Below are 115343 nucleotides of genomic sequence, written 5' to 3' on the forward strand. Positions count from 1 at the left end.
GCGCTGCCAGCCGCCGCTAAGGGCGTGCAACGGCTGTTTATGCAAAGCGACAGGGACCATCAGATCGTCTAGCACAACATCCACCCGCCAGCTTTCATAGGTGGCCTGATCTGGTGGCAAGGCGCCAAGGACATGGTCGTAAAGCGTTTGTGCCATCGCCTGCGCGGGCACGTTTTGCGCCACGTGACCTATCCGCAGGCCGCGCGCGCGGATGATATCGCCGGTGGTCGGCGCGAACGTGCCTGCGATGCAGCCCATCAAGGTGGATTTGCCCCGCCCGTTCGCGGCAACCAGCCCAATACGGTCGCCTTTGGAAATCGTCAGGTTCAGGTTTGAAAAAAGCGCATCACCAAGGGTTACGCCCAAGGCGTTGATATTGATCAGTGTCATTGAAGATATCTTTACAGGAATGTGTTGCCGCAGCGCGGCTTATGGGCAGACCTGAAAGATCATGCCCTGCAAACGGATTTACAGGGCGAAGCGGGGACCATGCTGAAGTCGGCGGATGATACGCATGCTCAGCTTGTGCCCTCCCGTTGTGAATGTGACCGATGACCGAAGTCTATGCGCAGATCACCTGACCGATCAAGGCCCGTGTCATCGCAAGGCGCGCCCCTTGATGATCGCATCGGACCCGAATTTCTGCCGGATCAGGTCGGTGGCCTGTTCGGCCTTGGCCCGTTGGCCGGCGGCAGGGTCGAGCAGGTCGCCGGTCCGGTCGGCATCGGCAGCACTTGTGATCTCGGACAGGCCGACCCCCAGCAGACGGTAGGGACCTTTTCCCGGCACCTGATCGAAAAGCCCCCGCGCCACACGATAGATCGTATCGGCCAGTTGCGTGGGGTGATGCAGGCTTTGCCGTTTCGAGACCAGCTTGAAATCGGCGGTCTTGAGCTTGAGCTGCACGACGCGCCCCGCCTTGTCGGTCGCCTTGGCGCGCGCGCTGACCTTTTCGGCCATCCGCCACAGATGCCCGTCCAGAATATCGGGGTCGGCCGTGTTTTCGTGAAAGGTGGTTTCATTCGACAGCGTCTTGACCGGCGCGTTGGGGCTGATCCGGCGGGCGTCCTCGCCGCGCGCCAATGCGTAAAGCCGTTCACCCGTGCTGCCGAATCGCGCGTGCAGGTCGCGCCTGTCCCAGCGCAGCAGATCATCAAAAGTGCGGATACCCGCGGATTCGAGGCTGGCTTGGGCCGCAGGACCGATCCCCCAGATCAGCCGCACGGATTTCGGACGCAGGAATGCGGTGGTTTCCGCCTTGCCGATGATCGAAAAGCCGCGCGGCTTTTCGAGATCGGACGCGACCTTGGCCAGAAACTTGTTATGCGACAGCCCGATCGATCCGGTCAGGCCCAATTCATCCTTCATCCGCTTGATAAGCCGCGCGAGCATGACCGCAGGTGGCGCGTGGTGCAGTTTCGCCGTGCCGCGCAGGTCCATGAACGCCTCGTCAAGTGACAAAGGTTCGACTTGCGGCGTCAGTTCATCCATCATCGCGCGGATCGCGCGGGACGCTTTCACATAGGCATCAAAGCGCGGTTTGATCACGACCGCCTCGGGGCAGAGCTTCAGCGCCTGAAACATCGGCATCGCGGATTTCACGCCTTTGATCCGCGCCAGATAGCAGGCGGTGGACACCACCCCGCGCCTGCCGCCGCCGATGATGACCGGTTTGTCGGCCAGATCGGGGTTGTCGCGCTTTTCGACCGAAGCATAAAAGGCGTCGCAATCCATATGCGCGATGCCGAGGTCGAACAGTTCGGGGTGCCGTGTCACGCGGGGTGACCGGCAGGCGGGACAGCGGGTTTCGCTGTCGAAAGTGGTGAGGCAATCGCGGCACAAGGCAGGCATGGCCCATCATAGACGGGGCGGTTGCGTAAAAAAGAGACTTCTGGCCTCCGGCGGGGATATTTATGCTCGAACGATGCGGAATTTCATTTGCGTGGGGCCGGGTTCCAGCGTAATCCGGCGCCATCATACGCCATCCGGGAGAGAACGGATGTCCGTCGCCGAAGGAGCAACCGCCCCGGTCACTCTCAGGCAAAAGGACCGGTTGGGGTGCAACACGCCGAAGAGTGGCCTTTGATGGCCCGCCGAAGGAGCAAGCCCGTCATCGGGTGAATCTCTCAGGCACAGCAACGGCGGGGGCGAACGCGCGCAAGCGCCAATGGCGGAGAAATGCCATGCCTTCGATTGCTGTTATCGGTGCCGGGATTACCGGCGTCACCACTGCCTATTCCCTGATGATCCGCGGCTTCGACGTGACGGTCTATGACCGCCAGCGCTACGCCGGGATGGAAACCAGTTTTGCCAATGGCGGCCAGCTCAGCGCCTCCAACGCCGAGGTCTGGAACCAATGGTCCACGGTGCTGAAAGGCATCAAGTGGATGCTGCAGGGCGATGCGCCCCTGTTCGTGAATCCGCGTCCTGGCTGGCACAAGGTCAGCTGGATGATGGAATTTCTGGGCAATATCCCGAACTACAAGTCCAACACCGTCAAGACCGCGAGGCTTGCTGTCGCCGCGCGCGCGGGTCTGGCGGAAATGGCGGACAAATCCGGTGTGGATTTCGATTTCAGCCCGGCGGGTATCCTGCATTTCTACAAGACCGAACATGATCTGCGCCATGCCCGCATGGTCAATGGCCTTTTGCGCGAAGGTGGACTGGACCGCCGCGAGCTGACAGTGGACGAGGTGATGGCGCGCGAACCCACGCTGCGGGGCGATATCATCGGGGGATTCTGGACTGAAAGCGACAGCACCGGAGATATTCATAAATTCACCGTCGGTCTGGCCGACTGGCTGCAAAAACAGGGTGTCACCTTCCGCCTTGGCGCGCCGGTGACGGACCTGCATGTGCGCCCCGATGGTGTCTATGTCGAAAGCGGGGATGAGACCCGCTTTGACGGGATCGTCATTTCCGCCGGTGTCGCCAGCCGCAAATTCGCGGCCATGCTGGGCGACCGCGTCAATGTCTATCCGGTGAAAGGCTATTCGATCACCGTCAATCTGAACGATGCGGCCAGTCAGGCGGCGGCACCCACCACGTCACTTTTGGATGACAAGGCCAAGATCGTCACCTCGCGGCTGGGCCTGACCCGCCTGCGGGTGGCGGGCACGGCGGAATTCAACGGCGAGAACCGCGATATTCTGGAACGCCGCGTGCGCCCGCTGATCCAGTGGTGCGAAACCCATTTCCCCGATGTCTCGACCGAGAATTGCGTGCCTTGGGCCGGCCTGCGTCCGATGATGCCCAATATGATGCCGCGCGTGGGGCCGGGCCGCAACGACCGCGTGTTCTACAACACGGGCCACGGCCATCTGGGCTGGACGCTGAGCCCCGCGACTGCCGACGCCATCGGCGCAACTGTCGCAGCGCGGTTCAAAAGCAACAGCATGGCGCAGTTTGAATTGAAATCGGCCTGAACTGTGCCTAACTGTCGCTCAAGAAAACGTGAGGGACATGGAAATGCCGATTGATCAAGTTCTGGCCGAGTTTTTTGGCCGGAACGTTCTTTATCTGGTGCTGGCGGTTTTTATCATCGTCTGCATCATGGCCGGTGTGCGGATCGTGCCGCAGTCGGAAAAGTTCGTGGTGGAACGCCTTGGCCGTCTGCAATCCGTGCTTGGCCCGGGCATCAACTTCATCGTGCCGTTTCTGGACCGTGTGCGCCATCAGGTCTCGATTCTCGAGCGGCAATTGCCCCCCATGACACAGGATGCGATCACGTCCGACAACGTGCTGGTGCAGGTCGAAACATCGGTGTTCTACCGGATCATCGAACCTGAAAAGACCGTCTACCGCATCCGCGATGTCGATGCCGCGATTGCCACGACCGTGGCGGGGATCGTGCGGTCCGAGATCGGGCGCATGGAGCTTGATCAGGTGCAGGCCAACCGCAGCCGGTTGATCGAGGCTGTGCGCGAACAGGTGTCCCAGCAGGTCGATGACTGGGGAATCGAGGTGACGCGCGCCGAAATCCTTGACGTTAATCTCGATCAGGCGACCCGTGCGGCCATGTTGCAGCAGTTGAACGCCGAACGCGCCCGCCGTGCGCAGGTGACCGAGGCCGAGGGCAAGAAGCGTGCTGTGGAATTGCAGGCCGACGCCGATCTTTACGCCGCCGAACAGGAAGCCAAGGCGCGCCGCGTGCTCGCTGATGCCGAAGCCTATGCAACGCAGGTCGTGGCCGGTGCGATTGCCGAAAACGGGCTGGAAGCCGCGCAATATCAGGTCGCGCTGAAACAGGTCGAGGCGATTTCCAAGATGGGTGCGGGCCAAGGCAACCAGACCGTCGTGCTGCCCGCCAATGCGCTGGATGCCTTTGCCGATGCCTTCAAGATGCTGAAAGGGCGCTGAGATGCTGCTTTGGACGGAATGGTGGGTCTGGATGTCGGGGGCATTGATCCTTGCCACGCTCGAAGTCCTGATCCCCGGCTACATCTTTCTGGGTTTCGCCATCGGTGCGGGGCTGATGGGTCTGCTGATCCTGTTCGGGGTCAATGCCGCGGGCCTTGCCCTGACGCTGGCGGTTTTTGCGGTCCTGTCGCTGTTGTCCTATCTTGGGATGCGCCGTTTTTTCAGTCTGCGTAAAGGGCAGGTCAAGGTCTGGGAAACCGACATCAACGACTGAGCCGCACCTCCAGAGCGGAACGATTACGGCGCGCGTTGCTTTCTGTCTTATGGACAGAAAGGAAATCCCGATGTCATATTTTCGCTTTGCCGCCATGATCGCGACCTTCACGGTCGTGATGTATGGCCTCATGTACCTGAACACCTATGCAATAGATCACGTCTATTTCAGCCAGACGCGGGCTTGGATGGCGCTCTATATGGGGGCGGCCATGGCGGTCATCATGCTTGCGTTCATGCTGGGCATGTATGGCAACAAGACCGCCAATATCGCCATTTTCGTGGGCAGCGGTCTGGCTTTTGCGGCCGCCCTGTATCTGCTGCGCAGTCAGGCCACGGTTGATGAGATCGCATGGATGAAGGCGATGATCCCGCATCATTCCATCGCGATCCTGACCAGTGAACGCGCTGATCTGGATGATCCGCGGGTTGTCGCCCTGGCGGAGGAGATCATCGCGGCGCAGCGTCTGGAAATCGCTGAAATGCAGGCGTTGATCGTCGATCTTGAAGGCGGGCCAGCGGCGACACCCGCAATCGACGGGCGCTAGGCGCGGGCTAGTTCCTGAAGGATCGCCATTGCGGCGGCGCGCGGGTCATTCGCCTGCCAGATCGGGCGACCGACGACGACATGATCGGCCCCGTTCGCAATCGCCCGCGCAGGGGTCATCACCCGTTTCTGGTCGCCCAATGCCGCCCCTTCGGGACGCACGCCGGGGGTGACGATCAGCTTGCCTGCGGATTCGGGCAGGGCGCGGATCAATGCGGCCTCTTGCGGGGATGCGATGACGCCATCTGCCCCCGCCAGAAACGCCAGCCCTGCGCGTTCCTGCACCAGATCAGCCACATTGCCCGCCTTGATGCAGGACGCATCCAGATCGGCGCGGTCAAGCGAGGTCAGGATCGTTACGGCGAGGATTTTCATATCCGACCCCGCCGCGCCCTGCCGTGCGGCGCGCACCACATGCGGGTCGCCATGCACGGTCAGGAAATCCAGATCGAAGGTGGCGATGCCGCGCACCGCAGCCTCGACGGTGGCGCCGATGTCGAACAGTTTCATGTCCAGAAAGATGCGTTTGCCCTGTTCCTGCTTCAGCTCGTTGGCCAGCGCCAGACCGCCCCCCGTTAGCATCCCCAGCCCGATCTTGTAGAATGACACCGCATCGCCAAGGGCTGCGGCAAGGTCCAGCCCGGCCACGACATTGGGCACGTCGAGGGCAACGATCAGGCGGTCATCGGGCATAGTGGGTCCTTTCGTGGTTTCCAGCGGTCTAGCCTTTGGGCGGGTCTTGCGCAATCAATCCTGCCCACCCATTTATGGGGTGAGGCCCAATTGGGCATGTGCCGCAAAGCCGGGCATGTCCGTCACCGGGCGCTTTATAAAGGAGAGACCCATGAACTTGGACAAGTTCACCGAGCGGTCGCGCGGTTTCATTCAAGCCGCCCAGACGATCGCAATGCGCGAAAGCCATCAGCGGCTGGCGCCCGAACACCTGCTCAAAGCCTTGCTGGACGACGAGGAAAGCCTTGCCGCCAACCTCATTACCCGTGCCGGTGGCCGCCCTGCCGATGTGCTGGGCGCTGTCAACGCGACCTTGGCCAAAATGCCCAAGGTGACGGGCGATGCCGCGCAGGTTTACCTTGATAACCTGACCGCCAAGGTCGTGGACGAGGCTGAAAACATCGCCAAGAAAGCGGGCGACAGTTTTGTCCCCGTGGAACGGCTGCTGACCGCGCTCGCCTTGGTGAAATCTAAGGCCAAGGATGCGTTGGATGCCGGTGGCGTGACGGCGCAAGCGCTGAACGCTGCGATTAACGACATGCGCAAAGGCCGCACCGCCGACAGCGCCAGCGCCGAGGACAGTTTTGACGCGTTGAAGAAATACGCCCGCGACCTGACCGAAGCCGCCGAGCAAGGCAAGATCGACCCGATCATTGGCCGGGACGAGGAAATCCGCCGCGCGATGCAGGTCCTGTCGCGCCGGACCAAGAACAATCCTGTGCTGATCGGGGAACCCGGTGTCGGGAAAACCGCCATCGCGGAAGGCTTGGCGCTGCGTATCGTCAACCGCGATGTGCCGGAATCCTTGCGCAACAAACGCCTGATGGCGCTGGATATGGGCGCGCTGATCGCCGGTGCGAAATATCGCGGGGAATTCGAGGAGCGGCTGAAAGCTGTCCTGAAAGAAATCGAATCCGCCGCCGGTGAAATCATCCTCTTCATCGACGAGATGCACACGCTGGTCGGCGCGGGTAAGGCCGATGGCGCGATGGATGCCGCCAACCTGATCAAGCCTGCACTGGCGCGGGGCGAATTGCACTGCATCGGTGCTACGACGCTGGATGAATACCGCAAATACGTGGAAAAGGACGCAGCCCTTGCCCGCCGGTTCCAGCCCTTGATGGTGGAAGAACCGACCGTTGTTGACACGATCAGCATCCTGCGCGGGATCAAGGAAAAATACGAACTGCACCACGGTGTGCGGATTTCCGACAGCGCCTTGGTTGCTGCCGCCACGCTGTCGCACCGCTATATCACCGACCGTTTCCTGCCGGATAAGGCCATCGACCTGATGGACGAGGCCGCCAGTCGGCTGCGTATGGAAGTGGACAGCAAGCCCGAAGAGCTCGACGCGCTGGACCGCCAGATCCTGCAATTGCAGATCGAGGCCGAAGCGTTGAAAAAGGAAGACGACAAGGCGTCCAAGGACCGGCTGGAAAAGCTGGAAAAGGAACTCGCCGATGTGCAGGACCGCGCGTCCGAGATGACCGCGAAATGGCAGACCGAGCGTGACAAGCTTGAGGATACCCGCGGCGTCAAGGAACGGCTGGACCGTGCGCGCGCCGATCTGGATATCGCCAAGCGCGAAGGCAATCTCGCGAAAGCGGGCGAGCTGTCTTACGGCGTGATCCCGCAGCTGGAACGGCAACTGGCCGAGGTCGAAGCCAACGACGACCTGATGGTTGAAGAGGCTGTGCGCCCCGAACAGATCGCCGAAGTGGTGGAACGCTGGACCGGGATCCCGATGTCCAAGATGCTTGAAGGCGAGCGTGACAAGCTGTTGCGCATGGAGGACGAGCTGGGCAAGCGCGTGATCGGCCAGAAATCCGCCGTGCGCGCCGTCGCCAATGCCGTGCGCCGCGCGCGTGCGGGGCTGAACGACGAAAAGCGGCCTTTGGGGTCGTTCCTCTTCCTTGGACCAACGGGTGTGGGCAAGACCGAGCTGACCAAGGCCGTCGCCGAATATCTGTTCGACGATGACAGTGCCATGGTGCGGATCGACATGTCCGAATTCATGGAAAAACACGCCGTGTCACGGCTGATCGGCGCGCCTCCGGGCTATGTCGGTTACGACGAAGGCGGCGTGCTGACCGAGGCCGTGCGCCGGCGCCCCTATCAGGTGATCCTGTTCGACGAAGTCGAAAAGGCGCATCCCGATGTGTTCAACGTGCTGTTGCAGGTGCTGGATGACGGCGTGCTGACCGACGGGCAGGGGCGGCATGTCGATTTCAAACAGACGCTGATTATCCTGACGTCGAACCTTGGCGCGCAGGCGCTGAGCCAGTTGCCCGACGGGGTGGATTCGAGTGCCGCCAAGCGTGATGTGATGGACGCCGTGCGCGCCCATTTCCGCCCCGAATTCCTGAACCGGCTGGACGAGACGATCATCTTCGACCGTCTGGCGCGTGAGGATATGACAGGGATCGTCACGATCCAGCTGGGTCTGCTGGCCAAGCGGCTGGCGGGGCGGAACATCACCCTCGATCTGGATGAAGCCGCGCTGCAATGGCTGGCGGATGAAGGCTATGATCCAGTGTTTGGCGCACGTCCGCTGAAACGGGTGATCCAGCGCGCCTTGCAGGACCAGTTGGCCGAGATGATCCTTGGCGGGGACGTCATGGATGGCGCTGTGGTCAAGGTCACGGCAGGGGCGGACGGGCTGATCGTCGGTGACCGTGTCGCCACCAGCAGCCGGATCGCACCGCCGAACCTGCCGCTGCACTAAGCCAAGAACAAAAAAGCCCCGGTCACTGACCGGGGCTTTCCTGTGTCCAAGGAGAAGACAGGTCTTACATCGGCGGCAGGATCACCGCGTCGATGACGTGGATCACGCCGTTCGATGCTTCGATGTCTGCGGTCACGACGTTTGCGTCGTTCACGGTCACGCCGCCTTCGGTGCCGATGGTGATGTCCGCGCCGTTCACGGTTGTTGCGGTCATGCCGTCAGTCAGGTCCGTCGACATCACGGTACCGGCCACAACGTGGTAGGTCAGGATCGCGGCCAGCGCTTCTGGATCGGCCAACAGACCTTCAACAGTGCCTTCTGGCAGGGCTGCGAAAGCTTCGTCAGTTGGTGCGAACACGGTGAACGGGCCTTCGCCCTTCAGCGTATCAACCAGACCTGCGGCTTCGACAGCGGCGACCAGCGTGGTGAATGTGCCCGCTTCGACGGCAGTATCCACGATGTCCTTGGAATGTCCGGCAGCAAAGGCGACAGACGACAAGGCGGTGGTGGTGGCGACTGCGAGGAAAGTTCTACGTAGCATGGTATGTTCCTTTAGTTGGAAATGCCTTTTCGTTGGCATCGTGCTTTTTACGCAGTGCCTTGCGTCTGGATCAGAGGGGAATCCCGCTCATGCCGCTTGACGGAATACCGCGGCGCACTAAGCCGCGACGGTTTGCGATTTCAAATCACTGTCCTGTGAAGAGTCGTGATAAATCCACGCAAAACTGGAACATTTCACGCCTTGGCAGCATCGTGAGAAACCATTTCGGGATTCTGTCGTATATAGAAGTAACCGACCTGAAACGGAGAAAGACAATGGCCTATCGCTGGAAGAACAATCTGACCCAAGCAGACGTCACGCCGAAAGCCGCCTATCTTAACCGCCGCCAGATCCTTGCCGGGACCGCTGGGCTGGGCGCGATCGGCCTTGCCCCGCGCATGGCCGATGCGCAGGCCGGGCTGGAACCCAACACGCTCGAGGAAATCCGCAGCTATAACAACTTCTATGAATTCGGCACCGGCAAGGCTGATCCCGCCGCGAATGCGCACCGCCTTGTGACATCGCCATGGTCGATCAAGGTCGACGGCATGGTCGACCGCCCCGGCGATTACGCGCTGGGCGATCTGCTGGCCGGTCTCACCGTCGAGGACCGCATCTACCGATTCCGCTGCGTCGAGGCGTGGTCGATGGTTATCCCGTGGAACGGCATTGAATTGGCGGACATCCTCAACAAGGTCGGTGTGCAGTCCGGCGCGCGCTATGTCGCCTTTGAAACCGTGGTCCAGCCCGAGAACATGATCGGTGTGCAGCGCCGTGTGCTTGATTTCCCCTATGTCGAAGGTTTGCGGATCGACGAGGCGATGCATCCCCTGACCATCATGGCGACCGGCATCTATGGCGAACCCATCGCCAACCAGAACGGCGCGCCGATCCGGTTGGTTGTGCCGTGGAAATACGGATTCAAGTCGATCAAGTCGATTGTGCGTATTACGCTGACGGATCAGGAACCGCCGATCAGCTGGAACGTGGCCAACCCGCGCGAATACGGGTTCTATAGCAACGTGAACCCGAACGTGGACCACCCCCGCTGGAGCCAGGCAACCGAACGGCGCGTGGGCGGCGGATTGTTTGCCGCGCGGCAGGACACGCTGATGTTCAACGGCTACCCCGAGGTCGCACCTTTGTACGAAGGCATGGACCTGTCGGTGTTCATCTGATGCTGCGGACCGGATAGGACAGCCCATGACAGTCTCGGCAACGATCAACGGCGCTTTGCGCAAGGTCCCCGCTTGGCCGCTCTATATCATGGCGGCTGCCTATACCGCGTGGGAATTCTGGCGCGCGCTGACCCAGCAGGGTCCTTATCTGGTAGAACCTATCAACGTGCTGGAACGCACCTATGGGGAAATCGCGCTGATCCTGCTGGTGGCGGGGCTACTTGTAACACCGCTGCGGCAATGGACCGGCGTGAACCTGATCAAGTTCCGCCGTGCTATCGGGCTTTGCGCCTTCTTCTTCGTGGTCGCGCATTTTCTGGTCTTTGCGGTGCTAGATGTCCAAAGCCTTGGCCGCGTCTGGACCGAAACGGTCAAGCGGCCCTATGTGACAGTGGGGATGCTGGCCTTTGTCCTGTTGATCCCCTTGGCTGTGACTTCGAACAACCTGTCGATCCGCAAGATGGGCGCGGGGGCATGGCGGCAGCTGCACAAGCTGTCCTATGTCGCCGTGATCCTTGGCGCATTGCACTATCTGTGGCTGTCGCGCGGGTTCCAGATCGAGCCGCTGGTCTATCTGGCGCTCAGTATCGGGCTGGTGGCGTTGCGCTATAAGCATGTCGTCTGGCGCAAACAGGCAGCGTAGGGCCGATTCACCCCGATTCAGGTGCCTGATCCGCGCGACTCGTCTGTGAATCGGCGCATGGTTGTCGGGTTAGGATGGGGCCTCTTGTGGGTAAGTCTGAGGATAACCCAAAATCTGGTATGTTCCGTTTTCATTCCGCCTAACAATATTGCAAACGGCCCTAGGGTCCGCGAACGGAAGTTACCCTAACCCCCTCAAAACACGTTAAAATTCGGGTCTGTCACAAAAAATGCATCTTTCCTGAAAAAACCCCTTGCGGCCTGATCGCACTAACCGTAGAACCCCCCTCACCGGCGGCGCAGAGATGCACTGGCGGGGCGCTAGACGGGTTGGACGGGTCGGGAACGGTCTGGAAGGTTCGGAGGCGGTAAGAAGAAATTCTGAGGTTGAAGGGCGGGCGCGCCGGTAGTTTAGGGCGCACTTGTTTCTTTTTGTCTCTACGCTGTTTGAAATTGATATATCTGAAGAGATATGTGGGCGGTTTGGTTCAGTTCGATGGATCAGACGTCTGTATATCAACGCTCTTAGGGTTTCGGCCCGATGATAGAGTGTCAGCTTCACTGTTTGGCGGCTTCTGGTAACTTTGGTTACTGAAGCACACAAACAGAGAAACGCCATATGGTTTCAGTAAGGCCATATGGTGATGTGCAGAGGTTCGAACGTCAAGGATAGCGCAGCGATGTGCTTTCAACTTGAGAGTTTGATCCTGGCTCAGAACGAACGCTGGCGGCAGGCCTAACACATGCAAGTCGAGCGAGACCTTCGGGTCTAGCGGCGGACGGGTTAGTAACGCGTGGGAATATACCCTTCACTACGGAATAGCCTCGGGAAACTGGGAGTAATACCGTATACGCCCTTCGGGGGAAAGATTTATCGGTGAAGGATTAGCCCGCGTCTGATTAGATAGTTGGTGGGGTAATGGCCTACCAAGTCTACGATCAGTAGCTGGTTTGAGAGGATGATCAGCAACACTGGGACTGAGACACGGCCCAGACTCCTACGGGAGGCAGCAGTGGGGAATCTTAGACAATGGGCGCAAGCCTGATCTAGCCATGCCGCGTGAGTGACGAAGGCCTTAGGGTCGTAAAGCTCTTTCGCCAGAGATGATAATGACAGTATCTGGTAAAGAAACCCCGGCTAACTCCGTGCCAGCAGCCGCGGTAATACGGAGGGGGTTAGCGTTGTTCGGAATTACTGGGCGTAAAGCGCACGTAGGCGGATTGGAAAGTATGGGGTGAAATCCCAGGGCTCAACCCTGGAACTGCCTTGTAAACTCCCAGTCTAGAGTTCGAGAGAGGTGAGTGGAATTCCAAGTGTAGAGGTGAAATTCGTAGATATTTGGAGGAACACCAGTGGCGAAGGCGGCTCACTGGCTCGATACTGACGCTGAGGTGCGAAAGTGTGGGGAGCAAACAGGATTAGATACCCTGGTAGTCCACACCGTAAACGATGAATGCCAGACGTCAGGGGGCTTGCCCTTTGGTGTCACACCTAACGGATTAAGCATTCCGCCTGGGGAGTACGGTCGCAAGATTAAAACTCAAAGGAATTGACGGGGGCCCGCACAAGCGGTGGAGCATGTGGTTTAATTCGAAGCAACGCGCAGAACCTTACCAACCCTTGACATCCTCTGACCGCCTGGGAGACCAGGTTTTCTCGTAAGAGACAGAGTGACAGGTGCTGCGTGGCTGTCGTCAGCTCGTGTCGTGAGATGTTCGGTTAAGTCCGGCAACGAGCGCAACCCACATCTTTAGTTGCCAGCATTCAGTTGGGCACTCTAGAGAAACTGCCCGTGATAAGCGGGAGGAAGGTGTGGATGACGTCAAGTCCTCATGGCCCTTACGGGTTGGGCTACACACGTGCTACAATGGCATCTACAATGGGTTAATCTCCAAAAGATGTCTCAGTTCGGATTGGGGTCTGCAACTCGACCCCATGAAGTCGGAATCGCTAGTAATCGCGTAACAGCATGACGCGGTGAATACGTTCCCGGGCCTTGTACACACCGCCCGTCACACCATGGGAGTTGGGTTTACCCGAAGGCCGTGCGCCAACCAGCAATGGGGGCAGCGGACCACGGTGAGCTCAGCGACTGGGGTGAAGTCGTAACAAGGTAGCCGTAGGGGAACCTGCGGCTGGATCACCTCCTTTCTAAGGATGTTTCTAGCAGATTGAGTTCGCTCAAGATCGTGAAACACTTAGCAGCCGGCAAACAAAGCCGGCATAACAGGCACTGCTTTTCCTTGCAGTGACCTGGAGCCAGGCCGTCCTCATATCTCTTCAGTTTTTGCCAGACCTACCGGTCTGTCTTGGGTCGGTAGCTCAGGTGGTTAGAGCGCACGCCTGATAAGCGTGAGGTCGGAGGTTCAAGTCCTCCTCGACCCACCAAATTTTGGGGCGTTAGCTCAGCTGGGAGAGCACCTGCTTTGCAAGCAGGGGGTCATCGGTTCGATCCCGATACGCTCCACCACTTCTTTTGCGCAGCAAAAGAAGCGCGGGTGGCAGTGATTTGCGCAGCAAATCATGAGAACCCGCTGGGTTCTATCTGGCACATACAGTTTGACCGTAAAGCAGCCCTGGCTGTTTTGCCGTCCAACTGGACGACTTGGCCTTCGGGTCATTTGACATCGTATAGAGAGATACAACATCAGAATAGAGGCGCCCCGCGTGAGGGGATTGCCAGATGGATGGAGGTTCCGCATGGAACCGTCGAGATCCTGAAAATCTATTTTGTTCCAAGTCAAGTACACTAACCGGAACAGCAGTAATGCTGTTCGAACGATGCCAGTTGCTGAACCAGCGGCTGGCGTTGCAATGTATGCATTTTGATTAAGGGCCCTTTTGATACAAAAGGGAGGGCCCACAGAAGAAGCCTTGCTTTTTCTGGATCAAATCAAGCGCGAAAAGGGCGTTTGGTGGATGCCTTGGCAGTAAGAGGCGATGAAAGACGTGATACTCTGCGATAAGCCATGGGGAGCTGAGAATAAGCTTTGATCCATGGATTTCTGAATGGGGCAACCCACCTGATACTTTGTTATTATTATCCTTCGGGGTGATTAATAATGAGGTAAACCAGGTATTTGTAGACTGAATACATAGGTTTACAAAAGCAAACCCGGGGAACTGAAACATCTAAGTACCCGGAGGAAAGGAAATCAACAGATACTCCCCTAGTAGCGGCGAGCGAACGGGGACCAGCCGAGCCATGAATGTGATTAGAATGTGTTGGAAAGCACAACCAGAGTGGGTGACAGTCCCGTATAAGAAGCATGATTGGACGTATTAAGTAGGGCGGAACACGTGAAATTCTGTCTGAACATCGGAGGACCACCTTCGAAGGCTAAGTACTCCTTACTGACCGATAGCGAACCAGTACCGTGAGGGAAAGGTGAAAAGCACCCCGACGAGGGGAGTGAAACAGTACCTGAAACCGAACGCCTACAATCAGTTGGAGGGTCCTTGAGACCTGACAGCGTACCTTTTGTATAATGGGTCATCGACTTAGTGTATCTAGCAAGCTTAAGCCGTTAGGTGTAGGCGCAGCGAAAGCGAGTCTGAATAGGGCGATTGAGTTAGATGCATTAGACCCGAAACCGAGTGATCTAGGCATGTCCAGGATGAAGGTTAGGTAACACTAACTGGAGGTCCGAACCCACACCTGTTGAAAAAGGTCGGGATGAGGTGTGCCTAGGGGTGAAAGGCCAATCAAACTCGGAGATAGCTGGTTCTCTGCGAAATCTATTTAGGTAGAGCGTCGGACGAATACCCTCGGGGGTAGAGCACTGGATGGGTAATGGGGACTCACCGTCTTACTGATCCTAACCAAACTCCGAATACCGAGGAGTAATATCCGGCAGACACACAGCGGGTGCTAACGTCCGTTGTGAAGAGGGAAACAACCCTAACCTACGACTAAGGCCCCTAATTCATGGCTAAGTGGGAAAGCAAGTGGGACGACCAAAACAACCAGGAGGTTGGCTTAGAAGCAGCCATCCTTTAAAGATAGCGTAACAGCTCACTGGTCTAAATAAGTTGTCCTGCGGCGAAGATGTAACGGGGCTCAAGCCATGAGCCGAAGTCTGGGATGCAATTTATTGCATGGTAGCAGAGCGTAGTGTGACATAGTTCCAAGCGTCTTTAATGCCCTTCGGGGGATATTGGACGCAGGGAGCTTTCTGTGAAGCCGGCCTGTGAGGGATCCGGTGGAGAGATCACTAGTGAGAATGATGACATGAGTAGCGACAAAGGGAGTGAGAGACTCCCTCGCCGAAAGTCCAAGGGTTCCTGCTTAAAGCTAATCTGAGCAGGGTAAGCCGACCCCTAAGGCGAGGCCGAAAGGCGTAGTCGATGGGAACCAGGTTAATATTCCTGGGCCAGGAGGATGTGACGGATCTCGAAGATTGTTTCCCCTTATCGGATTGGGGAGGCCGTTTAGAGGTTCCTGGAAATAGCCCTCCGCTAGATCGTACCCTAAACCGACACAGGTGGACTGGTAGAGAATACCAAGGCGCTTGAGAGAACCACATTTAAGGAACTCGGCAAAATACCTCCGTAAGTTCGCGAGAAGGAGGCCCGTTCAGAAGGCAACTTTTGGGCGGGGGCACAAACCAGGGGGTGGCGACTGTTTACTAAAAACACAGGGCTCTGCGAAGTCGTAAGACGACGTATAGGGTCTGACGCCTGCCCGGTGCCTGAAGGTTAAAAGGAGGAGTGCAAGCTCCGAATTGAAGCCCAGGTAAACGGCGGCCGTAACTATAACGGTCCTAAGGTAGCGAAATTCCTTGTCGGGTAAGTTCCGACCTGCACGAATGGCGTAACGACTTCCCCGCTGTCTCAAATGTGGACTCAGCGAAATTGAATTTCCTGTCAAGATGCAGGATACCCGCGGTTAGACGGAAAGACCCCATGCACCTTTACTATAGCTTCGCATTGGCATCAGGCACGATATGTGCAGGATAGGTGGTAGGCTTTGAAGCAGGGACGCCAGTCTCTGTGGAGCCTCCCTTGAGATACCACCCTTATCTTGCTTGATGTCTAACCGCGGCCCGTTATCCGGGTCCGGGACCCTGCGTGGTGGGTAGTTTGACTGGGGCGGTCGCCTCCCAAATTGTAACGGAGGCGCGCGAAGGTTGGCTCAGAGCGGTCGGAAATCGCTCGTTGAGTGCAATGGCAGAAGCCAGCCTGACTGCGAGACTGACAAGTCGAGCAGAGTCGAAAGACGGCCATAGTGATCCGGTGGTCCCGAGTGGAAGGGCCATCGCTCAACGGATAAAAGGTACGCTGGGGATAACAGGCTGATGGTGCCCAAGAGTCCATATCGACGGCACCGTTTGGCACCTCGATGTCGGCTCATCTCATCCTGGGGCTGGAGCAGGTCCCAAGGGTACGGCTGTTCGCCGTTTAAAGAGGTACGTGAGCTGGGTTTAGAACGTCGTGAGACAGTTCGGTCCCTATCTTCCGTGGGTGTAGGATACTTGAGAAGAGTTGCCCCTAGTACGAGAGGACCGGGGTGAACGATCCACTGGTGGACCTGTTGTCGTGCCAACGGCAGTGCAGGGTAGCTATGATCGGACAGGATAACCGCTGAAGGCATCTAAGCGGGAAGCCCCCTTCAAAACAAGGTATCCCTGAGGGCCGAGGTAGACCACCTCGTCGATAGGCCAGAGATGTAAGCGCAGCAATGCGTTCAGTTGACTGGTACTAATTGCCCGATAGGCTTGATTTGATCCAGTAATAGTAAGACTGGCGAAAAATCAGGATACATACACAAACTACAGTCGTATGCGACTTGGAACATAACGGTGTGCCCCTCAAAAGGCGCACCGCTGGCGTTGTTTTTTTGGTTTGGTGGTCATAGCGCGAGCAAAACACCCGATCCCATCCCGAACTCGGCAGTTAAGTGCCGCAGCGCTGATGGTACTGCGTCTTAAGACGTGGGAGAGTAAGTCACTGCCAAACCTAATAAACAACGCCATGCTTGCAACACAGCAAGCGTATCTCTCTTACGATGCACCTAACAACAATTAGGTGCGCCAAACACTGGCGCGGGATGGAGCAGCCCGGTAGCTCGTCAGGCTCATAACCTGAAGGTCGTAGGTTCAAATCCTACTCCCGCAACCATCGTAACCGACCCGACCCGTGCAAATCGCGCGGGTTTTGTCGTTTCCGCATTCCCCAATGCCAGGATGCCCGCCACTTCCCCGACAAGTTCGATATAATGACCATCCAGCGCGTCCACGTCGGGCACCATCCGGATCTCTGAAACAAGCCCCCGCAACGCCTCTGTCGCCTCCATCTTAAGCGTGGGGTCTTGCAGCGCAGACGCCAGGTTGCGGATCTTGGTCCGGTAGAGGTTCGACAGGCTGGGGTGCAGCCGCAGTGCAGGCGGTTCGGGGCTCTCGTCGATGATCATCGCCAGCTTAAGCTTCTCGCTTTCCAGCTCCGTCATCCGCTCCTTCATGCTGGGCTGATACATGCCATCCTCCATTGCCGTCATGATGCTGCTGATCTTCTTGTCGATTTGGGCAAGCTCGCGGCGTGCCTTTTGCCGGACGGCATCGGCGCCGGCTGCCTCGGCGTTGAAGGCGCGGCGGTATTCTTCAACGAAGGTGGCGATGAGGTCAGGGTGCAATAGGCTGTCACGCAGGCCGGACAGCACACGGTCCTCAAGCGCTTCGCGGGTGATCGTCACGCGGTTCGTGCAGATGGCGTCACCCTGGTTGCGCGGTGCCGAGCAGCCATACCGGGTCTTGTTGATCATGATATAGCTTGATCCGCAGCAGCCACACTTCACCACCCCAGAAAACAGGTAGCTCGGCCGCCGCGCGTTCTCGGGACGTCGGTGTCCCGCCTGCACACCGCCGGGGTTCATGTCGTCGCGGATGGCCGTCTGGCGTGCTTTGACCCGGTCCCACAAGGCATCGTCGATGATCCGAAGGTCGGGCACATCTGTGACGATCCATGTCTCCGGCGGGTTCAGGCGCGCCTGGCGCTTCTGGGTGTCCGGATCCTTGATAAAGGCCTGCCGGTTCCAGACCAATTTGCCGATGTATAGCTCGTTGTTCAGAATACCCGTGCCGCGTTTCCAGTTGCCGGAGATCGTCGAGGCGCCCCAGCGCCCTGCTCCTTTTTTGCTGTCGGTGGGAATGCCTTCGGCATTGAGGCTGGCAGCGATAGCGCGGGATGAGTGACCGGCTGCGTAGGCTCGGAAGATCCGTTCCACAATCGCATCGCGGTCGACGTCGATCTCGCGTTCACCGGTCACGACGGACCCGTCCGCGTGAAACGCCCGTCTGACGCGGTAGCCGTAGCTGATCCCGCCTCCGGATTTTCCCTTGAGGACGCGGCCTTCGAGACCGCGGTGGACCTTGGCTGCCAGATCCTTGAGAAACATCGCGGAGATCACGCCGTTGAAACCGATATGCATCTCGCTGACGGCACCCTGCGAGATGGTGACGATCTGGATTCCGCGATACTGCATCTGTTTGAAGAAACCGGAGATATGTTCCTGATCGCGGCTGATCCGGTCCAGGCTTTCTGCCACAACGACATCGAAGAGACCGAGGCGGGCATCCACCATCAGCCGCTGATACCCCGGCCGGTCCAGCGACGCCCCTGAAATCCCCGCATCGGCGTAATCCTGCGCCACCGCCCATCCACGATCATTAATCAGGCGGTGGCAGATCCGCTGCTGATCCTCGATAGAGGCCGCAGATTGCATATCTGTAGAATACCGGGCGTATGTGGCGACACGGAGTGGTTTGCTGATCATGGTCTTAGTCCTCTGATGGTGTCGCGGCGCGTTGCGCAGCAATGTCGGCCCGAGCCGCTTGCTGCGCGAGCAGTCGCACGATCTCGACAAGGCTGGGATGTGGGGCGGATGGCGATGGCGCGTTGCAGTCGGGGCAGGCCACGTCCGCAGGCAGGGTGGCCGCGTGCGGCTCCCCTTTCTTGCGGACATGGCTTCTCCGGTCCCGCGCCATAGGCCGAGGTCTCCTGGCCAATCCGGCGTAGGGCGGGACGGGCGATATTGGTCTGATCTGTGCCGGGAAAATCCACGGCGGTGCTGCAGTCAATATAAGCCATTGGGGGTCCTATCATGGAGCGAAAAAACGACGGACGAAATTTATCATGGGGATAAGAAACTGTTTTACATATATTATTACGCATCATCTGTCAGAGACCTGTAAAGCTGGGCTACGCGCTTGAAGCTGCAAACAAAAAAGACCCTAAAAGACGTGATTTTGACCACAGACCAAAAACAAGAATAATCACTAAAATATTTACCCGGCTCTTCTCTGCAGAAAAAACCAAAAAACCGCTCCCATCCTCGTCCAAGAAAAAACCAAGATACTGAAAAATCCAAAGCAAAGATGAAAGTGGAAAAAGAGCGCTTACTTGGGGGAGATGCATGGGCTTTCGATGATCCTGTCCAAAGCAGTGACGCCTTGAGAGCGAACATCGCCAAAAAGCATCACTGAACATGATGTCCCTGCCGATGATCTGCTGAACACGCATTGGATTGGGACGGGCCATGATGATCACGGCACTGACGGATACCGGGCATCATCCTTAGGATTGTGGTGGCTGTCGGTGCAGGCTTTGCTGTCCGTTGTTCCACCGGGCACTCCGATCCCCTCCACAATCTCTGCGATCTGTTCGGCGTTCAGGCTGCGCTCTGCCATCAGCGCCGTTGCCAAGGCCTCCAGCGTGCTGCGGTGCTTGCTGAGAATCTGCACCGCGCGGCTCTCGGCCTGATCCAGACGCTTGCGGACACGGCCGCGCAGGTTGGTGTTCTGCAGCACGATGACGGCGGGGGCGTCGACCCAGACGGGTCCGTCGGGACCGAGGCCGTAGGCGGTCTCGATCTTGAGGGCCTTGTCGGTGGCGCCCGCAAGGTCGGAGTGTGCGGGGCCACCGGCACCTGCGGAGATTGCGCCGAGGGCCAGCCGTTCGGCGGCGCGGCCGGCAAGGTCGTAGCAGATATCGTCTTCAAGGTCTGACAGCAGGCATTCATTGTTCGCGCGCTGACGGTGGGTCTCGCCGCCATACGGGGTGATGGCCAGCCGGGTGATCTGGCCGAGGTTCAGGGCAGCGGCGACGGTGGCATGGCCTGCCTCGTGGAGGGCCACGCGCCAAAGGATCCGCGGATCGGTGTCTGTGCTCAGCGACAGGTGGACGCGGATGCTGGCTGTGGTGATCGGCGCGCCGGTGTGGCGTGCGTCAGAGCGTGCCGCACGAATGGCCGCGTCGATCGCGGCAGGGCTGTGGCCCACGGCGGCGCGGGACAGGCTAGCGAGCTCAGCCTCCGGGATCTCGTCCTCCAGCAACCGCCTCATCAGACCGAGGATCTGGCGAGCATCCGGCATCGGGACTGCGGCCTTGATGTCGAACCGGCCGGCACGCATTACGGCGGGGTCGATCCGGTCGATGTGATTGCAGGCACCCACGACAACCACGCCTTCCTCCAGCGCAATGGCGTTCATCTCGCCCAGAAAGCCGTTGATGACCTGCGTGCGGTAACTGCTGTTGTGCCGATCACCGCTCTCGCGGGATCCGACAGCATCGATCTCGTCGATGAACAGGATGGCAGGCGCAAGCCTGCGCGCCTCGGCGAAGGTCGTGCGCATCTCCCGCAGCATGTCGCCGAGATGACCTGCGGCCTGCCATTCGGCAAAGCTGCCCGTGACGCAGGCGATGCCAGCGCTATTGCCCATCGCGCGTGCAAGGTAGGTTTTGCCCGTGCCGGGCGGGCCATAAAACAGGATCGAGCGGGACAGGTCCGACCAGGCAACCTTACCCTGTTTCCAGAGCGAGAGGTCCGCGATCAGGCGGCGGGCGGCCAGCACGGCCGGGCTGTCAGCGGTCATATCGTCAAGGGTCGGCCCTTGGGTCTCATCAGCCTTGGTCATCGCAGCAAGGCGCTGGACCACCCCGTCCAGATCCGGCGCGCGCAGGGCGGCGCAGGCCTGTGCGGTGCCGAGGCCTGCCAGCAGCCCGCCTTCGGGCAGTGCCGCGCGAAAGGCTGCTTCATCCCCGAGCGCGTCGCCCAACGCGCCGGCCCGCAGATGGGCGATGATCAGATCAGCCGTGATTGCGGGGAGCCGGTAAACGGGCAGACCAGCGTGACGCAGATGCTGTGGCATGGCGAGGCCGGCAGGGACGATCACCAGAACGGGCGCATACCCATCCATCGTCTCATCGACAGCGTTCCAGAACTTCTGGGCATGATATTTGGTCACGACGCCCTCGGTGGTGTTGGGGCTTTGCAAGGACCACGATTGCCGGGGAAAGCAGAACTTCAAAACATCGGTGACCAGATCCATGTCACCGCTATCGACATCCATCAGCATCGCCACGGACCGCCAGTCCTGCGCCGCGGCGAGGGTTGCTTCAGTGCCAAAGGTGGCCGCTAGCCGGATCGCGGTCAGCAGTTGCCGGGACGGGACGGGGGCGGCCTCGAAGATGTCGGTCTCGGTGTCTGCATAATCGCCGTGGAATAGAGCGAAGGTGTCGGCGAGGCTGGGGTCTTCGGCGATATCCGCGTCAAAGGCGCCTTTCTTGTAGGCCGCCTTGATCTTGCTGGACTGGCCAGCGTGATGCAGCCGCAGGCGGGTGATCAGGTCGTGGGCCAGCGGCAGCCATGTGGGTGGGGCGGCTGATGTGCTGGAGACAGAAGTGTTAGAGTTAGATGTGGCAGAGACAATGTCTGCGTTTACGACGGTGTGCTTGTTTGGCTGGGTCATGACACAGCTCCTTCGGATGAGACTTCATTTGAACGGCGTGGGCGGCGATGCCCCCGCGCTGTGGCGCAGGGGCGGTCCGTGAGGCAAAATCATCTGCGGTGCGGATCAGGCGGCGGCCAGTGCCGCTTCGAGATCATCGAGCATGCGCAGCACGACCGGGGTCAGCGCACCATCGTAGATCTCGGTCTTCACGCGGATCTGGTCGCGCCAGGTGGAGGGGTCGAGCCTGGCATCCGGATGATCGGCCTTGATGCGGGCATGCATTGCCTTCTCGGCGCAGAGCGCTTTGTGGCCGGTCTCCATCGGCACGACCTTCAGGATCGCGCAGGGCATCGTCGCATCGCGCTTCAACTGATAATGCAACCGGCTCTCAGGATCGCGAGAGAAGCCGAGCTTGACCACCTCGCGCCCCGAGGCCAGCGTGAATGACATCGCGTAGATGAAGCTGGAACCGGCGGGCCAGTCTTCACCGCATCCGCCGCACCCAAACCGACCCGACTGCATATTGGCACGCGCGATGCGCTGTTCGTGATCGCAGGCATCGTGGCGGTAGATACGGTAGTTCGCATCACCCTCCGGATCGGCGGACATCAATGTCCAGCCGCGGTCGGTAGCCTCTTCAGCCTCTGTTGCGGCATGACAGGTCTCGCAGCGAAACCCGGTCACACCGGCGGCGATACGCTTGATCATCTCGGACTGACGGCGGACGGTATGGCCGCAGGCAGACAGGTAAAACCCGTAATGCCGGTTGTTCGGATCCCGGTGCAGGAAGGTCAGCCCGGCCGCGGTGGCATCCGCCTTCCATGCGGTCTCGATGCAGGCAGCACAGAGAGGCTGGGCCGACATCAGCGTGAAGAGCCGCACCTTCTGCACCGCGCCGCAAGCATGGCACTTGAGCGCGAGGTGCAGCCGGTCAGCGATACGGGCGACGATATCGAAGCCTTTTGCCTGCGCCGCCGCAAGCCATTTGGGCAGGATGGCACCCGGAAAGATGGGATGCGCTGTGTTGTTGATGGTGAGCGTATTGGGGAAATTGGTCATCGTGTTCATGGGAAAAGTCCTTCGTTGGGAGAGAGAATGGAAATCCAGAGCGCACTGACCCACCCCGGTGGCAACACCGGGTGCAAAAGGGACAGGTGGTCTGGGACGTGGGGATGAGCAGGCGGCATCACTCGCCGCCAAAGCGCAGGCCGCTAGAAGGCGAAAACCTGAATGTCGCCAGAGGTGTCGGCGTCGGCTTCGTCATCCACAGGGATCACGCATTCTGCGCTGAAATCGAACAACGGCAGCTGCACCAGCGCATCGACAAGATGACGGGCCTGGATCAGCATGCCGTTGCAATGCTGGGCCACATAACTGAAACCCGACACCTGATACCGCAAGAAGAACACAAGCAGCATCTGCCGGTGCGTCCGCCGCGCCTGTGACGGATCATCATCGTTCAGCATCGCGTCGATCAGCAAGGTCATCCGGCGCAGGGGTGCATCCTCAAGTCGCTCGATTGGCAACCGATGCAGCTGCATCAGGCGCTGGTCCAGCGCCGTGCCGGCATGCTCGGCCTCCCGGTGCCATGCCGCATAAGCCGGGTCATAGCTTGCGCTGATGTCGGCCATGTCACGTTCCGCAATGATGAAGCGCGAGAGAACCGGCAACATGGCGGCGAAGGCCAGCGACAATGATGTGTCCAGCACCGGCAAGGCAGGCGGCACCTGCGCGGCGCCATGGGTCATGTGAGAAGCTGCAATGTTCATGCTGCACCTCCGGTCCGCGCGGACAAACCCGCCGCATGACCCTGCACCGCGGCACGCCCGAAAGCCGTCAGAAAACCGACCTCCACGCCCGACCGCGCCCGCGGCAGCCGCATCATGTCAAACACCGCCCAGGACAGGATCTCCGGCGCATTCGCCGCAACCATGTAATCCAGCGCCGCCACCGCATATCCGGTCCCCACCGCACAATCCGCGATAAAATCGCCGGACGGGTGAACGGTCCAGAAGCTGCGCGGCGGCGCACCCGCAGCACGCTCCGACGCAGAGGTGCTGCGCACGAAAGGCAGGTTGAGGACAGGGTGATCGTCGTTATCGTCAGGGTCATTCGGGACCGCATTGATCAGGGGAAGACCGTGATCCGGAAATCCTTCCGACAAAGCGGCGTGCGGCAGCGCAACCGTCGCACCCGAAAACGAAAGCCCGGCAAGCATGTCGCGGCGCGTAAGCTCTTTATGCCGATCAGGCATGGTGATAGGTGTAGCAATAGCCATGATGCGATCTCCTCAAAACTGGTCGCGTTGTAGTTAGAGCGTGAGACGAGGGGCCCTAATCCCTTGTCTCAGCTCGACTAACGTGCCACTATACCATTCTGATGTCAACATCATAATGCAAGAAAGTTAAAATGGCTCCCCCCAAAAGAGATACCGAGGCTATCACACTACGCTTACCGCGCTCATTGATCGAAGAAATCGACGACCGCCGCCGTGTGGAGTCGGACCTGCCAACACGTCCCGAAATGATACGCCGTGCGTTGACACAATGGCTAGAAATGACCGAGCCGCCAAAGGGCTAACTCTGGCTGATCATTGTCGCACCCGGCCGATTGGGGCCGCTCGCTAAGGTGACCGGCGCTGTAGTGCAGCTTCACTAGACCGGCCATTCCTGCAGGGCGCAGCATTTTCCGACAACCAAGGTCCGCTGAGCGGGACGGAACTGCCGTTCATTAAGTCGATACAATTGTAAGCTAGTGCTTATTTGTGGCTCTATGCTCGAAAATTAGGTCAATTCCCGAGTCGAACAGATTTTTGCTTAAGAGACTTCCGGCAAGACTAACTGCTTCTGTATCGGCTTTCCAACCTTCAGCACTAACCGGCGCCCAATCGTTGAAGCTTCCCATACCTCCGTGTGCAGACAAGAAGAACCGGGCGCCCGCAAGATCCCTGCGCTTTATATGCTTAAGCGCTACTCGTATCCAGTTGGTCCAATGCGTTTGGATGGGGGCAAATTTTAGATCGCTCAAGATGATTTCAAGCAGGCTTTCTAGCTTTGCGAACTTGGCCTCACAATTGTCCTGCACTCGTTACTCCTATCGTCTGCAAATACCGTTGAAGGCATTAAACTTGCTATAAAATCACGCTGAGTTTCTTTTCAGGCTTGATCGATGTGGGTTCAAGACAGACCTTGGCCGCGTTGCAGTAATTGGTCAATACGGGCTCGAGGCTGTCATGCGGCAGTGCTGCAGGAGTTGCCCTCAATAACCACTACGGTCCATCGGTGACGGCCCTTAACGGTCATTCAAGCTGTTGCGAGGCCTTTGCCAAAGCGGCCATTCAAGCAGGGCGGAGCAACCTGCGGCAACCAGCCTGTAACGAAACCGAGAGTATGCTGTCATGCCCTTGATCTTCCAGCAACAGGAATCCCTGTTCATTTAAATGGAAACGCTTGCGGAGCGTCCGATTCGCAAGCTGCCTGAATTGAGTGCAATCTAATCTGGGCAAAGGTCGCACTTCCCACTGCGCCCCTGGCAGACTTTGCAGAATGGAGAACGTTAATGAGGCATCGCTTATCTACCGGTCTGTGCCACATCTGTCGGGTGGTGCCAATAGTGGCAACGGTTGTAGCGGCCCAGCCTGCGGCCGCGCATTCCGAACTTCGCGGTTCCGTTCCCGCCGTCGGGGCGGTGCTGGACTGCGCGCCGGCCCAGATTGAACTGCAGTTCAACGAAGGCGTGCTGTTGACCGCGCTGCGTCTGCATCGGGTGGATGGTGCCGAGGTTGAGCTGCCCCGTCGCGCAATCCGTGAGGCAGCGCTGGAGACCATCGAGTTGCCGCCGCTGGAGCCCGGCGATTTTCGCGCCGAATGGCGCATCATCTCGCCCGACGGCCATGACGTCGGTGGGGCCAATCCTTTTAGCGTCTCAAGAGAGTGCCAACCGTGATTCTTGAATATCTGCAGCCGGATCCGTCTTTTCTGGATGGTGTCGCCGTGGTGGTGCGCGCGCTTTATTATGCAGCAACCATCGGTGCCGCCGGTCTTGCGTCTTTCATGATCGGATATGGCCACCGGTTGCGGCCTGCCGAGGCCGCGCGGTTGCGTCGCACGCTTTTGGGGGCCATCGCCGCCGGGTTGGCCCTGTCGGTTGGCGCGCTGGCACTGCGGGTGTTGGTGCTGACAGCCGGGGCCAGCATAACCGATGGCGCGGTCTGGGAAGCCATGATGCGCTCGCGCATCGGTGATGCCTTTTGGTTGCGCAGTGCGGGCCTTGTCTTGCTTGGGGCCGGGGTGATGCCATGGCGGGCGGGGCCTGCCGTTGCGGCGGTGGGCGGGGTTCTTGTGCTTGGATCATACGCGGCGATGGGGCATTCTATGCTGTTCCTGCCCCGGCAAGAGATTGCGGCCTTGGTCGTGCTGCATCTTGCGGTCGTGGCCTTTTGGGTTGGTTCGCTGTTGCCCCTTATGTGGGTGGCGCAGCGACCCGATGGCGCAGAAACCGCTGCTCTTTTGCACGACTGGAGCCGCGCGGCGACGGTTGCGGTGGCGGCGATGATTGCGAGTGGTGTGCTGTTGACGTGGTATTTGACCGTGCGTCTTGACCTGATTTTTGAGGCCTGGCATGGCTGGGCGCTTGCCGGAAAGATCATGGTCGTGCTGGCGGCGCTGGCGCTGGCGTTGTTGAACCGGCTGCGGCATACCCCAGCTCTGGAACAAGGACGAGCGGGGGCGGGCGCTCGGCTAGCGTTGTCGATCCGTGTTGAGATTGTCTTGGTGCTGCTGGTCTTCTACGTCGCAGCCGAAATGGTCTCAGTCCATCCGGTTGACTACGGCCACAGGGTGCAGAACTGAGATTTCGGTAGGGTGCAAATAATGCCAATGTGTTCAGTATGACGATCGACAATCGTCCTCGATGCGTCGTTCTTTTGGGTGTTTGCGCGGTCACTCTTTTCGGTGGCGATGCACTTGCGCAGGAAACGGCCCTGGGGCGCGACCTCTACGGCCAGCACTGCGCGGCCCCTGTCATGGTGCGGATCTGGAAGGGGCCGTTAACTGGCGGCAGAAGGGCTCGGACGGCCGATTCCCGGCCCCGCCGCACGACGAGACCGGCCATACTTGGCATCACGGTGACGCGATGCTGTTCGACTACACCAGTCGCGGCGGTCAGGCTTATCTGGATGATCTGGGGGTGGCGTTTGACGCAGGTATGCCTTCGTTCGGCGATATCTTGAGCGATGCCGAGATTGAGGCCATTTTGACCTTCATCAAATCGACATGACCCGAAGAGATGCAAGCCTTTCAAGCTGAGCGCACTGCTGCCGAGAGCGGAAACTAGCGTTGCCTCGACCTTGCCGTTAGAAGGTTGGGTCTTCCCTCGTCGCAGGGGTTTTGAGACATGCTGAAAGGATAGGCGCCGGAAACCCTGCGCAGGGCCAAAACTCGTGGGTATAATTTCGGAGGCTCCACCTTGCGCAAAACCACAGATTTAGTTCGGCACGGCCATCGACCGCTTTGGCAAGATGCGGCAGATGCAAAGCTGCAGTGTCGTAGGGCCGCTTTCCGCCCCTCGAGACGGTGACCCTCTCGCTGCCGGTCTCGGCCCAAAGCTGCCCTCCATCAGGATCGCGGATGCCGCGGCGCAGCTTCACAAAACCTGCCGTTCGTGCATCGCGCAGCATATTGGGCGGTCCAAGGTTAGCAGTGCGGACAAAGCGGGCTATCCACGATCGAAGATTGATGTCGACGTCTGTTGCAACCACCAACCTTCAGGCAGTCCAGCTGGTGTTGGCTCATACCAAGATGGATACCTTCTTCCAATCAGTCGATTAAAAAGTAGACATATTCTGTGGCCCAATCTGTTGCCCGACGGCGAAATCCGCTTTCCGGCTTGCCAAGCTGGCGACATTCCGCGTATCAGGCCTTCGAAACGCATGGATCCGGTGCAAGCCCGGATGGCTCTTCCGGCCGCTGATCCGCCGGATAACCTGAACTGATACATCAGAACATTTCGATTTGCGGCTTGCATGGCCCGGTCGATCAGGAAAATTTTACATGATTTCAATGAGCGCCTATAAAGATGAGTGGTTTGGCAATGTCCGGGGTGATTTGATCGCCGGCCTTGTCGTAGCCCTTGCCCTAATTCCGGAGGCGATTGCCTTTTCCATCATCGCGGGTGTTGACCCGAAGGTGGGGCTATACGCCAGTTTCTCGATCGCGGTGCTCATCGCATTCACCGGCGGTCGGCCTGGCATGATTTCGGCGGCGACAGCAGCAACGGCGGTATTGATGATCACGCTGGTGCGTGAACATGGGCTGGAATATCTGCTCGCTGCGACCGTGCTGGCTGGTCTGCTTCAGATCGCGGCCGGTGTATTCGAGCTTGGCTTTGTCATGCGCTATGTCTCGAAATCGGTCATGACCGGGTTTGTGAATGCGCTGGCAATCCTAATCTTCATGGCACAATTGCCCGAGCTTGATCCGACAACTGTCACCTGGTTGACCTATGCGCTTGTGGCCGCCGGGCTGGCAATCATCTACCTGTTCCCGCTGCTGACCAAGGCTGTGCCTTCCCCACTCGTCACCATCATCGTACTGACCGGGTTGGTGATGATCTTCGGCTGGGATGTCCGCACGGTGGGTGACATGGGAGAGTTGCCTGACACGCTGCCGGTCTTCCTGATTCCGCAGATCCCGCTAACGCTGGAGACGCTGATGATCATCCTGCCCTATTCGGTTGCCGTCGCCATCGTCGGCCTGTTGGAAAGTCTGATGACGCAGAACATCGTCGATGATCTGACCGACACTAAATCCAACCGTAACCAGGAATGTATCGGTCAGGGGATTTCCAATACTGCGACCGGTTTCATAGGTGGCATGGCAGGTTGTGCAATGATCGGTCAGTCGATCATCAACGTCAAATCCGGCGGGCGCGGGCGGCTGTCGTCCTTTGCTGCAGGGGTCTATCTGTTGTTCATGATCCTTGTGCTGGGCAATCTGGTCAGTCAGATCCCGATGGCGGCGCTGGTCGCGATCATGATCATGGTCAGCATCGGCACATTCTCGTGGTCGTCGATCAAGGCGCTGCGCACACATCCGCAATCATCGTCGGTTGTGATGATCGCGACGGTGGTGACGGTGGTCTATACTCACAACCTTGCCATAGGTGTGCTGGTTGGCGTCCTGCTGTCGGGGATCTTCTTTGCCGGCAAGATCGCGCAATTGTTCAAGGTTACGAGCGAGATCACCAAGAATGGCAGCCAACGGACCTATGTCGTCGAAGGGCAGTTGTTCTATGGCTCGGTCGAGGATTTCATGAACGCGTTCGATTTCAATGAAACGCTCGAAAAGGTGATTATCGACGTCAGCAAGGCACACATCTGGGATATCTCGTCTGTGCAGGCGCTAGACATGGTGATCCTGAAGTTCCGTCGCGACGGCGCCGAGGTGGAAATCATCGGCATGAACGAAGCAACTGAAACCATCGTGGACAAGCTTGCCATTCATGACAAGCCGGGTGCCATGGACAAGCTGATGTCGCATTAAGGGAGAGATACCATGAACCTCGATAGCCAAAAGATTGTCGCCTTCGTCGACGGATCTGTCTATTCCGAAAGCGTCTGTAACCATGCCGCTTGGATCGCGCAGCGCACGGAATCGCCCGTCGAACTGATCCATGTGTTGGGCCGCCGCGAGGGGCCTGCAATGGCGGACCGGTCCGGTGCGATCAAACTGGGCGCGCGCACTGCCCTGCTGGAAGAGCTGGCCGATCTTGATGCGCAGCGTGCCAAGCTGATCAACAGCCGTGGCAGGGCAATTCTCGAAGATGCGCGTGCCATTCTGGATCAGGACGGTGTGAACGAGATCAGCACGCGACTGCGTCAGGGCGATATCATTGAAGCGGTGTCCGAGGTGGAATCCACCGCCCGCGTTATCATCGTCGGCAAACGCGGCGAGGCGGCGGATTTCGCCAAGGGCCACCTTGGGTCGAACCTTGAACGGATCGTACGGGTAGCACAAAAACCCGTGTTCGTCGCGTCCCGCGCCATGCAACCGATCAATAAGGTGCTGGTCGCTTATGACGGCGGCGCATCGGCGATGAAAGCGATCGATCACATCGCCCGCAGCACGCTGTTCGCGGGGCTGCATATACATGTCGTTACCGTCGGCAATGAAACCGCCGAGGTGAAGAAGGGTCTTGATGATGCCAAGGCAGTGCTGAAAGCCGCAGGGCTGGATGTGGAAACCTCCGTGCTGCCCGGTCAGCCGGAAAAAGCGCTGTCCGAACTGGTGGAAACGGATGGCTATGACATGTTGGTCATGGGTGCCTATGGCCACAGCCGGATCCGCACGCTGGTGATCGGATCGACCACCACCGCGATGATCCGCGCCTGCAAGGTGCCTGTTATCTTGATGCGATAGGCAGTGCCAGAACCGACTCCAGAGCAGTTGAAAGCCCAGTTCCTTCCACTCCTACAGAAGGAACTGGCAGATCTGCTGATGGCCTCGGCTGCGACGGTGGGCGATCGCAAGCCGGTCGAACTTGACCAACAAAGCGTCGGACGCCTAAGCCACATGGATGCGATGCAGCAGCAGGCGATGGCTGCGGCACAGGACAGTCGGCGTCACGGGCGCATCCGTGCGGTGGAGGCCGCAATCAAAAGACTGGATACTGGAGAATTTGGGTGGTGCCATAGCTGTGGGGATTCCATTGGCCAGAAGCGGTTAGAGGTTAACCCGACGATCATGCGCTGCCGAGAATGCGCAACCTGATCTCGGATCGTCCCTGCTGTGGATTGACCCTTTATTTCGGTAAACGCGGTTTATAGCGCCGCTCTCCACGTGCCGGCAAAGCAAAGCACTGAAATCTGCAAAAGCAAGCCTACCGGCTTGTATGCGTGCTGATCAAAACGGTGTTGCGACATGTGCGACCCTTGACCGTTTTCATTGCAAGGGTATCGTGAAAGCAGAGGGAGGGCGTACAATGGGGCAACGGCAAGTTTCGTTTAACACGGATATTTTCACGCAAACGGCATCGATTTTTGAAACAAAACGGCAGGTTTTACCACCTGTTGTAGTCGAGAACCTCGCAAAAGAAGTTGTACGACGCATTGTCGATAGCAAATCTCGCGCGGCTTCGTTTGACACAGCTACGATCAGCCCAGATCGTATCAACGCATTTTGCGACGCATTAATCCGGCCGAGCCCCGATCCAGCTTTACGCTTCATCGAAGACCGCCGGGCCGAAGGTGTAACCCGACAAGGTGTTTATCTTGGCTATATTACCGGCGCCGCCGTCTGCCTCGATGACGGGTGGGCGAGCGACAAATATTCATGCATCGACGTGACATATGGCACTGGCCATCTCTATGCCTTGATGCGAGCGTTGCGCGTCGAAGGTCCCACACGCCCTGTTGCGTTTCAACGCAACCGCAATGCACTTTTCGCAACAGTGCCTGGCGATGATCAAGGAATTAGTACGACTGTCGCAGCTGACATGTTGCGAGAAATTGGCTGGGAAATCGATCTCAGGACCAAAACCGAACATAATGCTCTTGTTGCGCATATTGAACGGACCTGTCCACACATCATCGTGCTCTTCCTCAGTACGATGCGGCGGCTAGATGCACTCATTCAGCTGATTGTTTCCACGCGCATCGTCTTGCCTAACTGCATCATCGGCGTAGCGCCGCTAGAGACCATTAACGTGGACCGGCTGGGTGCTCTGGCAGATATTGATCTGGTGTTCAAAGACGTAAGGACAGCCTGCCGGGAATTAGACCGGCTCATCGCACCACGTTGTTAATCAGTCTGTCGCTATCGAAGCAAATCTCAATATCCTGATGACGTTCGGTGTTTGCTCGAATGCCCAATTAGAGGTGTTGCTGCGTCGCTGCGTTCTCCGCAACTGTGATTTATCCGGGCCGCCCATACCGAACCTTGGCGGGCGTACGGCAATATTGAGCGGGATCGAGGTGACGACCTGTGAGGTAAGGATCATCGCTGCGATCCGGATACTCAACGTGATCAATAATCTCTCACCTGAAAGCCTGACTACGATCCCGAATATCTCGATCCCCATGTTGCCCGTGAGCCTTGAGCCATGATTGAGCGGCGCGGGACGCCCAGCATGACGGTTCGCTTGGCGACGAGCCGCTATTGCAGTTTGCTGCTTAAGCAATGCCGCAACCTCGCAGAGCGCTGCCCGCCCCCTCGAGACGATGCGCTTCTGGCCGCCGGTCTCGGCCCTAAGCTGACGGTCAGGGAAGCCGTGGAATAATAACAGATTTTCGTCGTATCGGACATTATGCACGACACGCGATCGTGCTTCAGGCAGGCGTTCCGGTAGTGATCACTGTTCCTTCGGAATGAGCGCAATGGTCCAGCTTGTGGAAATGCCGCCATCCGCTGCTGCTGCAAATGGCGGCGCCTAGATCAATAGGTTTCGACAATGTCGCTGTATTCACCACGCACTTGGATGGTCATGGTGATGGGCGTGCTGTCGCGGTTGCGCCAGAACCAGCCGTGATCACCGGCAAAGGGCGCTTCAATAATGCCCTCGCCTTCGGTTTGGCCAGCACCACGCTCATAATCGACAGACTCTCCGCCACTGTGGGCATGCAGGTCAAAATTGACCCGTCCGCCTGTCGCGGTCCACGAGTAGGTGACCGTGTTGCCCGCCTCCATCGTCATCTTGATTTCGGCTGTGTCACCGGGTTCCAGAACAAATGTTACTTCGTCCTGCCAGGCTTCCTGCGCATGGGCAGCGCTGACGAACAGGCCGAACACGCTGTCCAGCAGACTGGATGATTGGTCCAGTGCGCGCTGTTCATCCAGCAGGCGATCCGCCTCGGCTTCTTCGGCCAGCTGAACCTTGATCTCGCCCATTTCGGTCAGGCCAAGAACACGGCCGACTCCAGTCGGGTCGATGGCATACTCCGCAGGCAGAACCACGGTGACCAGGATGGCAGCAGCGCCGATGCCCGCGATGATGGTGGAGCGGAACAGTTGCGCTTTGGTTGGCAATTCTTCGATGTTTGGTTTGGGTGCATTATGCATGTGACTATCCGTTCTTTGTTCAGGTTGATGCGATGTAACCGGCGACCTGATAGGCCGTCAGCCAGATGCCAAGGCCCATCATCACCACGTTGGCGATGGTGGCCTGCCGCATGAAGTTGGGGTGGCGGCGCCAATAACCCATGACGATCAGGATCACGGCAAGGGCAAGCAACTGGCCCACCTCGACCCCGACGTTGAAGGCCAGAAGGTTTGCCAACAGACCGTCCTGCGGGATCTGGTATTCAATGATTTTCGTGGCCAAACCCGTGCCGTGAAACAGCCCGAAGATCAGCGTTGCGACCTTGGTGTTGGGCTGGAAGCCGAACCATTTCTGGTAATAGCCAAGGTTGTCGAGCGCCTTGTAAACCACCGACAACCCGATGATCGCGTCAATGATATAAGCGTTGATGCCCCAGCCATACCACACGCCGAACAGCATGGTGACGGAATGGCCGATCGCGAACAGGCTGACATAGATGCCAACGTCCTTCATCCGGTAAAGGAAGAAGACAACGCCCAGCAGGAACAGGATATGGTCGTATCCTGTGACCATGTGTTTGGCACCGAGGTAGATGAAGGGAATGATCTTCACCCCCCAGATTTCCTGAATGTAGCCCGCATCACCAGCGGTGACGTTATGGGCAAAGGCTTGCGCCGCAGTCAGCATGAACGCCGCAAGCAGGATAAAGGTCAGCGCAAGCGGGCGGGTTGGTGCCAGGGCGCGCAGGACCCGCGAAGTCGAGGTCATGGATTTGTCTCCAGTGTGTGATTGATGGAAAGGTCGTGCCGCAACGCGGCCCGCATCATCCACGCGGAGGTCGATCAATCATGTAACTGCGATATGGTCCTGCCGAGGATGCATGCAGATGCCAGACATCACGGCTGTCCCATACTTCGTTCGTTGTCGCGGCCAGCGCCAGCACAGCCGGACTATGGTCATGATCCGCCACATCATGGCTATGACCATGTAAAGCCCATGCCAAGTCTTCATGGAATCCGTGGGTATGCCCGTGTTCCGCGATCATCGCGCGGTGATCGGCAATGACATCGAACACCGATGGCGCATGGTCCGTCGCTTGTGCGATCGACCACACGACCAGCGCCAGACACAAAAGTGCCGACCACACAGTTCGTCCGAAGGTTTTCAGCCGTTGCACGGGAATTCCTGACTGCTCGATCCTGTCCGCAGCATGTTGTTCATGCCATCTTGTTCTATCCCCCCGGGGGGGATATTTCCGTTCTATGATAAAGCCCCATCCCCATGCAACCCACCCCGCTTTAATTGCCCGGCTGAAACGCGCCGATGGGCATCTGCGTGCAGTGATAGAGATGATCGAGGCAGGCAAACCCTGCGTCGAGATCGCACAGCAGATGCAGGCGGTCGAAAATGCCGTGGCCAATGCAAAGCGCGCTCTGATCCATGACCATATCGACCACTGCTTGGATGCCAACCAATCCCCCGCGGATCGTGAAGAACTGAAAGCGGTCTCGCGCTACCTTTAGGACCGCCCCCATGCTGCAAGTCCTTGCCGACCGGACCTACCGTCATCTGTTCGCAGCGCAGGTCGTGGCATTGCTGGGCACGGGGTTGGCCACTGTCGCACTTGGCCTGCTGGCCTTTGATCTGGCGGGCGATAATGCCGCGATGGTGCTGGGGACGGTCTTTGCGATCAAGATGGTGGCCTATGTGGGTGTCGCACCTGTCGCCGCTGCCTTTGCGGGCAAGGTAAACCGGCGCGCGTTTCTGGTGGTGCTTGATCTGGTGCGTGCGGCCGTGGCGCTGTGCCTGCCCTTCGTGACGGAGATCTGGCAGGTTTACGTGCTGATCTTCGTGCTGCAATCCGCCTCTGCCGCCTTCACGCCGACCTTTCAGGCAACGATCCCCGACATCCTGCCGGACGAGGCGCAATACACCCGCGCGCTGTCACTGTCGCGGTTAGCCTATGATCTTGAAAATATCGCAAGCCCGATGCTGGCGGGGCTATTGCTGGCGATGGTCAGCTATAACGCGCTGTTCCTTGGCACGGTGGCAGGTTTTGCCGCCTCGGCCATGCTGATTGTCTCGGTCATTCTGCCCAGCCCACAACCATCCGCTCCGCGCGGCATCTATGACCGAACGACGCGCGGCATCCGCATTTACCTTGCCACACCACGTCTGCGCGGGCTGCTGGCGCTGAACATGGCGGCTGCGGCGGCGGGCGCGATGGTGCTGGTCAATTCCGTCGTGCTGGTGCGTGGCACGCTCGGGCTGGATGCGTCCGCTCTTGCGTGGACGCTGTTCGCCTTCGGGGCGGGGTCGATGGCTGCCGCACTGTTTTTGCCACGTGTGCTGGACAGCGTGGCGGATCGGCGAGTGATGATCGGTGGTGCTATGCTGATGGTCGTGACGCTTGCCGCACTGGCAAGTGAAGTCGCAATTGCAGGGCTGATCTGGCCGGTCCTCCTTGGAGCTTGGCTGCTTGTGGGTCTGGGGTATTCTGCCGTCCTGACGCCATCCGGGCGGTTGCTGCGCCGCTCTGCCCATGCAGAGGATCGACCCGCGCTGTTCGCGGCACAATTTGCGCTCAGCCATGCCTGCTGGCTTCTGACCTATCCGCTGTCAGGATGGCTGATGACCCAGTTCGGACTTATTCCGGCGCTTAGTGTGATGACGGTGCTGGCAGGTGTAGGCATCCTCGCCGCCATGCGCCTTTGGCCAAGCGAAGATCCGGAAACGCTTGAGCATACCCATGACAACCTGCCACCCGACCATCCGCACCTTCAGGGTGCTCGGAAGCACGTGCATACCTTTGTCGTGGATGAGAACCACCCTCGCTGGGCGTCCCAACTTTAAGGCGTAACATAGCCATATCCTGGGCTTCAGTTATAGTTTAAGAATGTCCGCTTTGAGTCCTACTCAAGACCCATGCCGCATCGCAACGAAAGTCCGGAATCCGCCCTTCCTGAAGGTGCTGTCTGACCTACCTGATCGGTCCTATCCTGCCGTTAGGCCCACCCGCAGCAAGCGGCCGCTGCCGCTCGGTTCCGGCCATTACCGACTCCGCGGCAGAGGTCCGAGGTCAGCCCTGCGCAGGTGTGCAGCACGGAATATTGGCGTGATCATTCAAGACCGCGGCACAGACGCACCCTAATTTCCGACTTAGATCATGACCGGGAGTTCTTCATGTCCTTCGTCCTCAATAGCAAAAGCCAAGACATTCCGCCCGAGTGGGCCGACGAGCCGTTGCTCTTTCTACTTCGAGAGCACCTTGGCCTCACGGGCGCGAAGTTCGGCTGCGGCGTGGGCATCTGCGGCGCCTGCACCGTCATCGTGGATGGAGAAGCGGCGCGCGCCTGCATCATACGTGCCGGGGATGTGGAAGGCCTCCCAGTCCGCACGGTCGAGGGTCTGGCCGGCGCGGATATGCTGCATCCTGTGCAACGGGCATGGCTCGACCTCGCCGTGCCGCAGTGCGGCTACTGCCAGGCCGGGCAGATCATGTCCGCCATCGCGCTCCTGGAGCGGATCCCGGAGCCTTCGGCAGGGGACATCGACGTCGCGATGGACGGTAATCTCTGCCGGTGCGGAACCTATCCGCGAATCCGCGCCGCCATCCTGCGCGCGGCGGAGGACCTGTGATGCGGCGGCGAAGCTTTATGGCCGCCGCGGCCGGCGGTCTTGTGGCGCTGCTCGGCGGGGGTGCAGGGGTCTGGAGTCAGGTTCCTGTCATCCCCTCGCGCCCGAATCCCGATGCGCAGACGGCGCTGGGTTGGATCGTGCATGCGGACGGGAGGTTCACCCTCACCCTGCCTCGTGCCGAAATGGGACAGAATATCGCGACGGCGCTGAAGCAGGTAGCTTGCTCGGAACTCGGGGCCGACTGGGACGCGGTGGACGTCCTTCTCCACGCCACCGGCATGGCGCGTGTCAAGGCGACGGTGGGCAGCGAGTCCGTCATGCTTTACGCCGAGCCCCTCGCTCAAGCCTGCGCCGCGCTGCGTGACGCGCTCGCCGCGGGACAAGTGACCGGCATAGTCACCGTCACGAAGCGGCCGCTGCCCGAGCTGCGCTCTATGCGGACCGGCGGACTGATGGGCACCAGCCCCGAGATCGCGCAGGGGCGCGGGATCGTGACCGGCGCGCCGCTCTATGCCGCCGATGTCAGGTTGCCGGGGATGCTCTTTGGCCGGGTGCTACGCGCGCCGGCGTCGGTCGAAGTTGCGTCGCAGCCGCTGTGTTGGAACCTGAAGGCCGCGCAAGCCGTGCTGGGGTTCGTCGCCATTGTCGAAGATTGCGGCCCGCCCATCGGTAAAGCGCGAGGCCTCGGCATTGTTGCGTCGCGGCCGGGTGCTCTTGAGGTCATCGCCGAGGCGCTGGGGGTGGACTGGGACATCGCGGGGGACCCGCCCCTCATGGACATAGAGCGTGCCGTGGACATCGACGCGCGGCTGGCCGACGGGGCGCTTCCGCACCGGGTTCTGGGTGGCGACCCTCGAGAGGAGGACTGGGACGTTGACCTACGGCTCGACGTGCCGCTGGCCGCCCATGGGCCGATCGAGCCGCGCGCAGCGGTCGCCGAGTGGGATGCGGACGGGCTCAAGGTCTGGGCCGGGACGCAGGATGCTTTCTACGTCCGCGACGTGCTGGTCGATGCCTTCGGGCTGGGCGCGCCGAGTGTCACGGTGCAATCCTGCCGCATCGGCGGGGCCTTTGGGGGCAAGACGATCTGCACGGTTGAGGCCGAGGCCGCCGCACTCGCAAGGGCAGCCGGCGTCCCGGTCAAGGTGCAGTGGACGCGGGCGCAGGAATACGCCCTCGGCTTTCACCGCCCGCCGTCGTCGCACCGGATCAGGGCGCGGCTGAGGGGCGGGCGCATCACGGACTGGGACCACGCGCAGGTGTCTTCGCACGTCATGTTCACTTCTGCCGTCTTGCCGGTGTGGATGCAGCGCGGCACGGACCTTTTAGCCGGTGATGGCGGCGTCGCGCGGGGAATGGCAGCGCCCTATGTGTTGGGCCGGGCGCGGGCAGCCTACGATGTCGCCCGCCTGCCGGTGCATACGGGACCTTGGCGTGGGCTCGGTGCGGGGCCCAATGCGCTGGCCATCGAAAGCGTCATGGACGAGGCGGCGCTTGCAGCCGGGGCGGACCCTCTGGCATTCCGCCTCGCCCATGTGGAGGACCCGATCCTCGCCACCGTGCTGGCGCGGGTGGGCGAGATCGCCGCTTGGGGAGAGCCGCCCGCGGCAACGGAGGGTCTCCGCCGCGGGCGCGGGATCGGCTGCGGCATCTACAAGGAGACGAGTTACGCCGCCGCCGTCGCCAATGTCGCCGTCGATAGTCGCGGGCGGGTGCAGGTCACGGGGCTCTGGTGTGTGCATGACTGCGGCCTCGTCATCAATCCCGACCAGGTGCGCGCGCAGTGTGAGGGCAACCTTGTCTGGAGCCTTGGGATGGTTCTGATGGACGATCTGCCGACCGAAGCCGGGCATGTCGTGGCCGAGACCTTTGTCGACGCCCCGATCCCGCGCTTCACCGAAGTTCCGCCGGTCACGGTGGACCTGATCCTGAGCGACCGCGCGCCGCAGGGCGCGGGCGAGACCGCCATCGTTGCCGGGCCCGGCGCTATCGCCAACGCGATCCGCGCCGCCACCGGGCACAGGCCGATACGCTTTCCCGTTCGTGCCGGAGACGTGGGATGACAGCCTCTGAACAAACGTGCCACGATGCGTCATGCTGTGCCGCGACAGGAGCAAAAACGATGAGCGGACGGGACGAGGGACAGGATTTCGCCTCGGCCGCAATGATGCGGTTGATCGCGGCGGGGCTGGCTCGGCAGGGTATTGCGCTGCGTGACCCACCACCGGCGGGGGCGCACGTCCCGCGGCTGGGAAAACGCGATGCGCTGGCGGCGATCCTTGCGGAGCATGGCCCAGTGGTGGTCCTGTCCATTGCCGATGCCGCGCGCCACATGCCACCCGAACCGGTCGTCCAGGCGCTGCTCGCGGCGCGGGATACGGGCGACCTGCTGGAGCGCTGGCGCCGGCTAGAGCGCTTCAGTCACGGGCGCCATGCAGTCGAGACGCACAACATGGAAGAGGGCATGTTCCGGCTGGTCCACCACACGCGGGACGGCGGCCCTTCCCCAAGCTTCGGCGAGAGCCTTCTGGTAATGGGCGTTCTTGCCGTTTTGGCGGAGATCATCGGCTCGGCCGATGTGACGCTGGCGACCGAGACCGGCGATGTCTGGCGGGAAAAAGGAGTCTGGCACGCCCCGCGCCGGGCCGATGCCATGGGTAGCATGGTAATGTCGGCACCTGTCAGAACAATGCGCCGACCCGGTAATGGCGCTGTAAGAGCAGATGCTGTCGGCGGGTTGCGCCAGCGCCTCGCCGCCGATCCGGTTCGCCGCTGGACGCTGGCGAATCTCGCCAATGAGACGGCTACGTCTCCCCGGACCCTACAGCGTCGGCTTGCCCGGGAGGCCGTGACCTTCTCGCGCCTCGTCTCGGAGGCGCGATTGCAGGTCGCGGCGTCCCACCTTTGCGATGCTGACGGGCCCGGGCTCGCGGAGATAGGGTTCCTCGCCGGGTTCTCGGACCAGGCACATTTCGCGCGCACCTTCAGCCGCAACGTTGGAACGACCCCCAGAAGCTACAGGGCCGAGTTTGGACGGTAACTGGGAGCTGATCACCAATCATCGGTCAGTCACCGAGCGCAAATCTTTCGCCGTGTTCTTCAACAGGCCCGTGCGGCAGTAACAGCAACGGACATCACTTTCGCAAATAGCGCTTTCTGCACATTGCTGTCGTTCGTGAACGACGCGGCGAACGCGAGCTCTGCGCCCTTGGTGTCCTTTTTCTGCGCCCTGCAAATTTGTTTAGAAGAACGCTCTCCAGAACTACTGATGACCGCCAAGAATCCACGGTTTCCGTATCTGTCCATGGGTCACCATTCAAAATCCTAGAGATTGTCTTCGATAAAACCTGACGGCTTCACTCACGTCTTTAGGGGCGCTGCGTCTGGTCACTTGGATGGACTAATCGGACTGTCCACATGAGATCCAGGAAATCAAATTCCGTGTCCCGAAGGATTTCCATAATCTTAAATTAGCTGAACACCCAAAACAAACGCCGGAGGGAATGGTGAATATATTCAGTATTTATCCGGTCACCGGTGGTTGTTTAGCCCTTTATAGCAACAGAAATTTACATTTCTTTATTTATTCACACGTGTTGCTTTCTTCTGTAACCTAACCGTCTTTGCAGGATATCCGAGGCACCATGAACCGCATTTCCTCCGTCACGAATCTCACGCCGCAAGAGCATGCGGTCATCCAAACGATGCTGCGTATTCCGCACGGTGTTAGCCAGAGCGAACTCATTGCGCGGTTGCCGGATGCGCTCAGTCAGGCCACGGTGTCGCGGATTATGTCGTCGTTGATCAAGCGGGGTTTTCTGATCAAGGAGGGGCAGACGCGTGGTGCGCGGTTTTCGCTATCGGATAGGGCGCGGCGCGTAAGCACCGATCCGCAGCATCGCCGGGCTGTCCTGTATGACCCGGACCGGATTGGTGGCTATGTCCCCAATAAGTCCCGCTGGCTTTCCGAAGCGGCGACCGCCCGGATGCAGGAAGCTGTCGCGCTGGCGGGCGGAAAGGCCAGCATACCGACGACATCTGCCCCGGAAATCATGGAGAAGTTCCTCCTCGACTTTTCGTGGGCCTCCTCAAGTATATCGGGGAACAGGCACAATCGGGTTTCGACACGATTACTGATCGAACACCGCTTCATGGACGGGATGAGCCCGTATGAGACGGCCCTGATCCGGAACCACCATAACGCAATCTCGGCGTTGGTAGCTGATCTCGATGGCCCGTTCCCGGATGTTGGCACGGTCCAACGCCGCCACGTGCTGATGATGCGGGATTTGCTGGATCATGCCGACCTTGGCCGTTTGCGTCAGACCGAGATGCAAAACCCCGCGACAAGCTATCGTCCGTCCACTGACCAAGTCTTGCTGATGACCGGGCTGAACGATCTGCTCTCCAAAGCAAAACGTGTGACGGATCCGTTTGAAGCGTCATTCGTTCTGTTCGCGGGGTTATCATATCTTCAGGCATTCGACGGCGGCAACAACCGAATGGGCCGGCTTCTGGCGAATGAACCGTTGCTGCGTGCAGAGCTTCCGCCACTGTCGTTCAACGGGATCGACAGGACACTTTACGCCCTCGGCCTGATCGCATTCTACGAGACGGCAACGACCAGCTTGCTGGGGAATGTTTTTGCTGCCGCCTATGCGACATCTGCATCCGGTGTTGATCAGTCTGTGCAGCCCCGTCGAGTTCCGCAGGCACTTGAGGTTCACGAGCGGGACCGGATCGAACCAGTGATGAAGTTCATCTTTCAGGAACGGATACCCGACACAAAGATACCGATGGTCGTGGAGGAGGTGTTCGGCGACCTTGGTGAAAGCGACCGAAAGGCGATGGTCGGGCTCCTGTCCATGACGGCCGACCGCGCGTCTCCTGTCTCTGCCTTTCTTTATGGTGTGACCGAGATGGATATGCGGGACCGCAATTCTGCCAACCACAGCAAATGACGGCTTGCGATGACTAACCCGTCCGCCCAGCAGCGTGGTCCCCATCGACCTCATTCCCCGACCTTAATCAGGCTATCCTGCCTCAATGATATCTCGCCGGACCAGTGATAGACGCAAGCGGATCGGGGGTAATCCAGACATGCGGCATGCGGCGCTTCAATCATGGGCTCGCCGGTCATCTTGTAATGTCCAACCAGAACTGGCGGATCTGCAGGGTCATAAAACGCGACACCATCCGTCGGCCCGATTTTGGCATCGGGCAAATCCGCCGGTTCCGGGACCGAGAGTGCGGCTGCGCGCCACGTCGGGGCATCGGACCGCCACCATGCGATGCGAACGTCAGATCGGACATGGCCACCTGCATCGGTAAAGCTGACGCTGGGCGGCAGAGGAATTTCAGGTCCGGTCAGCAGCAGGTGGACCGCTCTGGCAAAGGCCGTTTGTTTACCTGCAACCTCTTCCAGATCGGCCTCCCGCAAACACCCGTCCGGTCGTCGCGCTGCAATTGTTGCGATTGCTGCGGGGTTCCAGCACGCATGAACCAGACGCAGGTCGCCAAGATCGAGCCAGAGCGGCAGGTCGAGGAACCAGCGCGTCCACGCAAGGGCGGCCGCTGTGCCGACCCCGAAGCGATCACAGAAGCTCTGGTGCTGCCTGAGGTTCTTGGCATCGCGGAGGCGCAGTGGTTTGCCGTCGCGGCCAATCCGGTGAAAGAGGATTGCGTTGAGTTCATGATTACCCATCACGGCCACCGCCAGACCGTCGTCAACAAGGCGACGCACTTGCGCAAGAACGGCCGCGTCATCGGGGGCGTTTACCGCGGCACCTGCGTCGATCAGATCACCCAGAAACGCGATCTTGTGGCCCATGCGGCAGGATCGCAGGCTTCTGTCTAGGCGATCAGGATCGGCATGGATATCGGGAATGATCGTGTATTTTGACAAGGATATTCCTTTTCTTTTTTGGATGGTCTTGGAGCTTTGGATGGGCGACATCCCAAAGTTTCTCGGGCTCGCTCGGTCAATCAAGCCTGTTCCCCGTTGATGACGCAAATTGGACAAATCTGTCACATCACCCGAGCCTGTCAGACCGCCTCAACCCAAAAGTCGGATGTATTTTAATTCCGCTCAAGAACCTGGCTTCACGGAAGTGATCCGGCATCAAGGTTTGGTCCGCGCTGAGAGAAAAAGTTGGTCGTTCTTGGCGGTTTGATTTGCTTTGATTTGTGGATTGATGCTCTGACCTTGCTTCCGATGGCCATTGCACTCTCATTTCCCCCTGTTTTGGCTCGAAACACTATATTGCGGGATAGATGATCATGTCCGTCTTCGTTTTGCGGATGATCCCCGTGCGGGATAACCCCGGGGGGTTATTCTATGACGACTCCGGTTTTTTTGCCGGTTATCGGCATTTATTTATATTCGTTCGTCAATTTTTGACCCGATCGATCCTCGGCGATGTAAAACTGATAGTTCAGCTGAACGCCTTTCGCGCCTCGTCCTATGTGTATCGCTTCGCCATCATTCTCGGCAAATGGGAGCTTTGTTCCGGGTTGGCTTTAGGATTTTTGCAAGTATCCGGCGTTTATTTACCGCCGTTCAGCGATGCTCAGACATTGGTGGGGGAGGCCGCCCGTCACGCGGCGCGCCCCAAGTCATGGGCAACCGCCCACTCGATAAACCGACGGTTCCATGCGCCAGATTTGGTGAGGCCGATTTCACCGTGCTCGGTCATATAGTCCGCTGAAGCCAAGAAGGCCCGCGTCATGGGCGAGTGCGGCAGGATCAGATCACTAGGCGGATTTTGGAAGGTGATCATCAGTAGGTCACCACGATGACGCATGGTTGGCATTCCCGCATCTCGATAGTGAAGTGTCGCGGTAGTTGCTCATACTCGACGTAATCGGCGTCGAAGTCTGGCTGTGAGGCTAGGTCAAGCTTTCCGAAGCGCGATCTTGTCTTCTTGGCATTAGCGGTCAACACCTCAGAGAAGCTGATTTTGAGGTGCCCCTAGATATGTAGACGCTTTGCTTGGTAATTTTGGAACCAAGGAGAAGCACGGATGTCTTTGCAGAAACGGTTTACGGACGAGTTCAAAAGGGACGCTGTGGCGCAGGTTGTTGATCGCGGGTATGCGGTCAGCGAAGTGGCTGAGCGACTGGGGGTCAGCACGAAGTCGCTCTACACATGGAAGGCTCAGTTTGCGAAGCCTGCCAAGGCTCGAGAGGCGGAGGCGGATCTGGCCGTCGAGCTCCGTCGGGTGAAGAAGGAACTGGCCCGCGTCACTGAGGAGCGCGATATTTTAAAAAAGGCCGCAACATACTTCGCGCGAGAGTCCCGTTGAAGTATGGTTTCATCCGGGCCCATCGATCCGAGTTTTCGTTTCGGTCAATGTGCCGCGTGCTGATGGTCCACGTCAGCGGCTTTTACGCATGGCTTAAAGAACCGTTAAGCCAGAGTGCGCAGGACGATGCACGGCAGACAGAGTTGATCCGACAGGCTTGGTGCGAGAGCGGCAAGATCTATGGCTACCGCAAGCTGACCGATGATCTGCGCGATCTCGGCGAGCAGGTTTCTGAGAACAGGGTCGCCCGGCTGGCCAGCCTTGCGGGCATCTTGGCCCAGATTGGCTACAAGCGCCGCCCGGGACGATATGGCGGGAAGCCTGCGGTCGTCGCGTTCAACACTCTGGATCGGCAGTTCAAGGTAGATGCGCCCGACAAGGTCTGGGTCACGGACATCACCTACATCAAGACCCACGAGGGCTGGCTGAATCTGTCTGTCGTTATCGACCTCTTCTCACGGCGTGTGGTAGGCTGGTCCGCGCAACCCCGCATGACGACCGACCTGGCGCTGCAGGCCTTGCTTGCAGCGGTCTGGTGACGCAAACCCAAGATGAAGGTGATGATCCATTCAGATCAGGGGTCGCAGTTCACCAGCCGTGAGTGGCAGCTGTTTCTCAGTCAGCACAACCTGCAAGCCAGTATGAGCCGGCGTGGGGATTGCCACGATAACGCTGTCGCCGAAAGCTTCTTTCAGCTTTTGAAGCGGGAACGGATAAGGCGACGCACATACCCGACACGCGACGCTGCACGGCAGGACGTCTTCGAATACATCGAGATGTTCTACAACCCCAAGCGCAAGCACACGAACAACGGCATGCTGTCACCGGTTGACTTTGAAACCAGACAGCAGAAACTGAACGAGGCAGTTGTCTAGGAAACTAGGGGCACCTCAAAGCTTCAAATTCCTCTTTTGTGGCGACAGAGATGTTCTCCGACCAATTTTACCGACGATATGCTGGTCCGCTGCTTCTTCACCTACACTATCGAAGTTGTGAACCATATTCGTCCCCCAGCGTTGACTCAAAAGCAGGCCCTATCTGAAGGACGTCATGCCCCATTCTTTGATCATCGCTATCGGCGCATCAGCGGGCGGCGTGTCTGCCTTGCGATCAATCGTTGCTGACTTGCCGGAAAGCTTTGCCGCGCCGGTTCTTATCGTGCTTCATATCGGTGCTCATCGCAGCGAATTACCCGCGCTTCTAAACGCGGTCGGACTGCTTCCCGCGAAACATGCCGAAGACGGCGAAGCAATCGTCCCCGGTCAAATCTATGTCGCACCTCCGGACCGGCACATGATCGTCGATGATGGAAAGATGCGCCTTGCGCGTGGCCCGAAGGAAAACTGCGCGCGGCCCGCCATCGATCCCCTCTTCAGAAGCGTGGCCGAACACTATCGCGCGGGCGCTGTCGGCGTCATCCTGACCGGCAACCTGAACGACGGCGCGCTGGGGCTGAGCGACATCAAACGACTCGGCGGTATCGCTATCGTTCAGGACCCTGAAGATGCTGCCCACCCGGAAATGCCAAGAAGTTCAGCAGAAAACGTCACTTTGGATTATTGCCTGCCGCTTGCGGAAATCCCTCAACTGCTCATCAAGCTTGTCGATCAAAAGGACGGAAAGGAAGTTGCCATGCCAAAATCTTCTTCTCAATTGGACGGACACAAGCCCGAAATCATCGAAGATCAAACTTTTGAAAGACCGCTGACTGTGACCTGCCCGGATTGCGGTGGAGCGCTCAAAAAGAAAAAGGTCGGATCGATTATCAAATTCGACTGCCACATCGGGCATACTTATACGGCTGAGATTATGGCGACGGCGCAGTTCGAGGAGATGGAAAAGGTGATGCGCGCATCGGAACGGTTTTTGAACGAGCGGGCCGAATTTTGTCTCCAGATGGCCGAACAGGTGGGTGATACCGATCCACACGCTGCCAGTAACTGGCATGCCGCCAGCAAGCAGGCGCTGGACCGGGCCTACAAGCTTCGCGATCTGGTAGAACAGGACTGGATCACGCCAGAAACGTCCCGGCAGGATATCGCCGTCCGATGACCGCGCCAATCTGATCCACCGCCTTTCGGCACTCCCGATCAGCCGCGACAAGCCTCCGAGATAGTGCGCTCCAGATCGCTCTGCGTATAGGGCTTTTGCAACACCGGCAGATCACGATAACCGTCCTGAAGCCCGTCGACGCCGTATCCCGTGGCGAAGGTGAAGGGAATCCCACGTTCGCGGAGGATATCTGCGACGGGAAAGGACTTGGTCCCGGCCACATTGATATCAAGAACGGCGAAATCCAGGTCAATCTCTCGGGCGAGTTTGATCGCCTTACCGACGCGGGTGGCTTGTCCTGCGACGGTATGCCCGATGTCAGTCAACATCTCCTCCAAGTCCATGGCCAGCAGAACCTCGTCCTCGACGATAAGAACTCTTTTGGTTGAAAATTCGGTCACTCGGTTTCCTTTGCGTACTCATCCGGCATAGGCGCATTGATTGTGCAGACGACCCCGAATACTTCGTATCTAACTTCCACCTCTCCATCCAGTTCCGCCGCTAGAAGCTTCTGGATCAACATCGAGCCGAAGCCCTTGCGCGTAGGGGGAGTGACAGGTGGGCCCCCGCTTTCCGACCATTGTAACGAGAGCCGCCGATCCTGTCCGCTGCCCAAGAGCTTCCATATGATGTCGACGTGCCCCTCCTCGGTCGATAGCGCACCGTATTTCGCAGCGTTCGTGGCCAGTTCGTGCAAGGCCATCGAAACCGACAGCGCCGCACTCGGCAGCAGCCAGAGGCGCGGGCCGTCAACTTTGACGCGGTCCCGCTCTGTAGAAAGTGGCTTGACAGTGTCCGTCACTACGTCACGCAAATCCGCACCGGCCCAGTTTTCGTTTGTCAGCAAGTCATGTGATTTGCCCAGTGCCACCAGGCGCGCTCCAAAATTTATGCGGGCCTCTTCAAGCGACGTGGCGCAGCGCAGCGTCTGCGACGCGATGGCTTGGACCGTCGCCATGACGTTCTTGATCCGGTGGTTGAGTTCACCGACCAGAGTTTCCCGGTGCTCCTCGAAGCGCTTGCGCTCGGTCACGTCCTCGATGGCAATCAGGATCAGGTCGTCGCGTCTGTTGTCTTGCGGCAATCTACACGCCGTCAGCAACATTGAGCGGCGCCCGGTCTGGTGGAATTCCTGTTCGACGGCGAAATCGTGGATTTCCTCGTCCTCGGACAGCACGCGTTCCAGAAGAGATCGTAGCGGTGGATTGTTCCATTCGCCCGATCCAAGCTCAAAAATAACTTGTCCTACGGGGTCTTCATCAAAAATAGCGAACAACTCACGAAAAGCTTTGTTGGCAGATCGGACGTGCAGGTTTTGACCCAATACGAGCAAGGGGTGTTGAACTGTCCGCACGATGGTTTCCGCGTAGACCCGCGCGTCATTGATTGTATCCGTGGCGAGCTTCCGGTCGGTGATGTCATTGAATGTGACGACGACACCTTCAATGCGATTGTCCTGCGTGCGGTAGGGTAGCACACGGCGCAGATACCACCGGCCCGCATCGCTTTGCACCTCGGCCTCGACGGCAGTCAGCTTCGCTAGAACCGTCTTCACGTCCTGCAACAGGGTCTTGTCTTCGAATTTGCGGGCCAGATGCGCGATCGGTCGCCCGATGTCTGACGCGATGAAGTCGAAGAGATCTCGGGTCGCGGGAGCGAACCAGCGGATGCGGAGCTCTTCGTCCAAAAACAGCGTCGGTGTATCTGACCCTTCCAGCAAGTTGTTCAGGTCGTTGGTCGTCGATTCAAGTTCGCCGATCTTGTGCTGAAGCTGGCTGTTAACGGTGTTCAGTTCCTCGTTGAACGACTGCAACTCTTCTTTCGAGGTCTCCAGTTCCTCGTTAATTGACTGAAGCTCCTCGTTCATCGAGATCGTTTCTTCGTTCGCTGCCCTCAAGTCCTCATTCGTGGTTTCCTGGTACTCGATCGTGTTCTGCAATTCAGCGCGGGTGGCCTTCAATTCCTCTTGAAGAGCTCGTTCGCCCGGTGAAGGATCGCCCGATGTGGTCGTGGCGTTCGCGTCGGGCTGTGCAACGGTGGGTGCAAAGCTTACCAGGAGAAATCCCTTCTGCGCGTTATTGGAGAGCGGAAGGACCGTCATCGTGACCGATCGGCCTGACTTGCCTTCGCGGATGCGGGCGTCGACCGTCACGCTTTTCTCTTGTTTCGCGGCTTCGCGGATGGCGGCCCCCAGATTGGCCCCCAGGCCGTCGCGCACCATCGTCAGCAAGTCCCGCGTCGGCTTGCCGGGCGGATTTCCCAGATAGTCCCGCGTTGTGCCATGAAAATAGAGCACGCGGCTTTTGTGGTCGATTAGGACCGATGCCGGGGCGAACTTCGCAAGCAGCGCGTCGCGCGCCATTTCGGCGGCAGAAGCGTTAGGCTCTGCTGCCGGTTGCGCCGTCGTTTCGAGTGCGCGTGACGTCGATTGATCCTGCTGCGGCGCATAAGATAGCAGGCCGCGCCGGGTCGACCCCAACCGACGGAATATGCGCCATTTCTTCGACACCGTCTCGAACATGTCCTCTTGTCGCCCGATCGTTTCTGAATTGCCAAGGAAAAGGTGGCCGTCCTTTTTCAGCGCAAAATGAAAGAGTGCGATGACCTGCTGCTGCGCGTCCGGTTCCAGATAGATCAGGAAGTTGCGGCACGACACGAGGTCGAGGCGTGAGAACGGCGGGTCTCTCAACAGGTTCTGAGGCGCGAAGACGACCATGTCGCGCAACTCCTTGCTGACCTGATAAAAGCCATCCTGCTCTTCGAAAAAGCGCGTCAGCTGTCGTGCTGAGAAGTCGATCATTGCTGCGGCCGGGTAGAACCCCTCGCGCGCCCTGCTCAGGTTGTCCTCGAGTGCGTCAGTTGCAAAGACCTTCAAGTCGAATTGCTTTCCAGCCGCCTCTGCATGTTCGGCCAGCAGGATGGCCAGGGAATAGGCTTCCTCTCCGGTCGAGCAGGCCGGTGTCCAAACCCGGATCGATGCGCCTGTCTCACGCTCTGCGATGATCGGCGCAATGACCTGTTCAGCCAAAACTTTCCATGCAGCGGGGTCACGAAAGAACCCCGTGACGTTGATCATCAGGTCGCGGATAAGCGTCGTGACCTCTTCGGGGTTGTTCCGCAGTTCTGCCACGTAGGCGTCAAGTGTTGCAACGTTTCGCAGACCAAGACGGCGGTCCACCCGTCGGCTCAGCGTCGCGTGCTTGTAGTTGCGAAAGTCATGTCCGCCTCGCGTTCGCAAAAGCTCCAGAAGATCCCCTAGCGTCGCCTCGCGCTCGTCAGAGGTAGCCTCGATCTCGGCGGATTCGGGCTCCGCGACATAGTGGTGGCTGATGAAGGCCAACAAGGTGTCGGGCATCTTGTCGATATCGAGCACATGGTCTGCCATGCCCGCTGAAATCGCGCTGCGCGGCATGCCGTCGAACTTTGCGGAGTTGGGCGTCTGAACCAAGCTCATGCCGCCTTCCGCCCGAATATCCCGCAAGCCCTCGGTGCCGTTGCTGCCCGTTCCTGAGAGCACTATGGCGATCGCCCGTTCGCGCTGATCGGCGGCAAGAGACGAGAACAGCATGTCAACTGGGTGGCGCTGGCCACGCGGCTTCGAGGGCTTGGACAGGTGCAGCTGGCCATCACTGACCTTCAGATTGGAGTCGGGCGCGATCACGTAGACGCTGTTGGCGGCAAGACGCATCTCGTCCTCGACCTGTACCACCGACATTGAGGTATGGTTACTTAGAATGTGGGCCAGTTCGCTTTCGCGGTTTGGGTCCAGATGCAGGACGACGACGAAGGCGCAGCCACTATCGGAAGGCATTGCGTCGAAAAAGCAGCTGAGCGCCTCGATACCACCTGCCGAAGCGCCGATCCCGATGACTGGAACAGACCCAACAACCCGAGTAGAAGTGCCCTGAATGCTCGGGGGCGCATCTTTTTTACTTTGAGTTTCCGTCTTCTTGTTCCCTTTCTCGCTGGACTGGGTCGATTTTGGTCTCGACCAGCGGCCAATCAGACTGCCTTTTCGTTTATTCGCCATTCATATACCCCTGAAAGATAACGTTGAGTCCATAAAAAGGTTCACTTCTGTGTTCAGCCGATGTGGTGTCTCCCTTCCCGCGACGCCTTTTCAGCGCTTCCCACGCTTAGTCGGGGGTAGCTCTAGTCTCGATGCCTGGCGCGTGAAGCCCATTGTGCGAAAGTGTAAAAATCCCGAGTCTATCCGCTGTAACACCTATCGAGTTCTCGGACTCAGGAGGGATAGCCAAGGCGTTCCTCGCTGCCAAGGGTAGCCATGTCAGCCGGCGCGGGCGGAGTTCCACCTGCCTGATCAATGCAACGCAGCGCCTGCAATGGGTGGTATGGTCCGTTCAAGCATGGACCAGTCAGCCACGGGTCATGGTGGCATGCATGGCGATCAGGCCTCGGGCGTGATGAGTGAAGAACTTTAGGTTTGTTTGACGCATCATCGCGTGTCAACGATGCTTTTTCGTGGCTTTCAAGACGCGTTTATGCTGCAGGAAGAACCGTAGCATTTCGCGCGATGCGTCGGGTCCGGTCGGGTCGGTGTAGCTTCCGCCGGATTGCCCACCCGCCCATGCGTGACCTGTACCATCAATTTCCCAATGCTCGACCATACTGCGCCCCGCGTCATCACTATGGCTGATCCGCTTGTAGCTGCGCCCATCGCCACGGACGCTCTTACTTTGCTGTTTTCTGAGCCCTCCGGGGATGACCTGCGCGGCCACGGCGGCACCATTAGCGGGGTGAACCGTGCGGTCTGCCATGCCGTGAAAGACGATGGTCGGAATGCTTCCCGTGCGCTTTAAGCCCGCAGCCCCGCTGCGCATTGCTGTAAAGGCGGACCCCATATCCTTGGCGCTGCCTACAGGAAGGCCCGAATGGACACCGACGCCTGCGAAGACATCAGGATAAGCGTCACCCATAATTGCTGCCGCTGCTCCGCCGGCCGACAGACCGGCGACATAGACGCGGTCGGCATCAGCCGACCGGTCGCGCAGAATATCGCTGACAATCCCCGCGATCAAAGCGGGTTCACCCCGGTCACGTCCCTGATCTTCGGGATGGAACCAGTTCCAGCATTTCTGCGCATTTGCGGCTTGGGTTTGCGCTGGATACGCAACAAGGCAGCCGAATTCCTCGGCCACAGCATTCATACCTGTCCCGATTGCAAAGTCTTCGGGCGATTGCGTGCAACCGTGCAACATGACGACCAGCGGCATTGTGCCTGACGGTTGTTTGGCCGGGACATATAGGCGGTAGTCACGGCTGCCATGCATGCTGGTATGCGTAAGGGTCAGAAACTCTGCGCCTTCTGGCAGCTCAGGTTCGGCGGAATGTCGGATGTTGTGTCCTGCCAGGCCGCCGGTTTTCAGACCGTGTAACGTTTCGCGCAGCCCGGTGGCGCGCCGCTTGCGCGGCGCTGGTTTTGGCTTTGCTGGCGGCTCCGCCTTTTTCTCGGCTGCTTTCGGTTTGACCGTGCCAGTATCGTCCAGCGCGACAAAATCGCCCTCGATCATGTCCTGATCCGCTGTGACATCCTGAGAGGCCGCTTGCCCCTGCATGATCGATTGGATCAATTCGGTCGCCTCGGTAAGCTTACCCGCACGGGTAAGTTCTGTGGCGCGGGCCATGCCACGCGCGAAAGGAGTTGTCATGATGGTCTTTCACGGTTGAAGGGGAACTTGACAGGAGAGGTGTTTGTCATGCGACGAACAAAGGCTCTCTATCCCAAAACCGCAAGGCGCGGCAGGCATCCAAAAATGCCTTGGCAGAAGCTGCATCCGACAGTCCGTAGATGCCGTCGCCGTGGTCTTCCGACAGCCCGCAAGTTTCACTGAGTTCCTCGGCACCGTCGCCAAGGGCAATGAACTTGCAATGAACAAATGCATCGTTCAGAAAATCAATCGCTGCTGGCCAAGTTGAAAGACTGTCCTGACCGGGCAGGACAGCAATAGCGTCGAACAACACGGAAGGCGCGCCGCCGATCTGGTCTGTGACTGGATGCCAGTCATCCTTGCTACAGGTGGCCCCCCCGATCCGCGGGCCGATAACCCGCAGGACGGCCCCTGCCTCTGTCACGGCCTGTTCCAACGCTTTCAAGACGGCCCCGTCGAAACCATCGCTGACTAAGACACCGACGATCCGGCCCTTGAAGGTGTTTGCAGGCGTCAGCTGGATGCTGAGCGCAGGTGATGGCGCAAGATCTGTCCGCGTCAGTTGCGCCGCCGGGGCCGGGGCCGGCAATGAGGCGATGCCCAATCTGTCACAGGCGTCCTGTGCCAGATCTTCGTCGATATTGATCAGGTGTGACACCATGCGCGAACGGATGGCCGGTTCGACGCATTTTGACAGCTCGAACACCAGTGCAGAAAGGATGTGATCCTGCTCTGACGGTGATTGGCTGATGTAGAACTGGCGCGCCTGGCTGTAATGGTCGGCAAAACTCTCCGGGCGCAGCCGCACCTTTTCGCCGGTGACCGGCGCTTTGTAGCTGACGTAACCTTCCAGAGGATGCGCGCGCGGCCCTTCGCCCCAGCCGTTGGGTTCATAATTGACGCGACCTTTGCGGTTGTCGGTCTGCATATGTCCGTCTTGCTGGTAATTGCTGACAGGGCAGCCTTTGGGCGCATTGATCGGCAACTTGGTGAAATTCGGTCCGCCAAGACGTTTCAACTGCGTGTCGAGGTAGGAAAAATTGCGCCCTTGCAAAAGCGGATCATCGGTAAAGTCGATGCCGGGGATCACGTTGCCTGTGCAAAACGCCACCTGTTCGGTTTCGGCAAAGAAATTGTCCACCGCGCGGTTCAGCTCAAGCGTGCCGATGAGTTCGACGGGGCAATCTTCTTCCGGGATCAACTTGGTCGGATCCAGCACGTCAAAGGCGAAACTATCGGCGAAGTCCTGATCGAACATCTGCACACCCAGATCCCAAGCGGGAAAATCGCCACGGTCGATCGCATCCCACAGGTCCCGCCGGTGCCGGTCGGGGTCGGCGCCGTTGCTTTTGACGGCCTCATCCCACATGACCGATTGCAGCCCCATCCGGGGTTTCCAGTGGAATTTGACAAAAGTGGATTTGCCATCCGCCGTAACGAAACGGAACGTATGCACGCCGAACCCTTCCATCGTGGTAAAGGATCGCGGAATTGTCCGGTCGGACATCTGCCACATGACCATATGCATCGCCTCAGGCGTCAGGGTGATGTAGTCCCAGAAATTGTCATGCGCGGATTGCGCCTGCGGGAAACCGCGATCGGGGGCAGGTTTCAGGGCATGGACCAGATCGGGAAATTTGATCGCGTCCTGAATGAAGAACACCGGAATGTTGTTGCCGACAAGATCCCAATTGCCTTGGTCCGTGTAGAATTTCACCGAAAAGCCACGCACGTCACGCGGCAGGTCGGGCGACCCTTTGCTGCCGGCGACAGTGGAAAAGCGCACGAAGACGTCCGTTTCTTTGCCGGCTTGGGCAAAGGGGGCGGCTTGGGTGACATCGCCGAGCGCGCGGGTGCAGGTAAAGGTGCCATGCGCGCCATAGCCACGGGCATGGACGACCCGTTCGGGGATACGTTCATGGTCGAAATGAAATATTTTTTCGCGCATGGCGAAATCTTCCAGCAGCGCGGGGCCAGAGGCACCGGCGCGCAGCGTGTTCTGGTTGTCGGCGATGACAACGCCCTGCGCGGTGGTCAGGCGTTCGGCACCCTCTGTTGCGTGCTGATGGACTTCACCACCTGCGCCCCTGTCGGAAATCAAGGCGTCAAGTGTGTCGGGTTGGCGTGGCGTATCGGTCATGGCTGAATCCTTCGGGTGGGGGCATTTGAACTGGGAGGAAGCGGGCGTCATTGCCTGCCCCCGCAATTGTCAGACCTGCGGGCTGCCTTTGGGTCTGCCGCTTGCGGTCTCAGTCGGATGGTCAACGACGCTGTTGGCGACGTCCGCTGTGCGATCGAAAATGACCGCGCCTATGTTCTTGTCATCCTGCATCAAGCCTTTGAGGTCGGTAGCAAGCTCGTTGACCCCGTCTTTGACGTAGACCCAACTGTTTAGGCAGATGCGTGCTTCGTTTCGCAGCATGCTTATCGAAGTCACGCAATCCTGCGCGCTACGCAGACGGGTGAGGCTTCCGATCCGGGCCAGTCAACGCAGACGTCAGCCATATTGCTCGAGTTCCGATTAGCTTTGGCTGTGCCGACGACTAGCATCTCGGGCGTGATCCTGTCTGGACCTATGCGGCGCGGCGTCGCCAGCCATTTGTTTTCAATCTGGTCCTTCTTCCTGATGACATATCCTTTCATTGCGAACCTCCGACGCGTCCTGAATGTTCCCGGCTTTGCGTTTGCTGCTGCGCTAAACTCCGCCTGCCCTTGATGACGGTCACTGACTGGATTTCCTTCAACTAGGACGCATCGAGTTCCCCCCATTTGCGCCGATGGTCATGTTCAATTCGCCGGTGGCTCACTTTTGAGGCAAGAGACGGGCTTCGACAGGCTGCGATGGCATTGCGTAGATGCTTTGCTTTGCGGTGCAGCTGTGCAATTTCGCGGTTCAAGCAATCTGGATCCGCCATGCGCGCAGAAATCGTGTCGGCCATTCCGCCCGGCGCGCGCCCCTCAAGGCGGCAGGACGCGGTCACCGCAAGCGACCAAGGTCGCGCAACGCGGCCGCCCGTTGCTTCGATGAGTTCTACGATCCGGCGATCCTCGTGGCAGGGGATGGCTTCGAAACCGCCTGCGTGAAGATAGGTTTCCTTCCGGAAGGCAAGACTGGCCCCCGGCGTCTGCCCGTGTCGCGGCAGCGGATCATGCAATCCGGGAGATCTGAGGCCGTCAAGTTCGGCTTGCAGGGCAGATACCTCGTCCTCAAGTTGGCCGTGGCGGCGCACGACAGCCGGCAGCAATGCAAACTCTTCCGGGTCCGGGACCACACGACCGCAAACCACATCGGCTGTTTTCAGGGCCTGTCGGACGACCCGGCTCCAGCCGGACTTCACAACACAATCAGCGTCAGTCGTTGCAAGTATTTCCGCACCCGGAGCAGCGTCGAGCGCTGCATGCATGCCGATCCGCCGTGCTTCGCCGACGCCGCCGTTCAAGCATCCGGTTTCAAGCACTGCTACGCTGGGTCCGCCGACTTGGCGTGCGATCGTCGCTGTCGCATCGGTGCAGTTATTGGCAATGACGATCACATCGAGGCCCGGCGTTTCTTCTGCCAGAGCGGATAGCGCGGCAGGAAGGCGTGCTGCCTCGTTGCGCGCCGGGATGGCGACGATGAAACCTGTCTTGCCCCAGCCAGCAGGGATGTGCAGGGCTTGTGTCATCTGGCGTGCCGGGTGACAGGTCGAAAAAAGTCGATGCGGTGGCGTGGGTCGCTCGGACGACATGACAGGCAGTCGCGCACCGTTGCTGTAGCAAAATGCATCAGGGCGGCATCGCCTTCGATCTCGTTGCCCGACGGACCGAGCCAGTTGACCGCCAGAATATCGGCATCGGGCCATCTGGCGTCGAGTTGATTGGCCAGATCGTCCAGTCCTGCCTCATCCAGAAAATAGAGGATCTCGGAAAGCACGATAAGATCAAACACACCGTCCGGCAGTTCGCAGGGCAGGAATGCCTTGACAAAGGTCCCACTCGGGGCAGCCTGACGTGCGGACGCCAAGGCAGTATCCACCGCATCCACGCCGGTGTAGGCATCGCATCGCAAAGCGAGCCTTCGTGCCAGTTCTCCGTTTCCACAGCCGATTTCGAGAGCGTGGCAATATCGGTCGCGTGGCAAGGCGGCGAGTGCCGCGTCAAAGCGCGCGGCTTCATAGGGAGAGGTCCGGAAATCCCACGGATCGTCGCTGCCGGAATAAAGACCTTCAAGATGGGTGCGGGGAACGGCCATAGCGTTATATGATCCGTTCGTCATAGATTTCGGGATTTTCGGCAAACAAACGGGCAAATCCGGGGGGCATCGCAAAGCCGTTGGGGTCGTCGTGAAACACTTTGCCTTGCTGGCTGGCATGGGCGGCAATTGCGCGAGATTTCAGACCAGCGTTAACCGGATAAAACGTGCGCCGGCAATTGAGGACGGCAGGTGCCATTCCAGCGCCGACCCAGCGTGACCAGATCGGGTAATAGATGAGGCGCAGGTGCGGGCGGCGCGATAAGAGGTTTGTCGCAATCAAGGCCGCCGTCACATGATCGCAATGTGGATCAAGCGGCGAAGGCGCGAACAGAATACGGGCATCCGTCTTGCCGATCAAAACGTCCAGCCGGGAAACCACCGTGTCCAATGGAACGTGATGAAGGGCCGCGTCAGGATAGCCAAGGCATGTCAGGTTCGCCTCGGGATCGCCGCCCAAAATGGTAATTGCGTCAGCCAGTTCCTTCGCACGGATCGCCGCAACGTCTTCTGTGCTGCGAGGGTGAGACGCGGCACCATCAGTCAGGCAGGCAACATGCGCCGGTATTCCTTCGCGCCAACAATCGGCCAACAACGCGCCGCATCCCAGAACCTCGTCATCGGGATGTGGCGCAAGCACCAGAACCGGTGAGCCCCAGACAAAGTCATGCACGCTACCCACGCCACACCTCGGACAATGGCCCTTTACGCGTCAGAAGCGTGCGACCCGATCTTTGCTCCATCGCGTCACGCGCGGCCTGTCTGCAATATGTTGCCAGATCGCGCGCGATCCTGCCCGTTTCCGACCCATGCGCGAAATGCGGCAGCCCGACGGAGCGTTCAACCGCTGCGATTGCGTCCTGTGCGAGCTCTTCGGTCAGCAGGCGTGCTTGGATAGATAAGGCTACCGCCCGTTCGGGATCAGCAGCACCCTCGGGGCCCTGTGCGATTTGTGCGGTCTGTTCGATCAATCCGAAAGCGGCCAGGGCCCGGCCCAGAACGGGGGCAAGCCGAGCGATCTGGGCATCTGTTTCGAGACGACCCAGACTTTGTAGGTAATCACGTGCAGCACCGAGTAGCCCCAACGTGCCTCCAAGTTGCAACGCTGCAATGCGCCAGACACCGCCCATAAATGTCGGCTCAGTATGATAGGCATCCGGCGCACCGATCCAGATCGGCTCAAGACCCGTCAGGTCGATATCACCCGAGACAGTCGCCCGCATTCCAAGCATGTCCCAACTTTCGGGACGGTGCCGTTCCGGATCGGTCACGTCAACGAGGGCGAGGCGAATGACCTTGTCATCCAAGGTGGTTACCAAGGCATGGGTGACGGTTCCAAGTCCTGACGCATACCTCTTTGAGCCGGAAAGTCTGCGCCCCTCAATCCGCGCCGGGGTCTCGCCATTCGCCCCCCAGACCCCGAGAGTGGCGCCAGGCAGGGCGATGTCTGGCGCGTGCATGTCAAGGAGAAGCCGTGCGTTCACATGGCCCTCCGCCAAACGAGCGACCGGTAGGTTCGCCTCTGCCAGTGCAACAAGAATGCGCGCAAGGACAGTGGGGCGTGGTTCCGCCAAGACCCCGGAGGTTAGAACTGTTGACATTGAGGCTGATAAAGAAGTGCCGGCATCCTCTTCAAAAGCGGCCTCGCGCAGTTCGCCAAAGATGGGGCTTTGAAAGTGGACTGGTTTCTCGTTCCGCAATCTCTTGTCCTATCGGTAATCGCCGTCCAAGGTTTTTCTTTTGGCGTGCGTCAACCGGTGACCGGAGCATCTGTTCCATTGCACAGTTTTTCCGCAACCGCTTTTGCTCAATTTGAAGCGCACAGCAGGCACGCAGCTAAGCGCCCTGTTTGAGTAGCCACTGCGTCGTCCATGTGACCACTGAACCTGGCCTCGGCGGTTCCTTCATTGCCGAGATGATGAAATGAGACCTTCGCAATTTCGATACATGGCACCTGCTGTTGAAGTTACTCAGCTGCGCCAACCAGGGTCTGTCTGCGTTCAAGAATTCCGATTTCAGCAAAGGAATGAAGCAAGGTTGCAAAATGGGATGCAGTCTGGATCCGAACTAAATTGAACGATAAGCAGTGGGCAATAACGCTTCACGCTGTCCCGGCCGTGCATCGGAAGCCGGGCCGTGGACCCTGCGTGATATGGTTTTGACGTCTATGCTGAAAGTTGAGCGACACTAATGACCAGAATTACGATGAGTCCGTCTGAAGACCAGTCATAGCTGATTTCACCACCAAACTGAGCTTCCATGGTCTGTCGGATTAGCTTGCTACCATAACCGTCGCCTTTCGGAGGTGCGGTAACTGCCGGGCCGCCGTGTTCTTTCCAAATAATGCTGACGTTTTCGCCTTCTTGCGTCCCAGACACATCAAGCGTCCCGACCTCGGATGACAGAGCGCCGTATTTCAACGAATTTGTCGCGAGTTCATGAACGACCAGAGCGAGCCCCGTCGCTCCAGCTTCTCCTATCCCCATACGCGGGACGGCGACCCTGATCCGACCTGCGAAGGCACCATCGTCATCGTAGGGTGAGAGCAAGACAGTAAAGAGATCCCCGAGCAACGCTGCCATTCCTTGATTTCCCGGCAGTGGCCGCACTAGATCGTGGGCGCGGCCCAAAGCAATAAGACGGTGAGTGAGCTGCTTCGTCATGTCTTGCGTCGAGTCTGACGATCGCGAAGTCATCTTTGTTAGCCCAGCCGCAATCGCCAGAAGGTTCTTCACTCGGTGGCTCATCTCACCAGCCAGAAGCTCGTGCCCTTCCTCGGCTTGCTTCCTTCCAGTGATATCTATGAAGATTCCTGTCATTGCCTGTTGTTCAATGCCAATATCCCCGCCATTACCACGTGCAGATATCCAGCGCACTTCACCGTCCAAAAGCGTGCGGAAATCAATCTCATAGGCGCCATCGACTGTCTTTGTAGCAGAGAATGCCTCCCTGACGCGGTCTCTGTCAGCGGGGTGAATTTTTTCTGAAAGGCGCTCAAATGTAAGTTTTTGTCCTAGAGGCACATCCCATAATTTGTAGCCATGTGGGTCCATAGCAAAATTATTCGTATCAATGTCCCATGACCATAGAGCGACGCCGGCGGCATCGACAGCCGCTCGAAGCTGTTCGTGTCCCCATTTAGGAGGATGAAAGGCTCTTGACGGCACGATGTTTCCTTATCAGAACGAATGTATTCTCAATCGTCAATTTTTTTGATTGATCCACGAAACTGATCGTGGCTTAGATCGACAAATTTTTCAGCGCTTGTCTTACTCTGATCGATTTGAAAGCCGACCGACAAACGGCGGTTTTAGCCTCGCGAGAGTGACAGAAATTCCTCTGACATGCAAAGCCTCTTCCATCCGGAAAAATATGACGCCGCTGCTGAAGAATGCGGACACCGCATCTAGGCAACATTTGTCAAGCGCGGTTTAACGCATTCGGGATCAATCCCAACGCGAGACCAAAAACAGGATGCTTGGCACTTGCTGCTCATTCCGACTTTGCGTTTTTCGTCCTGGACCTTGAGGGACGATCCTTCGCTGGCGTAATCATCTAGGTCGCTTTGTCTCCTGTAAATCGTGCCATCCTTAGCCGTTTGATCATTTCCTTTCTCTCTTGTCATTTTCAGCGTTCACGATGTCCATAGCTGCGACTTACGTGGTGGCTGCACGTCTCTCGGACGGGACGAAGTGAAGGATATTTTAGATGGCGCGTAAGCGGCGTCTGGCCCCCACCTTCCAGCCGATAGTCTGACCTGCGATGCCGCGCCTGACGGAGATTGGTGCGGGAGTTTCGCGATGGCAACTACGGGTGAGTTTCTCAGGGATTATGGTGTAGAGATACGGGGGAATGGTCAGCGTCGCTGGCCTGACGAGGTCAAGGCGCTGATCGTTGCCGAGACGTTGAAGCCGGGTGCGACGGTGAATGCGGTTGCTGCGCGTTATGGGCTTCGCGCGAACCATCTTTCAGAATGGCGCAGGTGGGCACGCGATGGCCGGTTGGTTTTGCCTGTGGTTGAAGATGACAGCCACTGTTTTGCGCCTGTCGTGATGTCGGATGGCGGCGGTGGGGCGCATGTGCCCGCTGTTGCAGGGCAGCCAGTCAAGCCTGCAGCACTGGCCGCAGCATCAATCGAGATTGTCATGGGCCAAGTCACGATCCGATTGGACGGAGAGACGCGTTCTGACCGGATTGCTGAGATCGTGCGGGCACTTGGGGCACGGCCATGATGTTCCCGTCAAACCGCGTGCGGGTTCTGGTCTCGACGCAGCCTGTGGACTTCAGGAAAGGTCACGACGGTCTGGCGGCGATCGTGTCGTTGGTGCTGCGCAAGGATCCATTCACCGGCACGGTGTTTGTGTTCCGGTCGCGCCAGGCGGATCGGCTGAAGCTTTTGTATTGGGACGGCACCGGATTGGTGATGGCCTACAAGCGGTTGGAGGATACAACGTTCACTTGGCCTGCGATCAAGGACGGGGTGATGGCGCTGAATCACGCCCAGTTCGAGGCCCTGTTTGCCGGTCTTGACTGGCGCAAGATCAAGGCATTGGAGACGCGCCCACCGGCTGCGGCAGAATGAATCAGCCGCCGTCTTTTGCGTGTTTTTACTGTGGCTTTATCGTAGTCTCGGGTCATGATTGAGACGCCTGTCATTGACCTTTCTACTATCCCTGCCGCGCAGCGCGCGGTGGTTGTGACCTTGATGGAAACGATCGCAGCACTTCAGGATATTACCCAACGCCAGCAGCATCTGATTGCTGAGCTGAACCATGCTCTGCATGGCAAGCGGTCGGAAAAGCTGACCGAGGATGAGCGGCAGCTGGCCTTCGAGGATCTGTCCATCGCGCTGGCCGAGGTCGAGGTGCAGAAGGAGCATCTGGCCGCCAAGGCAGGGGAGAAAACGGCAACCAGGCCCGCGCCCAAGCGCATGATTGGCAATCTGCCGGCCGCGCTGCCGCGCATCGAAGAGGTTATCGAACCTGCCAGCCTGATCTGCCCCTGTGGCTGCGGTGTCATGCACAAGATCGGTGAAGACCGCACGGAGCGGCTGGACATCGTGCCGGCGCAGTTGCGTGTGATTGTCACCGTGCGCCCGAAATACGCCTGCCGGACCTTCACAAACGGCGTGACCGAGGCACCGGCGCCCAGCCACCTGATCATGGGCGGGTTGCCGACAGAAGCGACGCTCGCCCATGTGCTGGTCAGCAAATATGCCGACCACCTGCCATTGTATCGTCAGAGCCAGATCCTGGCGCGGGCGGGTCTTGATCTGCACCGCGCTGTCTTAGCCGACTGGGCCGGCAGGGCCGCGTTCCACCTCAAGCCCGTCGTCGACCGGCTGGCTGAACACCTGAAACGATACAAGCTGTTCATGGACGAGACGACGGCCCCGGTGCTGGATCCGGGGCGAGGCAAAACCAAGACAGGTTATCTCTAGGCACTGGCCCGCGATGACCGGCCATGGGGCGGCGAGGACCCACCCGGTGTGGTCTACTTCTATGCCCCGGGCCGGGCCGGTGAGAATGCCGAAACATTCCTGACAGGCTTTGACGGCATCCTGCAGATCGACGGATACCAGGGCTATAACCGGCTGACCAAGCCTACCCGCAAGGGCGGCGATCCCATTCGGGTGGCCCATTGCTGGGCGCACGCGCGACGCAAGCTGAAGGAAGTCTTTGACCGCGATGGATCAGAAATCGCCGCCGAGGGCCTGCGCCGCATCGCCGAGATCTATGCCGTTGAAGCCGATATCCGTGGCACCTCCCCCGGCCAGCGATTGTCTGCCCGCCAGACCCGCAGCGCCCCGCTGGTCGCAGCATTCGGCGATTGGCTGCAAGCACAACGTCGCAAGATCTCCGCCAAATCCCGGTTGGGCGAAAGGCTGAATTACATCCACAATCACTGGGACGGGCTGCAGACCTTCTTGGCCGATGGCCGCGTCGAGATCGACAACAACCGCGTCGAAAACCTGATCCGCCCCATCACCCTCAATCGGAAAAACGCCCTCTTCGCCGGTCACGACGAAGGCGGCATCGCTTGGGGCCGCATCGCCTCGCTGATCGAAACCTGCAAGATCAATGGTGTCGAACCCTTCGCCTATCTCAAGGCCACCCTGACAGCGATCGCAAACGGTCATCCGCAAAGCCGCCTCGACGACCTGCTGCCGTGGAACTTCAAGCCGTCAAGCTGAACCGACAGTGCCCTCCTGAGAACGCTTACGATGGCGCCATGATGCGGCTTTTTTGATTACGAAAAGACGCGAGATGCAGTTCGATCGTCGGACTGCGGCTAAGCAAATTGCATTATCGACATCAGCCGTCAACAACTGGGTTGTTGCTTGCCTGTTCTGCGGTGGTCACGTTGAAATCGGCTAAATGCTCAGTCTCCAGCAGTCGTCGTCGGCTCAGGCCCAGTCATTTTGGAACTGGTTTGACCGCGGCGACCAGCAGCGCGATGTCGGCGCACCGGCCATTCTTGCCGGGCTGACCCGCCTTGTCATCGCACGCCATGACATGCCGGCCGACCACGTATTGGTTGCGGGCCTTTTCGTTGGTGCGGCGATGGCAGTAATTCTGGGGAAAACCTATCCCGACACCGCCCGCATTCCAGCCTCGCTGGCGTGACACCGTGAGAATATGCTACCCAGTCAACGGAAGACCAAAACCTGAACAAAGCTAACTCATAACTGCGGACTCTCAGGACAGCAGGTCACCGGCTACGGCTATCAGATCAGGTCGGTGAGTTTTGTGGCATCACTCTGCTGGCAGCCTTGGCAAGGGGCCCTGTCTGCTAGGTCAGAGTGGCTCGAGCACGAGAGTTCCTGCAAAAACCTCGCGCGCGACGACCTGGATCAGCCGCGCGATGCGGCGTGCGGCATCGTCGCTGCTGGCGCTACGGGTCACCAGCCCTACCGACCGCAGGATGCGTGGCCCCTCAAGCGGTACAACTACAACGTCGCGGTCATCGGCGCCGATTTCGGATCGCACATATAACGCTGGAAGAACGGCAATGCCCATTCCCATGCCCGCCATCAGACGGATCGCATCAAGGCTGGTGCCTTCGTAATCGGCCCGCATCTTTGCACCAAAGCTTTCGCACAGATCGGCCACCTGTTGGCGCAGCGCAAAGGCCGGACCAAGCGCCAGCACGGTTTCGCCGCGCAACTCTTCGCGCTTGATGCAGTCGCGGGTTGCAAACGGGTGGTCGTGCGCCACGACGATTTCCAACGGCTCGCGGAACAGCCGGATCGGCATGATGTCGCCACGGACCGGCAGTTGCACAAGGATCATGTCGAAATCCCCGCGCACCAGACCGAGCGCCAGTGCCTCTGGCGGGGCTTCGCGGATGAAAAGCTGCAAATCGGGATTTAGCGCATGCAAGCGCGCGATCACGTGCGGCAACAGATAAGGCCCCAACGTTACCGATGCACCGAACCGGATAGCACCTGTCAGCCCGCTGCGCGGCAGATCGAACCGGTTGACCAGCGCCTGTGCTGCATCAATGATTGTGCGGCCGCGCTCGTAGACCTCGCGCCCGGCAAGGGTGGGGATCACCTTTGTCCGCCCTCGTTCCAGTAACCGCTGGCCCAGCCGCTTTTCCAGTGTGGTCAGCTGAACCGACAAAGACGGCTGGCTGATCCCGCAATGGTCGGCGGCTGCCTTGAAGCTTCCCGTATCAACAAGGGCAACAAAGTATTCAAGCTGCCTAAGACTGGGAAGATTTCGCATTTTACCGCTCTCACAGAAAGTCATCTTCGCCCGCACCCGCATCGAATGACGGTGGCACTGCGCCATCAAGGCCAGGCGTTTCCGACCGAAACAATTCGTTTGGAAGCCATGTCGCCAGTTCGGGGAACATCCACAGTGCTGCCAGCGCGGTTACCTGAATTGCGATGAATGGCAAGACCCCACGATAAATCATCGGCGTGGTGATGCTACGTGGCGCTACCCCCCGTAAATAGAACAGTGAAAAGCCGAAGGGCGGAGTCAAAAATGATGTCTGCAGCAACAATCCGATCATCACGCCCAGCCAGATCGGATCGACACCCATCATCAAAAGGATCGGTGCAGTGATCGGGATCACGATGAAGATGATCTCGAAGGTATCAAGAAAGAAGCCAAGGACAAAGATAATCAGGAAAACTACTAACAAGGCACCTGCCTGTCCGCCCGGCATGCTTTCAAGAAAGCCGCGGACCATCACGGTGCCGCCAAGCTGCGTGAACACGAGCGCAAATGCGGTTGCGCCCAGCAGGATGATGAAAACCATCGACGTGATCGACATCGTCGATACCGACGACCGGAACAGCGTTTGCGCATAGCTGCGCCGCAGGTCGCCGCGTACCAGAATGATCAGAAGCGCAAACGCCAGAAGCCCGAGCATCATGTTCAAAAGGCCTACCGCACCAAAGAACCATGCAGTGGTCGCAAGACCCGCCAAAGCGATCAGCCAGAACCAGAACAGCCGGATGTCTCGGCGAGGGTCGCCCTCTGCCCCAAGATAAGCATCGGCAAACAACTTGACTGCTGCAAGGAACAGCGCCCCTACTGCACCGACACTGGCACTTTCGGTGGGTGTGGCTATTCCCGAGATAATCGACCCCAGCACCGACACGATTAGCAAAAGCGGCGGGATCAGCGCGCCGATGATCCGCAGGCCGAGCCCCGCCTTTTCCGTTGGAGACATGACAAGGGGTGGGCAGCTTTTCGGGTCAGTGATCGCCTTCCAAACGATATAGATGATGAACATCGCGACCAGTAACAGGCTTGGCAGGATCGCCCCCGCGAAAAGATCGCCGACCGACACCGTATCGGGCGCGAAATTGCCAAGCGACAGTTGCGCCGCGGAATTGGCCCCTTGCAGGATGTCCGCCAGAAAGATCAGCACCGTTGACGGCGGAATGATTTGACCCAGCGTACCCGATGCACAGATTGTACCGGTGGCAAGCTTTGGGTCATAGCCCGCGCGCATCATGGCGGGCAGGGCAAGAAGGCCCATGGTCACCACCGTGGCCCCCACCACGCCTGTCGCTGCTGCCAGCAGGGCGCCCACAAGCACGACCGACAAAGCCAGACCGCCGTGCAAGCCGCCAAACAATTGCCCCATCGTCGTCAAAAGCTGTTCTGCGATGCCAGAGCGTTCCAGCACGACCCCCATGAAGACGAATAATGGCACCGCGACCAAGACCGGATTGGTAATCACCCCCCAGAACCGGTTGGGCAGCGCCGCAAACAATGCAGGGTCAAAGGCACCGATGCCGATGCCGACAAAGCCCACAAGAATTGCCAACCCCCCAAGGGTAAAGGCAACGATGTAGCCCGACATCAGAAACAGGATGATCAGCAGAAACAGACCCGCCGCCATCATCTGGCCAAGAGTTGCTATGTCCATAATGTGCCTTTCTCCGGCTCAAATCTTCAGGTCGGCACCATGGCCGCCATGGGTCAGCGCGTGGCGTTCATAGCCGGCAAGAACCATCACGCCACGCAGCACAAAGGCCAAACCTTGCAGGCCTACAAGGATCACAAAGCCCAGAAGCGCGGATTTGAGGATCCACAGATTACCCATGCCACCGGGGTTGAGCGACCCTTCGTCCGAGGCGAAGGACGTGCTCCAGAAAGTCCAGATGCCCGATCCAAAGATGTAAAGAAATGGTGCCAACAGCAGCAACGTCATTACCATGTCCGACAGTGCCTGACGCCGGGCTGACCAGCGTGAATAAAACACATCAACCCGCACAAACCCGCCGGTCATCATCGTGTAACCCGACCCCAGCACGATCACGACCACATGCGTCCAGATATAGGATTCCTGCAACCAGATCAGGCCCGTCCCCAACGCATATCGCAGATAGACCGTCGCAAAGCACAAAAGGACTGTCGCCAGCGTTGCAAATGCAACCAGATACCCGCTCCAGCGGCAGATCGCATCGATCAGTTGCACGATCTGCGCTGTCATGCGCACCCAGCCGGGTTCAGACCCGGCGGCTAATATTGACATCTGGCTCACTCCCCCTTTTGCGGATCGGATCAGCCACCCACAGCGGCGAACTTTTCGCGCAATCCCTGTCTTCTGCAGCGTTGATAGTGGTGCAGTTTGGGCAGAGGTATTCCTGCCACGCAGCGGCTTTCAAGAGTGCTGGCTAGGTTTATTTAGCTAAAATAGCCCCCACCAGAGAGTTTGGATAGTTTTCTCCGAATCAGCATTTCCAACCGGCTGACCGGTTGTTTTGCTGTGATCGCTCGACAATGTGTACCGTCAGCGCTGTGCTCCCAATTCACGCACCGCAGCTTAAACCAATCTGGGAGGATGGAATGAAAAGACGCAACTTTCTGACGAACGCGATGCTTGCGGGCACCGCGTCCGTCGGTGCGGCAGCACTGGCCACACCGGCCATTGCGCAAGGAACGATCGAATGGCGCATGGTCCATTCATGGCCAAAAGGCCTGCCGGGCGTTGGTGTCGGTGCCGAACGGCTTGCCCGGCGGATCGAGGTGATGTCGGGCGGTCGGATGAAGATCAACGTGTTTGCTGCGGGGGAACTTGTGCCCGCGCTTGGCTGCATGGATGCCGTCATGGATGGCACCGCCGAAATGGGCCATGACGCATCGTTTTACCATGTCGGCAAAAGCCAGATGCTCGCGGCTTTCTTTGCTGTGCCCTTCGGCATGACATCCGATGAACAGGCAGCTTGGCTGCTGCATGGCGGCGGACAGCAGCTTTGGGACGAACTCAACAGCCAGTTCGGCATTATCTCGCTGCCGGCTGGTCAGACCTCGGCCCAGTCTTTCGGCTGGTTCAAAAATCCGGTCAACACACCCGAGGATTTCCGTGGGCTCAAGATCCGCATGCCCGGTCTGGGCGGCGAAATGGTCAAGAAACTAGGCGCAACGCCTGTGCTGTTGCCCGGTGGCGAGATTTTCGCAGCCCTGCAATCAGGTGCGGTTGATGCAGCTGAATTTATTGGCCCGGTGAACGACCTGCCAATGGGTTTTCATCAAGTGGTCAAGCTGTCCTATGGCCCCGGTGTGCAGGAACCTGGCGGCACGGTGCAACTGATGTTGAACACCGCCAAGTTTCAGGAACTTCCGGCCGATCTACAGGAGATCATCCGCGCCGCAGCCCATGCCGGACATGAGGATATGAAGGTTGAATACGATCTTCAGTCCGGTCGTACGATGGAAACGCTGCGCATCGAACATGGGGTCGAGTTCCGCCGTCTGGAACGCCCGGTGCTAGAGGCGTTGGGCAAAGCCGCCGGCGAGGTGATCCAGGAATCCTACGACGCTGGCGATGATCTGACCCGGCGTATCTGGGACAGCTATCTTGCATCGCGTGCCGATACGATGCGCTTTTTGCGCTTTAACGAACAGGCATTCCTGAACGCGCGGACGCTGGATTTCCCCTTCCCCGGCCCACAGGCGACCTGATCCTGCGCGCCGCCGGCCCCGCGCAGGTGGGGCCGGTTCATATATGAAAGAAAACGAACAGCTGTTAAACGTTTTAGAAGTGCTTTCCATGAATGAGGTGCGGCCACAGCGGAACCGCAGCACGCGTTGATGAAAAAAACGACGCTGATGAACCGAATTCGCGCGAACTTACAGCCATTATCGTCCAATACGTTTGCCAGTGTCATTTGCCAGGCAGGTCCGAAGTTATCGCATGACGCCATGTTTTGATAGGCGTGGTTGATGGAGATCTGTAAAGCTTGATATGCTATGTGCCCAAAACTTCATTCTCGGCTGGCCTGTACCAGTCGGTCCACCCCCAATGCTGAATAATCAGAAAGAAACTTTGTTGACCAACCCAAAAGCAGTTCTGATCGACCAGCATCCCGGTCGGTCTACCCAAACACTCGGTCTTGCTATCCAAATCGGCACCGATCCTGCGCTGATCCATGAACCATCGGTGGGGGTGGTTGGCACCAAAGGCGACAGCCAGTGTTATCTCGGGGTCGCGGCCAAGGTCGAGGCGATCCACCAGACGCTCAGGTCCCGGATCGGAACGGGGCCGGACCAGTTGAGGTTCCGGCTGGTTCAGCCCGAATTCACCATCGCGACCTCGGACGGGATGCGCAATGGCACGCCGGAAATGCGCTATTCGCTGATCGGGCGCGAGGTCACGCAAGATGCCTTGTGCGAACATTTCAGCGCAACGGGCCTTGCCGGTACCATCGCTGTTGTTGCCTGTGACAAGCCCCCCGTCGGGACACTAGCGGCGATGCTGGAACATAACCTGCCGTCGATCATCATGTCAGATGGCCCAATCCATCCCGGCACGGACCCTAAAACCGGCGAAAAGCTGGATATCGTCAGCGCGTTTCAGGCGGCAGGCCATCCGGACCCCGCATACCGCCACCACATCGCCTGCCACGCCTGCCCCGGCTTTGGCAGCTGTGGCGGCATGTTCACCTATAACACCATGCAAACTTTCATCGGCGTGCTCGGAATGCAGCCCTTGCACATGGTGGCCCCGCCATCCGACGACCCGCGCCGCTTGACACAGTTCCCTGACGAACTGGTGACTTTGTTGGCGAAGTTGATCGAAACAGACCTCAAGCCGCGCGATATTGTCGGGCGGGATTCGTTGCGCAATGCCACAATCGTCGCCATGGCGATTGGCGGATCCACCAATGCGCTGTTGCATGCACCGGAAATTGCCCGTGCCGCAGGATTTGCCGATTTCTGGAAAGACATCATGACACCCGAGGAGTTCAACCACCTGTCGCAACATGTTGTGCCGGTCCTGACCAATGCACGGCCTTACGGCAAATATTCCATGGTCGATATTGATCAGGTCGGTGGTGTGCAGGTCATCGTGCGCGAATTGCTGGAGGCGGGCCTGTTGAATGGCGATGTGTTGACCTGCACCGGCGAAACGCTGGCCGGTCAGGTTGCGCGCCTTGGTGCGAAACTGGCGGATGGCGAGGTGATCTATCCGGTGAAGGCTCCCTACAAACCAACCGGCGGGCTGCGGATGCTTGGTGGCAACCTTTCGCCCGATTTTTCGGCGATCCTGAAACTGGCCGGCGTTGAAGGCGGGCTTGAGGACAATCTGTTCCGCGGAAAAGCGCGTGTGTTCGATGGCCAGCAGGCGCTGCTGGATATGTTGGACCAGACGCCAGAAGCCTTGGAAGACAAGGATATGATCATCGTCAGATACGAAGGCCCCAGCGGGGCGCCCGGTATGCCTGAAATGCTGGACCCGACGGCGCGGATCACAACCTTGTGCCGCGAACGTGGCATCGTGATTGCTTTGATGACGGATGCGCGGTTTTCCGGCGGCTCTATCGGTCTTGTAATCGGGCATGTGGGGCCGGAAGCGGCGCTTGGCGGCCCGATCGCCTTCGTTGAAAACGGCGATGAAATCATTGTCGATCTCAACACCAACGAAATCAATTGCACGCCGCTGGATAATCCCGACATTCTGGATGCGCGCAAGCGCGCATGGAACGATGCAGTCGCGGGAAACGGCGGTTTTCACCCCAGTCTGCCGGTCGCTGACACACGCCTGTTGCAGCGCGCACGCCACATGGCAGTCCCTGCCGTCCGCGGCGCAGGGTTGCATCCAAATCGGACCGTGTGGGTGCGTTACCCGCGCGATGCGACTGCATCGGGTTTCACGCCGCAAAATAAACACCGCGCCGCGACAAGCGCGGACAAGTGACGCTGTAGACTGTTTGCACAGCCGCACGATGTGACGACCGCCGTGGCCGATCTGCCGGACCACGGCGGCCATCTGTGTATCGACCCTGCAAAGGTCGCGCGGTGTGATCTGTCGGTAATCTTAGTTTCTTGTAAGACATCCACACCGGTTGCGCATCACGATCTGAACAGGCGCCACATACTTGCCACTGCACCCCCTATGTCTTGGGTCAGAACCCACTGATTTCAGGTCAGTTGCGTGTTTCATGGCGCTGAAAATGGCGTGGTGACAAGTCTGATCTCTTCTTGCTGATCGAGGCGCAGATTGCGCGCTTGGAGCCTTATTTCCCGAACTCCCCATGGGATTATTTTTACAAACTGCAATGGCTTACGGTGGCGCGATCCGCCCAAAGAGCAGGGTCCGCACAAGGCGCTTTATTAGCGATGGAGCGACAAGGGCATTTTTGCGCAGAAGATGGCTGGCCGGGTCGCTCAGCATGGAGAAAAGAAGCCAGTGGTGATCGACGCCACTTACCTGAAGGCACATCGCCCGTATCCAGTCTGGGCGTGAAAAAAGGGGGCCCAATGACCAACGGGGCCGCCTGAGCGGCCGCACGAGGGCGGGATGAACATCAAGCGACATGCCATCTGCGACAGCAAGGGCCGCCCGATCAACTTGTTTTTCTCTGCCGGACAGGTCAGCGATTACATCATATGACCGCTGCCCGAACACCTTCTTCTCAGCCACTGCTCTCGCCGCAACTGTCATCTATTGGTTATGAGTCCTCACCCTCGAAGCAACCCAGTTTGCATAAACGCAAATAAGCTTAGCAGATCATGAAGCGGCTATGCGTGCTTGTTTGTCAGTAAGCCCCTGTCGTTGCGCAGCAGTGTCGGTATCCCCGTTTTCGCGCCGATCTTGGCGGACCGGATCGGTATCCTGGTCGGCGTGCCGTCGGCAAATACCGCCGCCTCCTGCGCGTATCCCGACACGACCTCCACCGCTTCTCCACACAGAGCTGTCAGACTGGCACGATGACCAATCTTGCGCTCAAATCGGTTCTCCACGGCTGTCGGCGGTATCTTCCGGTGGGTATCGCCGTGGGCGTCTCGGGGTTGATGATGGTGGTGCAGGCGGCACTGGCGATGGGGGCGTTTTCGCTTTCCGCGGCCCCCGTGCGGCTAAGCCAGGCCGATCTGTGGATCGGCCCTGCAGATGCGATGTCGCTGGATGAAAGCCGCGGGCTTAGCCAACTGGCCGTCGGGCGGCTTTGGCTTGATCCCGATATCGTCCGGATCGAAGCCTACATGAGCCCCCCATTCGTTACCATCGGCGAAGATGAGGATGCGGGCGAGATCGGGTTCATCGTCGCTTTGCAACTGGGCGATGACACGATGCTGCTGGCCCGCGCGATCCCAGCCGCGCTTCGCCAGCGTCTGGCCGATCCGGGCACCATCATTCTGGACCGCACGGATGCACGCAAACTGGGGGTGGCGGTTGGGGACCGGCTGCGGGTCAGCGGCCAGTCGCTGCGCGTGGTGGCCTTGGCCGAAGGCGTGCAGGCGATGTTCGGCACCCAGATCATCGCCTCGGAACTGACTGCGCGGGATCTGGGTCAAGGCGCGGGCAGCGAGCCTGCGTTCTATCTGGCCCGCCTGCGCCCCGGTGCCGATCCGCAGGCTGTGGCCGCGCGGCTGGAGAACGTGACCCCGCTGCCGGAATACCGGGTCTGGTTGCCGGGTGATCTGGCGGCGCAAACGGTCCGGTCCTGGGCGCTTGGGTCGGGGGCGGGGACGCTGTTCGTAGCGTCGAGTGCGATTGCGCTGGTCATCACGCTGATGGTCGTCAGCCAGACGCTGGGCGCCGCGGTGGCAAGCGCCATGCGCGAATACGCGGCCCTGCGTGCCTATGGGATCAGCTTCCGCGCGGTGCAGTGGATCGTTACGAAACAGGGGCTTTATGTCTGCGTGGCAGCATTGGTGCTGACAGCGGTGGCCTCAATGCTGGTGCTGTGGGTGCTGCATCAGCGCGGTGTGGCGTCGGAATTGCCCCTGCCCTTGGCCGGCGCAGTGAGCGTGGCGCTGGTTCTTACTGTGGTGATTTCAAATCTGGTCGCTCTGCGCCGTCTGCGCCGTGCCGATCCAGCTTCGTTGTTGAGGTAAACAGATGAAACACGACATTGATTTGCATGTGCTGTCCGGCACAGGCCTATCAAAAAGCTTTGGCAAGGGGGCGAAGGCCGTGCAGATCCTGCAAGGTCTGGATATCTCCCTACCGCGCGGCGCGCTGTCGCTCGTCAAGGGGCCGTCGGGTTGCGGCAAATCTACCCTGCTGGCGATCCTTGCCGGGCTGACGGCCCCCGATGCGGGGCGGGTTGATGCCTTGGGACAGGATCTCTGGTCACTGCGACCGCCCGCGCGGGATGCGTTCCGGCTGCGGCACATGGGGTTCGTGTTCCAAGGATCAATCCTGTTTCCCGCGCTGCGGGCGCATGAACAGATCGAACTGGTGCTGAATTACATGGGAATTGCACCAAAGGCTGCGCGCGACCGGGCAATGACAGCGCTGGAAGACGTCGGGCTTGGCCCCCGCGCCGACCTGCGCCCCGATGCGCTATCAGGCGGGGAAAAGCAGCGCGTGGCGATTGCCTGTGCGCTGGCAAAGGCACCGGAGATCATTTTTGCCGACGAGCCGACCAGCGCACTGGATACCGAAAACAGCGATCTGGTCAGCCGGCATTTGCGCAGGCTTGCGAGCGATCACGGGGTGACGGTGATCTGCGTGACGCATGACGACCGGCTTAGCCCTTGGGCGGACCGGATCTATCACATGCGGGCCGGCAGGATCGACCGCATCCAGACCGAGGTGACCTGATGACACGGGTCCGCGCGATAAGCCTTTTTAGCCTTCTGATGATCAGTGCCGGGCTGCCGCCGCTATTTGCGCAAGATGGGGCGGAGTTTTCGTTCATAGAGCAAAGCGCCGCCTTCATCGCTGTGGCGCGCGGTGTTGTGGAACCGTCGGATGGGTTGATGCGGCTGGCCGCGCAGCGCGAAGGGCTGATCGAGGCCGTGATGGTACAGGAAGGCGACCGGGTCACCAAAGGGCAAGAGCTTGCCCGCCTGAACGATACCGCAGCGCAGGTGCAACTGACCATCGCACAAACCGAACTTGACCAGAGCCTCCTGCAGCAACACCTGTCACGTCTGCGGGCCGATGCAGCACAGGCCGAGGCGGACAGGCTTGCCCCCTTGCGCGCCGCCGACGCGATGCCGGGCCGTCAGATCGACGAGGCGGTCCGCAACGCAGAAATTGCCGCCATCGAACTTGAGGTCACGGGCCAGAATGTAGTTCTAGCACAACAAAAGCTGTCCGAACAGCGGGCGGCCCTCGATGCCCATATCGTGCGCGCGCCAGCAGACGGGATTATCCTGCGCCGCACCGCGCGGCCCGGCGATGGCACCTCGACCAGCACGGTGACCGAGATGTTTCTTCTGGCCCCCGAAGGGCCGCTGGTGCTGAAAGCGCAGTTGGATGAACAATTCGTGGGTCTGGTGCAGGTGGGCCAAAGCGCCGAGATCCTGCGCGAACGCGATGACGGCAGCCGCCTGACCGGCACCGTCAACCGGGTGGCACCCGTGTTCGGAAGCCTTGCGTCAGCGCAGCCCGGTCAGGTGGCAGGGGGCGATGCCGCCCGCACCGTGGAAATCTCGATCCTGCTGGAAGGGCCTTCAGACCAGCTGGCACGGCTGGTGCTTGGGCAACGGTTGATCGCGAGGATTGCTCCATGAGACTGTCCGCCGAACTTTTGATTTCATCCCTGCTGCTCTCAGCCTGCGCCGCGTTCCCCGAATTGGACGGCAAGCCGGTCGCAGCCCTTCGCGCTGCTGACTTTCAATTCCCTGTGGAACGCGACACGGCACCCGCCTGGACACTGGATTTCGGTGATCCGTCCCTGCGGCGCATGCTGGCTGACGCGGACGCCGGGGGGCTTGACGCGGCCTCGGCCCGGGCGCGGTTTCGTGCGGCAGATCTGGCACTGGGCCAGGTGCGCGCCACGACCGGGCTGGGACCTTCAGCTGATGTCGGGGTGGACGACAACACTGCATCGGTGACAACAGCGTTGCGGTTTGAATCCGATCTTGCGGGGCGGTTTGACGCCGCCTTGCGCGTCGCGGCTTTGGAACATCAGGTCAGCGGGCTGGACCTGCTGATCGCGCGGCGCACACTTGCACGGGCGGTGACCCAAGGCTGGGTCGCACTGGCGATGGCGCGCAGCGAAGCTCTCCGCGCAGCTGCGGTGATCGAGGCGGAACAGACGGCCATCGCGTTGTTGCGGCTGCGCCGGGATGCGGGCGAGATCACGGGTGCCGAACTGGCCGCGCGCGAACAGGCGCTGATCCGCGCCCGTGCTGCCGTCGTTGGCGCAACCGGTGCCGTTGCCGTGGCCGAAGCACGACTGCGCGCACTTGGCGTGCAGACGATTCCGGATGCGATTTCGCTGCGGTCAGCCACACGCCCCGGCCTGCCCGCGCACACCGATCTGGCCGCGACGCAGGCCATCCCTGCCGTCTGCGTGGTCTGGCTGCGGTTTCACGCGGCGGATGCGTCGCGCGCCGAGACTTTGGCCGCCGCCCGCCCGCGTCTTGTGCTTACATCGTCCTTATCAGCAACGGCTGCAACGCTGGCTGGCCTGATTTCGAGGAATGCATTGGCGATCACCGATGCCGTCCGGCTGGAAGGGGCCATTCTGAACAACGGCGAGTCGCGGCGCCGGCTGGATCAGGCGCGGCTGACTGTCGCGCAGGCCGAAATTGACTGGCTGCAAGCACGCAATCAGGCCGAGATCGCCGCCATGGAGGCGGTGACTGCTGCCCAAAGTACTCAGGCCGGGCTTGACGCCGCGCTGATGGCGTGGCGGGGTGCAAAGGATGATCTTGACAGGACCCGCGCCCGACACGAAGCGGGCCTGGCCGATGCACTGGACCTGGCCGAAGCAGAAAATGGCGTGGCATCCGCCCAAGGCGATGTGGATCGCAGCCGGGCTGACGCCTTTCTGGCCGCCATCGTCTTGCACGACGCCTTGCCGGCCGGAACACCGGGCTGTGTTGTTACCCCTGCGCCTGCCCCGGCGCAAAGCATGTGAAAGCAGGCCATGGACCAAAACGACCCTAGCGCGCTGATCCTGATCATCGAGGATGAAGCCGAGATCGCCTTGATCCTGTCGCGCTATCTGGAGGCTGCGGGCTATCGCACCGCCACTGCGCGCGACGGCGATCAAGCGCTGCGGCTGACGGCGACCTTGCGGCCAGATCTGATGCTGCTGGATCTGAACATCCCGCGGCGCGATGGCTTTGCCGTGCTGTCGGCCTTGCGTGGGCGTGATGACACGCTGCCTGTCATCGTCGTCAGCGCCCTGTCCGATGATGTCGATAAGCTCTCAGCCCTGCGCATTGGTGCCGATGATTACGTCACCAAGCCCTTCAACCCCAAGGAGGTCGTCGCGCGCGTTGGTGCTGTGCTGCGCCGCATCCGTCCCCGGGGTAAGGCGGGGATGCGATTGGACAACCTGCTGCTGGACCCGGTGGCACGGCGGGTCACGGCGGATGGCCGCGACGCCGGTCTGACCGACAGCGAATATCGCCTGCTGCTGGTGCTGATGCAGCAGCCCGGCCGTGCCTTCAGCCGGGCCGAACTGCTGGACGCCGGGCTGGAGGACAGCGAGGCCCTCGAACGCACAGTGGACAGCCATATCTCGCATCTGCGAAGCAAGCTGACAGAGGCGGGCGCCGAGGTTTGCATCGTCAATCTGCGCGGCTTCGGCTATCGTCTGGACCCGATCGGATGAGGGGGCTGTCGGGCTATCTGTTTCGCGCGGCAGGCCTGTCGGTTCTTGTCGCCGTCGGGGTGATGTTCAGCGTCGTGATGCTGGGCGACTGGCTGAGTTTCCGTCTGTTCGAGGCAAGTCTGCCCGCCGCTTTGCGGGCGGAACTGCACAGCGATCAGCCGATCGGGGTGGAATTGTCGAATGCTTTGAACGCCTATTACGTCAGCTGGCCGTTTCGCATCGTCATGCCGGGGGCCATAATCTTCGGCACGCTGATCGGTGGTCTTGTCGGCATGGTGCACAGCCGCCGTCTGACGCGCCCGCTCGATGCCGTCGCCGATGCGCTGGCGGCCCTTGCACAAGGGCACAGCGACGCACGGGCCGTCTGCCGCCCCAGCAGGATCACCGAAATCGACACCTTTGTGCGCAACTTCAACGTCACCGCCGAAGGTGTCGCCCGTTCCGAGCGCGAGTTGCGCGAAACGAATGCCGCCATCGCGCATGAACTGCGCACGCCGCTGACTGTGCTGATCGGGCGGCTGAACGGCATGACCGACGGTATCTTTCCGACGGACGAGGCCGGTCTGCGGGCTCTAATGACGCAAACCGGACAGCTCCACCGAATCATCGACGATCTGAACCTGCTGACGCTGGCCGATGCCGGGCGGTTTAAGTTGCATCTAGAAACGGTGGATCTGGCCCGACTGATTGGCGATGCGCTGGCAACCGAATCCGATGAGATTGAAACAGACCTTCGCCACGCCATTCTGCCTGCCGACCCCGCCCGGCTGCGGCAGATGCTGGCGGTGCTCTTGGACAATGCCCGGCGCTATGCCGGCGGGCAAGGTCTGCGGGTCGAGACCGAAACCGATGGGCCGATGGTGGTCCTTCGGGTGCTGGATCGCGGCCCAGGCCTGACACCCGATCAGGCCGCGCGCGCCTTTGACCGCTTCTGGCGTGCCGATGCCTCTCGCGGAACGGTTGGCGGCGGCAGCGGATTGGGGCTTGCGGTGCTGCGCAGTCTGGTCACCGCACACGGCGGCGATGCCCGATACGCGCCCCGCCCCGGCGGGGGTGCGATGTTCATCCTATGCTTGCCCGGCATCACTATGCCGCTCATGCCTAGGCAGAAAAAATCGCTAACTTATTGAGTGTCCGTTTCCAGTCGATCTTGCCGCCACCGCCACCGCCATCGTCCGCTCCCAGCCCTAGTTGTCACGCGCTGCGCCTCCACAACCTCGTTCGATCACATCACCCAGCTTATTCTGATTTCTGCAAAAGCGACGCCGCCTCGATCTCCAGAGCATCGGCTAAACGAGCGACGACATCGATGGTCGGGTTGTAGACGTTGCGTTCCAACGAGCTGATGTAGGTGCGGTCGAGATCTGCGCGATGGGCAAGCTCTTCTTGTGACAGGCCTTTCCGTCGTCGTGCCGCGCGCAGGTTTTTTGCGAAAATCTCTCGAATGTTCATTCGACAGAACTTTGCGGGTTGTAGGGTATACAGCTACGGAGTATACTCTACAAATGGTCTTGGTGACAGGCTTAGCTGACCGAAGCGCAACGTGGCAAATGCGGCGTGGTAGCCTTGTGGTCGGCTGGAAGGGGATGGGAATGAAAAGACATTTCTCAACATGCATATCCGCCATCGGGTTGGCTGCCCTTTTTGCAGCCCCGGTGCAGGCGCGTCCGGCAGATTGCCAGCTGGTGGTCGGCGGCCAAGCCTACATCGATGGTCCGTGTGATTTCCGGTCCTTGGATGACGGTTCCGGCAGCTTCCAGATCACAAGTGCCGATGAACGCTACTTCGCCTTCCTTTATGTCGAGGGTGCGGATGCGGGAACGGCCTATTGGAACGAGATTGCGGGTGTATCGCATGCGCATACGCCGCTAGGGGCGCTGACCCGCGATGGTGCCTGCTGGGTGAATGCAGTGACGCGTCTCTGCGCGACTGACGAACGCTAGGGAGCGATTTTCACGGCACGGCTGACGTTACCAGCCGCAATCAAATTCATCGGGCGCTCTGGCCCATTTCGACGCGCATCCGCGGGACGGATATCATTTTGTCAAAGAGGTGAGGCATGAATACAAAAGCGCGTTTCGACCAGGGTTATGATGTGCAGCAAGATGGTGACCGACAGATTGTCTCATGGCGCGGCGATGGCGTGTCATGGGCGGCCTATGTCGTCTTTCCGCTGGTTTTTCTGGTTGTTCTGCCACTGCTGATCCCGCCGTTGTGGTTCGTGTTTTTCGCCCTGTTTTTGGTTGCGGTTTTCGTTCTCTATCTGTCGTTTCAGCAGCAAAGCCTCACGCTGACAAAGACGGCCATCATCAAGGACGGTCAGGAATACGATCTGGAGCGGGTCTCGGAATTCCTGATCGACAATCCGATGGACAAGGATGTTTCGGTTGCAGCACAGCCCGGTTTGATCATCGGCGGCACCGGCATTGCGGGGGCGTCATTGGCGGCCACCAGCCTGATGGCGAATGCGGCGAGCTCTGCTGCGCTGGCAGGTAACATCGCGATTTCGCGGTCGGCCGCCAAGCGGCGGTTCCGTGTGCGGATGCGTTATGGTGCCAAGGTCGTGACGCTGGCGCGTAACCTCAAACAGGACCGCGCAGTCGCGATCTTTCATCTGCTCACCAGAACGTAGCACGCGAGTGAGCCGCCTCCGATCGGGGCGTGCGCAAACCATTCACTCCCCAGATCCCCAAACCTATTTCCCAAAAAGGACAACGCCCATGACATCACGTTTTGCTTTTCAAAAAATGCCGTTCAAACAAGTCCGCCTTCCGCTCGCCGTCCTGGTCGCCGTTGTATCCACGCCAGCCATGTCGCTCGACCTCGAGCTTGCCATCGCGCCGGCCGGGATTGTCACCGACCACCCCTATCGCATCCTCGGCCTCGCGCCCGGCGCGACTTACGAGGAGATCGAAGCCGTGACCTCAGAGCGGGGTATTCCGCTTTATGCGCAAGAAGGCGTCATGACCGTCACCAGCGGTGGCACGCGGATCGGGTTGAACGTCACCTACGGCTTCCAGACCCATGGCTACGACAATCCGTTCCTCTATCAGAACGAGACCGAATATGAATTCATGCAAGGTGTCCTGTCGACGAACGCCACCGGCAATGTCGCAATCTCGATCTCGCGCAGCCTTGGGATCCCGCTGCCGGAAGCTCCTAGTCTGGACGCGTTGCGCAAGCAGGTCATTGACCAGTTCGGAGAACCCACGCTGATCGACCGCGAGCTGAGCTTTGACCGCGCGATCTGGGTGCATGATCTTGACGGGGTGCAGATCGCGCCAGGGTCTATTGACACGATCCCGGAGAATTGCGGCGGTCAGGCGCAATTCATCATCGTTGATCCCGCGACGGTCAAGACAGGATGCTCAGTCACCTACGAAGTCGCATTCCGGCAAATGGCCTCCCACACGCTGATCAAGTTCACCATCGTTGATTACCTGCTCCGCGACACGGACCGCATCGAGGCGGTCAAACAGATCAACGCGGCCATTGCCGGAACGGGCGATGATGCACCGTCTGATCTCGATTTGTGATATCGGCGGGGCAGGGCGGGTGGCAAAAGGCCCCCGCTTTCCCATCGCCTGAGTACAGTTAATCTGTGTTCACGCTGGGTCCGGACAATGCCGTCGTTGCTTGCAGTTTTGGATTGCAGCAAGATCAGGTGTCGTGAGTGGGGATGACATGCGCGCCATCTGCGGTATCAGACTCATCAAGGCCATCTTCGCAGGTGACATGTCGTTTGGTTTCGTCATCCAGCCACAGAGGTTCGTCCAGCGGTTGCTGGCAATATCGTGCGTGGGGCAGCAGTTCGGCAATGCGTGAGCGGAAATCCTTCGCCTCGGCTGCCTCATCAAGTGCGATGAAACAACGTCGACCTTTCGTTAGCGCCTTTAGATGATGCGCCATGTGGGGACTCAGACTATTCTGGACGGCGATGATCAATGGCTGTGGCTTTTCCTCGTGCGCGGCCTGCAGCACTGCCGCCTTTGCGTCTGAAACGATGATCATGGTCTCAGCGTCGCGTGGGCCAAGAAGCCCAATGCCGTCATCGTGACCACAGGTAGATTTCAACACAGTAAAGGCCATCTGTTCGATAACGTCATAGCCTACGATACTTTCGCGTTGATTGCGCTTTGCCAGCATTAGATTTCCATGTTGATCAGCGCGGAGATCATCGGGAAAACGTTTCAGAATTTCACTGAGCTGCTCTGGAACTTCAGTCGGGCTTTGGTAGGGGGCCAGTGCCCATTTTTGCCGCAGATGCGTATGTTCTACATTGGCGGGCGCGGTTTCCTCTGCTGCTGCATCCGAGAATATTTTGCGCAAAAGATGGCGGTATCGCCGCAGATGCATGACATCTGGCACCAGCTTTTCCAGTTCAACTGTGGCGTCAAATCTGCTTTGGCGAATTGCGCGGGTGTCGGAATCCCATGTCTTGATCTGTGCGCGAAAGTTTTGCCGCATAATATGACGGATCGCTTGTGCGACGACCGTCCGCCGGCCTGAGAGCTGGCCATGAATGTTTTGCGCCGTCCTTGTCTGATATGCGTCGATCTGTCGTCTTACAAGCTGCGGCTCTTCACGCAGGCGACGATGTTCGAGCCGCTGTGCCTCGATAATTTTCGACGCGCCTATAAGCTGGCTGCCAATACCGCTGGCCTTGATGTTCTGCGCCAAGGGGCCGTTTTGTTGCTGTGCGGCGACATATGCCCCCAGACGCGATTGCATTGGCCCAAGGCCGTATGCCGTTCCAAGATGACTGGCTGCCATCGCCCATTTTCGCGTCATGCGCATGATCCTTGCACCGCCACTGTGAAGAACATAGCGAAGGCCATGATCGGCGAGCGTGGAATGAACATCTTGCCAATCCTTTGACCGGTTAAGGCGATTGCGGATCTGATCCATGACACTGGTTGAAATGGCGTCGCGCAAGGCTGGCAAACCCGTGCGTCTTTCGTATCCCCGCTCTGCGCGCCCGTCGCGACGAATACCCTTATTACGATCCTCGATTTTCTGATCCCAATGTTTGGCTGGCTTGGGCAAAAGATGCACATCGCCATTGATGATCGCGCAGTCAAACCGCCCACAATCCTGCGGCCATCCCATCTCGAACTCAATGCGGCGACAGGCCTTTTCCATCCGCGCATAATCATGGCTGAGCGATAGCGCGTCACCTGTGATGGGATGCACGCAATTGAGGATTCCATGCGCATGCAGCGTTGAACGATTAGCGTGAACACCGATAACATATTGGTGCTCACTCCCGCCAAGTTCGGCAATGACGCGGCGCATACTGTCGATCATTTCCGCGTCGCTGGGATTTTCAAACTCCGACCACGACACCGCAAGATGTAATACCGCAGAGCGCAGATAGGGGCGCAGACCCGCGGTAAAGTCCATCTGGCATGCTGCGTCCTGCCACTCGCCCGCAAGGTTTGCCGTCTCAATCGCTCGGGCTTTGGCGCACACATAGGTAATGCGTGGACCAAAGCGGTGCGCCGCTTTGGTCGCTGATACGCGATTAGCGATCTTCTTCGCCAGCATCGCGCTGATCCTTGATAAGCGCGTGCTGCAGGTCGGCGATCTTCATGCTGATGCGCAACTGTTCTGTGCGATGACGATGAATCTCCGCGCCTTCTAGGGTGTGTGGCAGCGCCAGAATGCTTGCCGCGATCTGACCCAATTCTCCAACGATGACACGGCGCTGCCGAAGGCTTGGCCCGTCATCGTTTTGCAACCGGTCACGCTGGTAGGCCGCGAGGGTTCTATACCCCTTGCGCTTCGCTTTTGCTTCGAACTTCGCCTTTTCGTCAGCTGTAACGCGCAGATTGATCATGGCGTTCCGCCTCCGCTTGTTTGAGCGCCTTTTTCCATCTCCAGAGCGTACCATCAGATGTCATCTCAAGATGCTGATGTGGACGACATCTGATCAAGAAGCTCGTCGAGTTCTGCTACTGCTTGCTGGTGATCGCGGTTTGTTTCTGCGTGAGTTGATCCCAGTCCGGTCTGCTTGGATTTTGGCTTGACCTTGGAAACCAGCGTGGCGGTTGATGTGGCATCCAGCGGGCCTGCCTTGGTCTTGCGCTTGGTTGTCGTCCCCTGAGACTTTGTCGCAAGTTCCCGCAGATATGTCGAAAGCGTGCTCGGGTTGATCTGTCCGCCATGTTGACCGACCATTTCAGCGATGTCTTGCAGATCGTATCCCAGCGCCAAAGCATTACGAATGATCACCTCTATCTCGGCCACCATTTCGCGGGCGGAGTAGTCGGCTTTGGGCTTTGGCGGCAGTGCTGCCAGTTCGGCGCGAAGGCCTTCCAGCCCCTTGGCAGTGATTTTGAGAGGTTTCTGTGTCATGTCGGTTTTCCTTGAAGAATTATTGACCGACTCCCCTATTATGCGCATTTCGAGACAAAACAAAACAGACTGACTGTTTATCCACATAAATCGTTTTGCATAATGACCCTCGATGTTGGCCCTTTGCCAAACATGCCAGTTTGGTTGCCGCCAAAGCATCTGAGGCGGCGATTGGTTCCGCGCTTGTGGGATTTGGTTCTCCCTCGTATTTAGATTTTCGCATTCTAGCAGGGTATGCTGGCGGTAAGACCGCCCTAACGATGCCATCATCACCCAGATAGATTGACGCGCTACCTTGCCGCGTTGTGGCCGCTGGGGTGTCAGGCTCGTTGAAATCCTGATCGGGCGCATCAACCAATGCCGCTGATGTCGACAATACGTTTCTCGCCGCCCTGCTTGCGAACGGCGATCTGTGCGGGATTGTCTGGCCGAGCTGAGATGACGCTGTATCGTGGCATGACTGCCCTTAGCGGATACCAAACTGGATCGAGCACCAGAAAAGGTCAGGACGTCTCGTCGCCTGCGTCCGCCGTCAACGTCGCAACGGGATCACGTTATCGCCAAACGAAATCGGATCAAGAACCAGCGCGGCGTCCCACAGTGGTGTCTTGTGATAGACACGCTCGTCCAATCCAAAGCCACCATCGTATCGCAACAGTCCTGCCCAACACAGCGGACGCAAGACAGCGAGCGACAGTCCACGTGCCGGGCCGCCCCAACCGGGGGCGATTTCGCCATAGAGGATTTTTGCGTAATCTGGTGCCGTGATCCCGTCGCCAATCTCGTGGTTGAGGATGTTGAGGAAGAGATCCCAACCGCCCATGGGCGCTTCGGATTGCATACCTTCGGCGTGATCGAACCGGAACAGAAAGGCAGGAACAACTTCCGAGAATGCCTTGTCTGCAGATACCGCCAGCGCTTTCCCAGTCTTGCTCAGCCGGTAGGTCCCTTTGTATTTCCGACCCCATTTCAGGCCATCCATCAGCGCATGCAGATATTCCAAGGGCGCTACATCGTATTCGTTCAGCACCTTGTTGACACTGTAGAGTTTCTCTTCGGTCCAGCCAGGAAATGCGATCTGTGCAACCGCCCACTCGATGAACCGACGGTTCCATGCACCCGATTTGGTGAGGCCGATTTCGCCATGCTCTGCAATGTAATCCGCCGCGGCCAGATACGCCCGCGTGATGGGGGAATGCGGCAAGATCAGATCACTGGGCGGAGTCTTGAAGGTGATCGTCAATCTGTCACGTCGATGGCGTATGGGTGGACGTAGCCAACAGTTTAGCATTGCCCGAGGGGTGTTTGACAAGCCACCTTGGACGATGTCTTGTGCATCAGTGCCCCTCCCACGGCAGGATGCATAAGGCTTTACCGGAGCGGTTTAGTATCGCGCGCGGTGCTGCGCCCCATTAGGGACTTCAAGTCGCTACCTGAAATCGTTGTTCAGGATGAACTATTGATTGTCATAAGGGTCATCCCCGTTCAGCATAATGAATACGCCAAGCAATTCACCAAAGCGGGCCTCGACGTTCATCATATCGAAATACTCTCCATCGACATGGGCTGCATGAATTTTCTGGGTGTGTTCGATGTAGAATGGTGTCACGAGCCGACCGCAGGCATGACGATTGTCGGCATCATATCCGATGGCCATTTTCAAATCCGACCCCTTGACCTGATAAAGGCGCACCTTTTTGTTTACTGGATCGTAGCCTTGTTCAGATGAAGGATCTTCGGGCGTGAAGATCACATCGACACCGAGCGCAAATGCCATTGCCATGACAAGTTCTTCATCAAGCGACAAACCTTCGATAATCTGGAAATCATAGCACATTTGAAGAATTGTTCTGGTCATTTTCATTTCACCTTTGCAAGGCGGAGGGTCCGCCAGCTACTTTCAAGGTGACTCTTGGTATTGCTTCTGAAAAAATCATCCCAGTTGCAGTCGATTACTGTGGATACTGCGGCCGACAGGCGTTTTTTTGTGGATAACTGTTGGAAGACACGCTTCCAGATTCCACGCTCGGCATGGTTTGTGCGCGGCGCAAGGGTTCTGATTTCTTGGTGGCATACCTCTGCTTTCGGCCTGCCCGCCTCCTACTCCATGATCATCCCGATTATTTGCGCCTCGGTGAAACTGTTTTTTCTCCCCATATTCCCCAAGTAAATCTCTGATTTCGCTGTCCTGACCATGGTATTTTCTATATAAATCATGGTGTTGATGGCTGCGAGGGACGGGTTTCATGGATCACCCAGAGGGTGTGGGCTTGCAGCGGGCAGATCGGGTGGATTTCGACCCTGGTGTGCGGCTGGAATTTCGTGGCACGCAGCTCAGTTCCGACGGTGGCCTGCTGGTGATGCGCGAGCTGGATGACGCGCTCGGGCTGTCCGATCTGGCTTCAGCAGCGCTGTGCGACAACCGCCGGGGCAAGAACACGGTCCATCGGCTCGACGGGCTGTTCCGGCAATCGGTTTACGGGCGGCTGGCCGGATACGAGGATGTCAACCACGCCGACCGTCTCGCCCGCGATCCGGTCATGCGCCAAGTTGTCGGCGGCAGGGCTGTCGATGCACAGGCCGCCTCGGCTTCCCAGATGGGGCGGTTTGAGACGGAGACGCTTGCCTCGCCTGCGAACCGGGAGGCGCTGGCCGACCTGAACGGGCAATGGATCGACCGCTTCCATGACCGCAACGGGCTGAAGTATATCGTGCTGGACATGGACAGCTCGGTCAGCCCGACGCATGGCGATCAGGAAGGTGCTGCCTGGAACGGGCACTTCGACTGCACCTGCTATCACCCGAATTTCCTGTTCAACCAGTTCGGCATGCTGCAACGCTGCGCCCTGCGCAATGTTAACGTTCACCGCGCCGACGGCTGGCCGGACGTCCTTGATCCTGTCATCGCCCGCTACGCTGACCGCGACATTGGGGGCCGCTTCTTCCGCGCGGATGCCGCCTATGCGATTCCGGCGATCTATGAGCGACTGGAAGAGACAGGCTATTTCTACGCCATCCGGATGAAGAAGAACGCCGTTCTCGTGGAATGCCCCCACTGAAGTGGTCCACCAGCTGGGATAGTTTTATCCCATTTCAGGAGGACCAGAGATGGCTGGAAAGAGAGACAAACCCGAAGAGATCGTGCTGAAGCTGCGGCAGGTTGAAGTGCTGCAAGGCCAAGGCAAGTCGATTGCAGATGCTGTTCGACAGATTGGAGTGACGCAGCAGACCTACTATCGGTGGCGCAAGGAATATGGTGGCATGAGTCGAGATCAGCTCAAACGGCTGAAGGCGCTGGAGACCGAGAACGCGCGGCTTCGGCGTGCCGTGTCGGATCTGACGCTGGACAAGATGATCCTGACCGAGGCTGCCCAGGGAAACTGAGGTGCCCCTAGTTTCCTAGACACCTGCTTCGTTCAGTTTCTGCTGTCTGGTTTCGAAGTCAACGGGTGACAGACTGGCGGTACCCCCCCCCCCCCCGATTTGGTCAGCGTGAGCGAGACTCCGAGTTTGACTGATTGGGCACACCAAAGGTGGCATGAACACCAAGCTGCATGCCATCTGCGACAGCAAAGGCCGCCCGCTTGATCTCTTCGTCATTGCCGGTCAGGTCAGCGACTACATCGGCGCAAGGGCATTGCTCAAAGGCCTGCCAAAGGTCGAGTGGTTGCTTGGAGATCGCGGTTACGATGCAGACTGGTTCAGAGAAGGGCTGAAAGACAAGGGCATAGGCGCCTGCGTCCCCGGTCGAAAACAGCGCAAGGTGAGCGTGAAATATGACAAGCGTCGCTGTAAAAGCCGCAACCGCATCGAGATCATGTTCGGCAGACTGAAAGACTGGCGACGGGTCGCAACACGGTATGATCGCTGCCCAACGGTCTTTCTCTCCGCCATCGCGCTCGCGACAATCGTTACCTATTGGCGATGAGTCCCGACCCCAATGATCGAATACTGAACGCACCATCTAGTTCGTCGAAGGTGCCGACGCGAGAGAGCCCAAGCTTGGGCATGTATCGATCAGGATGGAAAAACGGAGGACAGCTAAACTATTTTGTTCACCCTAAATTAACCGCGATATCGGTACGTTTTGAGGTAATGTTGAAAAGGGTGCCGACGATGGATGATTCTTGCCTACATTGCCAAGCGGAACGGTCGTCAAGTGTCGAAATTCTTGATGCTTTCGCCCTTGCCCGACTACCTGAGTTGCTGAAAAAGATGGAGGAAACAGCCTACGCTCTGGTTCGCATCGGCGATACCAGAGCAAGTGGTTTGCTCTTCATGGCCGTTGCTGCAGCCGAACAGTCTGCACAGTTGAAGGCGAACTGTAAGCAGACACCCAGCAACGCCTGTCGTCTGCATGAAAACTGACGACTTCTGGGAGATCAAAATGAAATTTCGAAAAGCTTCTACGCTACCATCGATTTTCACGTACTCCGTATGGTTTGCAGCCACGAAAAGTGGAGGGAGCATTGATTTACTTTCAAGCTAAACGCCAGACTAAATCTAAGTTCTCGTTCGATAATGGCGCAACCGCGAGACTGAAAACGGTGTCGGCGGTCGTTACCGACTGTGAAGGAGTAATCGCTGGATCCGTAGCACTTGATCTATGCCAAGAGTCCACCCGGCGGCACAAACAATCCGGCGAAAGACGTCAGGCCCACATAGAGGCTAGCGTCCTCCCTGTTAGTCCGGTGGCTTATCTTGAGGCGAGCGAACATGCAAAACAGGCCGATGCATTCAAGCTGATAGCTGTTGGAGCCCGGCTTATGCAAAGCTACATGTTACCCAAGGTGAAGCTGAAAGCGGACGAGAAGACTTTGGAACTGTATCGAGCAAGCGGCGCGTCGATCCCGATGCTTGATGCGGCGATTTTGCCCGAGGCAATGTGCTTTACGGGCTATCTGGAACTTTCGCGGTCACAGTATCAACATGTGTTGTTGCTCGCTGACATGAGCGGCATCGAGATGGAACTCCTCATCGCCAACGCGAATATTGCGATCTGATGAGCCGGAGATCGGGTCACCAGGGATTGGACCTGTCGCGGTTTGGTGCCGCTCCTTTGATAGCATAATGTGCAGCAAAGGAGACGAACTATGGGCACAGGAAGAACGGATGAATTTCGCAAAGACGCGGTGCGAATTGCATTAACCAGCGGGCTAACAAGGCGTCAGGTTGCCGACGATCTTGGTGTTGGGCTTTCGACCCTGAACAAATGGGTGACGGCTCACCGCGACACGGATGTAGTGTCGTCCGAGGATCGCGAGCTTGCGCGGGAGAATGAACGGCTTCGGCGCGAGAACCGTATTCTCAAGGAGGAGAGGGATATCCTAAAAAAAGCCACCCAGTTCTTCGCGAGCCAAAAGCCATGAGGTTTCGGTTTGTTGAAGAACAGCGCGGGACCTTCCCGATTGATCGACTTTGTCAGGTAGTAAATGTCAGCCCGCGTGGCTTGCGGGCTTTCCGGAACCGTCCCGCCAGCCGCAGACAGCGCACGGATATGGTTGTGCTGGCCCACATCAAGGAACAGTCGCATCTGAGCTTGGGCAGCTACGGCCGCCCACGAATGACCGAAGAACTGAAGGAGGTCGGTGTCGATGTCGGGCACCGGCGCGTCGGTCGCCTGATGCGCGAAAACGGGATTACCGTTGAAAGAACACGCAAGTTCAAGGCGACCACAGACAGCGATCATACGTTCAACATCGCCCCGAACCTGCTGGATCGCGACTTCAAAGCAGATCAGCCGAACCAGAAATGGGCTGGCGACATCAGCTATATCTGGACCCGTGAGGGTTGGCTGTATCTGGCGGTGATCCTCGATCTGCATTCCCGGCGTGTCATTGGTTGGGCTGTCAGCAACTGCATGAAGCGCGACCTGGCGATCCGGGCCTTGAAGATGGCCATTGCCTTCAGATCGCCGCCCAATGGCTGCATCTTCCACAGTGATCGCGGCAGCCAATACTGTTCGCATGATTATCAGAAGATCCTGCGCCAGCATGGCTTTCGGGTCTCGATGAGCGGCAAGGGTAACTGCTATGACAATGCGGCCGTCGAGACGTTCTTCAAAACCATCAAGGCCGAGCTGATCTGGCGGCGGTCATGGGAAACCAGGCGGCAAGCTGAGATGGCGATCTTCGAATACATCAATGGTTTCTACAATCCGCGTCGACGGCACTCAGCACTGGGCTGGAAAAGCCCGGTCGCTTTCGAACGGAAGGTGGCTTAAAAGAGCACTTGGGGCGGCACAAAAACGTGACAGGTCCATTACGCCTACTCACTTCAATCGGCCAGGAAGCTTCCCATCACAATCCCACTGTCGCCTTGCATTAAGATCATGCCGCCAACTTCATCTGGTCCTGAAAGGGCCGGATCAAAGCCAAAGAATACGCCTTCGGAGACGGTAGTTGTGTTGGCGCCGGTCAAAAAAACGGACGTACCGTTTTGGCTTGTTGCGACAGTGCCGCCTGAAAAGCGGTTGTTAGAAATGACCATGTTGCTGATCGTAATAGTGTCAACTGGTGCGGAGGTTCTCGTTCCAGTCATCATATCGATTGCTGCAAAGCTGTTCATCGTCACGTTGACGTTGCCAAAATCGGCAAAGCTGGCAACGATCTTGCTTTGACCTTGTAAGGAAACTCCCACGTATGCCGTCACGATGATGACCTCTGCTTCGCCACGGTACGTAGCCAAGCCTTCGGTTGGGATGTCCGTCGGCCGCGTGACGATACCAAGAACGCCGGTACTGTCGAATGTCACACCATCTACCGCATAGGTTTGATTGAAGTTGCGCACGGCGGTGTAGTTAGCATGACTCATACGCAACGAAATCGAGGATAGTCCATCGGTGATCCTAGCCGCGCTATCAAAGCCGTCTTGGTCAACGAGATCGTAGATGCCGTCCGACACAAGCGTGGCCCGACTGCTGCGATCTTTGGTGCCGGACATTGTGACGATCTGTAATTCACCGTTGGACCCGTTGGAACGGACCGCGACACCGCTCAGTTTGTCTTGGGTATCGCCGTTGCTGTAAGCCTCGGAATAGGGGTAAGGAACTTCGGGATTGACAGGATCGGTAGCGCCTCCCACGCATGCGGTCAGCATGAACGCCAAGCTATTCAATAAAACAAGGACTGAAGTTTTATTCATTTCCCTACCCCTGCTATGCAAATACAAAGTCATCGACAGACATGCTGCCAAGCGTGAGATCATAAAAGGTTATGCTTGTCCGTTCGGCGTAAAAGACGACACCATCACTACCTTGTCTCAAGAAAGAAAAGACGTTTTCCGCACTGATACCCGCAAAGCTGGAAAGCAAAACTTTGTCGATACCAGGTTCAAAGTCGGCTCCTGTCGCGCTGGCGCGATAACCAGCGGGGCCAAATTCAACCGCATTCAAGTCGAATGCTGCAATAATGTTGTTGCCTTCGTTAGGTTTGAAAACAAACGTATCTGCACCTACGCCACCCATCAGGAAGTCGTTGCCTGCACCGCCGATCAACGTGTCTGATCCGCCAAAAAAGCCGCTCGCATCACCACGGAGCACGTCATTTCCGGCACCTCCATTAAGGACATCACTCTGAAAGCCCCCGACCAATAGATCGCTTTCCGCATCGCCGTGCATGGTGTTGATCCCAGAAAACGCAAACAAACGGTCGTGTCCGCGGCCCCCATGCATCACGTTGTTTCCAAGTCCGTCGATGATTAGGTCATTGCCCCGATTTCCTTCGAGATGATCGTGTCCCGATCCACCGTAGATGATGTCGTTTCCGTCACCTCCCCATATGGTGTCGTCCCCGGCTCCACCAAACAGTAGGTCGTTATCAATCCCACCCGCGATCAGGTCGTTACCAAGGCCGCCATAAATTGTGTCGTTGCCCGAGTTGCCGTCAATGACGTCATCGCCATCGCTTCCGTACATTATTTGGGCTCCAGATGAGTCCATGTTATGGGGATTATTCTTGGAGCCAAAAATGTGGGCGGCACTTTTGTTTCCAGTGACCGCATGGACCACTGGTCCGGGTGGATTCCAGTTGAGAGTTAACTCATCCTCACGATCTTGGTAGAACTCGCGTGGGACGAAATTCATAGGGTTTTCATATTGGACGGTTGGCGCCGACTGCAGCTCAGTGAGTGCATCCGCCTTCAGAAAGTGGCGTTCTTCGCCCGTCAGACCCGACGTTCCGTTAACCAAATCGCGGGCGCCGTCCAAGGCGTAGAAAATTCGATCGCCGATCGCGAGAAAATACTGGGCACCAAGGTTTTCTGCTCTAAATTCGGGATGATCTATTTCGATGACACGTACGCTGATTGTCGCTCCGCTCGCCAATAGAATGCTTCCTGGCAAGTCACTGACGTCGATCACCGTATCTTCAATGATAATGCGGTCGGATGTCGGGTCAAAGTCGTCCAGTCTTCCGATGATTGGTGAAAGGTTTCGATCGATGTTGTTGAATTGAAACGTGTCACGACCATGCCCGCCATATGCATGATGGCCCTGCGTCCCGACGGCGCCTGCATTCTTGGTTACATCAAGGATCATCCAGTCGTCGCCGGTGGCACCAAACATATGGATTTGCCCACTATTTGGAACCGACGCTTCCAGAATGTCGTCTCCGCCAAGCCCAATAAGTCCAGTATTGGCATGTCCGCTGACGGTGAAGTGCCGATGGTGAATCAGATGATCGTTGCCCCCGCCACCAGTGATTCGTGCCGTCGTGAAGTCGTCTCTGATGGTCCTATCTGGTGTTGGCGGTGCAAAGCTCACGAGACTTCCTCCTGTAGCTGAAAGCGTATCCCACTGCATTGCTAGTCATCAAAATGCCGGGACAATCCCGAACTGAACGACGTTGGTCGGTCACTTTTTGCAGGTCGGATAGTCTTAAGCTCAAATAGTTGCAGCCCTGTTGTAGCAGCAGCGGTTTCTCAAAATCGTTAACCTAAAGAAGGGTTTCTGATTTGCTCGCTTCAAGTTTTACTTAAATTCCAAATATCTTTGATGAGATTTTTACTAAAATCTGGCTCATCTGGTATTGGCGCCGTTTCTTACAGTAGAAAATATCTAAATTTTCAGAATATTGATGATCTATGACACATTCATCAACGCTGATGGGCGCGGTTGGCAGGGTATCTGCCAGCGTAATGAAATTGTCTGCAAAGATCGGAACCTAGGTTAAATTTTAAAATGCCAAGATTAGGCCATCTCACTACTATACTGCGAGTGTGCATTCGGCGCTTGATAAGCATGTTTTCAAAATTCGACACTTTCCAAATTCAAGCACACCCAATTTTAAATTTCGCCAACAATCTAGTAAAATACGCTGTCTTCAGATTTAGTAACTACTCCTTAAGTAAAAAAGTTTATGCATAACGTTGAGCAGATAAACTTATCAAATTACTTAAAAAGCATGTGGTACTTTCTAGATGAAGGTACTAGGAGCACTCTCTTGGCGGTCCAAAAAAGACCGCCGGAGAGCAAGCTTCTTTAGTTACGCGGGATATGACCTTCTGCCGCGCTAGGATACGGCTCGGGTGTCAACACTCACGTTATCGCAGGAGGTCTGAACAAAAACAGAATCTGTTTGCAAACGGGCAGCAAGCTCGAGAGCCGCCTTTGCCTTGTCGGTCACGCCGTAGCTCAGCGCGTATTCAGCGACAGCATCCGCGAGCGCAGCGATACACCTGCCAGGCGCAACTGCATTGTCGCTTGGCAAGATGTCATCACGTATCTTGGTCATGATCTATGCACCATTGTTCCCTGTAGCTTATCGAAGACCTTAACACACTCTACAGTTGCACAAAGCATTCCCGTCACTTTCTGCCTCATTTGCGACAAAAATTATTCATTTTTGGTTAACAATGGTGCGAAGTTTGGCTTAGGGTCAGGGCCCATTGATCTCAGGTTTGTTGCGTGGTTCACGGCTCCGAAAATGGAGTAGTGGCATGTCTGATCTCTTTTGGCTGACCGAGGCGCAGATTGCGCGCTTGGAGCCTTACTTCCCGAAGTCCCATGGCAAGCATCGCGTTGATGATCGGCGTGTCCCAAGCGGGATTATCTTTATCAATCGCAATGGCTTACGTTGGCGCGATGCGCCCAAAGAGTATGGTCCGCATAAGACGCTTTACAATCGTTGGAAGCGTTGGGGCGACAAGGGCATTTTTGCACAGATGATGGCTGGCCTGGCCGCTCAACACCGCGAAAAGAAGACAGTGATGATCGACGCCACTTACCTGAAGGCACATCGCACAGCGTCCAGTTTGGGCGCGAAAAAATGGGGCGTGGCCGCCTGATTGGTCGCACCAAAGGCGGGATGAATACCAAGCTACGTGCCATCTGCGACAGTAAGGGCCGTCCGATCAACTTCTTTGTCTCTGCTGGACAAGTCAGCGATTACATCGGGGCGCGGGCACTGCTCAGCAGCCTGCCGGATGCGGACTGGTTGCTCGGGGATCGGGGTTATGACGCTGATTGGTTCAGAGAAGCGTTGCAAGACAAAGGGATACGCGCCTGCATCCCTGGCCGAAAGCAGCGCAAGACACCCGTGAAGTATGACAAGCGCCGCTACAAACGACGCAGCCGCTTCGAGATAATGTTCGGCAGACTGAAGGACTGGCGACGTGTCGTAACCAGATACGACCGCTGTCCGACGACCTTCTTTTCAGCCATCGCTCTCGCCGCAACTGTCATCTATTGGCTATGAGTCCTGACCGTAAATTCAATGGGTCCTGACCCTAGTCACTGGTATTATCCCTTAAGCCGTTTTGTCTTATCCGCGAACCCATGGAACCTATGGAACGGTTTTACGAAGACATTCTGCTGTTCAAAAGGATACGCCGAACTCGACCATCACAAATCTGTTGCATTGCAGGATTACCGACGTCAGCGTGCTGTCCAAGACAACGGCAATCATTTTAGCAACGGAGACTTCGATGAAGTTCATGTCAGTGCTGACCGGTTCGGTCAGCGTTGCGGCTATTCTTACCGCAAGCTTTGCCTCTGCCCAATCGATGGAAGAAATTATCGAAGGCGCCCGCGCCGAAGGGATGCTGACCACGATCGCTTTGCCCCATGACTGGTGCAATTACGGCGGGATCATCGCATCCTTCAAAGAAAAGTATCCGTTCCTTGAAGTAAACGAATTGAACCCCGACGCCAGCTCTGCCGACGAATTGGAAGCTGTGCGCGCCAATATCGGCAACACCGGCCCACAAGCACCTGACGTTCTTGATGTCGGCCTGTCCTTTGGCCCCGCAGCCGCCGCCGAGGGTCTGATCCAGCCTTATAAAGTATCCACCTGGGACGAAATTCCCGATGCGATCAAAGACCCCGAAGGCATGTGGTACGGTGCATATTACGGCGTTATGGCGCTGGGCGTGAACACCGATCTGATCGACACGATGCCCACCGACTGGGAAGACCTGCTAAAGCCTGAGTATGCCAATTCCGTTGCCCTGACCGGTGATCCGCGCGCATCGAACCAAGCGATTCTGGCGGTCTTGTCAGCTGGCATGGCCCGCGGCGGCGAGCCGGGCACCGATTCCGCTGAGAAAGGTCTGGAATTTTTTGCCGAACTGAACGCAGCCGGCAACTTTGTGCCAGTGACCGGCGGGTCGGGCACCATCGCCCAAGGCCAGACACCGATTGTGGCCGCATGGGATTACAACCTGCTGGCATGGCGTGACAGCTTGGCCGGCAATCCGCCTGTCGAAGTGATCATTCCGTCGGGCGCATCATTAGCCGGCGTTTATGTGCAGGCAATTTCCGCCCATGCGCCGCATCCGAATGCCGCAAAACTGTGGATGGAACACCTGTTCTCCGACGTTGGCCAACTGGGGTATCTGGAAGGTTATTGTTCGGTCGCCCGTCAGGTGCCGATGAACGCAGCAGGCACAATCCCGCAGGCATTGCTGGACCGTTTGCCCGATCAGGAACCCTATGGCCGTGCCGTATTCCCGACTGTCGAACAGCAAGGCGAAAACCGTGACGTTGTAACATCCCAGTGGGATGTCGTGGTTGGCGCTGTGGTGCAATAAGCACCCGGTTGTCGCGCGCCCCGGACCCTGCGTCCGGGGCGCGGTTTTCTGTTGAACTGCCAAGGGATTTTACATGCCCAGTTCACGCGGCGCATATATTTCACGGACCGCCGCCAACTGGGTCGGCGTTGTCCCATTTCTCGCATTTGCCGCTATATTTTTGCTGCTACCGACAATGAACATCGTGTTGGGCGCGTTTCGTGGCCCCGATGGCACGTTCACGCTGGACACGATGGCAAAGCTGTTTGAACCGCGCTTGACCAATAGTTTCTGGCTATCGATCCGTGTCAGCTTTTTCTCGGCGGCGCTTGGTGCGCTACTGGGCTTCCTGGTTGCCGCTGCGATCATTCACGGTGGCCTACCAAAATGGCTGCGCGCGCCAATGGTCACGTTTTCCGGCGTCGCGGCCAATTTCGCGGGCGTGCCGCTGGCCTTTGCGTTTATTGCCACACTTGGGCGGCTGGGGCTGGTCACGGTGCTGCTGCGCGAATGGTTCGGGATCAACATTTACGCCGCTGGTTTCAACCTGATCAGCTTTTGGGGGCTGGTGTTCGTATATTTGTATTTCCAGATGTCGCTGATGATCCTGATCATCACCCCGGCGCTGGAAGGATTGCGCCGTGAATGGGACGAAGCCGCGCAAAGCTTGGGTGCGACCAGCCTGCAATATTGGCGCATGGTCGCCATTCCGGTGCTGTTGCCGTCCCTGCTCGGGACTTTTGCGCTGCTGTTTGCCAATTCCTTTGGTGCCATCGCGACGGCACAGGCGTTGACCGGCTCATCGCAAAGCCTGATCACAGTGCAATTGTTCGCGCAGATCCGCGGTGATGTGCTGCAAGATCCGAACCTTGGCTATGCCATTGCCTTTGGCATGATCGTCATCACAGCCGTTGCAAATGCCATCTATATTATACTGCGAACACGGGCAGAAAAGTGGCAGAAATGACCGATCAGGCCGCGTTGAACACGGCCACTGTCACGGCCACACCAAAGGCTCGCCGCCGCGTCGGGTCTGTGTTTTCGTGGATCATGTTTACCTTTGGCGTGCTGTATTTCGCGCTGCCCCTGATCGGCATGATCGAATTTTCGCTGCGCAAACGCCGTGATGCCTATAGTTTTGACGCCTATACCAGCGTGCTGGGCGATCCGCAGTTTCAGGCGACATTCAGCTACTCGTTGATCATGTCGCTGGTAACGATCATTCTGGGCCTTGCTCTTGTGCTGCCTGCCGCGATCTGGGTGCGCATCCGGCTGCCCAAGATGCGGCCGGTGATCGAATTTATCACGCTGCTGCCACTTGTTATTCCGGTGATCGTTATCGCCTTTGGTTACCTGCGGATGTTCAACACATCATCTTTTCTGCCAATGACCGGGTCGGCGACAGGCACCAATATCCTGCTCGCCTTTGGCTACGCCACTCTTGCGCTGCCGTATATGTATCGCGCTATCGACAACGGCTTGAGGACGCTGGATGTACAGACCCTGACCGAAGCCGCACAAATCCTTGGCGCCAGTTGGTTCACGATCATCTTTCGCATCATGTTGCCAAATGTGTTCACGGCGCTGCTGTCGGGTGCGTTCCTGACGTTTTCGATCGTGCTGGGTGAATATGTCTTTGCCGCATTGCTGGACCGCCCTGCATTCGGTCCGTACATGGTCTGGACCGGTGGCAACCGCGCCTATGAACCTGCGGCATTGGCCGTAATCGCCTTTACTATCACCTGGGGCTGCATGGGGCTGATCCAGCTTGCCGGTCGTCTGTTCCCCCACACAAGAGCAAAACGCTAATGCCCTATCTGCAAATCAACCACCTTGAAAAATCCTTTGGCTCGACGCGGGTGGTCAAGGATTTCAACCTGTCGGTTGAAAAGGGCGAATTTATCTCACTTTTGGGGCCATCCGGCTGTGGCAAAACCACCGTGCTGCGGATTGTGGCAGGGTTTGAAGAACCATCCACCGGATCGGTCCAGATCGACGGGCGCGATGTCACCAACCTGCGCCCGAACCAGCGCAATATCGGCATGGTGTTTCAGGCCTATGCGCTGTTTCCCAACCTGACCGTGGCACAAAACGTGGGCTTCGGGTTGAAAATCGCAGGCATGGGACGGGCAGAGGCCGCAGACCGTGTCACAGAAATGTTGCGCCTGATCGGTCTGCCCGATCTGGGTGCGCGTTATCCGTTCCAGCTGTCGGGCGGGCAACAGCAGCGGGTCGCTTTGGCGCGTGCGCTGGCCCCCAAACCGCGTGTGCTGTTGCTGGACGAACCGTTGTCGGCCCTTGATGCGAAAATCCGCGTATCTTTGCGGCAAGAAATCCGCCAGATCCAGCAGCAGCTGGGCATCACCACGATTTTCGTTACCCATGATCAAGAAGAAGCGCTGTCAATGTCCGACCGCGTCGTTGTGATGAATGGCGGCATCGCCGAACAGATCGGGACACCCTTTGACATCTACAACCGCCCTGCGACGCCTTTCGTGGCAGGTTTCGTCGGCAGCCACACCGGTTTCGACGCCGAAGTCATCGACCCTGCCAACGGTATCGTCGCCATCGACGGTGCGCAATTGCGCCTGTCCCAGCAACTGACCTTCCCGAAAGGGGGCACCATCCGCCTAGCCCTGCGGCCAGAAGCAGCGCGCCTTGGTCGCGCCGAGGGCCGCGAGACTATCTTGAAAGGCCGCATTGCACAGGTGCAATTCATGGGTTCAATCATCCGGCTGTCCACGATGGTAGGAGATACCGCGTTGACGCTTGATACCTTCAACCGTCCCGACACACCGCCACCACCCGTCGGGACACAGGTTGAAATCAGCGTTGCCGCGCGTGATTTCATCATTCTTGACGGTGGCGGGGCCACCTTGCGCGAAACAATCAGCCAGCAGGTATAAACCATGATGAACATTTTCGATCTGCCCGGCCAGTTCTGGCGCGGCAACCTGCACACCCATTCTACCAATTCCGACGGCGTTGTGTCACCCGAAGAAGTCTGCCGCCGCTATCAGGCCGAAGGCTATGATTTCATCGCCCTGACCGACCATTTCGTCGGATTTTTTGGTTACCCGATCACCGACACGCTGCCGTTCCGCAATGATCGTTTTACCACGATTCTAGGTGCCGAATTACACAGCGGTGCAATGCAAAATGGCGAGATCTGGCATATACTTGCTGTCGGCCTGCCCGCCGACTTCACGCCACCCGATGCGCCCGATTTCACAGCCCGTGCGGGTCAGGAAACCGGTGCCGAAATCGCCCAGCGCGCCCGCGATGCCGGTGCATTCGTGGCTATCGCCCATCCCGAATGGTCGCAATTGTCGGTCGATGATGCCGCAACAATCAAGGCCGCCCACGCGGTCGAGATTTATAACCATGGCTGCGTGACAGGCTGCGACCGCGGGTCGGGTGTCTATGTGCTTGAACATCTGCTGAATGCCGGACAGCGCGTCACGCTTTGCGCCACGGACGATGCACACTTTAGCGAACCGGACCATTTCGGTGGCTGGGTCATGGTCCGCGCTGCCGAAAACACGCCTGATGCGCTGTTGGCCGCGTTGAAGGACGGCGCCTTCTATTCCTCAACCGGACCAGAACTGTACAACGTGATCTGGGGTGAAAATCAGGTCGAGGTTCACTGCACCGCTGCCGTTACCGCAATTTTGCAGGGGCAGGGGACGCGCACAACCGTCAAGCATGGTCACAGCATGACACAGATCACCTTGCCTTACGGCCAGTTGGCAGGATCACCGTGGCTGCGGCTGACGATCATCGACAAAGCAGGCGACCGCGCCTGGACCAATCCCATCTGGCGAGACGTATAACGCAACCCGTTCCGGATTGACGACGCGGCCATTGATTCTTGGATCGAGAAGATCACAACGGGCTTTCTGACTTGATGGAATTGATCGTAGCATCGAGGTTTTTATGGGCTTCCTTGAAAAGGAAATTCCGTTTGCATCAAATAGTCAAAAATTTCGTTGTTTGAACCACGTAGCACAGACATGAAAGCACCATGTGTCGCTTTCGGAAACCTCCTAGGGTCAGGACTCATAGCCAATAGATGACAGTTGCGGGGAGAGCGATGGCTGAGAAGAAGGCCTTGGGGCACCGGTCGTATCTGGTTGCGACACGTCGCCAGTCCTTCAGTCTGCCGAACATTATCTCGATGCGGCTGCGTCGTTTGTAGCGGCGCTTGTCATACTTCACGGGTGTCTTGCGCTGCTTTCTGTGACAGCCATGCAGAATGGGATGAAGCACTGGAGGTAGCCTCATCCCAATTGCATGGGTCAGCGCCCACGAGTTGCACTAAAATACCCCAAAGCTAAACTGCACAAATCAATCTGGGTAGGTTACGACGGTTGCGTTCTCCCGCAACCAACACTAATTCGTTAATGCTTTCAACGGCTTGATCCTTACCGGTCAGGCCTTTTCTGCGTTTGGACCCCATCGCAAGCGAAAGCAGACCCGCAATATCGTGGCGCGCCGCCTCGTTCTGCCCGCGCATCGCGATGGTGCCCAGCCGTAGGTTCTCGAAATTCCCGTTCCCCACTTCTGTGGCGGACGCATCGCGCCGCTCTTGGACCGAATGCGTGTGCGCCCCGACGAGTCGTAGCCTATTGTCCGCATGGCGGAAGTCGCAGGCTTCAGCCGCCGTACCTTCGCGCGACGGTTCACAGCCGCGACGGGGCGGACGCCGCTTGCATGGCTCACAGAGATGCGAGCCGATCGGGCACGGGACCTGTTGTCGAATACACGAATGACCGTAGGGGAAGTTGCAAAAGCGGTCGGGTTCGGCAGCGTCGAAGCATTCCGCCGAGCGTTCCGGACGCGGCACGGGACGAGTCCGTCAGAAGCGCAACAGGACTTAGTCGGCTCGGGTAATGAAACTGTCAGAAACGTATGGACAGCCATAACGGACCCTGGTGCGTAGTGCGGCGAAAGCCCATTTGGTCCCGCATACCAGACGTCCGCCTGACGAGGTGTTGAAGGTCAGGAAGGAACGGGCCGAGTGTGTTGAAGATCAACCTCGAAGGGTCTGGCGGGATACTGGACGGCCGCAAGCCGCAATGAGCCCCAGGCGGGCCACAGTCTGACATCCAGAACTGCGGATGCAACACGCCACCGACAGCGTGGACATTTGATCGTCAAAGCCCCCGCAAGACAAGGCGCATGGCCTCGATCCCCTCGTCATCGTTCAGAGCCTCGATTCCGACCGCCAGCGCATAAAGGGCGCGGGGGGCGGCCGGATCAGTGATGCCAGCTTTCGCGCATAGATCGGCCAGTGCATCCAGCCTTCGTGCATCCATCCGGCGCAGGGCATCGGCGACGTCCGCTGCCGACAGCGCCCAGGCGCGCAAGGCAGGTTCCAGCGCGATGCCGCCATAAGACGGATCCCGGCAGCCCGCTGCCAGCAGACACAATTGTTCCAACCGCCCACGGGGGGGCAGATCGGGATCAAGTGAGGATAGAATGTCGGTGAAGGCGCGGGTTTCCCAAAGCGCAATGAGTTTACTCAAGTAGTCAGGCAAATCCTTGAAATGCCAGTAGAACGATCCCTTGGTCGTGCCGAGGTTGCGCGCCAGGGCTTCAGCGCGTAGGGCGCTTGGGCCGTGGTCTGCTAGCGCACGAAAGCCTGCCATCAGCCAGTCTTCGGCGCTCAGACGGGAACGAGGTTTCTCTGTCATAGCCAAAACCATACGATGCCGTATTGACTTGGTCAATGCAGGTGACTTATCCATACGAAACCGTATGGAGGCCACGATGCTCTGGACCCGCCTTGCCGCCGACCTGATGGGCCCCACCGTTCTGATTGATGTTTTTGCACGCGGTGCCGATCTGCCCTTGCAAACGGCCTTGCACGTCCCAGAGCTTGCTGCCTTTGCTGCGGTTTTGTGGCATGCCGTATCCGTGGTGCTGATCGTGTTGACCTATGGCTTGTGGGTTCTGGCACAGCGGCGTGGTCTTGCGTTCAAGTTCGTCCTGTCTGGGGTTCAGGTCGGCTGTCCGGCGATGTTTCTGCTTTACGGCCTCAGGCGGCTTGGCACTGTAATCGACATGCCGCAATGGATGATCTTTCTGATCATCCCAGCGCTGACCCGGTTCGACGAAAGCCGCGAAAGGGTGCTATGATGCAGGCCGATCTGGTCGCCCCGCGCGAGGACCTGGATTTCTACGATGCCCGCGGCATCGATCTGACGAAGCCCATAACGGCACTGGAGGCCTGGAACCTCGCGATGCGTCACCAACTGCCTGGGGTGTCACTGGCCTTTCGTATCCGCGATGCGATATCCGCGCACTTCGGGGTAAGGCGGATTGGAGGGTTTTCCGGGCGTCTTGATCAAGAGCCGAGGCAGGGCGATCGGCTGGATTTCTTCTTGGTCGAACGGGTCGAGCCCGAGATCCTGACACTGAGCGAACGTGACCGGCATTTGGATGTCGTGACGTGCATCACCACCCATGGCCAGCGGTTGACCATCACTTCATCTGTCAAGGTGCATAATGTGTTCGGAAGACTATACATGATCCCTGTCGCCCCGGCACACAGGCTAATCGTTTCGGCCATGATGCGCAGGATTCAGCGGGATATTCACGGCGGTTGAGTAAATCTGAGTCGATGCGGGGGCAGAGACAGGCGGCAGCGATCCTGAGTGGCCGCTTCGGCTGACCTGCCACTGATCTTTCATTCCGCTGGAGCGAGAACCCTGTGGGTTGTGATCCGACGCCCTGCATCGACCCAAATCCGCTTAAATCACTGGCGACGGGATAGGTGCTGCGCAAACTTTAGGCATACTGATGCAGGCGAACCCTTGCTGGCCTGTGGCGCTGTTGTTGTGCGCGGGTCAATTGGCCGAAGCTCTCAACAGAGTAAGGCGGCTAGGGTTCCGGCATGGCGACATGCGCTTGGACCAAGAGCCGCACCTGACGGGCAGACAGATCCTTCAGGCACACGGCGGGATAAAAGCCCGGGAGACCTCGAACAGCCAAGGGATTGGCGTCGATGTCGTGCGACCAATCCGTTCATACCGAAAGGGATTGTCATGACGTCATCATTGAAAACCAGAACGCTGCCTTTGCTTGCCATCATCGGAGCCAGCATTTTCGCGGCCCCTGTCGCCGCACAGGAAAAGACCGAATTCAACGTCGCCTGGTCGATCTATGTCGGCTGGATGCCGTGGGGCTATGCCGAGGATACCGGCATCGTGGACCGCTGGGCCGACAAATACGGCATCACGATCAACGTGACCCAGTTCAACGATTATGTGGAATCGATCAACCAGTATACCGCCGGTGCCTATGACGCGGTGACCGTCACGAACATGGATGCCCTGTCGATCCCTGCGGCCGGTGGCGTCGATACAACTGCCGTGATCGTTGGCGATTTTTCGGCCGGCAATGATGCCGTCTTCCTCAAGGGCGGCGAAAGCATCGCGGATATCGTGGGGCGGCCGGTCAATCTGGTGGAATTCTCGGTCTCGCATTACCTGCTGGCGCGGGCGCTTGATTCCGTGGGCCTGTCCGAAAGGGATGTGAACGTCATCAACACCGCCGATCCCGATATGGTCGGCGCGTTCCAGACCGCGGATGTGACCGCGCTGGTGACGTGGAACCCCATGGTTGCTGAAATCGCGGCCTTGCCCGATGCGGTCAAGGTCTTTGACAGCGCCATGATCCCCGGCGAGATCATCGACCTGATGGTCGCCAATACCGATGTGCTGGACGCGAACCCCGATTTCGGCAAGGCTTTGGCGGGCATCTGGTATGAAACCGTTACCCTGATGACCTCTGACACGCCGGAAGGCGCCGAGGCGCGCGCAGCGATGGGGGCGGCATCGGGCACCGATCAGGCGGGGTTCGAGGCGCAGATGGCCGCGACACAGCTGTTTGCCGATCCGGCAGAGGCGGTGGCCTTTACCGCGTCCCCCGATCTGGCGGATACGATGAACCTTGTGCGTGCCTTCCTGTTCGACAAAGGGCTGCTGACGCCGACCGCGATATCCGATGATGCCGTGGGTATCGCACTGCCGGGCGGCGTGGTGCTGGGCGATGCGGACAATATCAAGCTCCGCTTTACGACCGACTATATGCAGATGGCTGCTGACGGCGCGCTGTAAGCAGGTCCGCCGCCATGCGCCTCATCAATCAACGGCTGTCGCCGCCGGCGCTTTTGGCGCTGAAGCTTGCGCCTTTCGCGCTGCTGGTCATCGCCTATCTGGCAGGGTCGGCGGCGCGGCTGGCCGATAATCCGGCGGATAAACTTCTGCCGGCCCTGTCGAGTATGGCGACGGCGATTGATCTGATGGCCTTTACCCCCGACCGGCGCACAGGGGATTACCTTCTCTGGACGGATACGTGGGCGAGCCTGCAACGGCTGGGCGCGGGTCTGGGGATTTCCACGGCGCTGGCGCTGGTGCTTGGCATCGCCATTGGCATCTTTCCCGCAATGCGCGCGCTGCTGGGGCCGTTTGTGGGGTTCGTCGCGATGGTGCCGCCTTTGGCCTTGCTGCCTGTGCTGTTCATCATGCTGGGGCTGGGCGAGATTTCCAAGATCGCGCTAATCGTGATCGGTGTCGCCCCCCTGATGATCCGCGACATGGCGCAGCGCGTGCTGGACTTGCCGCGCGAACAGATCGTCAAGGCCGAAACCCTGTCCGCCAGCAGCTGGCTGGTCGTCTGGCGCGTGGTGCTGCCGCAAGTCTTGCCGCGCCTGATCGTCAGCCTGCGGCTGCAACTGGGGGCGGCCTTCCTGTTCCTGATCGCGGCAGAGGCGATTTCATCTGACTCTGGCCTTGGCTACCGCATCTTCCTTGTCCGCCGCTATCTGTCGATGGACATCATCTTTCCCTATGTCGCATGGATCACCTTTCTGGCGGCGATGGCCGATTACGGGCTGGACCGTCTGCGCCGCTGGCTGTTCCCGTGGTCCGAGATGGAGGGCGGCAAATGACCGCCCTGACCATCACCAACCTGTGGAAGGAATACGGCGACCAGATCGTGCTGGAGAATATCAGCCTCGAGATCGCGCCGCGGTCTTTTGTGGCCCTTGTCGGCGCGTCTGGTTGTGGCAAGACCACCTTGCTACGGCTGCTGCTGGGGCAGGAACAACCCACGCGTGGCACGATCCTGCTGGACGGTGAACCGCTGCCGCATGAACCTGGGCCGGACAGGGGCGTCGTCTATCAACGCTATTCGGTCTTCCCGCATCTGACCGTGCTGGGCAATGTTATGCTGGGGCCGGAGATGGCAGAATCGCGCGTTTGGGGCCGACTGACCGGCGCGCGCAAGCGCGACTTGCAAAACCGCGCGCGCGCCATGATCGCCGATGTCGGGCTGGCAGGGGCAGAGGGCAAGTATCCCGCCCAACTGTCAGGCGGGATGCAACAACGCCTTGCGCTGGCGCAGGCGCTGATGATGCAGCCGCGTGTGCTGTTGCTGGATGAACCTTTCGGCGCGCTCGACCCGGGCATCCGCGCCGATATCCATGCACTGATGCAGCGGCTGTGGCACGCCCTGCCGATGACGGTGGTGATGGTCACGCATGATCTGCGCGAGGCGTTCACCCTTGGCACGCGGATCATCGCACTCGAACGCACCCGCACACGGCCCGAAGAGATCGCCCGCTACGGCGCGCAGATCGGCAAGGACATCGCCATCTGGCCGCCGCGTGTGGCGGGCGGTGGCACGATTTACGACAATCCGGCGCTGCGGGACGACCCCGCGCTGGACACACTGATCGCGGGACGACCCGACAGCATTGAAAGGCATTAAATGCATATCCACCGCACCCCCGACCAGATCGCCGCTGACCGCCAGCGCTACCTCGATTTCCAGCGCGAGGGGATGGAGGCGAAAACCCTGCCCCAACCCAGCCGTCGCCCCGCGCCGGAGGCGGGCGAAACCCGCCTGACGGAAACCGTGCCGGGGGGGTGGTACACAACGCTGCATCTCAAAGCGGGCGAGGTTCTGCGCCTTGTTCCCGGTGGGGCGTCGACTGTCTCGCTGGCCGCTTGGGCCTTGCCCGATACGACCGAACGGCTGTGCCTGCCTGATACGGTCAAGCTGCAATGGACCACCGACCTGACCAAAGGCCGCGTCATCTTCTCGGACATGGGCCGCGTGATGCTGTCCTTGGTCGAGGATAGCAGCGGCGCGCATGACGTGCTGACAGGCGGGTCCACCCCCGAAACCGTGGCGGATTACACCGGCGATGCGCGCCGCAACACACGCGACAACATGTTGCTGGCGGCCGCCAAGCTGGGGCTGGACCAGCGCGATATTCCCGCTGTGCTGAACCTGTTCGCCCCCGTCCGTGTCGATGCCGAAGGGCGGTTCACATGGCGACCCGCGATGCTGGCGGCGGGCGACTGGGTCGATCTGCGCGCGGAAATGGACCTGTGTATCGCCCTGTCGAACTGCCGCCATCCGCTTGACCCCGATGCCAGCGAAGTGCCGCCCGATCTGTCGGTGATCTGCCTGCCCGCACGGCCCATTGCCGCCGACGATCTGTGCCGCACCGCGACAGCCGAGGCGCGGCGCGGCTTTGAAAACAACGCCCGCCTCCAGGGAGCGATCTGATGGAAACGGTCCACAACATCCCCGCCCGCGCCCCTTGGTCCGGCATCATCCGCAAAGGCCAGACCCTGCGGATCGAGGATACCTATGGCCAGCAGGCGATCGACACGCTGTTCTACAACGCGATTGACCATGCCGAGCGGTATTCCAGCCAAGACACATTGCGCGCACAAGGGGCGGCCTATGTGACCACCGGCACGGCGATCATGTCCAACCTTGGCCGCGTGATGCTGCGGGTGACCGCTGATAGCGCGGGACGGCACGATACCTCTGCCGGATGTTGTTCGTGCGAAAGCAACACGGTGCGGTTCGGCCACAACACGCGGTTCCAGCACGCCTGCCGCGAGAATTTCATCCTCGAGCTGGCCCGGCATGGCATGACCAAGCGCGATATCGTCCCGAACCTTAATTTCTTTATGAACGTGCCGATCAGCCCCAATGGCGCGATGACGGTGGATGATGGCATCTCTGCCCCCGGCGACCATCTGGAACTGGTGGCGGAAATGGATGTGCTCTGCGTGATTTCCAACTGCCCGCAGATCAACAACCCCTGCAACGGGTTCGATCCGACGCCCTGCCGCGTCATCATCAGGGATTGAGCCATGTTTGACAAAGTTCTGGTCGCCAATCGCGGCGAAATCGCCGTGCGTGTTATCGCGACATTGCGGCGGATGGGGATTGCCAGCGTCGCCGTCTGGTCCGACGCCGACCGTTTCGCGCGCCATGTGCGTCTGGCGGATGAGGCGGTGCGTCTGGGGCCTGCGCCTGTCGCGCAAAGCTATCTCGATGTGGATGCCGTGATTGCTGCCTGCCGGCAAACCGGCGCGCAGGCCGTGCATCCGGGTTACGGGTTTTTGTCTGAAAACGTGGGCTTTGCCGAACGGCTGGCGGCGGAAGGGATCACCTTTATCGGCCCGGATCCTGCGCATCTACGCGATTTCGGTGCCAAACACACCGCCCGCGATCTGGCGCGCAAGGCGGGCGTGCCGCTGTTGCCCGGCACCGATCTGTTGGCCGATGTCGATGCCGCCGTGCTGGCAGCACGCGAAATCGGCTATCCCGTCATGCTGAAAAGCACCGCTGGTGGCGGCGGGATCGGCATGCAGCTTTGCGCGGACGAGACCGCCCTGCGCGATGCTTTCGCCGCCGTGCAGCGCACCGCGACCGCCAGTTTCGGCGATGCGCGGGTGTTTCTGGAACGCTTCGTGGCACAGGCCCGCCATGTCGAGGTGCAGGTTTTCGGCGACGGCAAAGGTCACGTGCTGGCCTTGGGCGAACGTGATTGTTCGCTGCAACGCCGCAACCAGAAGGTGATCGAGGAAACACCCGCCCCCGGTCTGTCCGACGCGGTGCGCCGCGCGCTGCACAAGGCGGCGGTCGATCTGTGTGCCTCTGTGTCCTACGCCTCTGCCGGAACAGTCGAATTCATCTATGACCCCGTGCGGCAGGATTTCTTTTTCCTCGAGGTGAACACCCGCCTGCAGGTCGAACATCCGGTGACCGAGGCTGTCTGCGGCATCGATCTGGTGGAATGGATGGTGCGGCAGGCGGCGGGCGAATTGCTGCTGCCCACGACCGCACCCAGCCCGCAAGGGGCCGCGATCGAAGCCCGCCTTTACGCCGAAATCCCCCATGCCAATTTCCGCCCTGCGGCGGGGCGGCTGACCGAGGTCACATTCCCCGCCAATGCCCGGATCGACAGCTGGATCGAGGCGGGCAGCGATGTGACCCCCTTCTATGACCCGATGCTGGCCAAGATCATCGTGCATGGCGACACCCGCGATGCCGCGATCACCGCGCTGCAACAGGCGCTGGATGCGACGCGGATCGGCGGGGTGGAAACCAACCTGCGCTATCTGCGTGCGATTGCGGGGTCGGACCTCCTCGCCTCGGGTCAGGTGACCACAACGGCGCTGAACAGCTTTGCCTTTGATCCGCAGGTGATCGAGGTGCTGGCCCCCGGCGCACAATCCAGCCTGCAGGAACTGCCCGGCCGTCTGGGCCTGTGGCATGTGGGTGTCCCGCCCTCGGGACCAATGGATGCGCGCAGCTTTCGCAATGCCAACCGCGCGCTGGGCAACCATCCCGACACCGCCGCACTGGAACTGACTGTCAACGGCCCGACCCTGCGCTTTGCCAGTGCCGCGCGCGTGGCTTTGGCGGGCGCGCAGATGGCGATGACGCTGGATGGTGTGCCGGTCGGTCCGGTCGTTGACGTCCCTGCAGGCAGCGTGCTGGCGATTGGTGCCATCACCGGCGCAGGCCAGCGCGCCTATCTCGCTGTTGCGGGTGGGTTTGCCGCACCGCAGGTTCTGGGCTCGCGCGCCTGTTTCGCGCTGGGGCAGTTCGGCGGCCATGCCACCGGCACCCTGCGCACTGGCGATGTGCTGGCGCTGGCCCATGCGCCTGTTGGCGATCCGCAACCGTTTGAACCCGCCGATCTGACGCAGGACTGGGAAATCGCGGTGATCTACGGCCCGCATGGCGCGCCTGACTTCTTTCAGGACGGCGATATCGCCACCCTGTTTGCCACCGCCTATGAGGTGCATTTCAACTCCGACCGCACCGGCGTGCGTCTGACCGGACCCGCGCCGAAATGGGCGCGCGCCGACGGGGGCGAGGCAGGGTTGCACCCGTCCAACCTGCATGACAATGCCTATGCCGTGGGCGCAATCGACTTCACCGGCGACATGCCGATCATCCTTGGCCCCGACGGGCCGAGCCTTGGCGGTTTCGTCTGTCCTGCCGTGATTGCAAACGACGATCTGTGGAAGATGGGCCAGCTGCGCCCCGGTGATCGGGTGCGGTTCGTCCCCGCCGCCCGCGCTGTCGACCCTGTCGCTGGTCCTGCGGTCATTGGTGCCGGATCGCCCGTTCTGGGGGGTGATCCTGACGGACCCGTGCCCGTGGTCTACCGCCGTCAGGGCGATGACAACCTGCTGGTCGAATATGGCGACATGACGCTTGATATCGAACTGCGCCTGCGCGTGCATCTGCTGATGCAGGCAGTGCAGGACGCAGGCCTGCCACTGATCGACGTGACCCCCGGCATCCGGTCGCTGCAAATCCACTATGACAGCACCAAGCTGAAGCGCGGCAAGCTGCTGGACGCCTTGGCCGAGATCGAACGCAACTTGCCCGCCGCCGAGGAGGTGACCGTGCCATCGCGCATCGTGCACCTGCCGCTGTCATGGAACGACCCCGACGCCGTGCTGGCCATGACCCGCTACCAGGACCTCGTGCGCCCTGATGCGCCGTGGTGTCCGTCGAATATCGACTTCATCCGCCGGATCAACGGCCTGCCGGATGAGGAGGCTGTCCATAAAATCGTCCATGACGCGAGCTATCTGGTGCTGGGTCTGGGCGATGTCTATCTCGGCGCCCCCGTCGCCACGCCGATTGATCCGCGCCACCGCTTGGTGACCACGAAATACAACCCCGCCCGCACTTGGACCCCCGAAAACGCCGTGGGCATTGGCGGAGCCTATATGTGTATCTACGGGATGGAAGGGCCGGGGGGGTATCAGCTGTTCGGGCGCACGATCCAGATCTGGAACACGTGGCGGCGCACGGCGGCCTTTGCCGACCAGCCGTGGCTCTTGCGCTTCTTCGACCAGATCCGGTTCTTCCCCGTCTCGCATGAGGAGTTGACCGAGGCGCGCGCGGCCTTCCCCCACGGTGGCTATGACGTGAAAATCGAGGAAACGACCTTTCGCTGGGCCGACCACAAGGCTGCGCAACAAGCCGAGGCAGGCAGCATCACCGCCTTCAAGACCCGCCAGCAGGCCGCGTTCGAGGCGGAACGCGCCCGCTGGAAAGCCCTTGGGCTGGACAGTTTCGTCAGCGAGGATGGCGGGCCGGAACCCGCAACCTCCGACATCGCGGCGGGTCATGTGGGTGTGGAAAGCAGCATCCCCGGCAATCTGTGGAAATACACCGCTGCCATCGGCGACCATGTGGCGGCAGGTGATACGGTGGCGATTGTGGAATCGATGAAAATGGAAATCCGCGTGCTGGCCCCTGCGGCGGGCATCCTGCGCGCATGCGTCGCCGCACCGGGAAAGACCCTGCGCGCAGGCCAAGTGATAGCAATACTGGAGACTGACTGATGTTCCCCGAAATCCTGACGATAGAGGCTGTCCGCGCGGCCTATGCCAATGGCGCGACCCCGCTTGATCTGGCGGAGGAGATCATCACGCGCCGCCATGCGGCCTCCGACCCCGCAATCTTTATTCTGCCGGTGGCCGATGACGCCCTGCGCGCCGCCGCGCGCGATCTGATGGCAGGCCCGCGCGATCTGCCGCTGTGGGGTATTCCTTACGTGGCCAAGGACAATATCGACGTGGCGGGCCTGCCGACCACGGCGGGCTGCCCGGCCTATGCCTATGACCCCAAGGCTGATGCCACCGTGATCGCGCGGCTGCGGGCGGCGGGGGCCTTGCTGGTGGGCAAGACCAACCTTGACCAATTCGCGACAGGTCTGAACGGCACCCGCTCGCCCTTTGGTGCGCCACGGTCGGTGTTCAACGCGGATTACGTCTCTGGCGGGTCGTCGTCGGGGTCGGCGGTCGCGGTGGCCTCTGGCCTTGCGAGCTTCGGGCTGGGCACCGATACCGCCGGATCAGGCCGTGTGCCTGCGGCGTTCAACAACCTTGTGGGGATCAAGCCGACACCGGGGCTGGTGCCCAACACCGGCGTCGTGCCCGCCTGCCGCAGCGTCGATGTGGTCACGGTCTTTGCCGGGTGCGTTGCCGACGGCATCGCCGTGCGCGCGGTGATGGAGGGCGTCGATCCGGGTGACGGTTTCACCCGCGCAGCGCAACCTTTCGGCATCCGGCCCAAGCCGCGCATCGGCGTGCTGGCGGGGTCCGAGCGTGAATTCTACGGCAATGCCAGTTTCGAGGCGCTCTACGACGCCGCCATCGCACGGGCCGAGGCGTTGGGCGCCACCATCGTGCCCTTCGACTATGCCCCTTTCCGCGAAGCGGCGGCGCTGCTCTATGACGGCCCTTGGGTCGCAGAACGGCTCGCGGCGGTCGAAGATTTCTACGCCACCAATGCTGCCGATTTTGACCCGACCGTGGGCGCGATCATCGGCGCCGCGGGCCGCTACAGCGCGGTCGATGCGTTCAACGGACGCTACCGGCTGGAAGAGCTGCGCGCGCAGGTCGCCCCTGTCTGGGAGGCGGTCGATCTTCTTCTGCTGCCCACATCACCCACCACCTACACGGTCGCCGACATGCTGGCTGATCCGGTCACCAAGAACAGCCATTTCGGGCGCTACACCAATTTCGCGAACCTTCTTGGCTATGCCGCCATCGCCGTGCCTGCGGGGATCACGGCGCATGGTTTGCCCGGTGGCGTTACCCTGATCGGCCCCGCCTTCAGCGATGACGGCCTTGCACCTTTCGCCGCCGCCCTTCACCAATCCGCCGCCTGCGGCATGGGCCGCGACACGGCCGCAGCGATCCCGCCGCTCGACTCAACCGCCATACCCAAAGGCATGATCCCCATCGCCGTCGTCGGTGCGCATCTGACGGGGATGCCGCTCAATCACCAACTGACCGACGCGGGCGGGCGCTTGCTGCGCGAGACGACGACAGAACCCGCCTACAGGCTCTACGCGCTCGACGGCACTGTGCCAGCGAAACCGGGGCTGGTGCGCGCGGCGGACGGGGCCGCGATCAAGGTGGAAATCTGGGCGCTGCCGGATGCTGCCTTTGGCCGTTTCGTCACCGCGATTCCCGCCCCTTTGGGCATCGGGAAACTGACGCTGGCCGATGGCAGTGCCGTGTCAGGTTTCCTCTGCGAACCTCATGCCCTCACCACAGCCAAGGACATCACCCACTTCGGCGGCTGGCGCGCCTATATCGCGAGCCTCTGACATCGTTCGAGCCCAAATATCCCCACCGGAGGCCTGAAAGTTCTAGCGCCCCAGATGGGCATTATGCGACAGCCGCAGATCATACCCTTGCGGCAGTCGCCCCGCCCACCAGTCGAGGTAGAGCGGGCCGAAGGCCGCGATATGGGACAGGCGGTCCGGCGTGTCGGTGAACCAGAACACGGCCTCGCCCCGCCCAGTGGTTGCGACGTCGGGGAACAGATAGGCGCAGCCCAGATAGGCCCCCGCGCCGTCGCGGATGATCCATGCAAAGGACCGCCGCGCCGTGAATTCGCGGTGGTGCCAATGCAGGTCGGTCAGGTCATAGGCATATGTCAGATCATCGGGCCAACCGGGTGCAAAGAACCCGCGCAGCACGGCGGCCGATGCCATGACGGCGGTGAAATCCTCGTCCACATCGGCCCCTGTCAGCATGGTCAGGACATAGGGGCCAAGCGGCAGCACCTCGGGCACATCCAGCCCCGCAAAATCGGGATGCGGGGTCATTCGGCGACCAGCACCCGTGCCTCGCGTTTGAAGGGGTTTTCGTCGGGGACTTCGTAATCGGTGCTGAATTCTCCCTTGGCGCGTGCATCGGCCATATAGCGGAAGGCATTGACCGTCATCCGCATCAGATGTTCGCCCGCCTTGATAGGCGGATATTTCGCAATGGTTTCCGGCGTGCGGAATTGCGCCAGCGGTTCGACGATGCTGTGATAATCCAGCCCGAAGAACAAAGGCATCGAATAGCGTTCGCGCCCGATATTGTTGACGCGGTGCTGGGTGGATTTGAACTGGCCGCCGGACCATGTCTCGAAGATATCGCCGATGTTGACGACAAAACAGCCGGGCAGGGGTGGTGCCTCGATCCAGTCGTCGTCGGCATTCATCACCTGCAGACCGGGGCCGCCCTGCATCAGGATCGTGAAACATTCGAAATCCGAATGCGACGCGATCCCGACCACATCCTTGTTGGCGGGCATGTCGTTGGGGACATAGCGCAGCAGGCGCAGCTGCGACGTAGGGCAGGTGATGTGCTGCAACAACTCTGCCGGATCGACGCCAAGCTCCAGCGCCAGCGCATCCAGCAGGCGCAGGCCAAGGGCGAAGATCTCGTTATAATAGGTGCTGACCGTGTCTTTCCAGCCGGGCAGGGCGGGCCAGATATTCGGCCCCGTCATCCGCCAGCCCGCCAGGTAATCGGGATGGTCGGCAGGGGCTTCGAACGACATGTCCCAGGCTTCGTTGAAATTGATCTGCTTGGGAAAGCTCGCGCCGTTTTCCTCCAGCGGGACATAGCCGCGATGGTGGGTGGTGAAACCCGACCAGTATTTCATCTTTTCGCGGCGCGGCAGGTCGTGGAACTGTTTGGATGCGGCAAAGGCCGCGTCGATCAGCGCCTGATCGATCCCGTGGTTGCGGATATAAAAGAACCCGGATGTGCGCGCGGCATCCCCGAGCGCGCGGGCGACCGCGGCCTTTTGCGCGGGATCGCCCGAGGTCAGACCGCCAAGGTCGATCACGGGCAGGTTGGCTTCGGCGATGGTCAAGGCGTGCTGGTCGGTATCGGACATTGAAACGACTCCCTTTGAAAACGGTTGTCCCTACCGTTCTGTATCCTGCCTGCACCGGGCAAGAGCGCTGCGCCTCTGCGACCCAGCCTTAGGCGGCATGCCTGTTTTTTGTTAACCTTTGGTCAAGACTGCCTGCATTTCGCGCTAATGCAGGTGCGGCATGGCTTTGCTGCTACGCGGCATTGACAGGATCGTCACGGCTTTGGCCTGCTGGGTGGCATGGGGCGGCTTGTTGCGCCCGGCGTCATTAGATCAGTCATATTATCAGGGGAAAGCCAATGTCTCGTTACACCATGAACCGTCGCAGTCTGCTGAAATCCGGTGCCAGCGCGGGCGGCCTTGCGCTGGCCAGCAGCGTCATTGGCACGCCGCTGATTGCGCAGACCCGCAGTCTCAAGGTCGCATCCTACGGCGGCTATTTCGAAAACAGCTTCAAGGAACATGTGTTCCCCGCCTTCACCGCCGCGACAGGGATCGAGGTCGAAAGCGTCACGCAGCCCAATTCCACCGACTGGCTGGTCACGATGCAGCAGGCGACCGCCGCAGGCACGGTGCCGACGGATCTGTCGCTTTATGCGCGCGACACGATGATTAAAGCCAGCCGTTTGGGCGGGTTGATCTCGCCTCTCGACATGGCGGCAATCCCGGATGCGTCTAATCTGGATGGCTATTTCATTTTCGAGGATGGCACAGGCCCGATCGGTGTGGGTGCACTGTCGTGGTTCAGCGCCATGGTCATCAACCCCAACGAGGTCAGCGCGCCTGCAAGCTGGGCCGATTTCTGGGACAGCTCGCTTTATGAGGCCAGCCTCGGCCTGTCCAAGAACTATAATTCGCAACTTCTCGACATCATCGCCGCGACCTTCTTTGAAGGCGAGGCCACTTTTGCCACCGAGGACGGCATCGTCGCCTTGATCGAAAAGGCCGCCGAGCTGAAGCCCAATGTGGCGCTGTGGTGGACCGCCGAAAGCCAGATGGAACAGTCGATGAAGAACGGCGATGTCATTGGCGGGCAGTATTATCACGATGTGGCGCAGCTGATGGCCGCCGACGGTTTCCCGATCCAGTCGATTTTCCCGAAAGAGGGCAATCCGCAGGATTACGGATCGTGGTGTCTGTCGTCGCTGTCCGACAAGGGCGCGGAAGCGGCGGAATTCATCAACTTCACCTCGCAGCCGTCCACACAGGCGCTGATGTCGCGGATGATCGGCACGGCTCCGCTGGTGGACGCATCCATCACGGACCTGACGGCCGAGGAGTTTGCTTCGGTGTCCGGCAGCCCCGTGATCCGGCCCGCTTACGAGGCTTACCTCGACAAGGAAACCTTCATCAAGGAATCGTGGGACCGCATGCTTGCGGGGGCGTGACGGCCATGGCCGGCCTCAGCCTGAAATACATCCGCAAGGCCTATGGCGATGTCAGGGCGGTCGATAACGTCAGCCTTGATTTCGCCGATGGCGCTTTGACGGCCCTTCTGGGGCCGTCGGGCTGCGGCAAGACCACGCTCTTGCGGATGATCGCGGGGCTGGAGGACCCATCGGCCGGGTCGATTTCCTTGCGCGGGCAAGACATCACGCGCCTGCCTGCGCATAAACGCAAATTCGGGATGGTGTTCCAGTCTTTCGCGCTGTTCCCGCATCTGAACGTCAGCGACAATGTCAGCTATGCGCTGACCATCGCGGGCACACCGCGCGGGCAGGCAGCGGCACGCGCGCGTGAATTGCTGGACCTTGTGCAATTGTCCGCCTTTGCCGACCGCCGGATCGGGGAATTGTCGGGCGGCCAGCGCCAGCGCGTCGCCATCGCGCGGGCCTTGGCGCAGGAACCCGATGTGTTCCTGCTGGACGAGCCGATGTCCGCGCTGGATGCCAAACTGCGCGAGGATATGCAGGTAGAGTTGCGCCAATTGCAGCAGCGTCTGGGCATCACCACAATCGTCGTCACCCATGACCAGCACGAGGCGATGACGATGGCCGACCAGATCGTCGTCATGTCACAAGGCCGCGTCGAACAGGTGGGCACGCCACAGGCGATCTATCACCAGCCCGAAAACGCCTTTGTCGCGGATTTCATCGGCAAGGCGAATTTCTTTGACGGCGTCACCGAGGGCGGCAATGTCCGGCTGGGGACGCATCTGCTGCAGATCTCGCCGCGTGCGAATTTCATCGACGGATCACCCGTGCGCATTGCGATCCGCCCTGAAAAGGCGGCGCTGGCAGGTGCGGCGAACCGTCTGCCTGCCAAGGTGACATTCGTGCGCGACGTGGGTCCGGTGCGCGACATCCATCTGGACACGCCCATTGGTCCGATGATCGTGACCGACAGCGACAGCGGCCAGCCTTTGCGCATCGGTGATACCGTCGCCGTCGCCCTGCCTGCAGAGGCGATCCACGTCTTTCCGCGCATCGCGGATCAGGTCGCCGCATGACCGCCGTGGACAGCACCAAGGCGGAGATGACCGCTCCGGTGCCGCAGATGCGCAGGCCGTGGGGGACATGGGCGCTGGGCGCGCTGATCCTGTTTCTGGCTGTCACGCCCTTCATTCTGGTGATCGTCATTTCCTTTGGTCAAAAGATCGAAGGTGCTGGCTGGGAATGGGATTTCACCCTTGCCAATTACCAGCGGTTTTTCGTGGGCGCCCTGTGGCCCGACGAGGTGACGTTCCTGCATCTGCAACGGCTCTATTACGCGCTTTACTATGCCGTCATCGCATCTGTGCTCGCGGTCGCCACGGCGTTTCCGTTCACCTATCTGCTGACCCGCCAGTCACGGCGCGCGCAAAGCTGTTGGCTGGTGTTCATCCTTGCCAGCTTGTCGCTGTCCGAAGTGTTCATCGTCATGGGCTGGGATGTGCTTTTGTCCAACCGTTCCGGCCTGCCGATGCTGTTCGAGGTGTCGGGTGCTACCGACTGGCTGAAACGCACGGGCTGGTTCGAGGTGCTGCGCGAATGGGGCCTCGCCAATCCGCGCAATGTGAAATTCAAGACATCCGAATTCGCGACGATCCTGACCATGTCCTATCTGGTCTGGCCCTATGCGGTGATCCTGCTTTATCCCGCCCTGTCGCGCCTTGACCCCAGCCTGACCGAGGCCGCGCGCACCATGGGCGCAGGGCCGACAAAAGTGATGACATCGGTGATCCTGCCCACGGTGAAACTGCCGCTGATCGGGTCGACGCTCTTGTTGTTCGTCTTTCTGCTGGGCAGCTATGTCACCGTCGTCGTTTTCGCCGAACCTGCCAAGCAGACGACCGCCGTCGCCGTTTATGAAAGCGTGCGGGGCGCGACGCTGGACGCGCCCTTTGGGGCGGCGCAGGCGGTGGTCCTGCTGGTCACGGCGGCGCTGTTTCTGGTGCTGGCGCAATTCCTGACCAAACGATCGGAGGCCCGCTGATGCGCCGCACATTCGGCCATATCTTCATGGCGCTGTCGGGGCTGGTGCTGGCCTTGCCGATCATCGTGGTGGCGGGGGCGTCGTTGAACGGCGGACGCACTATGCTGTTCCCGCCCGAGGACCCCAATTTTGCGCGCTTCGTCGAATTCTTCATCACCGAAACCATCTGGGTGCGCGCCTTGCGCAATTCGCTGATCGTGGCTTTCGGGTCGGCAACACTGGCGGTGTTGCTCGCATGGCCGCTGGCCTATCTGCTCTGGGCCAAGGGCAGCAAGGCGTCCAAGGTGCTGGCGGGGCTGGGGTCGCTACCTTTCGCGCTGCCGCCCATCGTCTTTGGTGTGGGGCTGGGGTTCATGTGGGCCTTCGTCGGCAGTCTGGGGGCGATCTGGGTGGGCATCGTCA

At 59.1% G+C, this 115343-nt stretch carries 99 protein-coding genes, 3 tRNA genes, 3 rRNA genes, 8 pseudogenes, 2 riboswitches and 1 other annotated feature (2 of these 116 cut by a window edge); of the genes and pseudogenes, 73 read left to right on the plus strand and 40 right to left on the minus strand.

Annotation, left to right across the window (positions count from 1 at the left end; translation table 11 throughout):
• Both VCK47_RS11585 and VCK47_RS11590 read right to left on the minus strand, forming a co-directional pair.
• Positions 1–390, minus strand: the beginning of a protein-coding gene (locus VCK47_RS11585; RefSeq protein WP_322891252.1) for an ABC-F family ATP-binding cassette domain-containing protein. It extends 1125 nt beyond the left edge of the window; the window shows 390 of its 1515 coding nt (coding positions 1–390); it begins with the start codon at positions 388–390; the stop codon falls past the left edge of the window.
• A gap of 207 nt (positions 391–597) precedes the next feature.
• Positions 598–1851, minus strand: coding sequence for a DNA polymerase IV (locus tag VCK47_RS11590; RefSeq protein WP_322891253.1), 1254 nt, complete (start codon positions 1849–1851; stop codon positions 598–600).
• Between the two features lie 125 nt (positions 1852–1976).
• Positions 1977–2062, plus strand: a riboswitch (glycine riboswitch).
• Positions 2063–2183: 121 nt separating this feature from the next.
• On the opposite strand from VCK47_RS11590, the gene VCK47_RS11595 reads away from it, so the two are divergent.
• The 4 genes from VCK47_RS11595 to VCK47_RS11610 all read left to right on the plus strand — a co-directional run bounded on the left by VCK47_RS11595 (position 2184) and on the right by VCK47_RS11610 (position 5180).
• The gene (locus VCK47_RS11595) at positions 2184–3425 is read left to right on the plus strand and encodes a D-amino acid dehydrogenase (RefSeq protein ID WP_322891254.1); all 1242 of its coding nucleotides are present in this window, start codon (positions 2184–2186) and stop codon (positions 3423–3425) included.
• 43 nt (positions 3426–3468) lie between these two features.
• Entirely contained in the window at positions 3469–4359 is an 891-nt protein-coding gene (locus VCK47_RS11600; RefSeq protein ID WP_322891255.1) for an SPFH domain-containing protein, read from the plus strand.
• 1 nt (position 4360) lies between these two features.
• Positions 4361–4633 (plus strand): hypothetical protein, encoded by a 273-nt coding sequence (locus VCK47_RS11605; RefSeq protein WP_322891256.1) that lies wholly within the window; start codon positions 4361–4363, stop codon positions 4631–4633.
• Positions 4634–4703: 70 nt separating this feature from the next.
• Positions 4704–5180: a DUF305 domain-containing protein gene (locus VCK47_RS11610; RefSeq protein WP_322891257.1), complete on the plus strand. Its 477-nt coding sequence runs from the start codon at positions 4704–4706 to the stop codon at positions 5178–5180.
• Here the strand turns inward: VCK47_RS11610 and pyrF are convergent.
• Positions 5177–5872 carry an orotidine-5'-phosphate decarboxylase gene (gene pyrF / locus VCK47_RS11615; RefSeq protein WP_322891258.1) on the minus strand — a complete coding sequence of 232 codons (696 nt, stop codon included), beginning with the start codon at positions 5870–5872 and terminating at the stop codon, positions 5177–5179. The two genes, VCK47_RS11610 and pyrF, sit on opposite strands and share 4 nt — an antisense overlap.
• A gap of 151 nt (positions 5873–6023) precedes the next feature.
• Here pyrF and clpB point away from each other — a divergent pair, with 151 nt between their 5' ends.
• Positions 6024–8636 carry an ATP-dependent chaperone ClpB gene (clpB, locus tag VCK47_RS11620; RefSeq protein ID WP_322891259.1) on the plus strand — a complete coding sequence of 871 codons (2613 nt, stop codon included), beginning with the start codon at positions 6024–6026 and terminating at the stop codon, positions 8634–8636.
• A 64-nt stretch (positions 8637–8700) separates the two neighbouring features.
• Here the strand turns inward: clpB and VCK47_RS11625 are convergent, their stop codons facing one another.
• The gene (locus tag VCK47_RS11625; protein WP_322891260.1) at positions 8701–9177 is read right to left on the minus strand and encodes a fasciclin domain-containing protein; all 477 of its coding nucleotides are present in this window, start codon (positions 9175–9177) and stop codon (positions 8701–8703) included.
• 275 nt (positions 9178–9452) lie between these two features.
• Here VCK47_RS11625 and msrP point away from each other — a divergent pair, with 275 nt between their 5' ends.
• From msrP to VCK47_RS11670, 9 genes are all read left to right on the plus strand, one after another.
• Positions 9453–10355, plus strand: a complete 903-nt coding sequence (msrP, locus tag VCK47_RS11630; RefSeq protein WP_322891261.1) for a protein-methionine-sulfoxide reductase catalytic subunit MsrP — start codon at positions 9453–9455, stop codon at positions 10353–10355.
• A gap of 25 nt (positions 10356–10380) precedes the next feature.
• Entirely contained in the window at positions 10381–10998 is a 618-nt protein-coding gene (gene msrQ / locus VCK47_RS11635) for a protein-methionine-sulfoxide reductase heme-binding subunit MsrQ (RefSeq protein ID WP_322891262.1), read from the plus strand.
• A 688-nt stretch (positions 10999–11686) separates the two neighbouring features.
• Positions 11687–13149: ribosomal RNA gene (locus VCK47_RS11640) — 16S ribosomal RNA — on the plus strand.
• A gap of 160 nt (positions 13150–13309) precedes the next feature.
• Positions 13310–13386, plus strand: a tRNA-Ile gene (locus VCK47_RS11645).
• Positions 13387–13392: 6 nt separating this feature from the next.
• Positions 13393–13468 (plus strand) — tRNA-Ala (locus tag VCK47_RS11650).
• A 421-nt stretch (positions 13469–13889) separates the two neighbouring features.
• Positions 13890–16723, plus strand: a 23S ribosomal RNA gene (locus tag VCK47_RS11655).
• 118 nt (positions 16724–16841) lie between these two features.
• A 5S ribosomal RNA gene (gene rrf / locus VCK47_RS11660) occupies positions 16842–16956 on the plus strand.
• Together the 16S, 23S and 5S rRNA genes with 3 tRNA genes alongside form the textbook arrangement of a ribosomal RNA operon.
• An 85-nt stretch (positions 16957–17041) precedes the next feature.
• Positions 17042–17118: transfer RNA gene (locus tag VCK47_RS11665), tRNA-Met, on the plus strand.
• A 190-nt stretch (positions 17119–17308) separates the two neighbouring features.
• On the plus strand, positions 17309–17632 hold the full coding sequence (locus VCK47_RS11670; RefSeq protein ID WP_322892283.1) for a hypothetical protein: 324 nt from the start codon (positions 17309–17311) through the stop codon (positions 17630–17632).
• A 21-nt stretch (positions 17633–17653) separates the two neighbouring features.
• Here VCK47_RS11670 and VCK47_RS11675 read toward each other — a convergent pair.
• The 6 genes and pseudogenes from VCK47_RS11675 to VCK47_RS11700 all read right to left on the minus strand — a co-directional run.
• Positions 17654–18958 (minus strand): annotated as a pseudogene (locus VCK47_RS11675) (recombinase family protein); the annotation flags it as partial.
• A 236-nt stretch (positions 18959–19194) separates the two neighbouring features.
• Positions 19195–19533 (minus strand): hypothetical protein, encoded by a 339-nt coding sequence (locus VCK47_RS11680; protein ID WP_322890678.1) that lies wholly within the window; start codon positions 19531–19533, stop codon positions 19195–19197.
• Between the two features lie 5 nt (positions 19534–19538).
• On the minus strand, positions 19539–21743 hold the full coding sequence (locus tag VCK47_RS11685; RefSeq protein WP_322890677.1) for an AAA family ATPase: 2205 nt from the start codon (positions 21741–21743) through the stop codon (positions 19539–19541).
• Positions 21744–21848: 105 nt separating this feature from the next.
• A complete protein-coding gene (locus tag VCK47_RS11690) occupies positions 21849–22793 on the minus strand; it encodes a GIY-YIG nuclease family protein (RefSeq protein WP_322890676.1) in 945 nt (314 codons plus the stop codon).
• 143 nt (positions 22794–22936) lie between these two features.
• The gene (locus tag VCK47_RS11695) at positions 22937–23494 is read right to left on the minus strand and encodes a hypothetical protein (RefSeq protein WP_322890675.1); all 558 of its coding nucleotides are present in this window, start codon (positions 23492–23494) and stop codon (positions 22937–22939) included.
• Positions 23491–24003, minus strand: a complete 513-nt coding sequence (locus VCK47_RS11700) for a hypothetical protein (RefSeq protein WP_322890674.1) — start codon at positions 24001–24003, stop codon at positions 23491–23493. The genes VCK47_RS11695 and VCK47_RS11700 overlap by 4 nt, the downstream gene beginning before the upstream one ends.
• Before the next feature lie 131 nt (positions 24004–24134).
• Here VCK47_RS11700 and VCK47_RS11705 point away from each other — a divergent pair, with 131 nt between their 5' ends.
• Positions 24135–24305, plus strand: a complete 171-nt coding sequence (locus VCK47_RS11705; protein WP_322890673.1) for a ribbon-helix-helix protein, CopG family — start codon at positions 24135–24137, stop codon at positions 24303–24305.
• Positions 24306–24476: 171 nt separating this feature from the next.
• Here VCK47_RS11705 and VCK47_RS17985 read toward each other — a convergent pair whose 3' ends face one another.
• Positions 24477–24809, minus strand: coding sequence for a DUF6966 domain-containing protein (locus VCK47_RS17985; RefSeq protein ID WP_416236668.1), 333 nt, complete (start codon positions 24807–24809; stop codon positions 24477–24479).
• A 528-nt stretch (positions 24810–25337) separates the two neighbouring features.
• Between VCK47_RS17985 and VCK47_RS11710 the strand changes: the two genes are divergently transcribed.
• The 7 genes from VCK47_RS11710 to VCK47_RS11740 all read left to right on the plus strand — a co-directional run bounded on the left by VCK47_RS11710 (position 25338) and on the right by VCK47_RS11740 (position 31526).
• Positions 25338–25670, plus strand: a complete 333-nt coding sequence (locus VCK47_RS11710) for a copper resistance CopC family protein (protein WP_322890672.1) — start codon at positions 25338–25340, stop codon at positions 25668–25670.
• Positions 25667–26575: a CopD family protein gene (locus VCK47_RS11715; protein ID WP_322890671.1), complete on the plus strand. Its 909-nt coding sequence runs from the start codon at positions 25667–25669 to the stop codon at positions 26573–26575. The genes VCK47_RS11710 and VCK47_RS11715 overlap by 4 nt, the downstream gene beginning before the upstream one ends.
• A 61-nt stretch (positions 26576–26636) precedes the next feature.
• Complete coding sequence (locus VCK47_RS11720; protein WP_322890670.1) at positions 26637–27002, plus strand: c-type cytochrome; 366 nt, start codon at positions 26637–26639, stop codon at positions 27000–27002.
• A gap of 651 nt (positions 27003–27653) precedes the next feature.
• Positions 27654–27709, plus strand: a sequence feature (sul1 is cis-regulatory element that is thought to sense ions involved in sulfur or methionine metabolism; They are found in Alphaproteobacteria).
• A 66-nt stretch (positions 27710–27775) separates the two neighbouring features.
• Complete coding sequence (locus VCK47_RS11725; protein ID WP_322890669.1) at positions 27776–29266, plus strand: SulP family inorganic anion transporter; 1491 nt, start codon at positions 27776–27778, stop codon at positions 29264–29266.
• A gap of 12 nt (positions 29267–29278) precedes the next feature.
• Positions 29279–30142 carry a universal stress protein gene (locus VCK47_RS11730; RefSeq protein WP_322890668.1) on the plus strand — a complete coding sequence of 288 codons (864 nt, stop codon included), beginning with the start codon at positions 29279–29281 and terminating at the stop codon, positions 30140–30142.
• A gap of 177 nt (positions 30143–30319) precedes the next feature.
• On the plus strand, positions 30320–30493 hold the full coding sequence (locus VCK47_RS11735; protein ID WP_322892288.1) for a TraR/DksA family transcriptional regulator: 174 nt from the start codon (positions 30320–30322) through the stop codon (positions 30491–30493).
• Between the two features lie 211 nt (positions 30494–30704).
• Positions 30705–31526 (plus strand): hypothetical protein, encoded by an 822-nt coding sequence (locus VCK47_RS11740; RefSeq protein WP_322890667.1) that lies wholly within the window; start codon positions 30705–30707, stop codon positions 31524–31526.
• 629 nt (positions 31527–32155) lie between these two features.
• Here the strand turns inward: VCK47_RS11740 and VCK47_RS11745 are convergent.
• The 3 genes from VCK47_RS11745 to VCK47_RS11755 are packed head-to-tail and all read right to left on the minus strand — an operon-like array spanning position 32156 to position 33936.
• On the minus strand, positions 32156–32779 hold the full coding sequence (locus VCK47_RS11745) for a transmembrane anchor protein (RefSeq protein WP_322890665.1): 624 nt from the start codon (positions 32777–32779) through the stop codon (positions 32156–32158).
• Between the two features lie 19 nt (positions 32780–32798).
• Positions 32799–33527: a HupE/UreJ family protein gene (locus tag VCK47_RS11750; protein ID WP_322890664.1), complete on the minus strand. Its 729-nt coding sequence runs from the start codon at positions 33525–33527 to the stop codon at positions 32799–32801.
• Positions 33528–33582: 55 nt separating this feature from the next.
• The gene (locus VCK47_RS11755; RefSeq protein ID WP_322890663.1) at positions 33583–33936 is read right to left on the minus strand and encodes a hypothetical protein; all 354 of its coding nucleotides are present in this window, start codon (positions 33934–33936) and stop codon (positions 33583–33585) included.
• 85 nt (positions 33937–34021) lie between these two features.
• On the opposite strand from VCK47_RS11755, the gene VCK47_RS11760 reads away from it, so the two are divergent.
• From VCK47_RS11760 to VCK47_RS11785, 6 genes are all read left to right on the plus strand, one after another.
• Positions 34022–34282: a metal-sensing transcriptional repressor gene (locus tag VCK47_RS11760; RefSeq protein WP_322890662.1), complete on the plus strand. Its 261-nt coding sequence runs from the start codon at positions 34022–34024 to the stop codon at positions 34280–34282.
• A gap of 10 nt (positions 34283–34292) precedes the next feature.
• Entirely contained in the window at positions 34293–35612 is a 1320-nt protein-coding gene (locus VCK47_RS11765; RefSeq protein ID WP_322890661.1) for an MFS transporter, read from the plus strand.
• Positions 35613–35942: 330 nt separating this feature from the next.
• Entirely contained in the window at positions 35943–36398 is a 456-nt protein-coding gene (locus VCK47_RS11770) for a (2Fe-2S)-binding protein (protein WP_322890660.1), read from the plus strand.
• Positions 36398–38461 carry a xanthine dehydrogenase family protein molybdopterin-binding subunit gene (locus VCK47_RS11775; RefSeq protein ID WP_322890659.1) on the plus strand — a complete coding sequence of 688 codons (2064 nt, stop codon included), beginning with the start codon at positions 36398–36400 and terminating at the stop codon, positions 38459–38461. Before VCK47_RS11770 ends, VCK47_RS11775 begins: the two co-directional genes overlap by 1 nt.
• Positions 38462–38520: 59 nt before the next feature.
• Positions 38521–39438, plus strand: coding sequence for a helix-turn-helix transcriptional regulator (locus VCK47_RS11780; protein ID WP_322890658.1), 918 nt, complete (start codon positions 38521–38523; stop codon positions 39436–39438).
• A 604-nt stretch (positions 39439–40042) separates the two neighbouring features.
• Entirely contained in the window at positions 40043–41359 is a 1317-nt protein-coding gene (locus tag VCK47_RS11785; protein ID WP_322890657.1) for a Fic family protein, read from the plus strand.
• Positions 41360–41409: 50 nt separating this feature from the next.
• Here VCK47_RS11785 and VCK47_RS11790 read toward each other — a convergent pair whose 3' ends face one another.
• Complete coding sequence (locus tag VCK47_RS11790; RefSeq protein WP_322890656.1) at positions 41410–42429, minus strand: metallophosphoesterase; 1020 nt, start codon at positions 42427–42429, stop codon at positions 41410–41412.
• 248 nt (positions 42430–42677) lie between these two features.
• Between VCK47_RS11790 and VCK47_RS11795 the strand changes: the two genes are divergently transcribed.
• The 3 genes and pseudogenes from VCK47_RS11795 to VCK47_RS11805 all read left to right on the plus strand — a co-directional run bounded on the left by VCK47_RS11795 (position 42678) and on the right by VCK47_RS11805 (position 45754).
• On the plus strand, positions 42678–43097 hold the full coding sequence (locus VCK47_RS11795; RefSeq protein ID WP_322890655.1) for a hypothetical protein: 420 nt from the start codon (positions 42678–42680) through the stop codon (positions 43095–43097).
• A gap of 323 nt (positions 43098–43420) precedes the next feature.
• A pseudogene (locus VCK47_RS11800) lies at positions 43421–44577 on the plus strand (IS3 family transposase).
• A 175-nt stretch (positions 44578–44752) separates the two neighbouring features.
• On the plus strand, positions 44753–45754 hold the full coding sequence (locus VCK47_RS11805) for a chemotaxis protein CheB (RefSeq protein ID WP_322890654.1): 1002 nt from the start codon (positions 44753–44755) through the stop codon (positions 45752–45754).
• A 38-nt stretch (positions 45755–45792) separates the two neighbouring features.
• Here the strand turns inward: VCK47_RS11805 and VCK47_RS11810 are convergent, their stop codons facing one another.
• The 9 genes from VCK47_RS11810 to VCK47_RS11850 all read right to left on the minus strand — a co-directional run bounded on the left by VCK47_RS11810 (position 45793) and on the right by VCK47_RS11850 (position 58821).
• A complete protein-coding gene (locus VCK47_RS11810; RefSeq protein WP_322890653.1) occupies positions 45793–46155 on the minus strand; it encodes a response regulator in 363 nt (120 codons plus the stop codon).
• Positions 46152–49784 carry a CheR family methyltransferase gene (locus tag VCK47_RS11815; RefSeq protein WP_322890652.1) on the minus strand — a complete coding sequence of 1211 codons (3633 nt, stop codon included), beginning with the start codon at positions 49782–49784 and terminating at the stop codon, positions 46152–46154. The genes VCK47_RS11810 and VCK47_RS11815 overlap by 4 nt, the downstream gene beginning before the upstream one ends.
• Before the next feature lie 436 nt (positions 49785–50220).
• Positions 50221–51423 (minus strand): PHB depolymerase family esterase, encoded by a 1203-nt coding sequence (locus VCK47_RS11820; protein WP_322890651.1) that lies wholly within the window; start codon positions 51421–51423, stop codon positions 50221–50223.
• Positions 51424–51469: 46 nt separating this feature from the next.
• Positions 51470–53563: a catalase gene (locus tag VCK47_RS11825; protein WP_322890650.1), complete on the minus strand. Its 2094-nt coding sequence runs from the start codon at positions 53561–53563 to the stop codon at positions 51470–51472.
• A 604-nt stretch (positions 53564–54167) separates the two neighbouring features.
• Positions 54168–55088: a glycosyltransferase gene (locus VCK47_RS11830; RefSeq protein ID WP_322890649.1), complete on the minus strand. Its 921-nt coding sequence runs from the start codon at positions 55086–55088 to the stop codon at positions 54168–54170.
• Positions 55085–55654 carry a class I SAM-dependent methyltransferase gene (locus tag VCK47_RS11835; protein ID WP_322890648.1) on the minus strand — a complete coding sequence of 190 codons (570 nt, stop codon included), beginning with the start codon at positions 55652–55654 and terminating at the stop codon, positions 55085–55087. The genes VCK47_RS11830 and VCK47_RS11835 overlap by 4 nt, the downstream gene beginning before the upstream one ends.
• Positions 55655–55658: 4 nt before the next feature.
• On the minus strand, positions 55659–56336 hold the full coding sequence (locus tag VCK47_RS11840) for a PIG-L deacetylase family protein (RefSeq protein WP_322890647.1): 678 nt from the start codon (positions 56334–56336) through the stop codon (positions 55659–55661).
• Positions 56329–57354, minus strand: coding sequence for an acyl-CoA dehydrogenase (locus VCK47_RS11845; RefSeq protein ID WP_322892284.1), 1026 nt, complete (start codon positions 57352–57354; stop codon positions 56329–56331). The genes VCK47_RS11840 and VCK47_RS11845 overlap by 8 nt, the downstream gene beginning before the upstream one ends.
• A 465-nt stretch (positions 57355–57819) precedes the next feature.
• Positions 57820–58821, minus strand: a complete 1002-nt coding sequence (locus VCK47_RS11850) for a sensor histidine kinase (protein ID WP_322890645.1) — start codon at positions 58819–58821, stop codon at positions 57820–57822.
• A gap of 633 nt (positions 58822–59454) precedes the next feature.
• Here VCK47_RS11850 and tnpA point away from each other — a divergent pair.
• The 4 genes and pseudogenes from tnpA (at position 59455) to VCK47_RS11870 (ending at position 62280) form a co-directional block, all read left to right on the plus strand.
• Positions 59455–59886, plus strand: coding sequence for an IS66-like element accessory protein TnpA (tnpA, locus tag VCK47_RS11855; RefSeq protein ID WP_322890644.1), 432 nt, complete (start codon positions 59455–59457; stop codon positions 59884–59886).
• Positions 59883–60236, plus strand: a complete 354-nt coding sequence (tnpB, locus tag VCK47_RS11860; RefSeq protein WP_322890643.1) for an IS66 family insertion sequence element accessory protein TnpB — start codon at positions 59883–59885, stop codon at positions 60234–60236. Before tnpA ends, tnpB begins: the two co-directional genes overlap by 4 nt.
• Positions 60237–60359: 123 nt before the next feature.
• Positions 60360–61847: pseudogene (gene tnpC / locus VCK47_RS11865) on the plus strand (IS66 family transposase).
• Between the two features lie 184 nt (positions 61848–62031).
• The gene (locus VCK47_RS11870; protein ID WP_322890642.1) at positions 62032–62280 is read left to right on the plus strand and encodes a PHB depolymerase family esterase; all 249 of its coding nucleotides are present in this window, start codon (positions 62032–62034) and stop codon (positions 62278–62280) included.
• A gap of 171 nt (positions 62281–62451) precedes the next feature.
• Here VCK47_RS11870 and VCK47_RS11875 read toward each other — a convergent pair whose 3' ends face one another.
• Genes VCK47_RS11875 through VCK47_RS11885 form a run of 3 tightly spaced genes read right to left on the minus strand, consistent with a single transcriptional unit; the run spans position 62452 to position 65656 of the window.
• On the minus strand, positions 62452–63384 hold the full coding sequence (locus VCK47_RS11875; protein ID WP_322890641.1) for a hydrogen peroxide-inducible genes activator: 933 nt from the start codon (positions 63382–63384) through the stop codon (positions 62452–62454).
• A gap of 10 nt (positions 63385–63394) precedes the next feature.
• On the minus strand, positions 63395–65047 hold the full coding sequence (locus tag VCK47_RS11880; RefSeq protein ID WP_322890640.1) for a TRAP transporter large permease: 1653 nt from the start codon (positions 65045–65047) through the stop codon (positions 63395–63397).
• Positions 65048–65065: 18 nt separating this feature from the next.
• Entirely contained in the window at positions 65066–65656 is a 591-nt protein-coding gene (locus tag VCK47_RS11885; protein ID WP_322890639.1) for a TRAP transporter small permease subunit, read from the minus strand.
• A 314-nt stretch (positions 65657–65970) separates the two neighbouring features.
• Here VCK47_RS11885 and VCK47_RS11890 point away from each other — a divergent pair, with 314 nt between their 5' ends.
• From VCK47_RS11890 to VCK47_RS11930, 9 genes and pseudogenes are all read left to right on the plus strand, one after another.
• Positions 65971–67086, plus strand: a complete 1116-nt coding sequence (locus VCK47_RS11890; protein ID WP_322890638.1) for a TRAP transporter substrate-binding protein — start codon at positions 65971–65973, stop codon at positions 67084–67086.
• Positions 67087–67453: 367 nt separating this feature from the next.
• Entirely contained in the window at positions 67454–69322 is a 1869-nt protein-coding gene (locus VCK47_RS11895) for a dihydroxy-acid dehydratase (protein ID WP_322890637.1), read from the plus strand.
• Positions 69323–69606: 284 nt separating this feature from the next.
• Positions 69607–70009, plus strand: a pseudogene (locus tag VCK47_RS11900) (IS5/IS1182 family transposase); the annotation flags it as partial.
• Between the two features lie 326 nt (positions 70010–70335).
• Entirely contained in the window at positions 70336–71463 is a 1128-nt protein-coding gene (locus VCK47_RS11905) for an ABC transporter permease (RefSeq protein WP_322890636.1), read from the plus strand.
• Between the two features lie 4 nt (positions 71464–71467).
• Positions 71468–72175 carry an ABC transporter ATP-binding protein gene (locus VCK47_RS11910; protein WP_322890635.1) on the plus strand — a complete coding sequence of 236 codons (708 nt, stop codon included), beginning with the start codon at positions 71468–71470 and terminating at the stop codon, positions 72173–72175.
• Positions 72175–73092, plus strand: a complete 918-nt coding sequence (locus tag VCK47_RS11915) for an efflux RND transporter periplasmic adaptor subunit (RefSeq protein WP_322890634.1) — start codon at positions 72175–72177, stop codon at positions 73090–73092. Before VCK47_RS11910 ends, VCK47_RS11915 begins: the two co-directional genes overlap by 1 nt.
• On the plus strand, positions 73089–74447 hold the full coding sequence (locus VCK47_RS11920; protein WP_322890633.1) for a TolC family protein: 1359 nt from the start codon (positions 73089–73091) through the stop codon (positions 74445–74447). Before VCK47_RS11915 ends, VCK47_RS11920 begins: the two co-directional genes overlap by 4 nt.
• A 9-nt stretch (positions 74448–74456) precedes the next feature.
• Positions 74457–75149: a response regulator transcription factor gene (locus VCK47_RS11925; protein WP_322890632.1), complete on the plus strand. Its 693-nt coding sequence runs from the start codon at positions 74457–74459 to the stop codon at positions 75147–75149.
• Positions 75146–76279, plus strand: a complete 1134-nt coding sequence (locus VCK47_RS11930; RefSeq protein ID WP_322890631.1) for an ATP-binding protein — start codon at positions 75146–75148, stop codon at positions 76277–76279. Before VCK47_RS11925 ends, VCK47_RS11930 begins: the two co-directional genes overlap by 4 nt.
• 109 nt (positions 76280–76388) lie before the next feature.
• Here the strand turns inward: VCK47_RS11930 and VCK47_RS11935 are convergent, their stop codons facing one another.
• A complete protein-coding gene (locus VCK47_RS11935) occupies positions 76389–76601 on the minus strand; it encodes a helix-turn-helix transcriptional regulator (protein WP_322890630.1) in 213 nt (70 codons plus the stop codon).
• 140 nt (positions 76602–76741) lie between these two features.
• Between VCK47_RS11935 and VCK47_RS11940 the strand changes: the two genes are divergently transcribed.
• The 3 genes from VCK47_RS11940 to VCK47_RS11950 all read left to right on the plus strand — a co-directional run bounded on the left by VCK47_RS11940 (position 76742) and on the right by VCK47_RS11950 (position 78685).
• Positions 76742–77092 (plus strand): hypothetical protein, encoded by a 351-nt coding sequence (locus VCK47_RS11940; RefSeq protein ID WP_322890629.1) that lies wholly within the window; start codon positions 76742–76744, stop codon positions 77090–77092.
• Positions 77093–77208: 116 nt separating this feature from the next.
• Complete coding sequence (locus VCK47_RS11945; RefSeq protein ID WP_322890628.1) at positions 77209–77781, plus strand: hypothetical protein; 573 nt, start codon at positions 77209–77211, stop codon at positions 77779–77781.
• Between the two features lie 88 nt (positions 77782–77869).
• Positions 77870–78685: a hypothetical protein gene (locus tag VCK47_RS11950; RefSeq protein ID WP_322890627.1), complete on the plus strand. Its 816-nt coding sequence runs from the start codon at positions 77870–77872 to the stop codon at positions 78683–78685.
• Between the two features lie 124 nt (positions 78686–78809).
• Here VCK47_RS11950 and VCK47_RS11955 read toward each other — a convergent pair whose 3' ends face one another.
• The 5 genes from VCK47_RS11955 to VCK47_RS11975 form a co-directional block, all read right to left on the minus strand.
• The gene (locus tag VCK47_RS11955; protein WP_322890626.1) at positions 78810–80696 is read right to left on the minus strand and encodes a relaxase/mobilization nuclease domain-containing protein; all 1887 of its coding nucleotides are present in this window, start codon (positions 80694–80696) and stop codon (positions 78810–78812) included.
• Positions 80674–81042 (minus strand): plasmid mobilization protein, encoded by a 369-nt coding sequence (locus VCK47_RS11960; RefSeq protein WP_416236669.1) that lies wholly within the window; start codon positions 81040–81042, stop codon positions 80674–80676. The genes VCK47_RS11955 and VCK47_RS11960 overlap by 23 nt, the downstream gene beginning before the upstream one ends.
• A gap of 11 nt (positions 81043–81053) precedes the next feature.
• Positions 81054–81506, minus strand: coding sequence for a hypothetical protein (locus VCK47_RS11965; protein WP_322890624.1), 453 nt, complete (start codon positions 81504–81506; stop codon positions 81054–81056).
• Between the two features lie 532 nt (positions 81507–82038).
• A complete protein-coding gene (locus VCK47_RS11970) occupies positions 82039–82749 on the minus strand; it encodes a hypothetical protein (protein WP_322890623.1) in 711 nt (236 codons plus the stop codon).
• 213 nt (positions 82750–82962) lie between these two features.
• Positions 82963–83364: a hypothetical protein gene (locus tag VCK47_RS11975; RefSeq protein WP_322890622.1), complete on the minus strand. Its 402-nt coding sequence runs from the start codon at positions 83362–83364 to the stop codon at positions 82963–82965.
• A gap of 388 nt (positions 83365–83752) precedes the next feature.
• Between VCK47_RS11975 and VCK47_RS11980 the strand changes: the two are divergent.
• From VCK47_RS11980 to VCK47_RS12005, 6 genes and pseudogenes are all read left to right on the plus strand, one after another.
• Positions 83753–84553, plus strand: a pseudogene (locus tag VCK47_RS11980) (IS1380 family transposase); the annotation flags it as partial.
• 61 nt (positions 84554–84614) lie between these two features.
• Positions 84615–84884, plus strand: a pseudogene (locus VCK47_RS11985) (transposase); the annotation flags it as partial.
• A gap of 136 nt (positions 84885–85020) precedes the next feature.
• Positions 85021–85434: pseudogene (locus VCK47_RS11990) on the plus strand (IS5 family transposase); the annotation flags it as partial.
• Positions 85435–85622: 188 nt separating this feature from the next.
• Positions 85623–85874: a hypothetical protein gene (locus VCK47_RS11995; RefSeq protein ID WP_322890621.1), complete on the plus strand. Its 252-nt coding sequence runs from the start codon at positions 85623–85625 to the stop codon at positions 85872–85874.
• 101 nt (positions 85875–85975) lie between these two features.
• Complete coding sequence (locus tag VCK47_RS12000; protein WP_322890620.1) at positions 85976–86509, plus strand: hypothetical protein; 534 nt, start codon at positions 85976–85978, stop codon at positions 86507–86509.
• 90 nt (positions 86510–86599) lie between these two features.
• Positions 86600–87729 (plus strand): IS3 family transposase gene (locus VCK47_RS12005; protein ID WP_322890619.1). Its coding sequence is split into 2 segments (ribosomal slippage): positions 86600–86834 and positions 86834–87729, totalling 1131 coding nucleotides; the frame shifts between segments, so codons are not numbered across the junction.
• A 53-nt stretch (positions 87730–87782) separates the two neighbouring features.
• Here the strand turns inward: VCK47_RS12005 and VCK47_RS12010 are convergent.
• The 3 genes from VCK47_RS12010 to VCK47_RS12020 all read right to left on the minus strand — a co-directional run bounded on the left by VCK47_RS12010 (position 87783) and on the right by VCK47_RS12020 (position 91237).
• Positions 87783–88649, minus strand: a complete 867-nt coding sequence (locus tag VCK47_RS12010) for a hypothetical protein (protein WP_322890618.1) — start codon at positions 88647–88649, stop codon at positions 87783–87785.
• A 13-nt stretch (positions 88650–88662) separates the two neighbouring features.
• A complete protein-coding gene (locus VCK47_RS12015) occupies positions 88663–90267 on the minus strand; it encodes a calcium-binding protein (RefSeq protein WP_322890617.1) in 1605 nt (534 codons plus the stop codon).
• A gap of 748 nt (positions 90268–91015) precedes the next feature.
• Positions 91016–91237, minus strand: coding sequence for a hypothetical protein (locus tag VCK47_RS12020; RefSeq protein ID WP_322890616.1), 222 nt, complete (start codon positions 91235–91237; stop codon positions 91016–91018).
• 205 nt (positions 91238–91442) lie between these two features.
• Here VCK47_RS12020 and VCK47_RS12025 point away from each other — a divergent pair.
• From VCK47_RS12025 to VCK47_RS12050, 6 genes are all read left to right on the plus strand, one after another.
• Positions 91443–92200 (plus strand): IS5 family transposase gene (locus VCK47_RS12025; RefSeq protein WP_322890615.1). Its coding sequence is split into 2 segments (ribosomal slippage): positions 91443–91773 and positions 91773–92200, totalling 759 coding nucleotides; the frame shifts between segments, so codons are not numbered across the junction.
• A gap of 229 nt (positions 92201–92429) precedes the next feature.
• The gene (locus VCK47_RS12030) at positions 92430–93533 is read left to right on the plus strand and encodes an ABC transporter substrate-binding protein (protein ID WP_322890614.1); all 1104 of its coding nucleotides are present in this window, start codon (positions 92430–92432) and stop codon (positions 93531–93533) included.
• A 73-nt stretch (positions 93534–93606) separates the two neighbouring features.
• Complete coding sequence (locus VCK47_RS12035) at positions 93607–94479, plus strand: ABC transporter permease subunit (RefSeq protein WP_322890613.1); 873 nt, start codon at positions 93607–93609, stop codon at positions 94477–94479.
• A gap of 83 nt (positions 94480–94562) precedes the next feature.
• A complete protein-coding gene (locus VCK47_RS12040; protein WP_322890703.1) occupies positions 94563–95321 on the plus strand; it encodes an ABC transporter permease in 759 nt (252 codons plus the stop codon).
• Positions 95321–96418, plus strand: coding sequence for an ABC transporter ATP-binding protein (locus VCK47_RS12045; protein WP_322890612.1), 1098 nt, complete (start codon positions 95321–95323; stop codon positions 96416–96418). The genes VCK47_RS12040 and VCK47_RS12045 overlap by 1 nt, the downstream gene beginning before the upstream one ends.
• 3 nt (positions 96419–96421) lie before the next feature.
• Positions 96422–97345 carry a CehA/McbA family metallohydrolase gene (locus VCK47_RS12050; protein ID WP_322890611.1) on the plus strand — a complete coding sequence of 308 codons (924 nt, stop codon included), beginning with the start codon at positions 96422–96424 and terminating at the stop codon, positions 97343–97345.
• A 226-nt stretch (positions 97346–97571) separates the two neighbouring features.
• On the opposite strand, the pseudogene VCK47_RS12055 reads toward VCK47_RS12050, so the two are convergent.
• Positions 97572–97751 (minus strand): annotated as a pseudogene (locus VCK47_RS12055) (transposase); the annotation flags it as partial.
• A 397-nt stretch (positions 97752–98148) separates the two neighbouring features.
• Here VCK47_RS12055 and VCK47_RS17990 point away from each other — a divergent pair.
• Entirely contained in the window at positions 98149–98454 is a 306-nt protein-coding gene (locus tag VCK47_RS17990; protein ID WP_416236670.1) for a helix-turn-helix domain-containing protein, read from the plus strand.
• A 214-nt stretch (positions 98455–98668) separates the two neighbouring features.
• Here the strand turns inward: VCK47_RS17990 and VCK47_RS12060 are convergent, their stop codons facing one another.
• Positions 98669–99208 (minus strand): TetR/AcrR family transcriptional regulator, encoded by a 540-nt coding sequence (locus tag VCK47_RS12060; RefSeq protein ID WP_322890610.1) that lies wholly within the window; start codon positions 99206–99208, stop codon positions 98669–98671.
• Positions 99209–99284: 76 nt separating this feature from the next.
• On the opposite strand from VCK47_RS12060, the gene VCK47_RS12065 reads away from it, so the two are divergent.
• From VCK47_RS12065 to atzF, 9 genes are all read left to right on the plus strand, one after another.
• On the plus strand, positions 99285–99653 hold the full coding sequence (locus VCK47_RS12065) for a hypothetical protein (RefSeq protein WP_322892285.1): 369 nt from the start codon (positions 99285–99287) through the stop codon (positions 99651–99653).
• A complete protein-coding gene (locus VCK47_RS12070) occupies positions 99653–100123 on the plus strand; it encodes a DUF2867 domain-containing protein (RefSeq protein ID WP_322890608.1) in 471 nt (156 codons plus the stop codon). The genes VCK47_RS12065 and VCK47_RS12070 overlap by 1 nt, the downstream gene beginning before the upstream one ends.
• Positions 100124–100386: 263 nt before the next feature.
• Positions 100387–100495, plus strand: a riboswitch (guanidine-I (ykkC/yxkD leader).
• Between the two features lie 66 nt (positions 100496–100561).
• On the plus strand, positions 100562–101635 hold the full coding sequence (locus VCK47_RS12075) for a putative urea ABC transporter substrate-binding protein (RefSeq protein WP_322890607.1): 1074 nt from the start codon (positions 100562–100564) through the stop codon (positions 101633–101635).
• 14 nt (positions 101636–101649) lie between these two features.
• A complete protein-coding gene (locus VCK47_RS12080; RefSeq protein WP_322890606.1) occupies positions 101650–102468 on the plus strand; it encodes an ABC transporter permease in 819 nt (272 codons plus the stop codon).
• On the plus strand, positions 102465–103289 hold the full coding sequence (locus tag VCK47_RS12085; protein WP_322890605.1) for an ABC transporter ATP-binding protein: 825 nt from the start codon (positions 102465–102467) through the stop codon (positions 103287–103289). The genes VCK47_RS12080 and VCK47_RS12085 overlap by 4 nt, the downstream gene beginning before the upstream one ends.
• Positions 103290–104096, plus strand: coding sequence for an urea amidolyase associated protein UAAP1 (locus VCK47_RS12090; protein WP_322890604.1), 807 nt, complete (start codon positions 103290–103292; stop codon positions 104094–104096). It abuts the gene before it with no gap.
• Complete coding sequence (locus VCK47_RS12095; RefSeq protein ID WP_322890603.1) at positions 104096–104692, plus strand: urea amidolyase associated protein UAAP2; 597 nt, start codon at positions 104096–104098, stop codon at positions 104690–104692. Before VCK47_RS12090 ends, VCK47_RS12095 begins: the two co-directional genes overlap by 1 nt.
• 3 nt (positions 104693–104695) lie before the next feature.
• A complete protein-coding gene (locus VCK47_RS12100) occupies positions 104696–108202 on the plus strand; it encodes a 5-oxoprolinase/urea amidolyase family protein (RefSeq protein ID WP_322890602.1) in 3507 nt (1168 codons plus the stop codon).
• On the plus strand, positions 108202–109977 hold the full coding sequence (gene atzF / locus VCK47_RS12105) for an allophanate hydrolase (RefSeq protein ID WP_322890601.1): 1776 nt from the start codon (positions 108202–108204) through the stop codon (positions 109975–109977). Before VCK47_RS12100 ends, atzF begins: the two co-directional genes overlap by 1 nt.
• A 42-nt stretch (positions 109978–110019) precedes the next feature.
• Here the strand turns inward: atzF and VCK47_RS12110 are convergent, their stop codons facing one another.
• Together VCK47_RS12110 and VCK47_RS12115 are read right to left on the minus strand one after the other, a co-directional pair.
• A complete protein-coding gene (locus tag VCK47_RS12110; RefSeq protein ID WP_322890600.1) occupies positions 110020–110481 on the minus strand; it encodes a hypothetical protein in 462 nt (153 codons plus the stop codon).
• Positions 110478–111548 carry an isopenicillin N synthase family dioxygenase gene (locus VCK47_RS12115; protein WP_322890599.1) on the minus strand — a complete coding sequence of 357 codons (1071 nt, stop codon included), beginning with the start codon at positions 111546–111548 and terminating at the stop codon, positions 110478–110480. Before VCK47_RS12115 ends, VCK47_RS12110 begins: the two co-directional genes overlap by 4 nt.
• A gap of 278 nt (positions 111549–111826) precedes the next feature.
• Between VCK47_RS12115 and VCK47_RS12120 the strand changes: the two genes are divergently transcribed.
• The 4 genes in view from VCK47_RS12120 to VCK47_RS12135 are tightly spaced (at most 5 nt apart) and all read left to right on the plus strand, a layout consistent with a single transcriptional unit that may run on beyond the window.
• Positions 111827–112915: an ABC transporter substrate-binding protein gene (locus VCK47_RS12120; RefSeq protein ID WP_322890598.1), complete on the plus strand. Its 1089-nt coding sequence runs from the start codon at positions 111827–111829 to the stop codon at positions 112913–112915.
• Between the two features lie 5 nt (positions 112916–112920).
• Positions 112921–113976, plus strand: coding sequence for an ABC transporter ATP-binding protein (locus tag VCK47_RS12125; RefSeq protein ID WP_322890597.1), 1056 nt, complete (start codon positions 112921–112923; stop codon positions 113974–113976).
• Positions 113973–114941, plus strand: a complete 969-nt coding sequence (locus tag VCK47_RS12130; RefSeq protein ID WP_322890596.1) for an ABC transporter permease — start codon at positions 113973–113975, stop codon at positions 114939–114941. The genes VCK47_RS12125 and VCK47_RS12130 overlap by 4 nt, the downstream gene beginning before the upstream one ends.
• Positions 114941–115343: the 5' portion of an ABC transporter permease gene (locus VCK47_RS12135; protein WP_322890595.1), read on the plus strand. It continues 398 nt past the right edge of the window; 403 of the gene's 801 nt are visible here — the first part of the coding sequence; it begins with the start codon at positions 114941–114943; the stop codon falls past the right edge of the window. Before VCK47_RS12130 ends, VCK47_RS12135 begins: the two co-directional genes overlap by 1 nt.

The sequence above is a fragment of the Yoonia sp. 72 genome, assembly GCF_034652275.1.
GTDB lineage: Bacteria > Pseudomonadota > Alphaproteobacteria > Rhodobacterales > Rhodobacteraceae > Yoonia.

What these genes read in the sequence shown, in the direction of transcription:
- VCK47_RS11705 (WP_322890673.1), top strand. Translation starts at nt 24,135, where the DNA reads ATGGCTCCCCCCAAAAGAGATACCGAGGCTATCACACTACGCTTACCG.
- VCK47_RS12075 (WP_322890607.1), top strand. Translation starts at nt 100,562, where the DNA reads ATGACGTCATCATTGAAAACCAGAACGCTGCCTTTGCTTGCCATCATC.
- VCK47_RS11680 (WP_322890678.1), bottom strand. Translation starts at nt 19,533, where the DNA reads ATGGCCCGTCCCAATCCAATGCGTGTTCAGCAGATCATCGGCAGGGAC.
- VCK47_RS11815 (WP_322890652.1), bottom strand. Translation starts at nt 49,784, where the DNA reads ATGGCGAATAAACGAAAAGGCAGTCTGATTGGCCGCTGGTCGAGACCA.
- VCK47_RS11880 (WP_322890640.1), bottom strand. Translation starts at nt 65,047, where the DNA reads ATGGACATAGCAACTCTTGGCCAGATGATGGCGGCGGGTCTGTTTCTG.
- msrP (WP_322891261.1), top strand. Translation starts at nt 9,453, where the DNA reads ATGGCCTATCGCTGGAAGAACAATCTGACCCAAGCAGACGTCACGCCG.
- VCK47_RS12065 (WP_322892285.1), top strand. Translation starts at nt 99,285, where the DNA reads ATGCTCTGGACCCGCCTTGCCGCCGACCTGATGGGCCCCACCGTTCTG.
- VCK47_RS11885 (WP_322890639.1), bottom strand. Translation starts at nt 65,656, where the DNA reads ATGTCAATATTAGCCGCCGGGTCTGAACCCGGCTGGGTGCGCATGACA.
- VCK47_RS11805 (WP_322890654.1), top strand. Translation starts at nt 44,753, where the DNA reads ATGCCCCATTCTTTGATCATCGCTATCGGCGCATCAGCGGGCGGCGTG.
- clpB (WP_322891259.1), top strand. Translation starts at nt 6,024, where the DNA reads ATGAACTTGGACAAGTTCACCGAGCGGTCGCGCGGTTTCATTCAAGCC.
- VCK47_RS12050 (WP_322890611.1), top strand. Translation starts at nt 96,422, where the DNA reads ATGATGAACATTTTCGATCTGCCCGGCCAGTTCTGGCGCGGCAACCTG.
- tnpB (WP_322890643.1), top strand. Translation starts at nt 59,883, where the DNA reads ATGATGTTCCCGTCAAACCGCGTGCGGGTTCTGGTCTCGACGCAGCCT.
- VCK47_RS11915 (WP_322890634.1), top strand. Translation starts at nt 72,175, where the DNA reads ATGACACGGGTCCGCGCGATAAGCCTTTTTAGCCTTCTGATGATCAGT.
- VCK47_RS11975 (WP_322890622.1), bottom strand. Translation starts at nt 83,364, where the DNA reads ATGACCAGAACAATTCTTCAAATGTGCTATGATTTCCAGATTATCGAA.
- VCK47_RS11930 (WP_322890631.1), top strand. Translation starts at nt 75,146, where the DNA reads ATGAGGGGGCTGTCGGGCTATCTGTTTCGCGCGGCAGGCCTGTCGGTT.
- VCK47_RS11910 (WP_322890635.1), top strand. Translation starts at nt 71,468, where the DNA reads ATGAAACACGACATTGATTTGCATGTGCTGTCCGGCACAGGCCTATCA.
- VCK47_RS11875 (WP_322890641.1), bottom strand. Translation starts at nt 63,384, where the DNA reads ATGCGAAATCTTCCCAGTCTTAGGCAGCTTGAATACTTTGTTGCCCTT.
- VCK47_RS11935 (WP_322890630.1), bottom strand. Translation starts at nt 76,601, where the DNA reads ATGAACATTCGAGAGATTTTCGCAAAAAACCTGCGCGCGGCACGACGA.
- atzF (WP_322890601.1), top strand. Translation starts at nt 108,202, where the DNA reads ATGTTCCCCGAAATCCTGACGATAGAGGCTGTCCGCGCGGCCTATGCC.
- VCK47_RS11870 (WP_322890642.1), top strand. Translation starts at nt 62,032, where the DNA reads ATGCTCAGTCTCCAGCAGTCGTCGTCGGCTCAGGCCCAGTCATTTTGG.
- VCK47_RS12095 (WP_322890603.1), top strand. Translation starts at nt 104,096, where the DNA reads ATGGAAACGGTCCACAACATCCCCGCCCGCGCCCCTTGGTCCGGCATC.
- VCK47_RS12035 (WP_322890613.1), top strand. Translation starts at nt 93,607, where the DNA reads ATGCCCAGTTCACGCGGCGCATATATTTCACGGACCGCCGCCAACTGG.
- VCK47_RS11830 (WP_322890649.1), bottom strand. Translation starts at nt 55,088, where the DNA reads ATGACACAAGCCCTGCACATCCCTGCTGGCTGGGGCAAGACAGGTTTC.
- VCK47_RS11925 (WP_322890632.1), top strand. Translation starts at nt 74,457, where the DNA reads ATGGACCAAAACGACCCTAGCGCGCTGATCCTGATCATCGAGGATGAA.
- VCK47_RS12125 (WP_322890597.1), top strand. Translation starts at nt 112,921, where the DNA reads ATGGCCGGCCTCAGCCTGAAATACATCCGCAAGGCCTATGGCGATGTC.
- VCK47_RS11765 (WP_322890661.1), top strand. Translation starts at nt 34,293, where the DNA reads ATGCTGCAAGTCCTTGCCGACCGGACCTACCGTCATCTGTTCGCAGCG.
- VCK47_RS11730 (WP_322890668.1), top strand. Translation starts at nt 29,279, where the DNA reads ATGAACCTCGATAGCCAAAAGATTGTCGCCTTCGTCGACGGATCTGTC.
- VCK47_RS11995 (WP_322890621.1), top strand. Translation starts at nt 85,623, where the DNA reads ATGGATGATTCTTGCCTACATTGCCAAGCGGAACGGTCGTCAAGTGTC.
- VCK47_RS11965 (WP_322890624.1), bottom strand. Translation starts at nt 81,506, where the DNA reads ATGACACAGAAACCTCTCAAAATCACTGCCAAGGGGCTGGAAGGCCTT.
- VCK47_RS11760 (WP_322890662.1), top strand. Translation starts at nt 34,022, where the DNA reads ATGATAAAGCCCCATCCCCATGCAACCCACCCCGCTTTAATTGCCCGG.
- VCK47_RS17990 (WP_416236670.1), top strand. Translation starts at nt 98,149, where the DNA reads ATGGCGGAAGTCGCAGGCTTCAGCCGCCGTACCTTCGCGCGACGGTTC.
- VCK47_RS11750 (WP_322890664.1), bottom strand. Translation starts at nt 33,527, where the DNA reads ATGACCTCGACTTCGCGGGTCCTGCGCGCCCTGGCACCAACCCGCCCG.
- VCK47_RS12090 (WP_322890604.1), top strand. Translation starts at nt 103,290, where the DNA reads ATGCATATCCACCGCACCCCCGACCAGATCGCCGCTGACCGCCAGCGC.
- pyrF (WP_322891258.1), bottom strand. Translation starts at nt 5,872, where the DNA reads ATGCCCGATGACCGCCTGATCGTTGCCCTCGACGTGCCCAATGTCGTG.
- tnpA (WP_322890644.1), top strand. Translation starts at nt 59,455, where the DNA reads ATGGCAACTACGGGTGAGTTTCTCAGGGATTATGGTGTAGAGATACGG.
- VCK47_RS11610 (WP_322891257.1), top strand. Translation starts at nt 4,704, where the DNA reads ATGTCATATTTTCGCTTTGCCGCCATGATCGCGACCTTCACGGTCGTG.
- VCK47_RS12070 (WP_322890608.1), top strand. Translation starts at nt 99,653, where the DNA reads ATGCAGGCCGATCTGGTCGCCCCGCGCGAGGACCTGGATTTCTACGAT.
- VCK47_RS11905 (WP_322890636.1), top strand. Translation starts at nt 70,336, where the DNA reads ATGACCAATCTTGCGCTCAAATCGGTTCTCCACGGCTGTCGGCGGTAT.
- VCK47_RS11685 (WP_322890677.1), bottom strand. Translation starts at nt 21,743, where the DNA reads ATGACCCAGCCAAACAAGCACACCGTCGTAAACGCAGACATTGTCTCT.
- VCK47_RS12080 (WP_322890606.1), top strand. Translation starts at nt 101,650, where the DNA reads ATGCGCCTCATCAATCAACGGCTGTCGCCGCCGGCGCTTTTGGCGCTG.
- VCK47_RS12045 (WP_322890612.1), top strand. Translation starts at nt 95,321, where the DNA reads ATGCCCTATCTGCAAATCAACCACCTTGAAAAATCCTTTGGCTCGACG.
- VCK47_RS12040 (WP_322890703.1), top strand. Translation starts at nt 94,563, where the DNA reads ATGTTTACCTTTGGCGTGCTGTATTTCGCGCTGCCCCTGATCGGCATG.
- VCK47_RS11950 (WP_322890627.1), top strand. Translation starts at nt 77,870, where the DNA reads ATGACATCACGTTTTGCTTTTCAAAAAATGCCGTTCAAACAAGTCCGC.
- VCK47_RS11600 (WP_322891255.1), top strand. Translation starts at nt 3,469, where the DNA reads ATGCCGATTGATCAAGTTCTGGCCGAGTTTTTTGGCCGGAACGTTCTT.
- VCK47_RS11605 (WP_322891256.1), top strand. Translation starts at nt 4,361, where the DNA reads ATGCTGCTTTGGACGGAATGGTGGGTCTGGATGTCGGGGGCATTGATC.
- VCK47_RS11945 (WP_322890628.1), top strand. Translation starts at nt 77,209, where the DNA reads ATGAATACAAAAGCGCGTTTCGACCAGGGTTATGATGTGCAGCAAGAT.
- VCK47_RS11700 (WP_322890674.1), bottom strand. Translation starts at nt 24,003, where the DNA reads ATGGCTATTGCTACACCTATCACCATGCCTGATCGGCATAAAGAGCTT.
- VCK47_RS11690 (WP_322890676.1), bottom strand. Translation starts at nt 22,793, where the DNA reads ATGAACACGATGACCAATTTCCCCAATACGCTCACCATCAACAACACA.
- VCK47_RS12085 (WP_322890605.1), top strand. Translation starts at nt 102,465, where the DNA reads ATGACCGCCCTGACCATCACCAACCTGTGGAAGGAATACGGCGACCAG.
- msrQ (WP_322891262.1), top strand. Translation starts at nt 10,381, where the DNA reads ATGACAGTCTCGGCAACGATCAACGGCGCTTTGCGCAAGGTCCCCGCT.
- VCK47_RS11940 (WP_322890629.1), top strand. Translation starts at nt 76,742, where the DNA reads ATGAAAAGACATTTCTCAACATGCATATCCGCCATCGGGTTGGCTGCC.
- VCK47_RS11720 (WP_322890670.1), top strand. Translation starts at nt 26,637, where the DNA reads ATGCGTCGTTCTTTTGGGTGTTTGCGCGGTCACTCTTTTCGGTGGCGA.
- VCK47_RS12060 (WP_322890610.1), bottom strand. Translation starts at nt 99,208, where the DNA reads ATGACAGAGAAACCTCGTTCCCGTCTGAGCGCCGAAGACTGGCTGATG.
- VCK47_RS12130 (WP_322890596.1), top strand. Translation starts at nt 113,973, where the DNA reads ATGACCGCCGTGGACAGCACCAAGGCGGAGATGACCGCTCCGGTGCCG.
- VCK47_RS11590 (WP_322891253.1), bottom strand. Translation starts at nt 1,851, where the DNA reads ATGCCTGCCTTGTGCCGCGATTGCCTCACCACTTTCGACAGCGAAACC.
- VCK47_RS12120 (WP_322890598.1), top strand. Translation starts at nt 111,827, where the DNA reads ATGTCTCGTTACACCATGAACCGTCGCAGTCTGCTGAAATCCGGTGCC.
- VCK47_RS11780 (WP_322890658.1), top strand. Translation starts at nt 38,521, where the DNA reads ATGAGCGGACGGGACGAGGGACAGGATTTCGCCTCGGCCGCAATGATG.
- VCK47_RS11745 (WP_322890665.1), bottom strand. Translation starts at nt 32,779, where the DNA reads ATGCATAATGCACCCAAACCAAACATCGAAGAATTGCCAACCAAAGCG.
- VCK47_RS11785 (WP_322890657.1), top strand. Translation starts at nt 40,043, where the DNA reads ATGAACCGCATTTCCTCCGTCACGAATCTCACGCCGCAAGAGCATGCG.
- VCK47_RS11825 (WP_322890650.1), bottom strand. Translation starts at nt 53,563, where the DNA reads ATGACCGATACGCCACGCCAACCCGACACACTTGACGCCTTGATTTCC.
- VCK47_RS11890 (WP_322890638.1), top strand. Translation starts at nt 65,971, where the DNA reads ATGAAAAGACGCAACTTTCTGACGAACGCGATGCTTGCGGGCACCGCG.
- VCK47_RS11770 (WP_322890660.1), top strand. Translation starts at nt 35,943, where the DNA reads ATGTCCTTCGTCCTCAATAGCAAAAGCCAAGACATTCCGCCCGAGTGG.
- VCK47_RS12010 (WP_322890618.1), bottom strand. Translation starts at nt 88,649, where the DNA reads ATGAATAAAACTTCAGTCCTTGTTTTATTGAATAGCTTGGCGTTCATG.
- VCK47_RS11740 (WP_322890667.1), top strand. Translation starts at nt 30,705, where the DNA reads ATGGGGCAACGGCAAGTTTCGTTTAACACGGATATTTTCACGCAAACG.
- VCK47_RS11820 (WP_322890651.1), bottom strand. Translation starts at nt 51,423, where the DNA reads ATGACAACTCCTTTCGCGCGTGGCATGGCCCGCGCCACAGAACTTACC.
- VCK47_RS11955 (WP_322890626.1), bottom strand. Translation starts at nt 80,696, where the DNA reads ATGCTGGCGAAGAAGATCGCTAATCGCGTATCAGCGACCAAAGCGGCG.
- VCK47_RS11795 (WP_322890655.1), top strand. Translation starts at nt 42,678, where the DNA reads ATGTCCGTCTTCGTTTTGCGGATGATCCCCGTGCGGGATAACCCCGGG.
- VCK47_RS11835 (WP_322890648.1), bottom strand. Translation starts at nt 55,654, where the DNA reads ATGGCCGTTCCCCGCACCCATCTTGAAGGTCTTTATTCCGGCAGCGAC.
- VCK47_RS12020 (WP_322890616.1), bottom strand. Translation starts at nt 91,237, where the DNA reads ATGACCAAGATACGTGATGACATCTTGCCAAGCGACAATGCAGTTGCG.
- VCK47_RS11725 (WP_322890669.1), top strand. Translation starts at nt 27,776, where the DNA reads ATGATTTCAATGAGCGCCTATAAAGATGAGTGGTTTGGCAATGTCCGG.
- VCK47_RS11735 (WP_322892288.1), top strand. Translation starts at nt 30,320, where the DNA reads ATGGCTGCGGCACAGGACAGTCGGCGTCACGGGCGCATCCGTGCGGTG.
- VCK47_RS11775 (WP_322890659.1), top strand. Translation starts at nt 36,398, where the DNA reads ATGCGGCGGCGAAGCTTTATGGCCGCCGCGGCCGGCGGTCTTGTGGCG.
- VCK47_RS11695 (WP_322890675.1), bottom strand. Translation starts at nt 23,494, where the DNA reads ATGAACATTGCAGCTTCTCACATGACCCATGGCGCCGCGCAGGTGCCG.
- VCK47_RS12100 (WP_322890602.1), top strand. Translation starts at nt 104,696, where the DNA reads ATGTTTGACAAAGTTCTGGTCGCCAATCGCGGCGAAATCGCCGTGCGT.
- VCK47_RS11595 (WP_322891254.1), top strand. Translation starts at nt 2,184, where the DNA reads ATGCCTTCGATTGCTGTTATCGGTGCCGGGATTACCGGCGTCACCACT.
- VCK47_RS11625 (WP_322891260.1), bottom strand. Translation starts at nt 9,177, where the DNA reads ATGCTACGTAGAACTTTCCTCGCAGTCGCCACCACCACCGCCTTGTCG.
- VCK47_RS12110 (WP_322890600.1), bottom strand. Translation starts at nt 110,481, where the DNA reads ATGACCCCGCATCCCGATTTTGCGGGGCTGGATGTGCCCGAGGTGCTG.
- VCK47_RS12115 (WP_322890599.1), bottom strand. Translation starts at nt 111,548, where the DNA reads ATGTCCGATACCGACCAGCACGCCTTGACCATCGCCGAAGCCAACCTG.
- VCK47_RS12030 (WP_322890614.1), top strand. Translation starts at nt 92,430, where the DNA reads ATGAAGTTCATGTCAGTGCTGACCGGTTCGGTCAGCGTTGCGGCTATT.
- VCK47_RS11960 (WP_416236669.1), bottom strand. Translation starts at nt 81,042, where the DNA reads ATGGTACGCTCTGGAGATGGAAAAAGGCGCTCAAACAAGCGGAGGCGG.
- VCK47_RS11920 (WP_322890633.1), top strand. Translation starts at nt 73,089, where the DNA reads ATGAGACTGTCCGCCGAACTTTTGATTTCATCCCTGCTGCTCTCAGCC.